General features: G+C 72.0%; 109 protein-coding genes and 2 pseudogenes (2 of these 111 running past the window's edge). 57 read left to right on the top strand and 54 right to left on the bottom strand.

Annotated elements, in window-relative coordinates; translation table 11 throughout:
- Positions 1-266, bottom strand: the 5' portion of a protein-coding gene (locus tag SACE_RS09235) for a trimeric intracellular cation channel family protein (protein ID WP_011873494.1). Its footprint begins 391 nt before the window's first position; only the first 266 of its 657 coding nucleotides appear in the window; its start codon is at positions 264-266; its stop codon lies off the left edge, out of view.
- A 105-nt stretch (positions 267-371) separates the two neighbouring features.
- Here SACE_RS09235 and SACE_RS09230 point away from each other — a divergent pair, with 105 nt between their 5' ends.
- On the top strand, positions 372-1556 hold the full coding sequence (locus tag SACE_RS09230) for a macrolide family glycosyltransferase (protein ID WP_009942640.1): 1185 nt from the start codon (positions 372-374) through the stop codon (positions 1554-1556).
- Positions 1557-1643: 87 nt separating this feature from the next.
- On the opposite strand, the gene SACE_RS09225 is transcribed toward SACE_RS09230, so the two are convergent.
- From SACE_RS09225 to SACE_RS09210, 4 genes are all read right to left on the bottom strand, one after another.
- Entirely contained in the window at positions 1644-2651 is a 1008-nt protein-coding gene (locus SACE_RS09225; RefSeq protein WP_009942641.1) for a sugar ABC transporter substrate-binding protein, read from the bottom strand.
- A gap of 55 nt (positions 2652-2706) precedes the next feature.
- On the bottom strand, positions 2707-3702 hold the full coding sequence (locus SACE_RS09220; RefSeq protein ID WP_009942643.1) for an ABC transporter permease: 996 nt from the start codon (positions 3700-3702) through the stop codon (positions 2707-2709).
- The gene (locus SACE_RS09215; protein ID WP_029621376.1) at positions 3695-5203 is read right to left on the bottom strand and encodes a sugar ABC transporter ATP-binding protein; all 1509 of its coding nucleotides are present in this window, start codon (positions 5201-5203) and stop codon (positions 3695-3697) included. Before SACE_RS09215 ends, SACE_RS09220 begins: the two co-directional genes overlap by 8 nt.
- A 212-nt stretch (positions 5204-5415) precedes the next feature.
- Positions 5416-6198, bottom strand: a complete 783-nt coding sequence (locus SACE_RS09210; RefSeq protein WP_009942645.1) for a VOC family protein — start codon at positions 6196-6198, stop codon at positions 5416-5418.
- A gap of 327 nt (positions 6199-6525) precedes the next feature.
- Between SACE_RS09210 and SACE_RS09205 the strand changes: the two genes are divergently transcribed.
- Entirely contained in the window at positions 6526-8289 is a 1764-nt protein-coding gene (locus tag SACE_RS09205) for a serine/threonine-protein kinase (protein WP_009942647.1), read from the top strand.
- Positions 8290-8367: 78 nt separating this feature from the next.
- A complete protein-coding gene (locus tag SACE_RS09200; protein WP_009942648.1) occupies positions 8368-9030 on the top strand; it encodes a ClpX C4-type zinc finger protein in 663 nt (220 codons plus the stop codon).
- Between the two features lie 44 nt (positions 9031-9074).
- Here SACE_RS09200 and SACE_RS37485 read toward each other — a convergent pair whose 3' ends face one another.
- A complete protein-coding gene (locus SACE_RS37485) occupies positions 9075-9311 on the bottom strand; it encodes a hypothetical protein (RefSeq protein ID WP_143538097.1) in 237 nt (78 codons plus the stop codon).
- Between the two features lie 176 nt (positions 9312-9487).
- Positions 9488-10528: a lactonase family protein gene (locus tag SACE_RS09195; RefSeq protein WP_009942650.1), complete on the bottom strand. Its 1041-nt coding sequence runs from the start codon at positions 10526-10528 to the stop codon at positions 9488-9490.
- Positions 10529-10695: 167 nt separating this feature from the next.
- On the opposite strand from SACE_RS09195, the gene rocD reads away from it, so the two are divergent.
- Together rocD and SACE_RS09185 are read left to right on the top strand one after the other, a co-directional pair.
- Positions 10696-11949 carry an ornithine--oxo-acid transaminase gene (rocD, locus tag SACE_RS09190; RefSeq protein ID WP_009942652.1) on the top strand — a complete coding sequence of 418 codons (1254 nt, stop codon included), beginning with the start codon at positions 10696-10698 and terminating at the stop codon, positions 11947-11949.
- 189 nt (positions 11950-12138) lie between these two features.
- Positions 12139-12768, top strand: a complete 630-nt coding sequence (locus tag SACE_RS09185) for a TetR/AcrR family transcriptional regulator (protein WP_009942653.1) — start codon at positions 12139-12141, stop codon at positions 12766-12768.
- Here SACE_RS09185 and SACE_RS09180 read toward each other — a convergent pair.
- Both SACE_RS09180 and zapE read right to left on the bottom strand, forming a co-directional pair.
- Complete coding sequence (locus tag SACE_RS09180) at positions 12765-13997, bottom strand: FAD-dependent oxidoreductase (RefSeq protein ID WP_011873492.1); 1233 nt, start codon at positions 13995-13997, stop codon at positions 12765-12767. The two genes, SACE_RS09185 and SACE_RS09180, sit on opposite strands and share 4 nt — an antisense overlap.
- Before the next feature lie 245 nt (positions 13998-14242).
- Positions 14243-15271, bottom strand: coding sequence for a cell division protein ZapE (gene zapE, locus SACE_RS09175; RefSeq protein ID WP_009942655.1), 1029 nt, complete (start codon positions 15269-15271; stop codon positions 14243-14245).
- Between the two features lie 52 nt (positions 15272-15323).
- On the opposite strand from zapE, the gene SACE_RS09170 reads away from it, so the two are divergent.
- The 12 genes from SACE_RS09170 to SACE_RS09115 all read left to right on the top strand — a co-directional run bounded on the left by SACE_RS09170 (position 15324) and on the right by SACE_RS09115 (position 22322).
- A complete protein-coding gene (locus SACE_RS09170; protein WP_011873491.1) occupies positions 15324-16058 on the top strand; it encodes a pyrimidine reductase family protein in 735 nt (244 codons plus the stop codon).
- Positions 16055-16618 carry an RNA polymerase sigma factor gene (locus SACE_RS09165; RefSeq protein ID WP_009942658.1) on the top strand — a complete coding sequence of 188 codons (564 nt, stop codon included), beginning with the start codon at positions 16055-16057 and terminating at the stop codon, positions 16616-16618. Before SACE_RS09170 ends, SACE_RS09165 begins: the two co-directional genes overlap by 4 nt.
- Positions 16611-17189: an anti-sigma factor family protein gene (locus tag SACE_RS09160; protein ID WP_009942659.1), complete on the top strand. Its 579-nt coding sequence runs from the start codon at positions 16611-16613 to the stop codon at positions 17187-17189. Before SACE_RS09165 ends, SACE_RS09160 begins: the two co-directional genes overlap by 8 nt.
- A 102-nt stretch (positions 17190-17291) precedes the next feature.
- Positions 17292-17807, top strand: a complete 516-nt coding sequence (locus tag SACE_RS09155) for an Asp23/Gls24 family envelope stress response protein (RefSeq protein ID WP_009942660.1) — start codon at positions 17292-17294, stop codon at positions 17805-17807.
- A gap of 36 nt (positions 17808-17843) precedes the next feature.
- The gene (locus tag SACE_RS09150) at positions 17844-18140 is read left to right on the top strand and encodes a hypothetical protein (RefSeq protein WP_009942661.1); all 297 of its coding nucleotides are present in this window, start codon (positions 17844-17846) and stop codon (positions 18138-18140) included.
- Entirely contained in the window at positions 18140-18397 is a 258-nt protein-coding gene (locus SACE_RS09145; protein ID WP_009942663.1) for a hypothetical protein, read from the top strand. Before SACE_RS09150 ends, SACE_RS09145 begins: the two co-directional genes overlap by 1 nt.
- A 126-nt stretch (positions 18398-18523) precedes the next feature.
- Positions 18524-18706: a hypothetical protein gene (locus SACE_RS09140; protein ID WP_011873490.1), complete on the top strand. Its 183-nt coding sequence runs from the start codon at positions 18524-18526 to the stop codon at positions 18704-18706.
- Positions 18703-19107 carry an Asp23/Gls24 family envelope stress response protein gene (locus SACE_RS09135; RefSeq protein ID WP_009942665.1) on the top strand — a complete coding sequence of 135 codons (405 nt, stop codon included), beginning with the start codon at positions 18703-18705 and terminating at the stop codon, positions 19105-19107. The genes SACE_RS09140 and SACE_RS09135 overlap by 4 nt, the downstream gene beginning before the upstream one ends.
- A 4-nt stretch (positions 19108-19111) precedes the next feature.
- Positions 19112-19648, top strand: a complete 537-nt coding sequence (locus SACE_RS09130; protein WP_009942666.1) for a DUF6286 domain-containing protein — start codon at positions 19112-19114, stop codon at positions 19646-19648.
- A gap of 35 nt (positions 19649-19683) precedes the next feature.
- Positions 19684-20295: an alkaline shock response membrane anchor protein AmaP gene (amaP, locus tag SACE_RS09125; protein ID WP_009942667.1), complete on the top strand. Its 612-nt coding sequence runs from the start codon at positions 19684-19686 to the stop codon at positions 20293-20295.
- A 17-nt stretch (positions 20296-20312) separates the two neighbouring features.
- The gene (locus SACE_RS09120; RefSeq protein ID WP_009942668.1) at positions 20313-21425 is read left to right on the top strand and encodes an ATP-dependent DNA ligase; all 1113 of its coding nucleotides are present in this window, start codon (positions 20313-20315) and stop codon (positions 21423-21425) included.
- Positions 21426-21434: 9 nt separating this feature from the next.
- Entirely contained in the window at positions 21435-22322 is an 888-nt protein-coding gene (locus tag SACE_RS09115; RefSeq protein WP_009942669.1) for a 2-dehydropantoate 2-reductase, read from the top strand.
- A 212-nt stretch (positions 22323-22534) separates the two neighbouring features.
- Here the strand turns inward: SACE_RS09115 and SACE_RS09110 are convergent, their stop codons facing one another.
- Positions 22535-23338, bottom strand: a complete 804-nt coding sequence (locus SACE_RS09110; RefSeq protein ID WP_009942670.1) for a maleylpyruvate isomerase family mycothiol-dependent enzyme — start codon at positions 23336-23338, stop codon at positions 22535-22537.
- Between the two features lie 50 nt (positions 23339-23388).
- Positions 23389-24300 carry an EamA family transporter gene (locus SACE_RS09105; protein WP_009942671.1) on the bottom strand — a complete coding sequence of 304 codons (912 nt, stop codon included), beginning with the start codon at positions 24298-24300 and terminating at the stop codon, positions 23389-23391.
- Between the two features lie 193 nt (positions 24301-24493).
- Here SACE_RS09105 and SACE_RS09100 point away from each other — a divergent pair, with 193 nt between their 5' ends.
- Both SACE_RS09100 and SACE_RS09095 read left to right on the top strand, forming a co-directional pair.
- The gene (locus tag SACE_RS09100) at positions 24494-26068 is read left to right on the top strand and encodes an alpha/beta hydrolase (RefSeq protein ID WP_009942672.1); all 1575 of its coding nucleotides are present in this window, start codon (positions 24494-24496) and stop codon (positions 26066-26068) included.
- A 355-nt stretch (positions 26069-26423) separates the two neighbouring features.
- Positions 26424-26966 carry an AAA family ATPase gene (locus SACE_RS09095; protein ID WP_009942674.1) on the top strand — a complete coding sequence of 181 codons (543 nt, stop codon included), beginning with the start codon at positions 26424-26426 and terminating at the stop codon, positions 26964-26966.
- Between the two features lie 51 nt (positions 26967-27017).
- Here the strand turns inward: SACE_RS09095 and SACE_RS09090 are convergent, their stop codons facing one another.
- Positions 27018-27812 (bottom strand): DUF4389 domain-containing protein, encoded by a 795-nt coding sequence (locus tag SACE_RS09090; protein WP_011873487.1) that lies wholly within the window; start codon positions 27810-27812, stop codon positions 27018-27020.
- A 376-nt stretch (positions 27813-28188) separates the two neighbouring features.
- Between SACE_RS09090 and SACE_RS09085 the strand changes: the two genes are divergently transcribed.
- The 5 genes from SACE_RS09085 (at position 28189) to SACE_RS09065 (ending at position 32223) form a co-directional block, all read left to right on the top strand.
- The gene (locus SACE_RS09085; RefSeq protein WP_009942677.1) at positions 28189-28872 is read left to right on the top strand and encodes a hypothetical protein; all 684 of its coding nucleotides are present in this window, start codon (positions 28189-28191) and stop codon (positions 28870-28872) included.
- A gap of 35 nt (positions 28873-28907) precedes the next feature.
- Positions 28908-29240: a hypothetical protein gene (locus tag SACE_RS09080; RefSeq protein WP_009942679.1), complete on the top strand. Its 333-nt coding sequence runs from the start codon at positions 28908-28910 to the stop codon at positions 29238-29240.
- On the top strand, positions 29240-30004 hold the full coding sequence (locus SACE_RS09075; RefSeq protein ID WP_009942680.1) for a hypothetical protein: 765 nt from the start codon (positions 29240-29242) through the stop codon (positions 30002-30004). Before SACE_RS09080 ends, SACE_RS09075 begins: the two co-directional genes overlap by 1 nt.
- Positions 30001-30561 carry a hypothetical protein gene (locus tag SACE_RS09070; RefSeq protein ID WP_009942681.1) on the top strand — a complete coding sequence of 187 codons (561 nt, stop codon included), beginning with the start codon at positions 30001-30003 and terminating at the stop codon, positions 30559-30561. Before SACE_RS09075 ends, SACE_RS09070 begins: the two co-directional genes overlap by 4 nt.
- Before the next feature lie 210 nt (positions 30562-30771).
- Positions 30772-32223: an Nramp family divalent metal transporter gene (locus tag SACE_RS09065; protein WP_009942682.1), complete on the top strand. Its 1452-nt coding sequence runs from the start codon at positions 30772-30774 to the stop codon at positions 32221-32223.
- Here the strand turns inward: SACE_RS09065 and ligD are convergent.
- Both ligD and SACE_RS09055 read right to left on the bottom strand, forming a co-directional pair.
- A complete protein-coding gene (gene ligD, locus SACE_RS09060) occupies positions 32193-33236 on the bottom strand; it encodes a non-homologous end-joining DNA ligase (protein WP_009942683.1) in 1044 nt (347 codons plus the stop codon). The two genes, SACE_RS09065 and ligD, sit on opposite strands and share 31 nt — an antisense overlap.
- Before the next feature lie 10 nt (positions 33237-33246).
- Positions 33247-33939 (bottom strand): HAD-IA family hydrolase, encoded by a 693-nt coding sequence (locus SACE_RS09055; RefSeq protein ID WP_231849955.1) that lies wholly within the window; start codon positions 33937-33939, stop codon positions 33247-33249.
- A 42-nt stretch (positions 33940-33981) separates the two neighbouring features.
- Here SACE_RS09055 and SACE_RS09050 point away from each other — a divergent pair, with 42 nt between their 5' ends.
- The 3 genes from SACE_RS09050 to msrB all read left to right on the top strand — a co-directional run bounded on the left by SACE_RS09050 (position 33982) and on the right by msrB (position 36038).
- Positions 33982-35205 carry an ROK family transcriptional regulator gene (locus SACE_RS09050; RefSeq protein ID WP_011873484.1) on the top strand — a complete coding sequence of 408 codons (1224 nt, stop codon included), beginning with the start codon at positions 33982-33984 and terminating at the stop codon, positions 35203-35205.
- 31 nt (positions 35206-35236) lie between these two features.
- Positions 35237-35545 (top strand): hypothetical protein, encoded by a 309-nt coding sequence (locus SACE_RS09045; RefSeq protein WP_009942687.1) that lies wholly within the window; start codon positions 35237-35239, stop codon positions 35543-35545.
- Between the two features lie 70 nt (positions 35546-35615).
- Positions 35616-36038 (top strand): peptide-methionine (R)-S-oxide reductase MsrB, encoded by a 423-nt coding sequence (msrB, locus tag SACE_RS09040; RefSeq protein WP_009942688.1) that lies wholly within the window; start codon positions 35616-35618, stop codon positions 36036-36038.
- 12 nt (positions 36039-36050) lie between these two features.
- Here the strand turns inward: msrB and SACE_RS09035 are convergent, their stop codons facing one another.
- A complete protein-coding gene (locus SACE_RS09035; protein ID WP_009942689.1) occupies positions 36051-36884 on the bottom strand; it encodes a helix-turn-helix transcriptional regulator in 834 nt (277 codons plus the stop codon).
- Positions 36885-36973: 89 nt separating this feature from the next.
- On the opposite strand from SACE_RS09035, the gene SACE_RS09030 reads away from it, so the two are divergent.
- Positions 36974-38023, top strand: coding sequence for an NAD(P)-dependent alcohol dehydrogenase (locus tag SACE_RS09030; RefSeq protein ID WP_011873483.1), 1050 nt, complete (start codon positions 36974-36976; stop codon positions 38021-38023).
- 54 nt (positions 38024-38077) lie between these two features.
- Here SACE_RS09030 and SACE_RS09025 read toward each other — a convergent pair whose 3' ends face one another.
- Positions 38078-38629, bottom strand: a complete 552-nt coding sequence (locus tag SACE_RS09025; protein ID WP_009942692.1) for a GNAT family N-acetyltransferase — start codon at positions 38627-38629, stop codon at positions 38078-38080.
- A gap of 136 nt (positions 38630-38765) precedes the next feature.
- Positions 38766-39092 (bottom strand): antibiotic biosynthesis monooxygenase family protein, encoded by a 327-nt coding sequence (locus SACE_RS09020; RefSeq protein ID WP_009942693.1) that lies wholly within the window; start codon positions 39090-39092, stop codon positions 38766-38768.
- A 54-nt stretch (positions 39093-39146) separates the two neighbouring features.
- Here SACE_RS09020 and SACE_RS09015 point away from each other — a divergent pair, with 54 nt between their 5' ends.
- Positions 39147-39575 (top strand): MarR family winged helix-turn-helix transcriptional regulator, encoded by a 429-nt coding sequence (locus SACE_RS09015; protein ID WP_009942694.1) that lies wholly within the window; start codon positions 39147-39149, stop codon positions 39573-39575.
- A gap of 15 nt (positions 39576-39590) precedes the next feature.
- Here SACE_RS09015 and SACE_RS09010 read toward each other — a convergent pair whose 3' ends face one another.
- The 4 genes from SACE_RS09010 to hemE form a co-directional block, all read right to left on the bottom strand.
- A complete protein-coding gene (locus tag SACE_RS09010; RefSeq protein WP_009942695.1) occupies positions 39591-40376 on the bottom strand; it encodes a maleate cis-trans isomerase family protein in 786 nt (261 codons plus the stop codon).
- A 135-nt stretch (positions 40377-40511) separates the two neighbouring features.
- Complete coding sequence (hemQ, locus tag SACE_RS09005; RefSeq protein ID WP_009942696.1) at positions 40512-41207, bottom strand: hydrogen peroxide-dependent heme synthase; 696 nt, start codon at positions 41205-41207, stop codon at positions 40512-40514.
- Between the two features lie 26 nt (positions 41208-41233).
- Positions 41234-42661 carry a protoporphyrinogen oxidase gene (hemG, locus tag SACE_RS09000; protein WP_009942698.1) on the bottom strand — a complete coding sequence of 476 codons (1428 nt, stop codon included), beginning with the start codon at positions 42659-42661 and terminating at the stop codon, positions 41234-41236.
- Positions 42658-43749, bottom strand: a complete 1092-nt coding sequence (gene hemE, locus SACE_RS08995) for a uroporphyrinogen decarboxylase (RefSeq protein WP_009942699.1) — start codon at positions 43747-43749, stop codon at positions 42658-42660. The genes hemG and hemE overlap by 4 nt, the downstream gene beginning before the upstream one ends.
- Before the next feature lie 211 nt (positions 43750-43960).
- Here hemE and SACE_RS08990 point away from each other — a divergent pair, with 211 nt between their 5' ends.
- The 3 genes and pseudogenes from SACE_RS08990 (at position 43961) to SACE_RS08980 (ending at position 47610) form a co-directional block, all read left to right on the top strand.
- A complete protein-coding gene (locus tag SACE_RS08990) occupies positions 43961-44530 on the top strand; it encodes a DUF3000 domain-containing protein (RefSeq protein ID WP_085982274.1) in 570 nt (189 codons plus the stop codon).
- Between the two features lie 980 nt (positions 44531-45510).
- A pseudogene (locus SACE_RS08985) lies at positions 45511-46228 on the top strand (response regulator).
- A 122-nt stretch (positions 46229-46350) separates the two neighbouring features.
- Entirely contained in the window at positions 46351-47610 is a 1260-nt protein-coding gene (locus tag SACE_RS08980; RefSeq protein WP_009942701.1) for an HRDC domain-containing protein, read from the top strand.
- Between the two features lie 375 nt (positions 47611-47985).
- Here SACE_RS08980 and SACE_RS08975 read toward each other — a convergent pair whose 3' ends face one another.
- Both SACE_RS08975 and SACE_RS08970 read right to left on the bottom strand, forming a co-directional pair.
- A complete protein-coding gene (locus tag SACE_RS08975; protein WP_009942703.1) occupies positions 47986-48534 on the bottom strand; it encodes a TIGR03086 family metal-binding protein in 549 nt (182 codons plus the stop codon).
- A gap of 70 nt (positions 48535-48604) precedes the next feature.
- Entirely contained in the window at positions 48605-49327 is a 723-nt protein-coding gene (locus SACE_RS08970; protein ID WP_009942705.1) for a helix-turn-helix domain-containing protein, read from the bottom strand.
- A gap of 470 nt (positions 49328-49797) precedes the next feature.
- Here SACE_RS08970 and istA point away from each other — a divergent pair.
- From istA to SACE_RS08950, 4 genes and pseudogenes are all read left to right on the top strand, one after another.
- A pseudogene (istA, locus tag SACE_RS08965) lies at positions 49798-51043 on the top strand (IS21 family transposase).
- Positions 51043-51843, top strand: a complete 801-nt coding sequence (istB, locus tag SACE_RS08960; protein WP_044547220.1) for an IS21-like element helper ATPase IstB — start codon at positions 51043-51045, stop codon at positions 51841-51843. The pseudogene istA and the gene istB overlap by 1 nt, the downstream one beginning before the upstream one ends.
- A 711-nt stretch (positions 51844-52554) precedes the next feature.
- Positions 52555-53802: a thiolase family protein gene (locus SACE_RS08955; RefSeq protein WP_011873477.1), complete on the top strand. Its 1248-nt coding sequence runs from the start codon at positions 52555-52557 to the stop codon at positions 53800-53802.
- Positions 53799-55898, top strand: coding sequence for a 3-hydroxyacyl-CoA dehydrogenase NAD-binding domain-containing protein (locus SACE_RS08950; RefSeq protein WP_009947304.1), 2100 nt, complete (start codon positions 53799-53801; stop codon positions 55896-55898). The genes SACE_RS08955 and SACE_RS08950 overlap by 4 nt, the downstream gene beginning before the upstream one ends.
- A 185-nt stretch (positions 55899-56083) precedes the next feature.
- Here the strand turns inward: SACE_RS08950 and SACE_RS08945 are convergent, their stop codons facing one another.
- A complete protein-coding gene (locus SACE_RS08945) occupies positions 56084-57637 on the bottom strand; it encodes a multicopper oxidase family protein (protein ID WP_011873476.1) in 1554 nt (517 codons plus the stop codon).
- Positions 57634-58029, bottom strand: a complete 396-nt coding sequence (locus SACE_RS08940) for a hypothetical protein (protein ID WP_009947307.1) — start codon at positions 58027-58029, stop codon at positions 57634-57636. The genes SACE_RS08945 and SACE_RS08940 overlap by 4 nt, the downstream gene beginning before the upstream one ends.
- Before the next feature lie 118 nt (positions 58030-58147).
- On the opposite strand from SACE_RS08940, the gene SACE_RS08935 reads away from it, so the two are divergent.
- Together SACE_RS08935 and SACE_RS08930 are read left to right on the top strand one after the other, a co-directional pair.
- Positions 58148-59071, top strand: coding sequence for a LysR family transcriptional regulator (locus SACE_RS08935; RefSeq protein ID WP_009947308.1), 924 nt, complete (start codon positions 58148-58150; stop codon positions 59069-59071).
- Positions 59072-59102: 31 nt separating this feature from the next.
- A complete protein-coding gene (locus SACE_RS08930; RefSeq protein WP_173401305.1) occupies positions 59103-59684 on the top strand; it encodes a Uma2 family endonuclease in 582 nt (193 codons plus the stop codon).
- A 7-nt stretch (positions 59685-59691) separates the two neighbouring features.
- Here the strand turns inward: SACE_RS08930 and SACE_RS08925 are convergent, their stop codons facing one another.
- The 6 genes from SACE_RS08925 to SACE_RS08900 form a co-directional block, all read right to left on the bottom strand.
- Complete coding sequence (locus tag SACE_RS08925) at positions 59692-60822, bottom strand: sensor histidine kinase (RefSeq protein ID WP_009947311.1); 1131 nt, start codon at positions 60820-60822, stop codon at positions 59692-59694.
- A 25-nt stretch (positions 60823-60847) separates the two neighbouring features.
- Positions 60848-61519: a response regulator transcription factor gene (locus SACE_RS08920; RefSeq protein WP_029621685.1), complete on the bottom strand. Its 672-nt coding sequence runs from the start codon at positions 61517-61519 to the stop codon at positions 60848-60850.
- Between the two features lie 49 nt (positions 61520-61568).
- Positions 61569-62057: a DUF6790 family protein gene (locus SACE_RS08915; protein WP_231849954.1), complete on the bottom strand. Its 489-nt coding sequence runs from the start codon at positions 62055-62057 to the stop codon at positions 61569-61571.
- 234 nt (positions 62058-62291) lie between these two features.
- On the bottom strand, positions 62292-64220 hold the full coding sequence (gene dxs / locus SACE_RS08910) for a 1-deoxy-D-xylulose-5-phosphate synthase (protein WP_009947314.1): 1929 nt from the start codon (positions 64218-64220) through the stop codon (positions 62292-62294).
- A 256-nt stretch (positions 64221-64476) separates the two neighbouring features.
- Positions 64477-65709: a class I SAM-dependent RNA methyltransferase gene (locus SACE_RS08905; protein WP_009947316.1), complete on the bottom strand. Its 1233-nt coding sequence runs from the start codon at positions 65707-65709 to the stop codon at positions 64477-64479.
- Positions 65706-67706: an APC family permease gene (locus tag SACE_RS08900; RefSeq protein ID WP_009947318.1), complete on the bottom strand. Its 2001-nt coding sequence runs from the start codon at positions 67704-67706 to the stop codon at positions 65706-65708. Before SACE_RS08900 ends, SACE_RS08905 begins: the two co-directional genes overlap by 4 nt.
- 266 nt (positions 67707-67972) lie before the next feature.
- Between SACE_RS08900 and SACE_RS08895 the strand changes: the two genes are divergently transcribed.
- The gene (locus SACE_RS08895; protein ID WP_009947319.1) at positions 67973-68638 is read left to right on the top strand and encodes a potassium channel family protein; all 666 of its coding nucleotides are present in this window, start codon (positions 67973-67975) and stop codon (positions 68636-68638) included.
- Positions 68638-69309 carry a potassium channel family protein gene (locus SACE_RS08890; RefSeq protein ID WP_009947320.1) on the top strand — a complete coding sequence of 224 codons (672 nt, stop codon included), beginning with the start codon at positions 68638-68640 and terminating at the stop codon, positions 69307-69309. Before SACE_RS08895 ends, SACE_RS08890 begins: the two co-directional genes overlap by 1 nt.
- 74 nt (positions 69310-69383) lie before the next feature.
- Here the strand turns inward: SACE_RS08890 and SACE_RS08885 are convergent, their stop codons facing one another.
- The 4 genes from SACE_RS08885 to dut all read right to left on the bottom strand — a co-directional run bounded on the left by SACE_RS08885 (position 69384) and on the right by dut (position 72132).
- Positions 69384-70142, bottom strand: coding sequence for a DUF3159 domain-containing protein (locus tag SACE_RS08885; protein WP_009947321.1), 759 nt, complete (start codon positions 70140-70142; stop codon positions 69384-69386).
- A complete protein-coding gene (locus SACE_RS08880) occupies positions 70139-70516 on the bottom strand; it encodes an OB-fold nucleic acid binding domain-containing protein (protein ID WP_009947322.1) in 378 nt (125 codons plus the stop codon). Before SACE_RS08880 ends, SACE_RS08885 begins: the two co-directional genes overlap by 4 nt.
- A gap of 464 nt (positions 70517-70980) precedes the next feature.
- The gene (locus SACE_RS08875; protein WP_009947323.1) at positions 70981-71634 is read right to left on the bottom strand and encodes a DUF3710 domain-containing protein; all 654 of its coding nucleotides are present in this window, start codon (positions 71632-71634) and stop codon (positions 70981-70983) included.
- A 3-nt stretch (positions 71635-71637) separates the two neighbouring features.
- Complete coding sequence (dut, locus tag SACE_RS08870; protein WP_009947325.1) at positions 71638-72132, bottom strand: dUTP diphosphatase; 495 nt, start codon at positions 72130-72132, stop codon at positions 71638-71640.
- Positions 72133-72156: 24 nt separating this feature from the next.
- Here dut and SACE_RS08865 point away from each other — a divergent pair, with 24 nt between their 5' ends.
- On the top strand, positions 72157-72669 hold the full coding sequence (locus SACE_RS08865) for a DUF3093 domain-containing protein (RefSeq protein ID WP_009947326.1): 513 nt from the start codon (positions 72157-72159) through the stop codon (positions 72667-72669).
- Positions 72670-72758: 89 nt separating this feature from the next.
- Here SACE_RS08865 and SACE_RS08860 read toward each other — a convergent pair whose 3' ends face one another.
- The gene (locus SACE_RS08860) at positions 72759-73061 is read right to left on the bottom strand and encodes a DUF4193 domain-containing protein (RefSeq protein ID WP_009947327.1); all 303 of its coding nucleotides are present in this window, start codon (positions 73059-73061) and stop codon (positions 72759-72761) included.
- Positions 73062-73546: 485 nt separating this feature from the next.
- Between SACE_RS08860 and cei the strand changes: the two genes are divergently transcribed.
- A complete protein-coding gene (gene cei / locus SACE_RS08855) occupies positions 73547-74242 on the top strand; it encodes an envelope integrity protein Cei (protein WP_197537729.1) in 696 nt (231 codons plus the stop codon).
- A gap of 313 nt (positions 74243-74555) precedes the next feature.
- On the opposite strand, the gene SACE_RS08850 is transcribed toward cei, so the two are convergent.
- Complete coding sequence (locus tag SACE_RS08850; protein ID WP_009947329.1) at positions 74556-75350, bottom strand: inositol monophosphatase family protein; 795 nt, start codon at positions 75348-75350, stop codon at positions 74556-74558.
- A gap of 93 nt (positions 75351-75443) precedes the next feature.
- Between SACE_RS08850 and ppgK the strand changes: the two genes are divergently transcribed.
- The 4 genes from ppgK (at position 75444) to SACE_RS08830 (ending at position 79887) form a co-directional block, all read left to right on the top strand.
- A complete protein-coding gene (ppgK, locus tag SACE_RS08845) occupies positions 75444-76205 on the top strand; it encodes a polyphosphate--glucose phosphotransferase (protein WP_009947331.1) in 762 nt (253 codons plus the stop codon).
- A 241-nt stretch (positions 76206-76446) separates the two neighbouring features.
- Positions 76447-77850 (top strand): RNA polymerase sigma factor, encoded by a 1404-nt coding sequence (locus SACE_RS08840; protein WP_009947332.1) that lies wholly within the window; start codon positions 76447-76449, stop codon positions 77848-77850.
- Positions 77851-77980: 130 nt separating this feature from the next.
- Positions 77981-78910 (top strand): pentapeptide repeat-containing protein, encoded by a 930-nt coding sequence (locus SACE_RS08835; RefSeq protein ID WP_231849953.1) that lies wholly within the window; start codon positions 77981-77983, stop codon positions 78908-78910.
- A gap of 788 nt (positions 78911-79698) precedes the next feature.
- Entirely contained in the window at positions 79699-79887 is a 189-nt protein-coding gene (locus SACE_RS08830) for a DUF7455 domain-containing protein (RefSeq protein ID WP_009947334.1), read from the top strand.
- Positions 79888-79987: 100 nt separating this feature from the next.
- Here SACE_RS08830 and SACE_RS08825 read toward each other — a convergent pair whose 3' ends face one another.
- From SACE_RS08825 to SACE_RS08815, 3 genes are all read right to left on the bottom strand, one after another.
- Positions 79988-81199, bottom strand: coding sequence for a cysteine desulfurase-like protein (locus SACE_RS08825; protein ID WP_009947335.1), 1212 nt, complete (start codon positions 81197-81199; stop codon positions 79988-79990).
- 9 nt (positions 81200-81208) lie between these two features.
- On the bottom strand, positions 81209-81949 hold the full coding sequence (locus SACE_RS08820) for a hypothetical protein (RefSeq protein WP_009947337.1): 741 nt from the start codon (positions 81947-81949) through the stop codon (positions 81209-81211).
- A gap of 203 nt (positions 81950-82152) precedes the next feature.
- Positions 82153-83928 carry a DEAD/DEAH box helicase gene (locus SACE_RS08815; RefSeq protein WP_009947339.1) on the bottom strand — a complete coding sequence of 592 codons (1776 nt, stop codon included), beginning with the start codon at positions 83926-83928 and terminating at the stop codon, positions 82153-82155.
- A 240-nt stretch (positions 83929-84168) separates the two neighbouring features.
- On the opposite strand from SACE_RS08815, the gene SACE_RS08810 reads away from it, so the two are divergent.
- Complete coding sequence (locus SACE_RS08810) at positions 84169-85383, top strand: YihY/virulence factor BrkB family protein (RefSeq protein WP_009947340.1); 1215 nt, start codon at positions 84169-84171, stop codon at positions 85381-85383.
- A gap of 39 nt (positions 85384-85422) precedes the next feature.
- Here the strand turns inward: SACE_RS08810 and SACE_RS08805 are convergent, their stop codons facing one another.
- Complete coding sequence (locus SACE_RS08805) at positions 85423-85671, bottom strand: DUF3039 domain-containing protein (RefSeq protein ID WP_009947341.1); 249 nt, start codon at positions 85669-85671, stop codon at positions 85423-85425.
- A 91-nt stretch (positions 85672-85762) separates the two neighbouring features.
- Positions 85763-86092, bottom strand: a complete 330-nt coding sequence (locus SACE_RS08800; RefSeq protein WP_011873470.1) for a DUF3099 domain-containing protein — start codon at positions 86090-86092, stop codon at positions 85763-85765.
- Positions 86093-86236: 144 nt separating this feature from the next.
- Here SACE_RS08800 and SACE_RS08795 point away from each other — a divergent pair, with 144 nt between their 5' ends.
- On the top strand, positions 86237-86908 hold the full coding sequence (locus SACE_RS08795; protein ID WP_009947343.1) for a lysophospholipid acyltransferase family protein: 672 nt from the start codon (positions 86237-86239) through the stop codon (positions 86906-86908).
- 82 nt (positions 86909-86990) lie between these two features.
- Here the strand turns inward: SACE_RS08795 and SACE_RS08790 are convergent, their stop codons facing one another.
- The 3 genes from SACE_RS08790 to SACE_RS38270 all read right to left on the bottom strand — a co-directional run bounded on the left by SACE_RS08790 (position 86991) and on the right by SACE_RS38270 (position 88173).
- Entirely contained in the window at positions 86991-87563 is a 573-nt protein-coding gene (locus tag SACE_RS08790) for an HhH-GPD-type base excision DNA repair protein (protein WP_009947345.1), read from the bottom strand.
- A gap of 114 nt (positions 87564-87677) precedes the next feature.
- On the bottom strand, positions 87678-87992 hold the full coding sequence (locus tag SACE_RS37480; RefSeq protein WP_143538096.1) for a hypothetical protein: 315 nt from the start codon (positions 87990-87992) through the stop codon (positions 87678-87680).
- A 37-nt stretch (positions 87993-88029) separates the two neighbouring features.
- Complete coding sequence (locus SACE_RS38270; RefSeq protein WP_009947346.1) at positions 88030-88173, bottom strand: hypothetical protein; 144 nt, start codon at positions 88171-88173, stop codon at positions 88030-88032.
- A 114-nt stretch (positions 88174-88287) separates the two neighbouring features.
- Here SACE_RS38270 and SACE_RS08785 point away from each other — a divergent pair, with 114 nt between their 5' ends.
- The 3 genes from SACE_RS08785 to SACE_RS08775 all read left to right on the top strand — a co-directional run bounded on the left by SACE_RS08785 (position 88288) and on the right by SACE_RS08775 (position 91546).
- Positions 88288-89805, top strand: a complete 1518-nt coding sequence (locus SACE_RS08785) for a DUF7782 domain-containing protein (protein WP_009947347.1) — start codon at positions 88288-88290, stop codon at positions 89803-89805.
- Positions 89802-90227: a D-aminoacyl-tRNA deacylase gene (gene dtd, locus SACE_RS08780; RefSeq protein ID WP_029621689.1), complete on the top strand. Its 426-nt coding sequence runs from the start codon at positions 89802-89804 to the stop codon at positions 90225-90227. Before SACE_RS08785 ends, dtd begins: the two co-directional genes overlap by 4 nt.
- A gap of 344 nt (positions 90228-90571) precedes the next feature.
- The gene (locus tag SACE_RS08775) at positions 90572-91546 is read left to right on the top strand and encodes a sigma-70 family RNA polymerase sigma factor (protein ID WP_009947349.1); all 975 of its coding nucleotides are present in this window, start codon (positions 90572-90574) and stop codon (positions 91544-91546) included.
- Between the two features lie 385 nt (positions 91547-91931).
- On the opposite strand, the gene SACE_RS08770 is transcribed toward SACE_RS08775, so the two are convergent.
- Entirely contained in the window at positions 91932-92669 is a 738-nt protein-coding gene (locus SACE_RS08770; protein ID WP_009947351.1) for a tyrosine-protein phosphatase, read from the bottom strand.
- Between the two features lie 237 nt (positions 92670-92906).
- On the opposite strand from SACE_RS08770, the gene SACE_RS08765 reads away from it, so the two are divergent.
- A complete protein-coding gene (locus tag SACE_RS08765; RefSeq protein ID WP_009947353.1) occupies positions 92907-94559 on the top strand; it encodes a fumarate hydratase in 1653 nt (550 codons plus the stop codon).
- A gap of 195 nt (positions 94560-94754) precedes the next feature.
- Here SACE_RS08765 and SACE_RS08760 read toward each other — a convergent pair whose 3' ends face one another.
- Positions 94755-95174: a hypothetical protein gene (locus SACE_RS08760; protein WP_009947355.1), complete on the bottom strand. Its 420-nt coding sequence runs from the start codon at positions 95172-95174 to the stop codon at positions 94755-94757.
- Positions 95175-95339: 165 nt separating this feature from the next.
- On the opposite strand from SACE_RS08760, the gene SACE_RS08755 reads away from it, so the two are divergent.
- The gene (locus tag SACE_RS08755; protein WP_009947356.1) at positions 95340-96587 is read left to right on the top strand and encodes a YeeE/YedE family protein; all 1248 of its coding nucleotides are present in this window, start codon (positions 95340-95342) and stop codon (positions 96585-96587) included.
- 76 nt (positions 96588-96663) lie between these two features.
- Here the strand turns inward: SACE_RS08755 and SACE_RS08750 are convergent, their stop codons facing one another.
- From SACE_RS08750 to SACE_RS08735, 4 genes are all read right to left on the bottom strand, one after another.
- Positions 96664-97581, bottom strand: a complete 918-nt coding sequence (locus SACE_RS08750; protein WP_231849952.1) for an alpha/beta hydrolase family protein — start codon at positions 97579-97581, stop codon at positions 96664-96666.
- A 403-nt stretch (positions 97582-97984) separates the two neighbouring features.
- A complete protein-coding gene (locus SACE_RS08745; protein ID WP_009947359.1) occupies positions 97985-100660 on the bottom strand; it encodes a bifunctional acetate--CoA ligase family protein/GNAT family N-acetyltransferase in 2676 nt (891 codons plus the stop codon).
- Positions 100661-100682: 22 nt separating this feature from the next.
- Positions 100683-101858 carry an acetoin utilization protein AcuC gene (locus SACE_RS08740; protein ID WP_011873468.1) on the bottom strand — a complete coding sequence of 392 codons (1176 nt, stop codon included), beginning with the start codon at positions 101856-101858 and terminating at the stop codon, positions 100683-100685.
- 749 nt (positions 101859-102607) lie between these two features.
- Positions 102608-103459, bottom strand: coding sequence for a sulfurtransferase (locus SACE_RS08735; RefSeq protein WP_029621691.1), 852 nt, complete (start codon positions 103457-103459; stop codon positions 102608-102610).
- 125 nt (positions 103460-103584) lie between these two features.
- On the opposite strand from SACE_RS08735, the gene SACE_RS08730 reads away from it, so the two are divergent.
- From SACE_RS08730 to galE, 3 genes are all read left to right on the top strand, one after another.
- Positions 103585-104280, top strand: coding sequence for an iron-dependent transcriptional repressor DtxR (locus tag SACE_RS08730; protein WP_009947362.1), 696 nt, complete (start codon positions 103585-103587; stop codon positions 104278-104280).
- Positions 104277-105455, top strand: a complete 1179-nt coding sequence (gene galK, locus SACE_RS08725; RefSeq protein ID WP_009947363.1) for a galactokinase — start codon at positions 104277-104279, stop codon at positions 105453-105455. Before SACE_RS08730 ends, galK begins: the two co-directional genes overlap by 4 nt.
- A gap of 69 nt (positions 105456-105524) precedes the next feature.
- Positions 105525-106487 carry a UDP-glucose 4-epimerase GalE gene (gene galE, locus SACE_RS08720; protein ID WP_009947365.1) on the top strand — a complete coding sequence of 321 codons (963 nt, stop codon included), beginning with the start codon at positions 105525-105527 and terminating at the stop codon, positions 106485-106487.
- 107 nt (positions 106488-106594) lie between these two features.
- Here the strand turns inward: galE and SACE_RS08715 are convergent, their stop codons facing one another.
- The 3 genes from SACE_RS08715 to SACE_RS08705 all read right to left on the bottom strand — a co-directional run bounded on the left by SACE_RS08715 (position 106595) and on the right by SACE_RS08705 (position 113035).
- Positions 106595-107668, bottom strand: coding sequence for a DUF4192 domain-containing protein (locus SACE_RS08715; protein WP_009947366.1), 1074 nt, complete (start codon positions 107666-107668; stop codon positions 106595-106597).
- Positions 107669-107777: 109 nt separating this feature from the next.
- Positions 107778-111134: a phosphodiester glycosidase family protein gene (locus tag SACE_RS08710; protein WP_009947368.1), complete on the bottom strand. Its 3357-nt coding sequence runs from the start codon at positions 111132-111134 to the stop codon at positions 107778-107780.
- 116 nt (positions 111135-111250) lie between these two features.
- Positions 111251-113035: a Xaa-Pro dipeptidyl-peptidase gene (locus tag SACE_RS08705; protein WP_009947369.1), complete on the bottom strand. Its 1785-nt coding sequence runs from the start codon at positions 113033-113035 to the stop codon at positions 111251-111253.
- A gap of 220 nt (positions 113036-113255) precedes the next feature.
- Between SACE_RS08705 and SACE_RS08700 the strand changes: the two genes are divergently transcribed.
- On the top strand, positions 113256-113459 hold the 5' portion of the coding sequence (locus SACE_RS08700; protein WP_009947370.1) for a hypothetical protein. It continues 96 nt past the right edge of the window; only the first 204 of its 300 coding nucleotides appear in the window; the start codon lies at positions 113256-113258; its stop codon lies beyond the right edge, outside the window.

Genomic DNA, 113459 nt, shown 5'->3' with positions numbered 1-113459 from the left:
CGCGGGTGCCAGAAGTACGTCAGCGCGGCAGCCACGAGCGGGGTCACGAAGTAACCCATGTCGGTGAAGGCGACCGGTGGGACCGCGCCGATGACGACGTCGCGCAGCACTCCGCCGCCGAGCGCCGTCACCTCGGCGAGCACGGCGATGCCGACGGCGTCGAAACGCTTGCGCACCGCGAGCAGCGCACCCGAGAGCCCGAAGGCGAAGATGCCGATCAGGTCCAGGATCTCCTGCACGACCGGACTGACGATCACGGTTGACACCGCAACGTTCTACCCCGCGCCGCCGGGCCGCCGCACCTCCGGCGGTACTCGGATCCGGGGTACAACGGTATGGCCATCCCCTCCCGAACCAGTGGACGGACGAGCATGCACCTGGCCTTCTTCGTTCCTCCCGCACCCGGTCACGTCAACCCCGCGCTCCCGCTGGTCGCCGAGCTGGTGCGGCGCGGGCACCGGGTCGGCTTCGCCACCGGCGCGAGCATGGTCCCGGCGGTGCGGGCCGCCGGAGCCGAGCCGGTGCCGCTGCCCTCGGAGATCCCGGATCGGCCGCTGTCGGGCACGGCCTTCACCGCGGGCGACCTCGCCGCGATGCTCGAAGGGGTGCTCGCCAACGCCCGTGCCGACCTGCCGGTGATGCTGGAGCACTTCGGCGCCGAACGCCCGGACGTGGTGTGCTTCGACGCCATCAACCCGTTCGGCCGCGTGGTCGCCGACTCGCTCGGCGTGCCCGCCGCCGCGCTGGTGCCGAACCTCACCGGGCACGACGACGCCCCGCTGTCGGAGACGTTCATGCCCGAGGCGTTCGACTTCGGCGACGCCCGCCTGCTCGCCGCGCGGCGGGCCATGACCGACTTCGCCGCCGAGCACGGCGTCGGCGCGCTGCCCGACCCGATGAGCGAGGTCATGGCGCCGCTGAACCTGGTGTTCGTACCGAGGCGGTTCCAGCCCGGGGGCGAGGCGTTCGACGACCGGTTCCACTTCGTCGGCCCGTCACCCCGGCCGGAGGACGCGTCGCGGTGGCGACCGCGGCGTCCGGACGCGCCGCTGGTGTTCGTCTCGCTCGGCACCGTCTTCAACGAGCGGCCCGACTTCTTCCGCGCGTGCGCGGAGGCGTTCGAGGGGACGCCGTGGCAGGTGGCGATGTCGGTCGGCAGTCACCTCGAAGTGTCCACATTGGGCACGCTGCCGGAAAACGTCGAAGTGCGGCCGCACTTCCCGCAACTGGCGGTGTTGCGCGAGGCCGACGTGTTCGTCACGCACTGCGGCATGGGCTCGACGATGGAGGCGCTGTACCACGAGGTGCCGATGGTCGCCGCGCCGCAGGTACCCGAACAGCGGCGCAACGCGCGCCGGGTGGCGGAGCTGGGGCTGGGCAGGCTGCTGGAGGAGCCGGACGCGGCGTCGATCCGCGCGGCCGTCGAGTCGGTGGCCGACGACGCGCGGATCGGGGAAGCCCTGTCCCGGATGCGCGAGGCGATCGAGGAGTCGGGCGGAGCGGCCGCGGGCGCCGACGCGCTGGAGCGCTACGTGGACGAGGCCAAGACGGCCTGACGGCTTCGCGTCACCGCACCTCCCGTGCGAGCCGGCGGCCGGTGACCGACGGGGTCACCGGCCGCTGCCGGCTGGTTCACCGGCCGCTCACTGCGGCGGGTTCTCGCAGCTCGGGTTGAGCAGCTTCTGCACCTCGGGGCTGTCGAGGTTCTCCTTGGTGAGCAGCATCGACCCGGTGTCGGTCGCCGGAGCCGGCCGCTGCTGGGCGCGGATCTTCGCGATCGCGGCGTCCACCGAGGCGAAGCCCATCTTGAACGGGTTCTGCGCGATGAGACCGGTGATCACGCCTTCCCGCAGGGCGTTGATCTCGCCCTCCGAGGTGTCCCAGCCGATGATCTTGACCTGGCCGGTCTTGCCCGCCTGCCGCACCGCCTCGGCCGCGCCGAGCACGCTCGGCTCGTTGGCGGCGTAGATGCCGTTGAGGTCCGGGTTTGCGGTCAGGATGTCCTGGGTGACCTGCAGCGCCGTGTTGTAGTCGCTCTCGCTGGACTGCTGCGCGACCAGCTTCAGCCCCGGGTTCCTGGCCAGCCCCCGCCTGAAGCCCTCGGCGCGCGTCTCGTTCGTGCTGGTACCGGGCTGGAACTCGATGAAGGCGACCTTGCCCTGGCCGCCGAGCTCCTTGGCCAGCAAGTCGGTGCCCTGCTCGGCCGCCGCGACGTTGTTGGTCGCGAAAACCGGCACGTCCGGCGGCTGCGGGTTGGTACCGGAGTCCATGTTGACCACCGTCGTGCCCTGCTGGGTGGCGGTCCTGGTGATGTCGGACAGCGCCTTGGCGTCGGTCGCCGCGTAGACCAGGCCGTTGACGTCGCCCTTGGACAGCAGGTCCTGCAACAGGTTCTGCTGCCCGCTGACGTCGCTCTCGGCCGGCACGCCGTCCCAGTGCACCTTGACGTCGGGCTGCTTGGACGCCGCGCACTCGGCGCCGACGCGCACCTGCTCCCAGAAGTCGAAGCCGATCGCCTTGGGCACGACCGCGATCTTGACCGGACCTTCCTTCGCCGCGTTGTCACCGGTCTGCTCGCGGACACCGACCGAGCACGACGTGGCCACCACCGACAGCGCCAGCAGGCAACCGGTTGCCAGAACCTTCCTCATGGGCCCCTCCCTGGGTACCGACGTCTTCCCGCCCCGCACGCCCGCGGCGGTGGTGCTAACCGGCGTCACCGGTGAGCTTGCGCCGCTGGTAGCGGTCCCACCACACGGCGAGCCAGATGATCACGCCGATCAGCACGTTCTGGTAGAAGGTGCTGATGTCGAGCTGCACGGCGCCGTTGCGGATGACCGCGACGAGGAACGCGCCGATCAGCGAGCCGACCACGGTGCCGCGCCCGCCGAACAGGCTCGCGCCGCCGATGACGACCGCGGCGATCACGTCCAGCTCCAGCCCCTCGCCGAAGTTCGGCTGCCCGGAGTTGATGCGCGAGGCGGCGATCATCCCGCCCAGCCCGGCCAGCGCGCCCGAGAGCACGTAGACGGAGGTGGTGTACTTGCGCACCGGCACACCGGACAGGCGCGCGGCCTCCATGTTGGAGCCCATGACGTAGGCGTAGCGGCCGAGCCGCGTCCTGGTGAGCACGAGGTGCCCGGCCACCGCGACCACCGCGATCAGCACGATCGGGATCGGGATCACCCCGATGACGCCCTGCCCCAGCAACCGGAACGACTCCGGTGCGCCGAACACCGCGACCGCTCCGGTGAAGATGAGCACCAGGCCGCGGCCGACGCTGAGCATGCCGAGCGTGGCGATGAACGGCGGCAGTCCCACCACCGACACCAGCAACCCGTTGATCAGGCCCGCGATCGCGCCGACGGCGATCCCGCCGAGGACGCCGATCAGCGGGTTGAAGCCGAAGTCGGCCATCAGCATCACGCCGAGCACGCCGGAGAGCGCGGCCACCGAGCCGACCGACAGGTCGATGCCGCCGGTGATGATCACCAGCGTCACGCCGACGGCCATCACCGCGTTCACCGAGGTCTGCGAGCCCAGGTTGAACAGGTTGTCGGCGGTGAGGAACGACGGTGCGACGAACGAGAGCGCGATGAAGGCGACGATCAGCGCGCCCGCCGCCGCGACCTGGGACACCGCGCCGGACGCGCGGTCAAGCAGACCGCCCACCACTCCGCGGTCCTTCGTCTGCTCAGCCATGGTTTTCCTTCGCTCCGGTCGCGAGTGCGACGACGCGTTCCTCGGAGAACTCCGCGCGCGGGACCTCGCCGGTGATCCGGCCGCCGCGCATCACCAGGATCCGGTCGCACATGTTCAGCAGTTCCGGGAGGTAGCTGGAGATGAACACGATCGCCTTGCCCTGCCCGGCGAGCGCGTCCATCTGCTGGAACATCTCCGACTTCGCCCCGACGTCCATGCCCCGCCCGGGTTCGTCGAAGAACAGCACCTCCGCTCCGGTCTCCAGCCAGCGCGCGAGCACCACCTTCTGCTGGTTGCCGCCGGAGAGCGTCTGCACCGGACGGCCGACCCACGGCACCCGGATGCGCAGGGAGTCCCGCTCCCGCTCGGCGACCCGGCGCTCGGCGCGCAGGTCGATCAGCCCGGCGCGCATCGGCAGCCGCGCCATCGTGACGTTCTTGTCCACCCCCAGCTGCAGGGCAAGACCATCCGACTTGCGGCTCTCGGTGAGGTAGCCGATGCCCGCGGCGATCGCGTCGGCCGGTCCGCGGATGCGCAGCCGCCTGCCGTCCAGCGAGACGGTGCCGGCGTCGGGAAGCTCCGCGCCGAAGACCGCGCGTGCCAGTTCGGTGCGTCCGGCGCCGACCAGCCCGGCCAGACCGACGATCTCGCCGGCCCGCACGTCGAACGACACGTCGTGCACGACGTCGTCCCGGCTCAGGCCGCTGACCCGCAGCCGCACCTCCCCCGGCGCGGAATGGGTTCGCGGGTAGAGGTTCTCCACGTCGCGGCCGACCATGAGCTGGACCAGCCTGGCTTCGTCCAGTTCGGACACCGGGTGGGTGTCGACCACCGCGCCGTCGCGCATCACGGTCACCCGGTCGCCGATCTCGAAGATCTCGTCCAGCCGGTGCGAGATGTAGAGGACGGCGATGCCCTGCGCGGTCAGCTCGCGGACGATGGCGAACAGCTCCGCGGTCTCGCGCTCGGTCAGCGTCGCGGTCGGCTCGTCCAGGATGAGCACCTTGGCCCGCACGGCGAGCGCCTTGGCCAGCTCCACCCGCTGCTGTTCCGCAGTGGACAGCAGGCCGACCCGCCTGCCGGGGTCGACGTCCAGGCCGACGCGGGCCAGCAGTTCCGCGGCGGCGCGGCGTTCCCTGCCTCGCGAGATCCAGCCGAACCCGCCGGGTTCGTCGCCGATGAACAGGTTCTCGGCGACCGAGAGGTCCGGGGCGAGCGCGAACTCCTGGTGCACCATCGACACGCCGAGCCCGCGCGCGGCGCCGGGGCCCTGGTAGCTCACCGGCGCGCCCGCCAGCTCGATGCGTCCCGAGCTGGGCGGCTCGACCTGGGCGATGAGCTTCATCAGCGTCGACTTGCCCGCGCCGTTCTCACCGGCGAACACGTGGACCTCGCCGGCGAAGACTTCCAGGTCCACATCGGAGACGGCGACCACGCCGGGGAACCGCTTGCCCACCCCGCGCAACGCCACCGCGACTGGGCTGTCTGCGTTCGGCGTCACGGTCGCTCCCCTCGATCGGCGTTGATCGGTCCGCTCCGGATCGCGTGGGCCGGAGCATACCCACTACACCAGAGCGTCGAAAGGGTTGGAACAGAGCCAAGTAACCGATTACCAGATCGTTGCTCGCGAACATCCGCGTCATCGCCGCGCGACCCCGGCGGCGGACGCCTACGGCCCCGGCCCGTGCCGGGGCCGTCGGGCGCGAGGTGGTTTCAGCTGCTCTCGCTGGTGATCACCGCGAGCTGTGCGCCGAAGGGGTCGAGGAACATGGCCAGCCGCCCGATCCTCGGCGCCGACACCGGCGCGACCAGCTCGGTGGCGCCGTTGGCGGTGGCGGTGGCGAACACGGCGTCGCAGTCGGCGACCTCGACGTAGGGGTGCCACTCCGGTCCGCTGCCCGCGTCGAGGTTCTCCCGCGACAGCTGCATGATGCCGCCGTGCCCGCCGTCGGGCCCCGCGTCGGCGGCGGACACCACGGCGTAGGTGACCCCCGGCATCGACGCGTCGTCGACGCGCCAGCCGAAGACCGACCGGTAGAACTCCCCCGCCTTGCCGGCGTCCGGTGTGTACAGCTCGGTCCACGCCAGCGCGCCGGGCTCGCCGACCACCTCCAGGCCGGTGTTGCGCTTCGGCTGCCACACCCCGAAGCGGGCGCCCGCGCTGTCGGTCAGGGCCGCCATCCTGCCCTGGTCGAAGACGTCCAGCGGGCCGACGCGCACCTCGCCGCCCGCCTGCACGACGGCACCGGCGGTGGCGTCGGCGTCGGCGGTGCGGAAGTACACCGTCCACGCCGAGGTCGCGCCCTGCTCGGTCAGCGGCCCGATCGCCCCGACCATCCTGCCGTCGAGCATGAAGAAGCCGTAGCCGCCTGCGTCGGGTCCCGCGCTCTGCAACCGCCAGCCGAAGAGCCTGCGGTAGAAGGCGGCGGCCGCCTCGGTGTCGGGCGTGCCCAGGTCGAGCCAGATCGGCGCGCCGACATCGGTGGTCCTGAACATGGGTGGTCCTTCCGGGCGAGTGCGTGCGGGCGCCGCGTCGGCGCGGGAGCGGACCTGCGTGGCGGCGGCCCAAGTCGCCTCAGAATGGCAAGGAGGACCGACAACCGCTGGGTGGCCGACGCCGCCGGCGGCGCTCGCGTTGCCACCGCGGAGCCGCACCGGCTGTCGGACGCACCCGTTCGCCAACCTCGCGGGTGACACCCGATGAGTGGTGCCGATCGCAGCCGGATGACCCGATCGGCCCATGGACATCGGCGGCATCCGTAAGCTCGTCGGTACGGCCGCATCGGTGACGGCCGGGCCGCGCAGGACAGGAGGGGACGACACGTGCAGCCGCTGTTGACCAGCGAGCCCACCAGAGTCGGCGACTACCGGTTGCTCGCACGGCTCGGCAGAGGAGCGATGGGGGCGGTATACCTCGCGCGGTCCCGCGGCGGACGGGTGGTGGCGGTCAAGCTCGTCCGGCCCGACCTGGCCGACGACACCGAGTTCCGGGAGCGGTTCCGGCGCGAGGTGCAGATGGCCCGCTCGGTCGGCGGTTTCTGGACGGCCACCGTCGTCGACGCCGACACCGAGGCCGAGCAACCCTGGCTGGCCACCGAGTACGTCCCGGGGCCGACGCTGCACCAGGCCGTGGCCGACCACGGCGCGCTGCCCGAGCACACCGTGCGCAGCCTGGCGGCCGGGCTGGCCGAGGCGCTGGCGGCCATCCACCGGGCTGACCTGGTGCACCGCGACCTCAAACCGGCCAACGTGCTGCTCGGCCCGGACGGGCCGCGGGTCATCGACTTCGGCATCTCCCGCGCGATGACCGGCAACGCCCTCACCGCGACCGGCATGTTCCTGGGCACGCCCGGCTTCTTCTCCCCGGAGCAGACCGTCGGCAACGAGGTCGGCCCGCCCAGCGACGTGTTCTCCCTGGGCGCGGTGCTGGTGTTCGCCGCGACCGGGATGGGGCCGTTCGGCAACGAGAACACCGCCGCCATGCTCTACCGGGTCGTGCACACCGAGCCGGACCTCGACGAGGTGCCCGACGGGCTGCGTCCCCTGCTGGCGTCGTGCCTGGCCAAGGACCCCGCGCAACGGCCGACGCCCGCGCAGTTGCTAGACGGGGTCGGGGAGCAGAGCCCGCAGGGCAGCCAATGGCTTCCCCCGGCGATCACGGCGGTGATCACCGAGCACGCGACCGAGCTCCAGCGCACGGCGTCGGCGGCAGCGCTGGCCGACGCACCCGCCGAACCCAAACCCGCGACGCGCGCCTACACGCAGGCCCAGCCGCAACCGCAGGTCCAGGCGCCCACGCCGAACCAGGCGCAGGCGCCGATCCCGCCCGCGGGGCAGGCTCCCGCGCCGCCTGCGCAGCCGCGCGTCCAGGCCACCGCCGAGCCCAGGCCGGTCACCCGCACGTTCACACCGGCCCAGCCGGCGTCTCCGCAGCAGGTGCAGCCCGCGGCTCAGCAGCAGGCGCAGCCGGTGGCAGAGCAGCAGGTCCAGCCGCAGCGGGACAAGATCGTGCCCGCCCGGCCCCGCCAGACCGCGCAGACGCAGGCCGCCGTGGCCAGGGTGCGCGCCGATGTCCCGGGACCGACGTTCGCCACCGGCGGCAGGGTCGGTGCGCTCGTCTCGGCCGTGGTGATCGTGCTGCTGATGATCGGCGCACGCGAGCTGAGCAGCGCGATCGGCACCAACCCGAACGTGCGCGGGCTGTTCAACCTGGGCATGCTGCTGCTGGCCATCAGCGCCGGATGGTCGCTGCTGCGCGTCGTCATGCCCAGCCTGCGGCTGAAGGTCAACAGTGACGGCCTGCGCGTCTCGCGACTCGGCCTCGGCAGGGAGATCCCCTGGTCGCACGTCCGGCACGTCGGTGTCGTGGGACGCGGCAAGAAGCAGTCGGTGGCCGTCTGGCTCGCCGATGGAATCCCCGAGCCCCGCTCGAACCTGTGGCACCGGACCCGCAGCTACCACGGCGGGACCAGGGTGTTCCCGATCGGCGCGACCGGTGGCTGGTGGACCAGGCGGCAGGAGGCCAAGCGCGTGCGGCTGGCCCTCCAGCAGTACGCGCCCGGCCGCTACGACCAAAAGCTGCTCTAGGCCGTGTGCCGGGCCCATCCGTTCGGGTGAGACATTGACGCTGCGGCCGTTCCGGACGGCTGGACGACGGGAGGACTCATGGACGCACCCGAAGGCACCGGGTCCAACCCGGCGTGCTCCTTCTGCGGGGCCGGTACCGCGGAGGTCGAGCACCTGGTCAGCGGGCCGGGCGTGTGGATCTGCGGCGGGTGCGTACGCGGCTCCTACGAGATCATCAAGGGCCTGCGTCAGAAGGAGGCCGGCAGCGCGGACGAACCGGCCGCGACGGCGGGTGCGGATGCGGCGGTGCCGGTGGACGACCCGATCATGGCCACGATCGCCCAGGTGCAGCAGGCCGCTCTGCAGGGGCGTCGGGAGCAGGCCGCGTCCGCCTACGAACGACTGTGGTCCCAGGTCGAGCACGGTCGCCCGCTGCACCGCGTATCGGTCGCGCACTACATGGCCGACCTGCAGGACGGCCCGGCCGAGGAGCTGCGGTGGGACGAGCGTGCGCTGGAGGCCGCCGCCGAAGTAACCCCGCAGCACGCCGATGCCTCCCCGGTGGCTCCGCTGCGAGCGTCGCTGCACGTCAACGCCGCCCGCGCGCTGCACGAGCTCGGCCGCGGGGAAGACGCCCGCCGTCAGCTCGAGGCCGCCCGGCAAACCGAGCGGATGCTGCCCGAGGACGGGTACGGGCGCCTCGTGCGTTCCCGGATCGACGCGCTCAGCACCGAGATGGACGGGCAGCAGACGCTGCTGTAGGGCTTCTTGGAAAACGTCACGGCCAGCAGGCGCTGACGCACTGGTCACAGGTTCCGGGCGGACAGCATCGTGTGGAATTTCGCCGGCGGGCACGGGACGAGGTGCCCGTCGATCTTTCGGTGCAGATCGGTGTGGCCGTGGTGGAACGCGACCACGACGAAGTCGCGGACCGGAGGGACGTCGACGTCCGAGCCCAGGTACCGGTAGCCGCGCACCGACATCCCCGACCAGCCTTGCTCGGGATTTCGGACCGTGAGCTGCCCCGGCACCCAGATGGGCACCTGGCGGGGGTGATCAGCTTGGGCTCCACGTCCGTTTCTCCGCCGTGCGGTCCAGCTCCATGTCCGCATAGCTCGCCATCACTTGGACGGACGAAGAGCACGTTGTTCCAACGCGCCGGGCACGGTCGTCCAACGGCTGGCGGCGGTCCCCGCCTTGGCCGAGCCGGCTTCGGGGGTCAGGCGACGGGCAGCAGGCAGACCGGCGCCGGCGTCTCCACGGGCTCGCCGACCGGCTCCAGTCCCCCGTCGCCGCGAACCCGCAACGCCCGCAGGGTGCCGCTGTCCTGACCGGCCGCGAAGAGCACCGCGCCGTCCGGGGACAGCGCGATGTGCCTGGGGCCGGCGACGCCCGCGGGATGGATGCCGAGCAGCCGGAAGTCGTCGCAGCCGAACACCGCGATGCTGTCGTGCCCCCGGTTGGAGGCGAAGGCGAACCGGCCGTCCGGCGAGACGACCACTTCCGCGGCCAGGCTCTTCTCCCGGTGGTCGTCGGGCACCGTCGGCAGGGTGCGTCCGGCTTCGGCCGCACCGGTCTCCGGGTCGTAGGCGACCTCGGTCAGCGCCAAAGCCAGCTCGTTGAGCAGGTAGAAGCGGGTGCCAGACGGGTGGAACGCCAGGTGGCGCGGGCCCGCGCCCGCCGCCACCGTCACCTCGGTCCGGATCGCCAGGTGCCCGGACTCCGCGTCGAAGTCGTAGACGTAGACCGAGTCGGTCCCGAGGTCTGCGGCGAGCACCCGCTTCCCGGTCGGGTCGGAAAGCACCTGGTGGGCGTGCGGGCCGTCCTGGCGGTCGCTCGGCCCGCTGCCGCTGTGCTGGACCACGTGGCACGGCTCGCGCAGCACCCCGCCTTCGGCGACGGGGTGCACCACGACGTTGCCGGAAACGTAGTTGGCCGTCAGCAGGAACCGGCCGGACGGGTGGACGCTGAGGTGGCAGGGCCCCGAACCCAGCGTCGGCTGCGAGTTGACCTCCCGCAGCGAGCCGTCGTCGCACACCGCGAACGACAGGACCCGGCCCTCCCAGACCTCGCTGACCGCGAACAGCGTCGAGCCGTCCGGCGAGAGCGCGAGGAACGACGGGTCGGCGGCCGTGTGCACGACGTCGGTGCACCGCACCGCCCCCGTGCCGTCGGCGACGGCGAGCCTGATCCCGTCCGCCTTCGACTCGTCCGCCGTGTAAGCGCCGACATACATCCGGTACTCGCCGTTGTCCGGCATCCACTCCTCCTCCGCACGTCTGCTTCCGACCAGGATCCCAGGGACCGCCCGGCCGAGCCCGTGTCGACAACGTTTCACCGCGGGACTCGTTCATCACGCAACGAAGCACCGGAACAAGCAACATCTCGCGGCTGAATTCGACGGTGCCGGGCACATAACCTATGCCCATGACTGCCGCCCCATCGCGTGTCCCCGCGCAGGCCGACACCACCACGACCGACGCCACCGACCGGTTCCTCGGACTCGCCGACCACTACAGCGCGCACAACTACCACCCGCTCCCCGTGGTGATCGCCGAAGCCTCGGGCGCGTGGATGACCGATGTGGACGGACGCCGCTACCTGGACTTCCTCGCCGGCTACTCGGCGCTGAACTTCGGCCACGGCCACCCCGACCTGGTCGCCGCGGCCACCGAGCAGCTCGGTCGCGTCACGCTGACCAGCCGCGCCTTCCACCACGACCAGTTCGGGCCGTTCTGCGCGGAGCTGGCCGAGCTGACCGGCACCGACATGGTGCTGCCGATGAACTCCGGCGCCGAGGCGGTGGAGTCGGCGATCAAGGTCGCCCGCAAGTGGGCCTACCAGGTCAAGGGCGTGCCGGAGGACCGCGCGGAGATCGTCGTCGCGGGCTCCAACTTCCACGGCCGCACCACCACCATCGTCTCGTTCTCCACCGACCCGACCGCGCGTTCGGACTTCGGCCCCTTCACCCCCGGATTCGTCATCACCCCCTACGGCGACGCCGACGCCGTCGAGGCCGCGATCACCGAACGCACCGCCGCCGTGCTGGTGGAGCCCATCCAGGGCGAGGCGGGCGTGCTGGTGCCGCCCGCCGACTACCTGCCGCGGTTGCGCGCGCTGTGCGACGACAACGAGGTCCTGCTGATCGCCGACGAGATCCAGTCCGGCCTGGCACGCACCGGCGAGCTGCTGGCCAGCGAGCACGACGGGATCCGCGCCGACCTCTACACCCTGGGCAAGGCGCTCGGCGGCGGCATCATGCCGGTGTCGGCGGTCGTCGGGCGGCGCGAGGTGCTGGGCGTTCTGCGCCCCGGCGAGCACGGCTCCACCTTCGGCGGCAACCCGCTGGCCTGCGCCGTCGGCCGCGCGGTGATCGCGCTGCTGCGCACCGGCGAGTTCCAGCGGCGTTCCCGCGAGCTCGGCGCCCACCTGCACCGGCGTCTCGGCGAGCTGGTCGGCCAAGGCGTCGCCGAGGTGCGCGGGCGGGGCCTGTGGGCCGGGGTGGAGATCGAGCCCGGCGGACCGACGGGCCGCCAGGCCAGCACCGCGCTCGCCGAACGCGGCGTGCTGTGCAAGGAGACGCAGGACACCACGCTGCGCATCGCGCCGCCGCTGGTGATCAGCCGCGCCGACCTGGACGCCGGCATCGACGCCGTCGCCGAGGTCCTGACCGGACGCTGACCCGCCACCGCGTCGCGGATCCGCCGCGTCGCGGGCGGATGCGGTGTGGCGGGTCGGCCGCCGCATACCGGGTCGACCGCCGTGTGGCGGGCGGATGCGGCGTGGCGGGCGGATGCGGTGTGGCGCCTAGGATCGGGGCGGCCACCGGCGAACCGGCCGGGGGCCGCCCGCCGATCCGAGGAGAGCGCCGTGACGGCATCCCGCCCCGGTCCGCGGCGCACCGCTGCGACCTTCACCGAGCGGGCCCGCCGCAGGCAGATCATTGACAGCACGATCGAGCTGATCTCGGTGCGCGGCTACACCGGTACCTCCCTGTCGGCGATCGCCGAGGCCGCCGGGATCTCCAAGGCGGCGGTGCTCTACCACTTCTCCTCGAAGGACAACCTGACCGAGGCGACGCTCCAACACGTCTTCGAGCAGTACACCGCCTACGTCATGGAGCGGGTGGAACGGGCCGCCGACGCGCGCGAGGCGGTGCTGGCCTACGTGCGGGCGATGATCTCCTACAGCCGCGACAACCGCCGCCACATCCGGCTGATCACCGAGGTGCTGCTCGACGACAAGGGCGGGACGCGGCTCAAGGCGCCGGGCTCGCACGAGGCCGGAGGCCGGTTGCGGGGCCTGGCCGACCTGCTCGCGGCGGGGCAGGAAGCCGGGCTGCTGCGCGACTTCGACACCACCACCATCGCGCTTGCGATCGGCGGAGCCATCGACGGCGTGGTCAGCCAGTGGCTGGCCGATCCGGAGCTCGACCTGGACGCCGCGACGGAGGAGCTGGAGTCCTTCGTCATACTCGCGATCGACCGCCGAGCGGCCTAACGCCGCGCGCGCCGGGCGAAGCCGGGTGCGCGCTCCGGGCGGACGCCGACACCGCCGACGTAGGCAGTCACCGCACCGAGCGCCGGGAACCGCCGCAGGAGCCGCATCGGAAACGGCAGTCGCTTCGTGCCGAGGGTGCCTTCGAGCGCGGGCCGCAACAGCATCTCGTGCTCGCCGAGCTGCAACCGCTGCGCCACGGCCGTCGGCAGCAGGCGCCGCCGCTGCACCCGCGCGAGGTCGGCGACGCCGATGGTGCCGCGCAGCAGCGGCTCCGCCAGCAGCCGGGCGGTCGCCGCCGCGTCCTGCACCGCGAGGTTCACGCCGACCCCGCCGACCGGCGACATCGTGTGCGCGGCGTCGCCGATGCAGAGCACGCCGTCGGCGTACCAGCGCGGGAGCCGGTCCATCGAGGTCTCCAGCAGCTTGACGTCGTCGAAGGAGCCGATCTCCTCCAGCACGTGCGGCGCCCAGCCGAACAGTTCCGCGAGCGCGCCCCGGAACCACTCGATCCCGCGCGCCCGCAGCCTGGCGTCGTCACCCTTGCGGATCAGGTAGGAGGTCTGGAAGTAGTCGCCGCGGTCCATCGTGACCGCGACCTGGCCGTCGGCGAACCGGGCGAACACCTGCCCGCCCGCACCGGAGCCGGGCACCGCCCGAACCCGCACCGACCAGACGTCCATCGGGATGTCGAACGCCCGGGACCGCATCCCCGCCGAGCGGCGGACCACGGAGTCGCGGCCGTCGCACCCGACGGTCAGGTCCGCGGCGAGCTCGCCGGGGCTGCCGTCCTCATCGAGGTAGCGGACGCCGGTGACGCGGCCGCCCTCCGAGCGCAGACCCGTGACCTCGGTGCACATCCGCAGGGTGAACGACGGCTCATCCGCCGCCGCTTTCGCAAGCAGGTCGAGGAAATCCCACTGCGGGACCATCGCGATGTAGTTGCGGCGGCCCCGGAGCCGCCCGAAGTCCGCGGCGACCACAGTGGACTCTCCGATCAGCATCCGCATCCGTTCCAGCTTCCGCTGCGGCAGCGCGGCGAACCGCTCCCCGAGCCCGAGGTCGTCGAGCAGGCGCAGGGTCGAGGGGTGCACGGTGTCGCCGCGGAAGTCCCGCAGGAAGTCGCGGTGCTTCTCCAGCACGGTGACCTCGACCCCGGCCCTGGCCAGCAGCAGGCCGAGCATCATCCCCGCCGGGCCGCCACCGACCACGCAGCACCGCGTGCTCTCCATACCCCGCCTCCACTCCCGCCACCGGCGATGCTAACCGCTCGGTCAGCACACTGACCGAGCGGTTAGGCTCTGTTTCACAAGCGGCCGCTGCGGTGGGGGACTCAGCCTGACGGAGCGAGAAGGCGGCTGAGGCTCCGCCAAGCGCCCCACTAAGCAAGCCACCCCTGAAACACGTCCTAGACATGCAGGTCCGGAGACACGAGTGGCCGCGCCCGGAGGGACGCGGCCACCACCGTTCGGCGCGGTCAGGACTTGGCGAGATCGCGCGACAGCGCGGTGAGGCGGCTGGTCGCCCGCAGGTACTTCTTGCGGTAGCCGCCGGCCAGCATCTCCTCGGTGAACAGCGACGGCAGCGACTCGCCCGAGACGCGGACCGGGATCGCCCGGTCGTAGAGCCGGTCCGCCAGCGCCACCAGCCGCAGCGCCACGTCCTGGTCCGGTGCCGCCTGAACTCCGCGCAGGTGCACCGCGCTCACGCCGTCGACCAGGCGGCCGTACTTCGACGGATGCAGGCGGGCGAGGAAGGCGCAGAGCTCCTCGAAGTCGTCGAGCGTCGCGCCGTCGGTTGCCGCGGCCAGCTCGGTGAGCTCGCCGTCGCCCATCGGGTCCGGCGCGTCGGGCAGGCCGCGGTGCCGGTAGTCCGGGCCGTCCACGCGCACGACATCGAAGCGGGCGGCCATCGCGTGGATCTCGCGCAGGAAGTCCACCGCCGCGAACCGGCCCTCCCCCAGCTTGTCGGGCAGCGTGTTCGACGTCGCGGCGACGTGCACGCCCGCGTCGCTGAGCTTGGCGATGAGCTGGGTCACCAGCATGGTGTCGCCCGGGTCGTCGAGCTCGAACTCGTCGATGGCCAGCAGCCGGTGCTCGGAGAGCCTGCGCACGGTCTCGGCGAAGCCGAGCGCGCCGACCAGGTTGGTCAGCTCGACGAAGGTGCCGTAGCTCTTGGGCCCGGGCACCGCGTGCCAGGTCGATGCCAGCAGGTGGGTCTTGCCGACGCCGAAACCGCCGTCGAGGTACAGCCCCGGCTTGCCCGGGTCCGCCTTGCGCCCACCGAACAGCGACTTCCACCAGGACCCGCCACCGCTGGAGGCGGCGGCGACCCGCTCGGCGAAGGCACCGCACGCCTCGACCGCGGCGGCCTGGCTGGGCTCGTCGGGGTTGGGGACGTAGGTGTCGAAGCGGACCTCGTCGAACCGGGGCGGCGGGGTCATCGCACCGACCATCTCGTCCGGCGAGAGTTCGGGACGGCGATCGGCCAGCCGCGGGGTGCTCATGCGCCGAGCCTAACCGGCATGTTGGGATGGACCCGTGGACAGGCTCTGGCCGATGAGTGGCGCACCACAGGCGGACGACGAACTCGAGCAGTTCTACGCCTACCCGGAGGCGCTGGAACGCCCGTGGGTGCGGGTGAACTTCGTCTCCAGCCTCGACGGGGCGGTGACGATCAAGGGCAGGTCGCGCGGCCTGTCGGCACCGGAGGACCAGCGGGTGCTCGGTCTCATCCGCGACCTCTCCGACGTGGTGCTGGTCGGTGTGAGCACCGCCGTGCTCGAGGGGTACCGCGGCGTCAAGCGAACCGAGGTCCGCAGCGAGCGCCGCAGCCGCCTGGGGCTCTCCCCCGTGCCGCCGATCGCCCTGGTCACGCGGTCGTGCTCGCTGCCGGTGGACTCACCACTGCTCACCGACACGCTCGTGCCGCCGATCGTGCTCACCTGCCAGGCCGCCCCGGCTGACCGGCGGGCCGCGCTGGCCGACGCCGGCGCGGACGTGGTGGTCGCCGGGGACGAGCAGGTCGACCTCCCGGCCGCGCTCGCCGCGCTCGACGAGCGGGGGTTGCGCCGCATCGGCTGCGAGGGCGGGCCGACGCTGTTCGGCTCCCTGGTCGAGTCCGACCTCGTCGACGAGCTGTGCCTGACGATGTCGCCGCTGCTGGCAGGCGGGGACGCCGGGCGGATCGCCAAGGGCACCGGTGTCGGCGTGCCCCGGCGGATGCGCCTGCTCTCGGCGCTGCACACCGACGAATCGCTGCTGCTGTTGCGGTACGCGAGAATGCCCGCGTGACCGCTCGCGCCGACACCGACCAAGCGCTGATCGCAGCAGCGCAGCGCGGGGACGCGTCGGCGTTCGACGAGCTGGTCCGCCGCCACACCACCACCATGTACCGGGTCGCGGTGCGCATCCTGGGCAACTCCTCGGAAGCCGAGGACGCGGTGCAGGACGCGTGGGTCTCGGCGTGGCGGTCGCTGAAGCGCTTCCGCGGCGACGCCGCGCCGTCGACGTGGCTGTACCGGGTGGTGACCAACGCCGCGCTCGCCCAGATCCGGCGGCGGAGGCCCACCGTGCCGCTCGACGTCTCCGACGAGGCCGTGGGCGGGTTGTTCGCCGATCACCGCGATCCCGAAGGCCAGGCGGTGCGCAACGAGGAAGCCACCATGGTCCACCGCGCGATCGCGACCCTGGAACCCTCGCAGCGCGTCCCGCTGGTCCTGCACGAGTTCGAAGGGATGGGCTACGAGGAGATCGCCGAGGTCCTGGACGTCGGCGCCCCCGCGCTGCGGTCCCGGCTGCACCGCGCGCGGTTGGCGCTGCTGGCCAGGCTGAAGGAGATGCACCATGGCTGATCGCTCCTCCGACGCCGACCGGGCGCTGCCCTGCGGGCGCACCGTCGGCGAGTTGGTCGGCTACCACGCCGACGGCGGGACGCCCGAGCTCGCCGCGCACGTCGCGGGCTGCCCGCACTGCCAGGCCGAGCTGGCCGAGCTGGACTCGGCGTGGGCGGCGGTGCGCCGCGCCGCGAGCCTGCCTGTCGAGCCGCCGGACGGGCTGGTCGACCGTGCGCTGACGACCGTGCGCGGCATCCGCGGCGGTGCCGGGTCGGCGCCGCTGGAGTTCGACCAGGACGGCGGGTCGCTGCGGATCTCACCGCAGGCGGTCCTGGTGCTGGCCCGCCGGACCTGCGCCGAGATCCTGACCGCCCACCCGGGGGTGCACCTGCGGGGCTGCGGGGGCGACGTCGACGAGGTGCGGATCGACCTGCAGGTGCAGTACCCGCTGCCCGCACCCGCGCTGGCGGAGATGATCCGCACCGAGCTCGCCGACCGGCTGCACGTGGCGCTCGGCGGGGCCGCGCCCGCGGTGTGGATCAGGATCGCGGACGTCGCACCACCTGAATCATCCGATTGGGTGACTTAGGGCACAGGACCGGCAGATCCGGGCCGGTTCGAGCATCCGATCTTCCAAGCGACATCCCCGCCGGGTCGCGCAAGACCGGCGGGACAGCGGAAAGGACTGACCATGGCCCAGCCCCAGACCGGCCAGACCCAGACCGGATCGACCGAGAGCGGCCAGGAGACCAGGCGCGTCCCGGACAGCCGCACCGGTGGCGCCTCACCAGCCCGGCTGGCCGACGAGACATCGCAGGGCCGCACCAGCATCGCGGCGTCGGTCGTGCAGAAGATCGCCGGGATCGCGGCCAAGGAGATCTCCGGTGTCCACGCGATGGGCGGCGGGGTCTCCCGCGCCTTCGGCGCGCTCCGGGAGCGCATCCCAGGCGGAAGCGCCGCCTCCTCCACCTCGGGGGTCCAGGTCGAGGTCGGCGAGAAGCAGGCCGCGGTGGACCTCGACATCGTGGTGGAGTACGGCGCGTCCATCGTGGACCTGGCACGCGCGGTGCGCCGCAACGTGATCGGCGCGGTGGAGCGGATGACCGGCCTCGAGGTCATCGAGGTCAACATCTCGGTCAACGACATCCACCTGCCGTCCGAGGACGAGGAGAGCGACGGCACTGCACCCGCCTCGCGAGTGGAGTGACCGACCGGGGACCACGTGGCGGGAGGGAAGGGCGCGATGACCGCGACCGACGAGGAGCTGGTGGAACAGGTGGCGGCGGCGGTGCTGGCCCACCCGTCGGTGCTGCGGCTCGACGGCGGTGAGTACGGCGTGGTCGCCACCCACCTGCCGGGCAGGCGGGTGACCGGCGTCCGCTCCCGCGACGATGGCACTCCCGCCGAGGTCGCGGTGGTCCTGCGTCTGGACCGCCCGCTGCCGGAGATCATCGCCGAGCTGCGCGCCGAGATCACGCGGGTCGCGGGGCGCGGACCCGTCGACATCACCGTCAGCGACGTCGAGCAGGCAGGCGCGTGATGACCGGCCGGGACGCCGCGGTGCGGGCGGACCTGCGGGCCTTCGTCCGCACGCACCACCCCGACGTCGGCGGCGACCCGGAGGTCTTCGCCGCCGGGCTCGCCGAGCTGCGCGCCCGGCAGGCCAGGGAGCTCGAGCTCGACGACGCCCGCTACGACGCGCCGATCGTCATCGTGCACCGGCCCGGCGTCGTGCGCGGCGTCGCGCGGCGGATCCGCGGGTGGCGGCGACGCAGGCACCGCCCGCGGGTGCGGTGACGCGGGGCAGGTGCGGTGGTCTTCGGCACTCCCACCGGAGATGATCAGCGGTGCCGCCCACCGCGGTCCCCGAAGACCGAACCGAAGCCGCCCCGGACCCACCGGCCGGCACCGATAGGAGACATGGTGAACGCAACGCAGACCGGCCTGCTGGCCGGGCTCATCCTCGGTACCGCCGCAGCCGTCGGCGGTTTCGCCGGCTTCCTGATCGCGCTCGCTGTCGGCGCGATCGGGCTGGTCGTCGGGCGCGTGCTCGACGGCGAGATGGACGTGCGCGACATCCTCGGCAGGCGGGGCCGGGACCGGTGACCGCCGAAGCGGCGCGCACCGCGACCGAACCGCGGCCGCCGGACGGCGGCCTGCCCGAGCCCGCCGAGCGAGGCACCCTCGACATCGACCGCACCGTGCTGCGCAAGATCGCCGAGCACGCCGCCGACGAGGTCGCCGGTGGCGCCCGGGTCCGGCGCCGCCTGGCCGGGGTCGGGCTCGGTGAGCACGGCGCGAGCGCCCACGTCGCCGGACCGGACCGCGAGCTGCGGATCAGGCTCGACGTGGTGCTGCGCTACCCGGCGCCGGTGCGCGAGACGGTGCGCAGGATGCGCGAGCGCATCACCGCGGAGCTGGAACGCATCGCCGGCTGCCGGGTCCGCACGGTCGACGTGACGGTGTCGGCGATGGTCCGCGCGGGCAAGCGGCAGCGAGTGGAGTGAACCGATGCGTGTGCTGGTGCGCCTGATCGCGGCGCTGTTCGGACTGGCCCTCGCGGCGGCGGGCGCCCTGCTGGTCGCCGAGACCGCCTGGGCGTGGCTGCGGCCGGACAGCGATGGGCTGCTGCTGGCGCTGCCCGAGCTGCGCTCGGCGCTGAGCGCGCTGACCTGGGACCAGACGTCGGTGCGTGTGACGGCGGCGCTGGTCGCCGTGGCGGGACTGGTGCTGCTGCTGGTCGCCTTCGGCGCGGGCCGCAAGGACATCCGGCTGCACGACCCGGCGCCCGAGGTCACCGTCACCACCGACCCGCGCTCGCTGGCGCGGCTGGTCGGACACCACGTCCGCGCCCAGGACGGCGTGGCCGGTGCGACGGTGACCGCCGGCCGCCGCAAGGTCCGGGTGCGGGCCACCGCGCAGTTCCGCCAGACCGCGGAGCTGCTCGACGAGCTGACCGAGACCGCCAGGACGACGGTCCACGAGCTCCCGCTGCGCCGGACGCCGAAGGTGACGGTGTCGCTGTCGGCCGCCAGGGAGCGGCGTTGACCGCGACCGGCCGGGCCGACCGGTCAGGAGGGCTGATGAGCGAGAAACCCGAGATCCGTCCGAGCACCACGGCCACCGGCCGCGCGCTGGGTTTCGAACGCGGGGTCGTGGTCGTCCTCGGGGTGCTCGCACTGCTCTGCGGCGCGCTGGCGCTGGTCGTCGGCATGGGCTGGCTGGGCACCTACCGGGCGCAGCGCCCGGTGCTGGACCCGCTGCTGGTGCAGTGGTGGCGGTCCTCCCCGCAGGTCGCGACGGCCCTCGCGATCTTGCTGGGGTTGCTGCTCTTGGTGATCGGCATCTGGTGGTCCGCGCGGGCGTTGCGGCCCGAGGCCAGGCCGGACCTGCGGATGGAGGACGGCATCGCAGGCAGACTCCTGGTGTCGGCGAGCGCGCTGGCCGACGCCGTGCAGGCCGACGCCGAGTCGGTCACCGGGGTCAAGCGGGTGCGGGTGCGGATGGCAGGCGACGTGCGGCGGCCGAACCTGCGCCTCACGCTGTGGCTGCACGAGGGCACCAGCGTGCGCCACGTCTGGGAGGAGCTCGACGAGAAGGTGCTCTCCCACGCCAGGGAAGCGCTGGAGACCGAGGTGCTGCCGACGGCGATCAGGCTCGAACTGGACCGCGCACCCCGGCAACGGGTGCGCTGAACGAGGAGGCCGTGGCGATGACGCTGCCGCTGCACCCACCGGTCAAGCCCATGCTGGCCAGCCCGGTGGACGGGGTGCCCGAGCGGGCGGGGCTCTTCTTCGAACCCAAGTGGGACGGCTTCCGCTGCCTGGTCTTCGCCGACCCGGGCGCGGCCGAACCGCTGTTCCTGCAGTCCAGGACGGGCAAGTCGCTGAACCGCTACTTCCCCGAGGTGCTGGCCGACCTCGGGCGCGCGCTCACCCGGCCGGCGGTCCTCGACGGCGAGCTCGTCGTCACCCGCCAGGACGAGCACGGCGACCGGCTGGACTGGGACGCGCTGACCGAGCGCATCCACCCCGCCGCGAGCCGGGTCAAGCTGCTCGCCGAGCGCACCCCGGCCACCTTCATCGCCTTCGACCTGCTCGCGCTCGACGACCGCGACCTCTGCGGCGAACCGTTCTCCACGCGGCGGGAACTGCTCAGCGGCCTCGAATCCGACCACAGTGGACTGCGCACCACCCCGGCCACGCAGGACCACGCGCTGGCCGGCGAGTGGTTCCGGGTCTTCGAGGGCGCCGGGCTCGACGGCCTGATCGCCAAGGACGCCGACGGCCGCTACGAGCCGGGCAAGCGGACCATGCTCAAGGTCAAGCACGCCCGCACCGCCGACTGCGTCGTGGCGGGGCTGCGCTGGCACGCCAACACCGAGCCCGGCACCGCCGTCGGCTCGCTGCTGCTCGGACTGCACGACGACCGCTCGGTGCTGCACCACGTCGGCGTGGTCGGCGCGTTCCCGGCGGCGCGCAGGCGCGAGCTGGCCACCTCGCTGGCTCCGCTGCTCAGCGCCGAGGACCACCCGTGGCTCGGCCCGCACGCCGAGGACGGCAGGCGGCTGCCTGGCGGCGTGACCCGCTGGCGCAGCGGCGAGCTGGTCTGGGAGCCGCTGCGTCCGGAGAAGGTCGTGGAGGTCGCCTACGACCACACCGAGGGCGCCATGCCGTCGCGGTTCCGCCACACCACGCAGTTCGTGCGCTGGCGCCCGGACCGCGACCCGGAGTCCTGCCGCTACGACCAGCTCGAGGAACCCGCGCGCTACGACCTGGACTCGGTGCTCAGCGGGACGGTGCGCGCGCAGGACGCCGGGACGTAGTCTCGCCGCGTGGGTGAACAGCGAATCGCGGTCATCGGAGCCGGCGCCGTCGGCGCGGTCCTGGCGGAGGCGGCGCACGCGGCGGGCCACCAGGTCACCATGTGCGTCCGGACACCTTTCGAGAAGCTGGTCGTGGACGGTCCCGACGGCAGCACCGAACTGCCCGTCGAGATCGTCACCTCCGCGGAGCGGGTCCCCGAGGTCGACCGTGTGCTGCTGACGACCAAGGTCCAGGACGTCGCGACCGCCGAGCCGTGGCTGCACGCCTTCGACGACGGCCGCACGCCGGTCGTGGTGGTGCAGAACGGCGTCGAGCACGAGGAGTCGGTGTCGGCGCTGGGCTGGAGCGGTCCCGTGCTGCCCGCGCTGATCTACGTCGGTGCCGAGCGGGTCGCGCCCGGGCACGTGGTCCGGCGGACCCGCGCCAGGGTCGTCGTCCCGGCCGGCGAGCCGGGCTCGGCGCTGCCGGAGCTGCCTGCGGACGTGCGGGTCGAGTCCACCGGCGACTTCCGGACCGAGGCGTGGCGCAAGATGCTGATGAACGTCGCGGCCAACCCGATCACCGCGCTCACCATGCGCCGCCTCGACGTCCTCGACGAGCCCGGTGTGCGCGAGCTGTGCGCGGCGGTGCTGGCCGAGGCGGTGGAGGTCGCGCGCGCCGAGGGCGCCGAGCTGACCTCCGCCGACGCCGACAAGGTCGTCGACGCCTATCGGACCGGTTTCTCCCCGGACAACGGCACCTCGATGCTCTACGACCGGCTGGCGGGGCTGCCCACCGAACACGAGCACATCAGCGGCCCGGTCGTGCGGGCCGGGCGGCGGCACGGCATCGCCACGCCGATGAACCAGGCGCTGCTGACGCTGATGCGCGCGGTGCGGCCTGGCGGCACGGGCTGACCGGCCTCAGAGCCCGTCCTTGGTTTTTTGAAGCGGCGCAGCCGCTTGGCCCACCCTCGCAACGGCACCGCCGCGGGTTCTCAGGCGTTCTCTGACGAGGACAGCCTTTTCGTGGCGTATGGGTGATACGCGAGAAAAGGATCCCGGAGTCAGAGGGCGTATGAGGTTCCGCCACCGGACCCGCCAGGCAAGGTGAGTTCGAAGACAGGCTGTCAGCCCTCGTCCCGGAGCCAGAAGCTGACGCAGTCCAGCCACGCGTGGAACAGCTCCGCGTCGCCGACGATCTCGACCTCGGCGCCGGGGGCGGGCTTGCGCCCGTAGATGGTGAGCAGCAGCCCGCTGAGCGGTCCGCGCACCGCCACCGCGGCCTTCTCGTGCGCTCGCCGCCAGGTGACCGGCTCGCCGGACAGGTCGACCAGCCACTCCGCGCCCGCCTCCGGCGGGGCGTCGGTGGCGTGCAGGTGCAGGGAGCGGCCTGGGCCGAGCAGGTCGCGGATCCCCGGGCTCTCCTCGAAGACCTGCGCCAGCGTGCCGAAGTCCATCCACTCGTCGAGCGCGTCGACGGCGACCTCGGCGTCCACGTCGAACTCCGCGCCGGCGACCAGCGCGGCGTCGCAGCGGTGGACCGCGGTCTCGTGCACCATCCGGCGGGCCCAGAACACCGGCGTCCCGCCCGGGGCGACGGTCCACACCCGCGCGTCCGGCCCCGCCTCGCGCAGGGTCTCGGCGAGCCGAGCCGCACCGTCGGCGAGCCAGGCGTCAAGCACAGCGGCGTCCTCGTCGGTGTAGCCGGCGAGGTCGTTGATCCGCTCCTCGACCGGCTCGGACGCCCGGGTCCGCACGACCTCCTCGACCCAGCGGTGGGCGGCGCCGACGTGCCGCAGCAACTGGCCGAGGTTCCAGCCCGGGCACGTCGGCACCGGTGCCGTCAGGTCGGCGCCCGCGACCGCGGAGCGCAGCAGGTCGGTCTGCGCCACGATCTCCGCGCGGCAGCGGTCGAAGCTCAAGATCGGCATGGCGCCAAGCTAGACCTGCGGCGAATCCCGCGCACCCGGTTAACGCGCGGTCAGTTCTGGGTGCCGACCGTGCGGGTCGCGCCGACCGATGCGACCACCACGCAGCCGATGGCCACCCACTGCCACGCGCCGAGCGCCTCGCCCAGCACGACCAGCCCCGCCAACGCGGCGACGGCGGGTTCCAGACTCATCAGCACGCCGAAAACGCGCGGGGGGATCCGGCGCAGTGCCTCCAGCTCCAGCGTGTAGGGCACCACCGACGACATCAGCGCGACCAGCAGCCCGACGGCCAGCACCGCCGGGTCCAGCAGCACCGAGCCCGCGTCGGCGACGCCGAACGGCACCGCCACCAGCGCGCCGACGGCCATCCCCAGCGCCAGGCCGGAACCACCGGAGGTCTGGCTGCCCAGCTTGGCGCTGACCAGGATGTAGCTCGCCCACAACGCGGCCGCCAGCAGCGCGAAACCGACGCCCACCCAGTCGAGTCCGCCGTCGGCCCTGGACAGCAGGAGCACGCCGGCACCGGCGAGCAGCGCCCACAGCACGTCGAGCTTGCGGCGCGAGCCGAACAGCGCGACCGCCAGCGGACCGAGGAACTCGATCGTCACCGCCACGCCCAGCGGGATGCGCTCGAACGCCTGGTAGATGCTCATGTTCATGCCCGCCAGGACCAGGCCGTAGCCGACGACCACCGCGAGCGTCCTGCGGTCCATGCGCAGCGACGGGCGCCAGACCACCAGCAGGACCGCGGCCGCGAACAGCAGCCGCAGCGCCACCACGCCGGACGAACCGGCGACGGCGAACATCTGCTTGGCGAAGGCGGCACCGACCTGCAGGCTCACGATGCCCAGCAGGACCAGCACCGGCGGCGGGACGGCCCCGAAGGCGCGGGCGGCGGTCTGCTCCAGCCCCACCACCGGCCGTCCCCGCGACGACGCCCCGTCCATGTGCGCCATGACCATGACCGCGCAGGCTCCCTTCCCTCGCCGGTACGGGTGCGCACGTTACCGGCGCACGGCGATTGGTCGAACCGCTTTGAGGGCTGTGCCTCACCACCGCCCTCGGGCGTCCCAACAGCCCCTCACCGCGGTCTCACGTGGATCATGCGATGCTGACCGCAGTTCGCATCCCGTGCATCCACGACGAGGAGTACCCGTGCCGCGCAGCACCCCCCGGCGCACCGCTCACCGGGTCGGGGTGCTCCTGCTGCCGTTGCTGCTGCTGGTCGTCGCGGCGTGCTCGGCCGGGCCATCGCAGCGACCGCCGGTGGCCTACCGCGACGCCGAGCAGCAGGTCACCCCGCAGCCGCAGGCGCCGGGACCGGCGCCGGTGCCGCCGCTGGGCCCGCCGGCGCAGGAGTCGCTGACGTGGGACGACTGCACCGAGCAGACCCGCGGCGAACTCGGCGTGCCCGCGCTGCCCGCGGGGATGACCTTCACCTGCTCCCGGCTGCCCACCACGCTCGACTCGCCGGAGGCTCCCGGCCGCGGCACCGCGCGCAGCGCCGTGATCAGCGCGGGCTCCGGCCGGATCCCGCTGGTGGTGCTCGGTGACATCGGCGGCGAGCCGGGCACGGCCTTCGCCGCGCGGATGGCGCTGCGGCTTCCTCCGGAGCTCCTGCGCACCTTCCGCGTGATCGGCATGGACCGCCGGGGCACCGGCGAGTCCGACTCCGCCGACTGCATCCCGATCGAGCGGCGCAACGCCATCCTCGGCTTCGACCCCAGGGCCACCGACCGCACGACGCTGGACCGGCTCGTCGACTCCGTCCGCGACGCCAGCCAGCAGTGCCTGCTGTCCCTCGACGAGCGGTTGCAGGCCTACGACACCTGGCGCACCGCCGCCGACCTGGAGGAGCTGCGGCTGGAGCTCGGCGTGCCGAAGCTGCACGCCGTCGGCCGCGGCGAGGCCGCCAGGGTGCTGACCACCTTCGCCGAGCGCTTCCCGGAGAGCGTGGGCCGGATGGTCCTCGACGGCGCGCCCGACCCGCAGCTCGACGCGATCGCCCAGGGCGAGGCGCAGGCGCAGGGCGCGGAGCAGGTGTTCGACCGCTTCGCCGCCGACTGCGCCGCGCGCGGCTGCCCGCTCGGACCCGACCCGCGCCGGACGGTCTCCGACCTCGTGGAGCGGACCCGCGCGGCGCCGCTGCCCGGGACTCCTGTGACGGCGGGCAAGATCACCCAGGCGGTGCTGCTGGGTCTGCGGGACCGCGACGCCTGGCCCGGGCTCGCGCAAGCGCTGGCCGCCGCGAACCGCGGCGACGGCAGCGCGGTCGCGGCCATGGTCGCGCCGCTGGTCGAAAGCACGCCGCCGGCACCCGCCCGGCTCGACGGCGACATGATCACCAGCTGCAACGACACGACGCTGCGCGTGCCGCCGCAGCGCAGCACCGAGATCGCCGCGGACTGGAGCGCGCGGTTCCCGCTGTTCGGGGGCGTCTTCGCGCAACGGCTGGTCTGGTGCGGGCTCTGGCCGGTACCGCAGCAGGCGCTACCGGTACCGCGCACCGCGGGGCTGCCACCCGTGCCGGTGATCAGCACCGCGCACGACGCGGCGGTGCCCGCGCTGGGCAGCGATCACATGGCCGAGCAGCTGCCGTCGGGTGTCGTGCTGCGCTGGCTGGGCGCCGGGCACGGCGCGGTCGGCCGCTCCGAGTGCGCCACCACCGCGGTCACCAGGTTCCTGGTCGACGGCGTGGTCCCCACCGAGGGCATGGCCTGCCCGGGGTGATCCCGCAATCACCCCGGGCAGGCTTTCCGCCGCTCAGCGGCAGCTCGAGCAACAGCCGCAGGACGGGCCGGAGCAGCTTCCGCAACAGCTGCAGCCGCCAGCCTGGGCCGGGGTGGTCTCGCGCTCGGTGTGCACCATGGGTCTGCCTCCCGGTGTGACGAATGCCAGCAGTAGCGATGGTCCTGCCGGGGGCTCCGGCGGCGACACCGCCGCGCGAGCGGTGGTTGTCCGCCAGTGTGCTGAAAGGTCGACATGCGAATATCGCTATGAGTGACCGCGAGGGCGAAAAGCAGGCGACGGCCGCGGTTCACCGGTGCCAGGATGTGATCGACCACGATCCTCCGGAGCGCATCCCGTGAACATCTCTGACCAGGCAATACTGCTGCTCACCGGCATCCAGGCGGCGGGCAAGTCGACCGTCGCGCAGGGCGTCGCCGAGCGCCTCACCCGTTCGGCGCACGTCCGCGGTGACGTGTTCCGCCGGATGGTCGTCGGCGGCAGGGAGGAGATGACGGGCTCACCGTCGCAGGAGGCGCTGCGCCAGCTGCGCCTGCGCCACGAGCTGACCGCCGCCACCGCCGACGCCTACTTCGACGCCGGCTTCACCGTGGTCGTGCAGGACGTCGTGCTCGGCGAGCACCTGGCCGACATGGTGCGCGCCGTCCGCAACCGGCCACTGCTTGTCGTGGTGCTCGCGCCCTCGGTGGAGGCCGTCGCCGAGCGGGAGGCGGGCCGCGGCAAGGTCGCCTACGACGACTGGGCCGTCCACGAGCTCGACGCCGTTCTGCGGGAGCGGACCCCGCCACTCGGGCTGTGGCTGGACACCTCGCACCAGACGCCGCGGGAGACCGTCGACGAGATCCTGCGCCGGGCGTGGACCGAGGCGCTGGTGGACTGACGCCGGTCGCGGCTCAGAGCTGATCTTCGAAGCGGCGCAGCCTCCCGCACCTCAGACCAGAGGTGCGATCTCGTACTCGTGGTACTGGTAGTACTCGGGTTCGGGCTCGTGCAGAGCGCTCGATATACCGGTGGCGAGCAGCCCCAGCACGCCCAGCACGATGAACGCGATCAGCAGCACCCGTGCTCCCGTGGACAGCGTCAGCGGCCGGGTCCCCTGCGCCCGCGCGCCTTCCTCCGCCGAACCGCCGTCGCCGAAGAGCCGCTTCGGGTAGGAGTCGGTCAGCAGGCTCCAGTAGGACTGCACGCGCAGGTCGTAGCGGACGAACGCGGCGGACGCCCCGAACACCGGCCGCGGTGTCCGGCCCGCGATCAGCACGGCAAGCCACAGGAAGAACGCCAGCACCGCCCAGCCGTGTGCGAGCACCGCCGCCACCACGGCCGCGGGGATGACCAGGATCAGGCGGAAGAACACCGCCGCGCGGTTGAGCCGCCCGGGGCGGATGTCCACCCGCACCGGGTAGCCGATCGCGGTGGTCAGGAACTGCGGGTAGCTGTCGACCAGCAGCGTCAGGTAGGCGCCGACCCGCGTCCGATAGCCCACGTAGAGCACGAGGAAGTCGGCGATCCACGGCGGGAGGCGCGCGGTGAACAGCGCCGCGAACCACCCCAGGACCGAGACCACCGCTGCCGCGATGCCGACGGCGTAGAGCACGATGAAGTGCGGGATCAGCAGGATGAGCCGCACCAGCACCGTCCACCTGCGCTGCGGGCCCGGCCCCTCGATCTGCACTTCCGGCAGGAACGGCGGACGCGTCTCCCCCGGCTGTCCCCCAGGCTCGCTCATCACTGCCTCCGGCGTACTCGCGAAGGAACACGACAGCGCTCGCCGAAGGTAGCACCGGCCGACCGACATCACCCGATTTGCTGACTCAGGGCCGGGGTTTCCACCCCTGGGCCCAAGTGTCCTTCGATTCCGCGTGCGAAAACACCTGATCGAATTACCGGAATCCGGCCACTTCCCTTTTGATGATCACGCGCAGCGGAGCAAGAAGCCGCAAGAACAACTGCTCGGTGATTTCGCGGCCCTCTCTCCGCTGGGCCGAACGGGTAGGAGAAGCGGCTCCGCGCACCAGGCCGGATCGCGGTGCGCATAAAGTTCGCCGCAGCCTCGAGATCGCCAGGAGTGCCGGGTAGTACCGATCCGGGAAAGGACCCGCACCATGAGCCACGGCAGACGCAATCCGCAGGACTGGGAGTTCGACGACGCAGCACCGTGGAATTCCGAGGAGAAGACACCGGACGCGGAAGACGCGGCCGGCATCCTCGGCCAGGATTCCGCGGGCGCGGTGACGGTGCGCGTCACCGACTCCGGGACGGTCACGTCGGTCGCGCTCGCCGACGACTGGAAGCAGTCGGTGCCACCGCGCGAGCTGGGCACGACCGTGCTGGCCGCGATGACCGCGGCGACCCTGCAGGCGATGGCCGCGACCGTGCCCGCTGCCGAAGCCTCGCCCGCGTCTCCCCCGCCGCCCACGGACACTTCGCCGCTGAGCAGGCAGGACGTGTTGCGGTTGCTCGACGCGGTGTCGGCGGACCTCGCCGACTTCACCCGGCGGATCAGCGCCACGTCCATCCAGCCGGTTTCGATCGAGAGCGCCGGCGGGCACGTCAGCGGCACCGCCAGGCGCGGCCGGGTCCTGGAGCTCTCCGTCGACCCGGACTGGGCGGGCGCGGCGCGGCGCTCGGAGATCGAGGCCGAGCTCACCGCGCTCCTCGGCAGCCTCGTCGACCGCAGCGTGCCTGCGGATGCCTCCGGCGGGCCGCGAAGCCGTGCCATCGACGAACTCCAGTCCCTGGCCGCCGATCCGCAGGTACTGCTGCGCCGGGTCGGCCTGCTGCGCTGACCCGCGCCACCACCGCTTCGCAGGAGGAGCAGATCGTGAGCCAACCAGGCATCGAAGCCGAGCTCGAAGCCCTGCGCTCGGACGCAGGGGTGTGGAAGACCGCCGCCGAAGACCTCCGGGGCGTGCTCGAGGCCACCCGCTCGCTCAGCGTGACGGCGGCCGACGTCTCGATGTGGGCCAGCGACCGGGGCATGGACGGCACGCTCAACGCCGCGCGGGACGCGCTTGCCGACATGCTCGACCAGGCCGCCGAGTACTTCCGCGAGATCGGTGACGACCTGCTCGCGGCCGCCGACCAGTACGAACACGATGACGCGCTGGGCAAGCACGGCATCCAGGCCGTGCACGGGCAGTTGGGGGAACGCTGATGGCGAACGCGCTGGTCCAGCAGGCCGCGGACCGGAGCCAGGAGATCGAACGGGCGGTCGACGACTTCTGGGAGGTGGTCGACGAGCTGCTGAGCCGGGTCCCCGACTTCCTGTCGTACCTGGTCGAGCCGATCCAGCGCGGCATGGAGGCGTTGGCGCGGCTCCTGCAGGACTTCTGGGATCGGACGAACCAGCTCTTCGAGCAACCGGGCGACTCCGACCGCCTGCGCGAGATCAGCGAGCTGTGGGCCGGCGCCGTGGCGACCCCGGTCGGCGACGTCGCCGGCGACATCACGCTCTCCGGCCTCCAGGCGGGCGTCCGCTGGGAGGGACCGGCCGCCGAGGCGTACAAGGCGCTGGTCCCGAAGCAGGAGGAGGGGCTCAACGGGGTCGAGGACGTCGCGATGCAGATCCGGCAGTCGCTGAACAACCTCGCCAACGCCATCGACGCGTTCTGGCTCGCGGTGCTGGTGGCGCTGGGCGTGTTCGTGGTCGGGGCCGTCACGGCGATCGCGACCGCTTGCACGGTCGTGTGCACGCCCGGGGCGATCGCCGCCATCGCCACGGCGGCCGGCGTCTCGGTCGGCCTGATCACCACCGCGGTCGTGGCGATGAACAGCTACCTCGACGTCATCGACACCGAGCAGACCGATCTCCGGGACAAGATCCGGGACCTCGGCGACCAGTGGACGCGGTCGGCCCACGACCTGTCCGACGGCAGCGTCAGCGACGGTGACTCGTCGGACTGGCGGGTCATCCGGTGACCGCCGGCCGGCGGCAGCGGTTCGCGCCGCTGCCGCCCCGGTTCGCGCGGACGATCGGGACCACGTCGTTGCTCGTCGGCCTGGTTTCGCTGGTGCTCGGACTGGCGGCGCTGGTGCTCATCGCCGTCCTCGGCCACCGGCTGCCGACCTCGTACAACCCCACGACGACAGTCATGGTCGGCATGGGCGGGATCTCGGCGTTCTTCCAGGTCTTCTCGTGCGTCACGCTGCTGACGGCACGTTCCTACGTCACGGACGGGCACCTCGACGTGCCGTCGGCGACCAGGGCCCGCAGGCTCCTCGTCGTGTTCTGGTCGGGAACCGTCGCCACCACGGTGATCTCGTGCTGGGTGCTGGTCAAGGCGGTGGAGAGCTCCGGGAACTTCTCCAGGGGAGAGCGCGTGGAGTTCGGCCCTCCCGTTGTCGGCTACCTGGTCCTGCTCGCCGTGCCGTGTGCGCTCGCGCTGTGCAACCTGCTCGTCGGCCGGTGGCTGCTGCGTCCTTCCGCCCGGACGCTGCGCGGGTACGCCGACGAGGGAGGCGTCGGCGCGCGCTGAGGTGACGAGTCGACGCCCGGCCGGGAAGTCGCCGGATCCTCTCGCTGGGACCGTGACAGACCGCCCCCTCCGCGCAGGAGGCGGTCCGGTCGCTCCGCGAGCCGTTCCAGCAGCTCAGGACTGTCGCATCCGGACGACCGGTTCTACCGTTGTAGGTATCCGGGCGCTGCGGCCGGCTCCGCGCAGCGCGGCGGGCGACGAGGAGCGGTCATGACCCAACCGGGTGAGGACAGATCCGACCGGGCGCCTACGGCGACGGAGATCCCGAGCGCACAACTCCCCGGTGTTCCCTACGCCGACCTCCCGGAACCGCAGCCGTTGCGGAAGGTCCTGGGCCCGAGCGTGCTCCTGCTCGCGGGGGCGATCGGGTCCGGGGAGTACGTGCTGTGGCCCTACATCGCCTCCCAGGTCGGCCTGGCCCTGGTGTGGCTGGCGCTCATCGGGGTGCTCACCCAGTACTTCCTCAACATGGAGATCGAGCGCTACTCGCTGGCCACCGGGGAGACCGCCGTGACCGGGTTCAGCCGGCTGTGGAAGCACTGGGGCTGGCTGTTCATCATCATGACCGTGGTGCCCTGGGCGTGGCCCGGGTGGGCGACGGGCGGCACCACGACGCTCTCCTTCGCGCTGGGCTTCCCCGAGGACGCCATTCCCTACGTCACCATCGGCGTGCTGGTGCTGATCGGCCTGGTGCTCACGGTTTCTCCGGTGGTCTACAAGACCGTCGAGAAGATCCAGTTCTTCCTCGTCGGCCTGATCGTGCTCTTCCTCATCTACGCCGCGCTGGTGCTGCTGGGGGCACCGGGCTGGCTGGAGATCGGCAGGGGTTTCGTGGAGGTCACCGAGATCCCCGCGTCGGTGGCGGCGATCCCTGCCGCGACCCTGCTCGGCGCGATCGCGTTCGCCGGCGCGGGCGGCGCGCTCAACCTGGTCCAGTCGAACTGGATCCGGGACAAGGGACTGGGCATGGGCAGCCGCCTGCCGAAGGTGGTCTCGCCGTTCACCGGTGAGGAGCAGGCCGTGGCGACCACGGGCTACTTCTTCCCGCAGGACGAGGAGAACCTGCGCAGGTGGCGCGGCTGGTGGCGGGTCGCCGACCGGGAGCAGTTCATCACGTTCTTCGTGATCGGCCTGTTCGCGCTGCTCATCCTGATGGGCCTGACGTTCGTCACCATCGGCGTCGGCAGCCAGGCGGAGGACTTCGCGTTCATCGAGCTGATGGGCGAGCGGCTCGGCGACGTCACCGGGACGATTTTCTACCTGCTCGGCACGGTCGTGCTCTACTCGACGAACCTCGCCGTGCTGGACATGGTCGGGCGGGTGACCGCCGACGTGCTCAAGACCGGGCCGCTGCGCGGCAACACCGCGCTGAGCGAGAGCCGGATCTACTTCATCGTGGTGTGGGCGGAGATCGTCTTCGGGTCGGTCATCCTGGCCTCCGGAGTGGACGAGCCGCTGGTCCTGGTGATCATCGCCTCCGCGCTCAACGGCATCGTGATGTTCGTCTACTCCATCCTGCTGATCCGCCTGAACCGCGGCGTGCTCCCGAGGGAGATCGGCCTCAAGGGCTTCCGCCTCGTGGCACTGGTCTGGGCCGTGCTGTTCTACGGCAGCTTCTCGCTGTTCACGATCTACGACGAGTTCTCGCAGCTGTTCGGCTGACCGCTCAGGCTCCCCTTCCGCGAGCGCGTGGGCTCCCCCGGCATCTTCGGGTAGTCCGGCGGGTAGGGCATTTCGCCGAGACCCCGGTCGCGTTCGTCGCGGGCGTACCAGTCGAGCAGGACCTCGATGCCGTAGGCGCGGTCGTCCAGGTCCCGGTGCGGGTCGCCGTTCTCGGCGAGCCACCGCGGCACGGTCTGGAGGTCGAAGTCGTCGGGTTCGACCTCGGGCAGTTGCGACCAGGTGAGCGGGGTCGACACCGTGGCCCGCTGGTTGCCGCGGATCGACCAGGCCGAGGCCACGGTGCGGTCCCGCGCGGCCTGGTTGAAGTCGAGGAAGACGCGCTCGCCGCGGTCGGGCTTCCACCAGGCCACGGTGGCCTGCTCCGGGATGCGGCGCTGCACCTCGCGGGCCAGCGCGATGACCGCGCGCCGCACCATGATGAAGTCCCACTCCGGGCGGATGCGGACCAGCACGTGGATGCCGCGACCGCCGGAGGTCTTCGGGAAGCCGGTGAGCCCGGCTTCGGCCAGCACCTCCCGCAGCACCCCGGCCACCCTCGCCGCGTCGGCGTAGTCGGTGCCGGGCTGCGGGTCGAGGTCGACGCGCAGCTCGTCGGGGTGGTCGACGTCGGCCGAACGCACCGGCCACGGGTGGAAGTCCAGGGTGCCGAGCCCCGCCGCCCACACCAGCACCGCGGGTTCGCTCGGGCAGACCTGGTGGGCGGTGCGCCCCGACGGGAAGGTGACCTCCACCTGCCGCACCCACTCCGGCGCGCCCTTGGGCACCCGCTTGGCGTAGAAGGGCTCGCCGGGAACACCGCCCGGATAGCGCTTCAGCGTCGTCGGACGGTCGCCGATGGCACGCAGCATCGGCTCCGCGACCGACAGGTAGTACTCGGCGATCTGCCGCTTGGTGAACCCCCGCTCCGGGAAGTACACCTTGTCCGGGTTGGACAACCGCACCGTGCGCGTGCCCTCCGGCCCGTCGACCTCGAATTCCGCGTGTGCCGCCACGACGAGCAGCCTAAGTCGAGATCGGCGCTCCGTCCCGGTGAACGCGCGAGCCGACCAGCCGGAGCAGCACGCCGTCGGGCAGCACCTCCAGGTCGTCGAGCCCGGCCAGTTCCCAGGTCGGTGCCGGTTCGACCGGTCCGCCGACGCCGATCACGTGCATCCCGGCCGCGATGGCCGCGCGCACGCCGGCCGACGCGTCCTCGACGACCGCGCACCACGCGGGTTCTACGCCGAGCCGCCGCGCGGCGAGCAGGTAGCCGGCCGGATCGGGCTTGCCCGCGTCGGTCTGCTCGCTGGTCACCAGCACCTCCGGCGTCGCAAGTCCGGCGGCGGCGAGCCTGGCCCGGGCCAGCGGCTCGGTGCAGGCGGTGACGATCGCCCACGGCATCTCGGCCAGCGACGCCAGCAGCCGGGCGGCGCCGGGCAACGCGCGCACGCCGTCGGTGTCCTCGATCTCGTCGGCGAGCAGCGCGCGGTTGTCCGCGAGGTTCTCGGCCAGGGGACGTTCCGGCAGCACCTCCGCCATCACCTCGTGGCCGGGTCTGCCGTGCGTGCGGTGGAAGAACGACTCCAGCGGGATGCCGACCGCGTCGGCCCAGCGCTGCCAGCTGCGGCGCACGGCCGCGTGGGAGTCCACCAGCGTGCCGTCGAGATCGAGCAGGACCGCGCGGACCCGCAACTCACCGGTTCTTTTGTTCTGCATTAGAACAAAATAGGATGGGGACGGACCGAGGGGAAGGGCGAAATGGCCGAGCGTCGGGGCGCCGCCGAGCGCCGGGAACCGCGGATGGTGTCGGACGCGCCGCAGCGCTCGCCGACCCCGCCCGAGGTCCCGGACGCCGCGCCCCGCACCGCCGCGGCACGGGTGCTGACGCTTCTGCACCACGGTGGGCCGCTGTCGCGCAGCAGCGCCACCTCGGCGCTCGGGCTGGCCCGCAGCGCCATCGGCAACGCGCTCGCGGAACTGGAGGCGCTGGGGTTGGTCCGCACGGCCGCCCCCGCGGCCTCCGGCCGCGGACGGCCGTCGCCGCTGGTCGAGGCCGCGCCGACCGCGCCCTTCGTCGTCGCGTGTGCGCTACGGCCCGACCGCCTGGAGGTCACCACCTGCGCCATCGGCGAACCCGTCGCGCCACCGCATCCCCACCCCCTCGGCGAACGCGACTTCGCGCCGGAACGGCTGGCCGCCGTCCTCGCCGAGCAGGTCGAGCTCGCGGTCCGGCAGCAGACCGGCAGCGGCCGGGCCTGCGCGGGTGTGGGTGTCGCGATGCCCGCCGCCATGCGCGAGAGCGACGGCTTCGTGCACTCCTCGCTGTGCTACGGCTGGGCCGACGTGCCGTTCGGGCGGCTGGTGACCGCGCTGCTGCCGGACCTGCCGCTGCACTTCAGCCGGGACAGCAACCTCGCCGGGATGGCCGAGTACCGGCGCGGGGCGGCGGCCGGTGCCGCGAACGCGCTCGTGCTCACCTGCGACGGCAAGGGCATCGGTGGCGCGCTGGTGAACGCGGGCACGCTGTTCACCGGTGGTGGGCACGCGGTGGAGGCCGGGCACCTCATGGTCGACTCCGAGGGCGAGCCGTGCCCGTGCGGTTCGCGCGGCTGCCTGGAGCGCTACGCCGACGGTGCGGCGCTGGCTCGCGCGGCAGGCGCGACCTCCGCCGAGGAAGCCCTCCGAGCCACCACCGCCCGAGCCGGAAGCGCCCGGCGGCGCACCGCAGGCACCCTCGGCGCCGGCCTCGCCGGGCTGGCCACCGTCCTGGACCCCGACCGCATCGTGCTGACCGGCTTGCTGGCCGGCCTGCTGGCCGCCGAGCCCGGCGTGCTGACCGAGGAGCTGCACCGGTTCTCGCTCGTGGCCCGCACCAGGCGGCTGCGGCCGGTGCCCGGCGCGCTCGCCGAACCGGCGCTCACCGGCGCGGCCGACCGCGCCTTCGCCCCGCTGCTGCGCGCTCCCCAGCGGATCGGCGGCTGAAACCGCAGGCCCGCGGCGCTACGGTGGCGGCATGCCAGCGCAGGACGGCGAGGGGCGCGACGGCCCGGCCAGGCGGTTCGACGACGACCTCGCCGGGCTCGATCCGCACGACCCCGAGGCCAGGGCGTTCGCCGAGCACCTCGACCGGATGGAGCGCAGCGGTTCCAAGGCCACCGTCGAGGGGATGCTGCGCGGCGTGGACGACTTCGCCCAGAGCGCCAACCGCGCCCAAGGGCACCGCCGCATGGTCGCGGTCTCCCTGGTCTCGCTGATGCTGTTCGGAGTGCTGTTCACGGTCTACAACGCCGTCGCCTTCGTGCTGGAGACCTTCCTGCGCTGAACCGCGCCGCCCCGTGGGACCACGGGTGCCCGCGCGGGCGGACGATCTTGGAAACGATTAGCGTGGAGGCATGGAACCGGATGTGGGTGCCACCCCGAAGGTCTCGAAGTCCGACGAGGAGTGGCGGCAGCAGCTGAGCCCGACCGAGTACGCGGTGCTCCGGGAAGCGGCCACCGAACGTCCGTGGACCGGCGAGTACGTCGACACCAAGACCCAGGGCGTCTACGAGTGCAGGGCGTGCGGGGCGGAGCTGTTCCGCAGCGAGACCAAGTTCGAGTCGCACTGCGGCTGGCCCTCCTTCTACGACCCCCGCGATACCGACGCGGTGATCCTGCGCGAGGACCGCTCGCTCGGCATGGTGCGGGTGGAGGTGCTGTGCGCGACCTGCCACAGCCACCTGGGCCACGTCTTCGAGGGCGAGGGCTACGACACCCCCACCGACCAGCGCTACTGCATCAACTCGATCGCCCTGCGCCACGTGCCGAAGGCCTGAGGCGGCCCCCGGTCAGCCTGCCGGGACGAGCGTGCTGGTGGCCAGCAGGTTCAGCGACTCTGAGGAGGGCGAGCCGGGTTCGGCGTGGTAGGCGATCACCTTCTGGTCCGGATCCGGCAGGTGCATGGTCTCGTAGGCCAGCGTCAGCGGGCCGACCACCGGGTGCCGGAGCTGCTTGCGCCCGTAGCCGAGATCGCGCACGTCGCGGTCCGCCCACAGGCGGCTGAAGACCTCGCTGCGCCCGGAGAGCTCCTCGACGAGCGCGCACAGCGCCTCGTCGTCGGGGTGGCGCCCGGCGTCGAGCCGCAGGAGCGCCACGATCTCGGTCGCCTTGGCCGTCCAGTCCACGTAGAACTCGCGGGCGGCCGGTTCGAGGAAGACCTGCCGCGCCAGGTTGCGCCGGCCGGGCTCCATCGCGGGGAAGTCTCCCAGCAGCGCACAGGCGAGCCGGTTCCAGCCGAGGATGTCCAGCCGCCGCCCGAGGACGATCGCGGGCGTGCTCTCCATCGCGTCGATGAGCTGCTGCAACGCGGGACGCACCCGCTGCTGCGCGCTGCGGCGCCGCTTGCGCACCGGCCGGACGAGGTTGCGCAGGTGGTCCCGCTCGGCTTGGTCGAGCCGCAGCGCGTCGCAGATCGCCCCGAGCACTTCGCCGGAGACGTTCTGGGCGTGCCCCTGCTCCAGCCGCGTGTAGTACGCCACGCTCACCCCTGCCAGCTGCGCCAGCTCCTCCCGTCGCAGACCGGGGACGCGGCGCCGCCCGTACCGCGGGAGTCCCACGTCAGCGGGGCTCAGCCGGGCACGGCGGGTGCGCAGGAACTGGCTCAGCTCGGTGCGGTGGTCCATGCGAAGGTGCTTCTCCCAGTGGTAGGAACCGGTTTCGTACGTTCAACGCCCGCTGGTCGCGCAGGTGGGGCGTGGGCAGGCTGGACCGCATGAACCACACGATCGCCGCCTACGCCGCACCCTCGCCGAAGGCCCCGCTGGAGCCGACGACGGTCCCGCGCCGCGAGCTCGGCGAGCACGACGTCCTCGTCGACATCTCCTTCGCCGGCATCTGCCACTCGGACATCCACCAGGTCAACGCCGAGTGGGGCGAGGGCATGTTCCCCATGGTGCCCGGACACGAGATCGCGGGGGTCGTCACGGCGGTCGGCTCACAGGTGACCCGCCACACCCCCGGCGACCGCGTCGGGGTGGGGTGCTTCGTCGACTCCTGCCGCGACTGCGGCAACTGCCGGGCCGGTCTGGAGCAGTACTGCACCGGCGAGCTCGGCACGGTGATGACCTACAACGGCGTCGACCGGGACGGCAACCCCACCTACGGCGGCTACGCCAGGCAGGTCGTGGTGGACGAGAGCTACGCGCTGCGCATCCCCGACGGCCTGCCGCTGGACGAGGCGGCGCCGCTGCTGTGCGCGGGCATCACGGTGTACTCGCCGCTCACCCGCTGGGGCGCGGGTCCGGGGCGCAGGGTCGCCGTCGTCGGTCTCGGCGGGCTGGGCCACATGGCGGTCAAGATCGCCCGCGCCAAGGGCGCCGAGGTCACGGTGCTCAGCCAGTCGTTGCGGAAGAGGGACGACGGGCTGCGGCTGGGCGCCGAGCACTACCACGCCACCTCGGACCCGGCCACGTTCGAGCAGCTGGCCGGCAGCTTCGACCTGATCGTCAACACCGTCTCGGCCGACCTCGACCTGGACGCCTACCTCGGCCTGTTGCGCACCGACGGCGCACTGGTGCAGGTCGGCCTGCCCGAGCGCCCGGTGCCGGTCTCGGCGTCGGCGCTGATCGGCGGTCGCCGCACGCTGGCCGGCTCGCTGATCGGCGGGATCGCCGAGACGCAGGAGATGCTGGACTTCTGCGCCGAGCACGGGATCGGCGCCGAGGTCGAGGTGATCCCTGCCGAGCGGATCAACGAGGCCTACCAGCGGGTCCTCGCCAGCGACGTCCGCTACCGCTTCGTCATCGACACCGCGACGATCTGATCCGCCGCGCCGGGTGGCGGGCCACCCGAGCCCGCCACCCGGCGGACGCGGCCCTCAACCCGCGGCGGCAGGCCCCGCCAGCCTCCGCCACACGACGTCGACGCCGACCTCCGCGCCTGCCTGCGGCTCCTGCTGCGGGCAGCGCCGCTCGACCTCGGTGAAGCCCAGCCGCCTGGGCACCGCCGCGCTGGCGTGGTTGGCGGCGTCGTGGACGATCTCGACCTGTCCGGCGCCGAGGCGGAACGCCTCGCCCACCAGCGCCCGCGCCGCCCGGGTCGCGATGCCCCGCCCGGTGTGCCCGGGGTGCAGCCAGTACCCGATCTCGAAACCCCCGGTGCGCGCCATCAGGCTGCAACAGCCGATGGCCGCGCCGTCCTCGGCGAGGATCGCGTAGTTGTAGGCCGCGCCGCTGTCCCAGTCGGCCTGGCTGCGCTCGATGAACTTCAGCGCCTCCGGCCGCCCGTAGCCGTCGGCCGCCCACGCCATCCACGGCGCCAGGTGGTCGAGCGCCTCGGTCGTCACCCGCAGCGCCTCGTCGCCGTCGCCGCGGAACCAGCGGCGAAGCCGTACCCCGCCGTCGGCCAGAAGCTCCGATGGTCGCTCCACGCCCGCCAATTCTGGTGTCGGCCACCGCCTGCGGCACTCCGGCTTCCGAGTGGTCTTCGGCTCGTCGGGCGCCTCAGGGCCGGAGAGCACCCGAGGTTCCGCCACCCGCCACGCGAGGCGAGTTCGAGACAGCCTCTCAGGCGTGGCGCACGGAGTCGACGGAGTAGAGCGCCGGTTCGGCCCTGGCGATCGCGGTGGCGGCCGCCATGTGCTGCCGGCATTCCGGGTTGGCCAGCATCCGCTGGAAGTGCTCCGCGCTCTCCCACTGCGCGTAGTTCGCCACGCGGGTGCCGTCCAGGCCGACGTGCAGGTTCGCCGAGACGAAGCCGGGCTGGTGGCGCATGACCTCCTCGGTCGCCCGCGCCAGCACGTCGACCAGCTCCCGCTGGCGGTCGGGTTCCACGGTGAAGACGTTGATCAGCGTGACGAACTCGGCGTCGGCGTTGATCTCGGTGGTCGGCATGCCCGCTCCTCTATGTCAGGTTCCTTACACACGTATTGTTGTAAGGTTCCTGACATGAGTCAAGCCGACGTCCGGAACCGGGCCGGGTACCAGGTCAAACGTGCCCAGCAAGCGCTGCACCAGGCGTGCGAGCGCCGGCTCCGCCCCCTCGGGCTCTCGATGTCGAAGTACGCCGTCCTGCACGCGCTCGACGGCGAACCCGGGATCTCCTCCGCCGAGCTCGCACGGCGGTGCTTCGTCACCCGCCAGTCGCTGCAGGACGTGCTCGGCGGTCTGCGCGGCGCGGGCCTGGTCGCCGTCGCCGAGAGCGCGACCGGCGGCAGGGCGCGTCCGGTGACGCTCACCGGTGCGGGAGAGCGGCTGCTGGGCGAAGCCGACCGCGCCGTCTCGGAGGTCGAGGAACGCATGCTTGCGGGAATCGGACCCGACGACCGGAGGCGGCTGGTCGAACTGCTGGCCTCCTGCGCGGACAGCCTTTCCTGAGACCGGGTTCCGGTTTCACTCCTCCGGCAGCGGGGGCTGGACCTCGAACAGGCATCCGTACCCGTGCACCGGGACGTTCAGTCCGCCGGCGTGCAGCGCGTGCCACAGCAGGACCTGGTTGGCGGTGAGCACCGGGCGTCCGAGGTCCTGCTCCAGCGCGGCGATCACGCCTACCGCGCGCATCCCGTTCCCGCCGACGAACACGGCCTCGGCGCGGGCGGACACGTGCTCGCGCACCCAGTCGTAGAGCTCACCGGGATTGATGCTGCGCTGGTTGCTGGGCAACCCGACCGGCGAGTTGAACACCACCTCCAGGCCCTGGTCCCGGAAGTACTCCGCGCCCATGCCGCTGAGCTCCTGGTCGAACCAGGGCGGATCCAGCAGGGCCAGCTCGCCCACGCCGAGCGCCCGCAGGGCGAGCACGGCGGCCGAGCAGGTGGCGACGACCGGGATGCCGTGCGTGGCGGCGTCGAGCCGGTGGAGCAGCTCCGCCTCGGCCGCCGGACCGGTCGCGTACCCGGAGCTGGTGAAGGCGAAGGCGATGCTGCGCACCGGCGCCGCGGCCAGCAGCCGCGCCGCGTCGTCGACGTGCGGCGGATCGGGGTACTCCCGGATCGGCGCGAGCGGGATCGTCGGCGGTATCCGGCCGCCGCGGGCCATCGCGCCGAACGGCACCCGCGCCGCGTGTACGCGGACACCGTCGGGCGCCATCGCCTGCAACTCCGACTCCGGCCCGACGTCCCCGTGCGGGGTCAGCACCCCGATCCGCGCTCGCGCGTCCCACCCGTCCGGTTGCCACATAGCGCCATTCCAAGCCCGGCGGCGCCGCGCCGCGACCGGAGGGCCGCCAGCGCGACCGGGGCGGCTCAGGACCGGCGGGTAGCACAGAGCACACCGGCCGCTCGGGGCAGACCGGCAGCTCGAGGCGCCAGCGGCTCAGGGCAGGCGGGTGACCAGGTCGGCGACGTCCACGCGGTGACCGGTGTAGAAAGGGGTCTCCTCACGCACGTGCAGCCGCGCCTCGGTGTAGCGCATCTTCCACATCAGGTCGACGATCCGGTGCAGCTCGTCGGCCTCGAAGGCCAGCACCCACTCGTAGTCGCCGAGCCCGAACGACGCGACCGTGTTCGCGCGCACGTCGGGGTAGTCCCGAGCGGCCTTGCCGTGGTCGGCCAGCATCGTGCGGCGCTCGTCGTCGGGCATCAGGTACCACTCGTAGGAGCGCACGAACGGGTACACGCAGACGTACTTGCGCGGCTCCTCACCGGCGAGGAACGCCGGGATGTGGCTCTTGTTGAACTCCGCCGGGCGGTGCAGCGCGACGTTGCTCCAGACCGGCTCCGACGAGTGCCCCAGCGGCGTCTCGCGGCGGAACCCGGTGTAGGCGGCCTGCACGGCCTCGACCTCGGCGGCGTGCCACCAGATCATGAAGTCGGCGTCGGCGCGCAGACCCGACACGTCGTAGACGCCGCGCACCACGACACCGGATTCCTCCAGGGAGTCCAGGTACTCCTTGGTCGCCAGCGCGGCCTTCTCCCGGTCCTCGGGCAGGGTGTCCTGCTCGATGCGGAAGACCGACCACATCGTGTAGCGGATCGTGTCGTTGAGCTCGGAGTAGTTCAGACGCGCCATGGCTCCATGTTCCCACCGCGACCTGGTCAGGCCGCCACGAGGTCTCGCGTGACCTTGGCCGCGGCCGCCTGCCCGGTCGCCACGCAGGCGGGCACGCCGAGGCCGTGCAGCGCGGCACCCGCCACGGCCAGCCCCGGCACCTCGCCGACGGCTCGCTCGATGCCGGAGATCGCGTCGAGGTGCCCGACGCCGTACTGCGGCAGCCCGCCGCCCCAGCGCAGCACGGCGGTGTCGACCGGGTCGACGGCCGCGCCGATCAGCTCGGAGAGGTCGGCGCGCACCCGGCGCAGCAGCTCCTCGTCGGTCAGCCGCAGTTCCTCGGTCTCGCCGAAGCGACCCACCGAACCGCGGACCAGCAGCTCGCCGTTCTCGCCGCGCAGGTGCGGCCACTTGCGGCTGGAGAAGGTGAACGCCTTGGCGGTGAACGGCGTGCCGTCGGCGTGGGTCTCGCCGCGCGCGATCAGCACGCCCGAAGCGTCGGGCAACGGCGTCTCGGGCGGCAGGGCCAGGCCGACGACGACCATGGAGGCGACGTCCACCCCGGCCATCCGGTCGGCGGCCTCCGGCACCACGCCGGAAAGCAGCCGGCGGGCCGCGGGAGCGGGGACGGCGAGCACGACCGCGTCGGCCTCCAGCACGTCCGGGGTCGGCGCGGAGCCGATCTCCAGCCGCCATCCGGTTCCGCTGCGCTCCACCGCCCGCACCGGCAGCCCGAGGCGGACCTCGGCGGCGCACTCGCGGACGAGCTCGTCGACCAGCCGCTGGTAGCCGTTGGCGAAGGCGCCGAACACCGGCGGCTTGCGCCCCGGCTCGCTCGGCGCGGGCAGCGCCGCGGCCGCCGCGGCCGTGACCGACTGCGCGCCGGCGTCGATGGCCGCGGCGAGCGCGGGGATCGTCGCGCGCAGGCCGAGCAGGTCGGCGTTGCCCGCGTAGACCCCGCCGAGCAGCGGCTCCACCAGCCGGTCGACGACCTCGTCGCCGACCCGTTCGCGCAGCAGCCTGCCGACCGACACGTCGGCTCCGCCCAGTTCCAGCGGCGGCAGGTCGGCCTCCGCGCGCACCGCCGCGACGCCCGCTTCGGACAGGACGTCCTGGACGGCTTCGGGCGAGGACGGCACACCCATGACGGTGCCGCCGGGCAGCGGCCGGGTCCGTCCGCCGGCGCGCACCGTGGCCGAGGCGCTGCCCGGGTACACGATGCCGTCGTCGACGCCCAGCTCCTCGGCCAGCCGCAGGACTTCGGGCCTGCGCACCAGGAACGCCTCGGCTCCGAGGTCGAACTCGCGGCCCGCCAGCCGGACCGTGCGCAGCTTCCCGCCGAGCCGGTCGGTCTGCTCGACCAGGGTGATGTGCGCCTGCGGCCCGAGCTCCCGGCGCAGCTCGTACGCGGCGGCCAGCCCGGCCGCGCCGCCGCCGACGACCGCGACCCGCTGCGGCACCTCGCCTCGGCTCACCGCGCGCTCTCGGCGTGCACGAGTTCGACGACCCTGGTCAGCACACCGGGATCGGTGCTCGGCAGCACGCCGTGACCGAGGTTGAAGATGTGCCCGCCCGCGGCCCGCCCCTCGGCGAGGATGCGGCGCACCTCCCGCTCGACGGCCTCCCAGCCCGCGAACAGCACCGCGGGGTCGAGGTTGCCCTGCACGACCGGCGCCCCCTGGTCCGGTCCGGCCTCGCGCAGCCGCTGCGCCGCGGTGTCGAGCGGGACCCGCCAGTCGACGCCCACGACGTCGGCGCCCGCCGAGCGCATCGCGCCCAGCAGCTCGCCGGTGCCCACCCCGAAGTGGATCTTGGGCACGCCGGCGGCGCCCGGCGTCTCGGCGACGCCCTCGAAGATGCGGCGGCTGTGCGGCAGCACGAACTCGCGGTAGTCGCGCAGCGACAGCGCACCGGCCCAGGAGTCGAAGAGCTGGATCGCGTCCACGCCAGCGGCGAGCTGGGTCCGCAGGAAAGTCAGCGTCGTGTCGGCCAGCTTCTCCAGCAGCGCGTGCCAGGTCGCGGGCTCGGAGTGCATCAGCGCCTTGGTGCGCTCGTGGTTGCGGCTCGGGCCGCCCTCGACGAGGTAGGAGGCCAGCGTGAAAGGCGCACCGGCGAAGCCGATCAGCGGCGTGCTGCCCAGCTCGTCGAGCAGCAGGCCGACCGCGTCACCGACCTTGGAGACCTGCTCGGGCGCCAGCGACGGCAGCGCCGCGACGTCGGCGGCGGTGCGCACCGGCTCGGCCACCACCGGTCCGGTGCCCGCCACGATGTCCAGCCCCACACCGGCGGCGTGCAGCGGGAGCACGATGTCGCTGAACAGGATCGCGGCGTCCACGCCGTGGCGGCGCACCGGCTGCGCGGTGATCTCGCACACCAGGTCGGGCGTCAGGCACGACTGCAGCATCGGGATGCCTTCGCGCACCTTGCGGTACTCCGGCAGCGAGCGGCCCGCCTGCCGCATGAACCAGACCGGCGTGTGCCGGGGCGTCTCGCCGCGAGCAGCGGCCAGCAGGGGTGCGTCGGCGAGGTCGCGGCGGGGCGTGACCGGTGCGGAATTCGTCATCGAAGTGCTGCCCGTGGGTCGTGTGGTCGGTCCCCGGGCGGTCATGGCTTGCCGAACTCGCGGGAAACCGGCTTGCGAAGGCCATCTTCGCACGCCCGCACGACGGCTCCGGCGGCACCGCCGGGGCCGTCTTGATCTTTCTCGGCGCGGCTCGGCGTGGCTTGCCGCGCCGTCGCCGCACGGGCGCCTACAGTGCATCGGTGTGACGGAGATGCCGGTGGCGCCCGAGTTGTTCCGGCAGGCGGTTGCCGCGTTGAAGTCGTCCCGCCCGCGCCAGGAGATCGAGGTCAGCGAGGTCGGGCCGCCGCGGCGGCTCGCGCCGTGGGCCTACGCGGTCGCGGCGGAGGCCAACGGACCGGCGGGCGAGCTGGCAACCGCGCGGTTCGTCCTGCTGCACGACCCGGACGGCCAGGAGGCGTGGAAGGGCGTGCTTCGGCTGGTCATCTACCTGCGGGTGGAGCTCGATCCCGAACTGGCGACCGACCCGCTGCTGCCCGCCGTCGGCTGGTCCTGGCTCACCGACGCGCTGGAGGACTCCGGGGCGTCGTGGACGGCGCTGGGCGGCACGGTGACGCTGACGTCGTCGGCCCGCTTCGGCGACATCGCGGGACCCACGCGCAGCCACGACCTGGAGCTGCGCGGGTCGTGGACCGCGACCGACGCCGACCTCGGACCGCACGGGGCGGCGTTCCACCAGCTGATGGCGACCGCGGCCGGGCTCCCGCCGGAAGGCGTCTCGATGCTCGGGCCCCGCACGGCGGACAACGGCCGCCCCTGCTGACCGCGCCTCGGCGCTCACGGGGCGCGGGCGCGCAATTCCGGGCGTCGGCCCAGCTTCCGGCCCTGAGCCTGATGACGGCTGGGGTCTCGTGCTGGATGTCGACCGCGTGCAGCTACCTCGTCATGGTTTTGCCGGCTGCGTGACGCTCGCTGCGCTCGCCGTGGCCCCTCGGCTCCGACGCGCGTTCCGACGGTGTGCGGAGCGGTTCCGGTGAGTCGCGCGAGACGCCGCCGCGTATGCCTCAGTGCTGGGCTCCGATCGGCCCCTCGGATCGCCCGTGGCCGCCGGAAGCCGCCGTGCGCACCGGATTGCCCCGACCGGGCCGGGACCGCCCGTTCCGCTGCGTGACCGTCCGGCACCCGAATGCCACGCCACAGCCGTCCTCGCACTGCCACTCGCCGCAGGAGGCAGGCCGCTCGGCGCTGCCACCCGAACGCCGACCGATCGCCGTCGGAGAGTCGCCAACCGGTCACCCGCCGTTCTCACCCGAAGCGGCGACCGTTCGCCGCGGGAGAGCCGTCATTGATCACTCCCCGCCGACCGTTCACCGCTCGTCACTCGAACGCCAGTCGCACGAAGCGTGACCACCCAAGCGCGTTCCGTTACATTTCTGCATTGCTCACGCCTGACCGCGACGCCGCGCCGCGACACGCCGAGGCGGGCCGACCGCCCCCGAGACCTCCCGTCGGCCCGATCGAAACGATTGAATGCGCAAACTTTTCACGATCCGCAATCTAGGTGTGTCGTTCCGCCACGTACCGACGTTAGCCAGATCGCCTACTGTCACCCGATTGAGCGATGCAATCATGTCCGAGTAACAACTCGATCGGGATACATACCCGATTGATCGTCCCGCTGACCCGCTTGGGCGGTTACGCTGCCCCCGACGACACCACTTTCGGTCGATCAGTGGCGCGGCTGATTGGTCGAGAGTCCCGGTGCCGGTCGGGGGGCACGACCGACTCCAGGGAGGTAGTGACGTGGCTGCCGTCGGCTTAGGTCAGGCCGCTCGAACCACGCCTGCCGGCGCTTTGCCGGCCAACATGGTCCCGCACCCGCGGGAAGAGCTGTTCACGGTGCTCGTGGTGGATGACCATCCGCTGCTCCGGGAGGCAATCGCCGCCCGGTTGCTGCAGATGGGCGCCGGCACGGTGCACGAGGCCGCATCGATGGCCGAGGCCAGGGCTCGGGCCCTGGCGACCGGTCCGTGCGACCTCGCCATCCTCGATCTCGGACTCCCCGACGGGACCGGCATCGACCTGGTGACGGAACTCCGTACCCAGGGCTGGCCGCGGATCGTGGTGCTCGCTTCGTCCGATGACCCCTACGCGGTCCGGGCCGCCTTCCAGGCAGGTGCGCAGGCGTACCTGCTGAAGTCGGCCTCGCCGATGGTGGTCACCGACGGGGTGCGCCGCGTTCTCGACGGCGGCGTGTATGCCGATCCCAGCGTGGCCCCGGTTCTCGCCGCGGGCACGAGGGTTCCGGGAACCGACAACACGCCCCGGGAGCTTTCCGGGCGTGAAGTGGAGGTGCTCCAACTCGTGGCCGACGGCCGATCCAACAAGGAGATCGGCGAGGCGCTCAACCTGTCCGCGCTCACGGTGAAGAGCCACCTGTCGCGGATCGGCCGCAAGCTGGGCACCGGCCGACCGGGCTCAGATGGTCGCCCTGGCCATGCGCGCCGGGGTGATCAGATGACGGGCTGAGAGATCCACTGGTGCGGGCGCCCCCTCGGCGCCCGCACCGCCGACCCCGGTGCGGCCGGACCGGCGACCTCGGGCAGTCCAGCCCACACCAAGGACCGGAACACGTAAGGTCTGATGGCCGTGGAAGCTGCAACTCCCGAGTCCACCGGACCCGGCCGCCCGGAACCGGTGCTGCTGACCGAGCCGGCCGACGGCGTACCGCCGGTGGTCGACTCCCCCGTCGCGCTGCAAGCCGCCGCTACCGCGCTCGCCGCGGGAACCGGCCCGGTGGCGGTCGACACCGAGCGAGCCTCGGGTTACCGCTACTCGCAGCGCGCCTACCTGGTGCAACTGCGCCGGGAGGGCGCGGGCACGGTGCTGGTCGATCCGATCGCGCTGGCGGGCTCGCTGGAACCCCTGGCCACCGCGTTGGACGACACCGAGTGGGTGCTGCACGCGGCGTCGCAGGACCTGCCGTGCCTGGCCGAGCTGGATCTGCGGCCCGCGCGGCTGTTCGACACCGAACTGGCCGGCCGTCTCGCCGGGTTCGACCGGGTCTCGCTCGGCGCACTCGTCGAGCGCATGCTCGGCTACCGGCTCGAGAAGGGCCACAGCGCGGCCGACTGGTCGCGCCGTCCGCTGCCCGCGGACTGGCTCGCCTACGCCGCGCTCGACGTCGAGTTGCTGGTCGCCCTGCGCGAGGCGATGCACGCCGAGCTGGAGCGCCAGGACAAGCTCGAGTGGGCGTGGGAGGAGTTCGAAGCCGTACGCGCCGCCCCGCCCGCGCCGCCGCGCGCCGAACCGTGGCGCCGCACGTCCGGCATCCACCGGGTGCGCAGCCCCCGCCAGCTCGCGGCGGTCCGCGCGCTGTGGGAGGCGCGTGACGCGGTCGCCCGCGAACGCGACATCGCGCCGGGGCGCATCCTGCCCGACAGCTCGATAGTGCAGGCCGCGCAGGCGAATCCGAAGACGGAGGCGGAGCTGACCGCGCTGCCGGTCTTCGGCGGCAGGCAGCAACGGCGCCGCGCCTCGATGTGGCTGCACGCCCTGCGCAACGCGCGTCGGCTGTCGGCCGACGAGCTTCCGGTGGCCTCGCCGCCCAACGACGGTCCGCCACCGCCCAACCGGTGGGCCGACCGCGATCCGGCCGCCGCGGCCCGGCTTACCGCGGCCCGCGCGAAGCTCTCCGAGCTCGCCGAGAAGCACCAGTTGCCCGCGGAGAACCTGCTGCTGCCCGATCTCGTCCGCCGCACCTGCTGGGCGCCGCCGGAGGACATCGGCGAGGAAGCCGTCGCGCGACTGCTGCGCGAGAAGGGCGCCCGCGAGTGGCAGATCGCGCTGACCGCGAACGCCCTCAGCACCGCACTGCACGCCGAACCGGCCGCGACGGAGTAGGCCCGCGGCGCGGGCGCTGGCGCTGCAGCCGGGAGTCGTGGCTCCGGCCGGGGCGTTATGGTCCGGCCGGAGAGTGGGGACTGGCCCAGTTTTGGGCTCGCCCGGTGTTCTGGGTCCGGTGCGGCTTTGTGGCGATGCCCCGTGTTCGTGTCCGGGCTCAATGTCTTGGGGCCAGCCCGTGTTATGGGCGAGTCGCGATCGCTGCCGGACCGCTGCGAGAGCCGCGCGGCCGACGCGAGCGCTAAGCGCGCAGCGCCAGTGCAGGCACAAGGCTGCGCGCGTCGGCACAATCCCGCCCCACCACCGGAATCCGGCGGTGGGGCGCCCGGAAATCCGGCGCTGGGACGCGGAAATCCGGCTCTAGTCGTCCCGGACTTACGGTCGGCGGCCGAGGAACGCCAGCAACTTCTCCTGTTCCGACGCGTCCTCACCGACGACGACCTCGGGGCCGCAGACTCCGCTCCTGCGGAGGTTGTCACCGAGGGCGCGGGCGTCGGCGTAGACCCTGGTGACCTCGTGCTCGGGCAGCGACTCGTCCTGCCCGGTGGCGCGCGCGATGTCCCAGCCGTGCACCAGGAGGTCGAAGCCGAGGAAGCGGTCGACGGTCGCCTCCGCTGTGGTCGGCCCGAAAATCCCGTCGTACCGCTTGCCCGCGCGGTCGGGATCTTCCAGCAGTTCCTGGATGGCGTCGCGGGCCTCGCTCCACGCACCGACCGGGTCGTCGTCGACGTGGCGGTGCAGGGTGACCGACAGCCCCGCCCACGACGGCATGTCGCGGTGCACCTCGACGACGTGGCGCAGCACGTCCCGTGCCGTCCAGCCCTCGCATGGCGAGGGGTTTTCCCAGCTTCCGGCGGGAACGGCCGCGACGCGGCGGGTGAACTCGGCGGCCAGCGCCCGGTAGCGCTCGGAGATGTCACTCATGCACCAGAGCATGCTCCGCCGAGGTCAGGTTGTCGTGTACGGATCGGACACCGCGGTCCTCCGCTCCCCCTCAACCGCTGATGAGCTCGCGAGGGCTCGCCCCACCGATCTGGCGGCAGTCGCGTGAGAGGTGCGACTGGTCGGTGTAACCGGCGGCGGCCGCGAGTTCGGCCAACCCGGCGGGAGCGCCGGGGTGGCGGGCCATCCGCAGGAAGCCCTGGAGCCGCAGGATGCGCCGCAGCATCGACGGCCCGTACCCGAAGGTGCGCGTGCAACGCCGGTTGAGCTGCCGCTCGCTCAGCCCGGTCGCCTGCGCCATGGTCGCGACGGTGGTGCTGGTGTCGTGCAGGAGCATCCGCCGCACCGTCTCGGTCGCCGGGTCCTGCGGCGCGGCCCCGGCCAGCCACCTGCGGGCGTGTTCCTGCAGGATGCCGAGCCGTTTCCGCTGGTCGCCCGCGTCGCCGAGCTGCTCGGAGAGCAGCCGCTGCGCGCGCGACCCGAGCACGTCGTCCAGCCCGACCCGCCGGTCCCGCACGTCGGCGGTGTCGAAACCCAGCACGCTCCCGGCACGCCCCGGCCGGAACCGCACCCCCACGGCCTCGACCCCGGCGGGGAAGCGGAACGACCACGCAGCGGTCTCGGGCCCGCAGACGCGCACCACGCCGGTGCTGATCCACAGGACGTCGACGCAACCGTCCGGCACCAGACTCGCCTGCCCACCCACATCGGCCGTCCAGCCGGTGACCAGATCCGGCACCAGATCGGGAGCGACAGCCGACGGCGTGTACAGCATGGCCAGAGCCTAGGCCGGGACGGCGACAGCGGGAGGCTGCGACGGCGGCCAGAAGACCGCGCAGCGGCGGGCGCGGGTACCGACACACGGCAGCTCCCTACAAGCCACGTACCCGACACACCCCCGCGAGTCGGACACCCGGCACACCGCTGCGCCGACACACGGCCTGCCCGACACACCCCCGCGAGTCGGACACCCGGCACACCGCCACACCGACACACGGCCTGGCCGACACACCGGCGCGAGTCGTGGACCGACCGCCCAGCACGAGCTGGGGATCGGACACACCCGCGCGATCCGACAACCAACACGCCGCTACGCGCGGGGCACACAACACACCAGCGCGAGTTGGGGACCGGACACGCCAACGGCGAGTCCGACGCCCGACATACCGCTGCGCTGTCGCGGACGGGTGAATCCTGACCCGGTGTGGGCGGGCGAAATCGGACCCACTCCCTGACAAGTAGGGAGTGATCAGCGTGGAGGACTGGGCAGAGATCCGTCGGTTGCATCGGTGTGAGGGCATGCCGATTCGGGCGATCGTCCGGAAGCTGGGTGTCGGGCGGAACACGGTGCGGCGGGCGTTGGCTTCGGAGGGGCCGCCGCGGTATCAGCGGCCGTCGAAGGGCTCGGTCGTGGATGCGGTGGAGCCGCAGATCCGGGCGTTGTTGGCGGAGTGGCCGACGATGCCGGTGCCGGTGATCGCCGAGAGGATCGGCTGGCTGCGGGGCCTGACGGTGCTCAAGGACCGGGTGCGGGAGTTGCGCCCGTTGTTCCTGCCGCCTGATCCGGTGTCGCGGACGGTGTATCAGCCCGGTGAGCTGGCCCAATGCGACCTGTGGTTCCCGCCGGTCGATATCCCGCTGGGGTTCGGGCAGGTGGGGCGGCCGCCGGTGCTGGTGATGGTGTCGGGCTATTCGCGGGTGATCGCCGCGAGGTTGATCCCGTCGCGGCAGGGCCCGGATCTGCTGGCCGGGCACTGGGCGCTGTTGTCGGGGTGGGGGCGGGTGCCCAAGACGCTGGTGTGGGACAACGAGTCCGCGGTCGGGTTCCGCAAGGCCGGTCGGCCGGTGCTGACCGAGGCGATGAACGCTTTTCGCGGGACGCTCGGGATCGCGGTGATCCAATGCCGCCTCGGTGACCCGGAGGCCAAAGGCTGGTGGAACGGGCCAACGGCTATCTGGAGACCTCGTTTCTGCCCGGCCGCCGGTTCACCTCACCGGCTGATTTCAACACCCAGCTGGCCGACTGGCTGGTTCGGGCCAACCAACGTCACCACCGCATCCTCGGGTGTCGGCCGGCCGACCGGTGGGAGCACGACGGCAAGCCATGCTGGCCTTGCCGCCGGTGGCCCCAGTGACCGGATGGCGCGCGAGTATCCGGCTGCCGCGTGATCACTACGTGCGGTTGGGCGCCAACGACTACTCGGTGCACCCGTCGGCGATCGGTCACCGCGTCGAGATCACCGGCGATCTAGAGCACGTGGAAGTGTCCTGCCAAGGTGGCGGCCTGGTCGCCCGGCATCAGCGGTGTTGGGCGGCGCACCAGAGCATCACCGACCCCGACCACGCCACCGCCGCAGCCAGGCTGCGCCAGCAAGCCCGCCGGGCCAGCCTGCGCCCGGTCGACACACCCGTCGAGCACCGCGAGCTCGCCGACTACGACCGCGCACTCGGCCTCGACACCGACACCACCGATGACCAGGGGGTGGCGTGATGACCGGCAAACCCACCACCAGTAGTCGCAACGTGGCTGCCGAGATCGCCTACCTCGCCCGGGCGTTGAAGGCACCGTCGCTGGCCGGGGCGGTCGAGCGGCTGGCCGAACGGGCCCGGGCCGAGGACTGGTCCCACGAGGAGTTCCTGGCCGCCTGCCTGCAACGCGAGGTCGCCGCCCGCGAGTCCCACGGCGGCGAGGGCCGCATCCGCACCGCCCGGTTCCCGAGCAGGAAGTCGCTGGAGGAGTTCGATTTCGATCACCAACGCTCCCTCAAACGCGACACGATCACACATCTCGGAACACTGGACTTCATCGCGGGCAAGGAAAACGTGGTCTTCCTCGGGCCTCCCGGCACCGGCAAGACCCACCTGTCGATCGGACTCGGGATCCGGGCCTGCCAGGCCGGACACCGCGTCTCGTTTGCCACCGCCGCCGGGTGGGTAGCCCGGCTCGCCGAGGCCAGCCACGCCGGACGACTCCAGCAGGAACTGGTCAAACTCGGCCGGATCCCGCTACTGATCATCGACGAGGTCGGCTACATCCCGTTCGAAGCCGAAGCCGCGAACCTGTTCTTCCAGCTGGTCTCCGCCCGCTACGAGAGAGCCAGCCTGATCGTCACCAGCAACAAACCCTTCGGCCGCTGGGGCGAGGTCTTCGGCGACGACGTCGTCGCCGCCGCCATGATCGACCGCCTCGTCCACCACGCCGAAGTCATCTCACTGAAAGGAGACAGCTACCGCCTCAAAGACCGCCAAGACCTCGGCCGCGTGCCCGCGGCCACCAACACCAACGACTAAACATCAACAACCAGGGTGGGTCCATTTTCAGCCGCCGCAGCCGGGTCCACATTCGGCCGCCGTTGACATGCGCGCCGGACACCCAACATGTCAGCGCGAGTCGGGGACCGACACACCAGCGTGGAGCGGCTCCGACACACCAGCGCCAAACCCGCGTATCCGACACACCCCCGCGAGTCGGGCACGCAAGACGCCCTCGCGCGTCGGGGCAGACACACCGCCACACCGACACGCCAACGCAAGCCGCGCGGCCAGACATGCCTCGGGAGTTGGGCGCCCGACACGGTGCCCTACCGACACATCCTCGCGAGTCGGGGACCCAACGCACCGCCACACCGACACAAGGCCCGCCCGACACGCGGCTTGCCCGACACATCGGCGCAAGTCCGACATCACCAAACCCACACGCCGACGCCGGCCCGGCCCAACACACCGACACCGGCCCCGCCCCACACACCGACATCGGCCCAGCCCAACACACCGACACCGCCCCATCCGCCCACGCCCCGCATCCGCGCTGGCGCGCGGATGGCGCCCCGGGGCCACTCAACGCCCCACCGGGGCGTTGAGGATGTGAGGCACCCGACACGGCGAGGCGTGTGGTTACCGGTGGGTAATAAGCGCTAGAGTGCCGTTACCGGCTGGTAGCGGGCCCGCTCCCGCCACAACACCGCCGAGGCACAATCCACCACACCAAGTGAGGAGCACGCCGTGGCCGCACCTGCGTCGGCAGCCGCCGACACGCGCAGCGCAGCACGTGCTGTTCGGGACGTGGTCTTCGTCGACGGCGTTCGCACGCCGTTCGGCAAGGCCGGCTCGAAGGGCCTGTACGCCGAGACCCGCGCCGACGACATGGTCGTCAAGGTCATCCGGGAACTGCTGCGGCGTCATCCCGAACTCCCGCCCGAGCGCATCGACGAGGTCGCCATCGCCGCGACCACCCAGACCGGCGACCAGGGCCTGACCATCGGCCGCAGCGCCGCGCTGCTGGCTGGGCTGCCCAAGTCGGTCCCCGGCTTCGCCATCGACCGGATGTGCGCGGGCGCCATGACCGCCGTGACCACCGTCTCCAGCGGCATCGCCTTCGGCGCCTACGACGTCGCGATCGCCGGCGGCGTCGAGCACATGGGCAGGCACCCGATGGGCGAGGGCGCCGACCCGAACCCGCGCTACGTCGCCGACAAGATCGTCGACCCCTCCGCGCTGGTCATGGGCTCGACCGCGGAGAACGTGCACGACCGCTACCCGAGCCTGACCAAGGACCGCACCGACGCCTACGCCGCGCTCAGCCAGCTGCGCTACGAGGAGGCGGCGCGCGCGGGCAAGATCTCCCCGGACCTGGTGCCGGTGTCGACCCGCTCGGCCGAGAACGGCTGGGGCCTGGCCACCGCCGACGAGCCGCCGCGCCCGGGCACCACGGTCGAGGCCCTCTCGGGCCTCAAGACCCCGTTCCGCCCGCACGGCCGGGTCACCCCGGGCAACGCCGCGGGCCTCAACGACGGCGCGACCGGCTGCCTGATCGCCGACGCCGACACCGTCCGCGAGCTGGGCCTGCCGGTCGGCATGAAGCTCGTCGGCTACGCCTTCGCCGGCGTCGAGCCGGAGGTCATGGGCGTCGGTCCGGTGCCGGCCACCGAGAAGGCCCTGCAGAAGGCCGGGCTGAGCATCGACGACATCGGCCTGTTCGAGATCAACGAGGCCTTCGCCGTGCAGGTGCTTGCCTTCCTGGAGCACTTCGGCATCGCCGACGACGACGCGCGGGTCAACCCGTGGGGCGGCGCCATCGCCTGCGGTCACCCGCTGGCCTCCTCCGGCGTGCGGCTGATGACCCAGCTCTCGCGGCACTTCGCCGAGCACCCCGAGGTCCGCTACGGCATCACCACGATGTGCATCGGCTTCGGCATGGGCGGCACGGTCATCTGGGAGAACCCCAACTACACCGAGGGAGGCGCGCGGTGAGCGACGACTTCGCATCCCTGTTCCCGGACGAAGTGGTGACCAAGGCGTTCACCCGGCTCCTGGACGTACCGGGCCTGTCCGGCAAGCTGGCCCTGGTAACCATCGACAACGGCCACGACCACACCCGGCCGTCGACCTTCGGCCCCGGCGGACTGTCCTGCCTGGACGCCGCGCTCGACGAGGCCTTCGCCGCCGAGCCGGCCGCCATCGCGGTCACCGGCAAGCCGTTCGTGTTCGCCGTCGGCGCCGACCTCTCCGGTGTCAAGCAGATCGCCGAGCGCAAGCACGCCCACCAGGTCGCCAAGACCGGCCACGACGTGTTCCGCAGGCTGACCGAGTCCGAGATCCCGACCTTCGCGTTCGTCAACGGCGCGGCGCTGGGCGGTGGCCTGGAGCTGGCGCTGTCCTGCCGGTACCGCACGGTCTCGGAGGGCGCGGGCGCCATCGCGTTCCCGGAGTGCTTCCTCGGGCTGTTCCCGGGCTGGGGCGGCACCCAGCTGCTGCCCAACCTCATCGGCGCGGACGCCGCGGTGACCGTGATCATCGAGAACGCGCTGAACCAGAACAAGATGCTCAACCCGAAGAAGGCCACGGGGCTCGGCATCTTCGACGTGCAGCTCGAGGCCGCGGACTTCCTGGAGGAGTCGCTGCGCTGGGCGGTGCGGGTCGTCAACGGCGAGGAGACCGTGCAGCGGCCGGAGATCGACCGCGGCCAGGCGTGGGACGACGCGGTCAACCGCGCCAGGGGCATCGTCGAGGCCCGCACCCACGGCGCCTCCCCCGCCGTGACCAAGGCCGTCGAGCTGATCGACCTCGCCCGCAACGACGACCTCGACGCCGGCTACGCCGCCGAGACCGAGGCGCTGGCCGACGCGCTGATGTCGGACGAGCTGCGTTCGGGCCTGTACTCCTTCGACCTCACCCAGAAGCGCGCCAAGCGCCCGGCGGGTGCGCCGGACAAGTCGCTGGCGCGCGAGGTCAAGAAGGTCGGCGTCGTCGGCGCCGGTCTGATGGCCGGGCAGCTGGCGCTGCTGTTCGTGCGCAGGCTGAAGGTGCCGGTGGTCATCACCGACATCGACCAGGCGCGCATCGACAAGGGCGTGGGCTACATCCACGGCGAGATCGACAAGCTGGCGGGCAAGGGCCGCATCTCGGGCGACGAGGTCAACCGGCTCAAGGCGCTGGTCACCGGCTCGCTGGACAAGGGCGCCTTCTCCGACGCCGACTTCGTGATCGAGGCCGTCTTCGAGGAGATGTCGGTCAAGCAGAAGGTGTTCGCCGAGCTGGAGCAGCACGTCTCCCCCGAGGCGATCTTGGCCACCAACACCTCGTCGCTGTCGATCACCGAGATGGCCTCGCAGCTGCGCAACCCCGAGCGGGTCGTGGGCTTCCACTTCTTCAACCCGGTCGCGGTGCTGCCGCTGCTGGAGATCGTGCGCGGTGAGAAGACCGACGACGGCGCGCTGGCCACGGCGTTCTCGGTCGGCAAGCAGCTGAAGAAGTCGTGCGTGCTGGTCAAGGACGCCCCGGCGTTCGTGGTCAACCGGCTGCTCACCCGGTTCATGGGCGAGGTCATCGCCGCGGTCGACGAGGGCACCCCGTTCGAGGTGGCCGACCGCGCGCTGACCCCGCTCGGCCTGCCGATGAGCCCGCTGGTGCTGCTGCAGCTGGTCGGCCCGGCGGTCGCCCAGCACGTCAACCACACCATGCACCGGGCCTACCCGGACCGGTTCGGCGTCAGCGACAACCTGCAGCGGTTCGTCGACGCCGGCAAGACCGCGGTGTGGCAGTGGGACGAGCAGGGCAACCAGAAGGTCGACCCCGAGGTCGCCGAGCTGTGGCAGCAGGGCGACAACCCCTCCACCGAGGAGCAGGTGCGCGAGCGGGCGCTCAAGGCGCTGGCCGAGGAGGCCCGCATCATGCTCGACGAGGGCGTGGTCGCCGAGGCGCAGGACCTCGACCTGTGCATGATCCTGGGCGCGGGCTGGCCGTTCTGGCTGGGCGGCATCACCCCGTACCTCGACCGCGCCGGCGTGTCGGAGCAGGTCAACGGCAAGCGGTTCCTCGAACCGGGTGTGGCGAGCGTGCCCGCCTGAGCGAGCTGAGCACGGAGGAGGGCCGGGACGTCGCCGACGTCTTGGCCCTCCTTCGTGCTGTCACACCGTCTTCGTCGGCGCCGCGACGGCTCAGCCATGACCACGATTCCTCGACGTCACAGCGGCCGTCCTCGTGCCACGGCGTTTCCGCGCGCACGAACGGAACCGTGCCTCCGCGCGCGTGCTCACACCGTCTCGAAGGTCGCCATCATGCCCATGTCCTCGTGCTCGGCGTTGTGGCAGTGGAAGACGTAGCGACCGCGATAGCCGTCGAAGCGCGTGATCACCTCCACCGCCTCGCCCGGCCCGAGGTCCACGGTGTCCTTGAGCCCGCCGTCCAGCGGCCCGGGTGGGCGACCGCCGCGGGAGAGCACCTGGAAGTTCACCAGGTGCAGGTGGACGGGGTGGTGCAGGTCGGTCACGAACCGCCAGATCTCGACGTCGCCGAGGCGCGGCCTGGCCGCCGCGTGCCCGATCTCGAACGCCCGGCCGCCGATCAGCCATCCGTGCCTGTTGCCGATCCGGCCGCTGGTGAAGGCGAAATCCCTCGTCACCACCGCCTGCCCGCGGGCGAGCTGCTCCACTTCGGACAGCCGTGGCGGGATGGCGGTGTCGTCGCGCTCCGCGCGCGCCACCCGGAAGCGCATCACGTCGCGGGTCGAGCCGGCACCCAGCAGGTTGACCACGGTCACCTCGGTGCCCACCGGGTAGGCGCCGAAGTCCACGACCACGTCGTAGCGCTCGGCGGGGGCCAGCGTGATGGTGCGGTGTTCGCGGGGCGCCACCAGCAGCCCGCCATCGGAACCGATTTGCACGAAGGCCGCTCCCGCCGGCGGCGGTGGGTCCAGGGCGAGTTCGTAGCGGCGGGCGTTGGAGGCGTTGAGCACGCGCAGCCGGTGCCGGGTCGCCGACACCTCGTGCACCGGCCACGGCGCGCCGTTGACCAGGACGACGTCGCCCAGCACTCCGGCGGCGTAGGCCTCGGTGACGCCCGGCACGCGGGTCAGCGATCGGTCGAGGGAGGGGTAGCTGAACGTGCCGTCGGCCGCGAAGGAGCGGTCGGTGATCACCAGCGGCAGTTCGCGGTCGCCTCGCGGCAGCGGGAGGGCGTCCTCCTCGTCGTCGCGGACGATGTGCAGGCCCGCGAGCCCGCGGTAGACGGCCGGGCCGGTGAAGTCCATCCGGTGGTCGTGGTACCAGAGCAACGCGGCGCGCTGCTCCAGCGGGAAGGTGTAGTCGCGGCTGCCCTGCGTGATGACCGCGTCGGGGTCGTGCATGCCGTGGTGGCCAGCGCGCCAGCCCCGTGCCGGCAGCACCAGATCCGTCGGGTAGCCGTCGGACTCCGGTGGGGTGCGGCCACCGTGCAGGTGGACCACGGTCGGCACCGGCAGGTCGTTGCGGTGGCGGACGACGGTGGTGCGCCGCCGCCTCGACTCGATCGTGGGCCCGGGGAAAGTGCCTTCGTAGCCCCAGATCGGGGTCCGGACACCGGGCAGGATCTCCGCTTCGGCCTGCCTGGCCGTGATCTCGTAGCGGTCGGCGTCGGCGTCCCGCACCACGGGTTCGAGCACGCGCGGGATGCTCAGCGGCACCTGGAACGGCGCGGGCAACCGCAGACCGCTGCGCACCAGCGTGCCGGCGGAGGTGGGCGGGGTCAGCAGCTGCGGATAACCGAGACCGGCGGCCAGCACCACTCCGGCGCCGCCCGCGAGACCGAGGAACCGGCGGCGGTGCATCATCGGGCCACCTCCGGCCGCCACAGCACGAACAGCGAGACGATGGTCAGCGCGACCAGGGCGACACCGAGCGGGATGTGCAGTTCGAGATCTCCGGAGAGCCCCGCGGAGTACTGGCCGGTCTCGCCGAGCACGATGAGCAGCGCGACCGCGCTCGGCCAGCGCACCCCGCGCCGCCACCACAGCACCATCGCCGCGACGAGCTGCACCAGCGCCAGGTAGAACACGACGTCGGCTCCGGTGGCGTGCAGGCGCAGCATGTCGTAGTCGCCGCTGAGGAACACGCCCGCGAACACGGGCTGGCCGAAGATGGCCACGGCGTGCGCCGTGGCGACGAGGCGGAGCGCCAGCAGCGCTTTCGAGGCGACCGGTCCGGCCGATGTGGACACTTCCATCGCAGCTCTTCCCGGTGTTGGTGGAGATTTCGTCCCACCGCGAAGCTAGAACCGTTTTCCGATGTCTTCCAAGACCAATTCTGAGATGTGTTCATGCCTTGCCGGGTATGTTCGGCGGATGGATCTGCTTCCACTGCGCTACTTCCGGGTCGTCGCGCGCCACGAGCACATCAGCCGGGCGGCGACCGAGCTGCGTGTTTCCCAGCCGTCGCTGAGCCGCACCATCGCGCGGCTGGAGACCGAACTCGGCGTCCCGCTGTTCGACCGACGAGGACGCCACGTGCGGCTGAACCGCTTCGGGGCCACGTTGCTGCGCCGGGTCGAACGCGCCCTCGACGAACTCGAGCAGGGACGGCGCGAGCTCGCCGACGCCGCCGGCCTGGCGCACGGGAGCGTCGCGGTCGCGACGGAGACGCTGCTGACCCTCGTCGAGCCGCTGACCGGCTTCCGCAACGACCATCCCGGTGTCGACGTGCGGCTGCACCAGTCGTCGGTCGACGGGCTGCTGGAGCGGCTCCGGCGCGGCGAGGTCGACCTGTGCCTGATGTCGCAGCCCGTGGACGACCCGGCGCTGGAGTCCGCCGAGGTCCTGCACGAGGAGGTACTGCTGGCCACGCCGCTCGGCCACCGCCTCGCCACCCGCGAACGCATCGGCATGGGGGACCTCGACGGGGAACCGTTCATCACCACCCGGCCCGGCTACTGGCAGCGGGTCCTGACCGACCGGCTCTTCGCCGCCGCCGGCTCGCGGCCGACCATCGTGTGCGAGGCCGACGAGCCGGGCGCGACGGCGTACCTGATCAGCTCCGGTCTCGGCGTCGGCCTGCTGCCGGCGACGGCGCGCCGGTTCGCACCCCACGCCCCGCTCGCCTGGCTGCACCTCGACGCGCCCGACTGCCACCGCACCCTGACGTTCGTCTGGCGCCGCGATGCCTACGTCTCGCTGGCGGCCCAGGAGTTCCGGGCGCACGTCACAGCCACGGTGCGCCGTGCGGCGGCGGGGGACGAACAGGCAGAACAGCGGCCCGCGGTGCTGCCATGATGGTTGGCGAGGCGAGATGAGGTGATCCCACGTGACCGCGCTCCTCCCGCACGAACTCGGTCCGTTCACGATCGCTCATTGGCATGCGCTACCCGCTCGGGAAGACGGTTCGCGCCTGGAGCTGATCGAAGGGTACTGGCTGGTTACCCCACCACCGAGCGGTCAACATCAGTGGGCTGAGGGCGAGATGGTCTTCGCTCTCAAGAGCGCCATCCGCCAAGCCGGGAGAACGGACCTGTTCGCCGTGGCGGGCGTCGGCGTGGAGATCAGCACCACCTACCGCACCGCTCTGGTGCCGGACTTCGTCGTCCTCAACACCCGACCGCTCGCCAACTCGTTCCAGGCGAGCGAGGTCGTCCTCGCGGGCGAGATCTGGTCGCCAGGCAACAGCGGCCGTGAGCGCAAGGACAAGTTCGCCGCCTACGAGCAGGCCGGTGTGCCGTTCTTCTGGAGCATCGCGCAGGATCTCGGCGGGCCGACCGAACTCGCCGCCTACCGGCTCGAAGACGGTCGCTACGTCTGCGAGGCAACCGCCGAGGCCGGGCAGGGCCGGTTCGGCATCGCCGCGTGCCCGGTCGCGGTCGAGCTGGACATCACGGCGCTGCGCCCCTGAGCCGTCCTCAGGGCGCGACGGGCAGCTCGACGGTCACCGCCAGGCCGCCTCCGGCGACCGGCTCCGCCGCGACGCGGCCGCCGTGCGCGGCCGCCGCCGCACGCACGATCGACAGGCCGAGCCCCGCGCCGGTGCGGGCGGTGCGCTGCACGCCCGCGCGCCGGAACGGCTCGAACAGCGCCTCCACCTGGTCGGCGCCGATCTCCTCCCCCGACGACGCCACCCGCAGCGACGCCCAGCGCGGCCCGCTGCCGACGTTCACCAGCACCCAGCCCCCGTCGACGTTGTGCCGCACGGCGTTCTCCAGCAGGTTGCCCGCGACGCGCTCCAGCAGCGCGGGGTCTCCGACGGCGAACGCGGGCTCGTCGCAGCAGTCGATGCGGATGCCGCGCTGGGCCGCCTCCACCGAGACCGCGCGCAGCGCGCGGCCGACGACCTCGGTGAGGTCGACCGGCTCCCGGACCGCCAGCTCCACGCCCTCGGTGCGGGCCAGCAGCAGCAGCGCCTCCACCAGCCGCTCGGCCCGCGCGGTGGCCTCCCGGACCACGTCGGCCATCCGGCGCAGCTCCTGCTCGTCGGCGTCGGGATCCGACAGGGTCACCTCCAGCTCGGTGCGGACCACCGACAGCGGTGTCCGCAGCTCGTGGCTGGCGTTGGCCACGAACCGGCGCTGGGAGTCGAACGCCGCCTGCAGGCGGTCGAGCATCGCGTCGAAGGTGTCGGCCAGCTCGGCGACCTCGTCGCGCGGGCCGGACAGCTCGATCCGCTCGTCCAGCGACTCCGCCGACAACCGCCGGGCCGAGTCGGTGACGTCGTGCAGCGGCCGCAGCACCCGGCCGGTCACCGTCCACGCCAGCACCGCCGCCGCCAGGACCACCGCCACGAAAGCCCCGCCACCGATCAGCAGCACCTGCTCCCGCGCCGACTGGCGCAGCGCCTCACCGAGCAGGCTCGCCGGGACGTCGACGCCGTGCACCCGCACCACGCTGCCGTCGGGCAGCCGGGGCACCGCCGCCACCACGTTGCCGACCAGCAGCCAGCCCAGCCACAGCAGCAGCGCGCTGACCCCCGCGACCAGGGCGGTGGCCAGCAGCGTGATCCGGAGCCGAAGACCCGGACCACGTCGAGCGATCGGCACCGGACGCGGGCCGCGGGCCGCCACCTCAGCCCCGGCCCGCAGTGGGAACCCGGTAGCCCGAGCCGACGACGGTGTCGATCACACCCGGCTCCCCCAGCTTCTTGCGCAACGTCATCATCGTGACCCGGACCGTCGTGGTGAACGGGTCGGCGTTCTCGTCCCAGACCCGCTCCAGCAGCTCCTCGGAGCTGACCACCGCGCCGCCCGCGCCGAGCAGCACCTCCAGCACGCCGAACTCCTTGCGCGTCAGCTCGATCTCACCGCCGGAGCGCGAGACGGTGCGGCGGGCCGGGTCCAGCGCCAGGTCGCGGGCGGTCAGCAGCGGCGGGACCGCCGGGGTGGCACGCCTGCCCAGCGCCCGCACCCGCGCCGTCAGCTCGGCGAACGCGAAGGGCTTGGCCAGGTAGTCGTCGGCTCCCAGCGACAGCCCCTCCACCCGGTCGGCGACCGTCCCGCTGGCGGTGAGCATGATGACCCGGGTCAGCTGCCCGGAGGTCACCACCGACCGGCACAGCTCGTCGCCCGACATCCCGGGCAGGTCGCGGTCGAGCACGATCACGTCGTAGCGGGTGATCGACGCCTTCTCCTGCCCGCTCTCACCGTCGTAGGCGATGTCGACGGCCATTCCCTCCCTGCGCAGCCCCCTGGCGATGGCGTCCGCCAGCGGCTGCTCGTCTTCCACGACCAGGATCCGCACCTGTTCACCCTGCCACAAGGCACGGATCACCGAGCTGGTTTCCCCGCGTCTACACCCTCGCCGGTGCCGCGCTGCGCCTGCTCGCCGCGGCGTAGCCGCCGAGACCGAGCAAGGCGAGTGCGATGACGGTCTCGATCACCAGGAAAAGGCCCGCGTTGTTCGGTGCGGTGTTGTCGTGCGCGACCAGCTCGTGGGTGTGCACGATCGCGTCCCCGCCGAGCCAGATCCCGCTGACGAGACCGGCTACGGGACGCACGTCGGGGTTCCAGAAGCCCACCAGGGCCAGCACCGCGAACGCCAGGTTCGCCACGGCCACCTCGTACTGGAACGGGTTGCCCGCGGGGAATCCGATGCCCTGCGCGGTCTCGGCGGCGAAGGCGGTGTGGGCGAACGCGCCGAGCAGCCCGGCCAGACCGACCGCGCTCAGCAGCAGCCAGCCCAGCAGCAGATCGGGCACGGACACGCTTCGGTCGTGGCGGCGGCGCAGCGCGTACTGCACTCCGAAACCGACGAGCGCGACGACCAACCAGAACAGCATGTACATCGGGCTCCCCCTCCGCCCGGCGCCGCAGCCCCTGCCGCGCGGCCGGTGCCCGCCCACCGAGGAGGCGGGCACGTGACAGCTCCCCACTACCCGCACGCCGAGATCGATACGCGGTCGTCGGGGGACGACCATCGCGGCTCACCTCGGCGACGGCCCCCACCCCCCGAACGCGAGTGGCCCCCCACCACGCGGGTGGGAGGCCACTGCTGCTGCGTGCGTGCCGTGCCGTCAGGCTCCGGTCGCGGTCTCGCCGCGACCGTTGCCCACCACGACCGGGGTCAGCCTGCCCGCGACCCACTCGGTGATGCGGCGCGCGATGTCCTGCTCGGTCAGGCCGAGGTCGGAGAGCACCTCGTCGCGGGAGGCGTGCTGCAGGAACCGGTTGGGCACCGCCAGGTCGCGCAGCGGCACGTCGATCTCCTGATCGCGCATGGCGGCCGCCAGCGACCATCCGAAGCCGCCGTGGCGCCCGCAGTCCTCCAGCGTGACCACCAGGCTGTGCCGGGCCGCGAGGTCCAGCACCGCCTGCGGCACCGGCACGACCCAGCGCGGGTCGACCACGGTGACGCCGATGCCCTGCGCGGCCAGCCGCTCGGCGACGGCCACGCCGAGCTGGCCGAAGGCGCCGACGGCGGCCAGCAGCACCTCGGAGCGCTCGTCCGAGGCGGGCTTGCTCAGCACGTCCACGCCGCCGATCCGCTCGACGGCGGGCACCTCCTCGATCACCGAGCCCTTCGGGAACCGCATCACCGTCGGACCGTCGTCGACGGCCACGGCCTCGCGCAGCTCCTCGCGCAGCGTCACCGCGTCGCGCGGCGCGGCGACCTGGATGCCCGGGATCGCGCCCAGGATCGACAGGTCCCACATGCCGTTGTGGCTGGCACCGTCGTCGCCGGTGATGCCGGAGCGGTCCAGGGTCACCGTGACCGGCTGCCGGTGCAGGGCGACGTCCATCAGCAGCTGGTCGAACGCCCGGTTGAGGAAGGTCGAGTACACCGCGAACACCGGGTGCAGACCGCCCATGGCCATGCCCGCGGCCGAGGTCATGGCGTGCTGCTCGGCGATGCCGACGTCGTAGCAGCGCTCCGGGTAGGCGGCGGCGAACTTGTCCAGCCCGGTCGGGCCGAGCATCGCCGCGGTGATCGCCACCACGTCCTCGCGCTCGGCACCGATGCGCACCAGCTCGTCGGAGTAGACGTCGGTCCAGATCTTGGGGGCGGGCTTGGTGGGGATGCCGGTCTCCGGGTCGATGACCTTGACCTGGTGCATCTGCTCGGCGACGTCGTTCTCGGCGGGCGCGAAGCCGTTGCCCTTGCGGGTCACCGCGTGCACGATCACCGGGCCGCCGAAGGCCTTGGCCATCGACAGCGCCTGCTCCATGGAGCGCAGGTCGTGGCCGTCGACCGGGCCGAGGTACTTGATGCCGAGGTCGGAGAACATGACCTGCGGGCTCAGGGCGTCCTTGATGCCGGACTTGGCCGCGTGCAGCCCGGTGTAGAGGGAACGGCCCACCACCGGCAGGTTCTGCAGCGTGCGGCGCCCGCTCTCCAGCGCCCGCTCGTAGCCCGGCTTGAGCCGCAGCCCCGCCAGGTGCTCGGCGAGGCCGCCGATGGTCGGGGCGTAGGAGCGGCCGTTGTCGTTGACGACGATGACCACGGGGCGGTCCGGGTCGGCCGCGATGTTGTTCAGCGCCTCCCAGCACATGCCGCCGGTGAGCGCGCCGTCGCCGACGACCGCCACCACGTGCCGCTGCTCGCTGCCGAGCTGGAACGCCCGCGCCAGGCCGTCGGCGTAGGACAGCGCGGTGGAGGCGTGGCTGTTCTCCACCAGGTCGTGCTCGCTCTCGGCGCGCGACGGGTAGCCGGAGATGCCGTCGCGCTTGCGGAGCCGGTCGAACCCGGACTGCCTGCCGGTGACGATCTTGTGCACGTACGCCTGGTGGCCGGTGTCGAACACCACGGCGTCGCGCGGTGAGTCGAACACCCGGTGCACGGCGAGGGTGAGCTCGATGGCACCCAGGTTCGGCCCCAGATGACCGCCGGTTCGCGACACCTTCTCGATCAGGAAGGAGCGGATCTCAGCGGCCAGCTTCGCCAGCTCACCGTGCTCCAGGCGTTTGACGTCGGCCGGGCTTTGCACGGACTCCAGCAGCGTCACCGCTTCACCTCGCTTGTCTCGCCGGGGGCTCTCGACCGGACTGCGGTTCCGCCCAGTCTACGGAGGGACGCCGGGCCCAACCTGAACGGTTCGGTCCGGAACCGGAAATCACATCGGCCCGTAGGGCACGCGCGTCTTTGACCAGGCACTACCCGACCGGGTGTGTCCCCGGGCACCGCGGGGGCCCGCGCGCGGCGGTGCCCGTTTCGCCACGATGGATGACGATGGTGCGCTGCCTGCGCCTGCTGTCCGGCCGTCACGGCTGGTCGACCCGCTCCAGCAGGGCGATGCACTCGACGTGGTGGGTCATCGGGAAGGCGTCGAACGCCTCGATCTCGACCAGCCGGTAACCGCCTTCGACGAACAGCCCGACGTCGCGGGCCAGCGCCGCCGGATCGCACGCGACGTGCACGATCCGCGACGGGCGGTGCGCGCAGACGGCCTCGGCCACCTCGCGCCCGGCACCCTTGCGCGGCGGGTCGAGCACGACGACGTCCGGCGAGGGCAGCCCCTCGTCGCGCACGACGTCCTCGGCGGTGCCCGCCCGGAACTCCACCTGCGGCAGGTCGCGGAGGTTGCTCACGGCGTCCTCCACCGCGCGCCGCGACGACTCCACCAGCAGCACCGAACCGGTCGGCCCGACCTGCTCGGCCAGTCCCGCCGCGAACAGGCCCACGCCGCCGTAGAGGTCCCACGCCACGCCGCCCTCCGGCGCCGCCGCCATGCGCGAGACGACCGCGGCGAAGGTGTCGGCGGCGGCCACGTGCACCTGCCAGAAGCCTTGTGCGGCCAGCTCCCACGTCCGGCCCGCCGCTTCTTCGTGCGCGACGCCGCTGCCGCGCACCTGCCGGGACACGCGCCTGCCGCCGCGGCGCCGGTCGTGCGCGGTGACGTGCACCTGGTCCGCGGAGTCCGCGGCGACCTCCACCTCCGAGCCCGGTCGCCACCGGCGGGAGGTGACGTCCTGGATCGCCTCGGCGACCGTGATCGGGCAGTCCTCGGCCGGCACCACGCGGTGGCTGCGGTGCGCGCGGAAACCCGCCCGGCCGCCGCGGTCCACCGCCACCCGCGCCCGGGTACGCCAGCGCAGCAGGCCGCCGGGCAGTTCCCGGACCCGCACCGGCAGGTCGATCCCGGCGATCCGCTTCAGCTGCTCGGTGACGACCGCCGACTTCAGCTCGCGCTGCGTCTCGCCCGAGGCGTGCTGCCAGTCGCAGCCGCCGCAGCGGTCGCGGCCGCGCGCCATGTCGGCCAGCGGGCACGGCGGAGCGACCCGCCCCGGCGCCGCGGTGCGGACCTCGACGGCGTCGGCGCGGCAGAAGCCGCCACCGCCGTCCTCGGTCACCTCGGCGACCACGACCTCGCCGGGCAGCGCGTGGCGGACGAACACCACCCGGCCCTCGTACCTGGCCACGCAGTGCCCGCCGTGGGCGACCGGGCCCACCTCGACCTCCAGCAGGCGTCCGGTCCAGTCCGGTTTGCCGTTCACCGGCGATCGTTCCCCTTCACGTCTTCCAAGCCCCGGCGCACCGCGCCCGGGACGGTGGTGGGCCGGTGGCTCACCCGCTGCGACGACTCGAGCTGCCACGGCACGCTGGTCACCATCACGCCCGGCTGGAACAGCAGCCTGCTCTTGAGGCGCAGGGCGCTCTGGTTGTGCAGGAGCTGCTCCCACCAGTGCCCGACCACGTACTCGGGGATGAACACGGTGACCACGTCGCGCGGGCTGTCCCGGCGGATGCGCTTGACGTAGCCCAGCAGCGGCCGGGTGATCTCCCGGTACGGCGACTCCAGCACCTTCAGCGGCAGCGGCAGGTCCTCGGCGTCCCACTTGGCCACCAGCGCGCGGGTGTCCTCGTCGTCGACGTTGACCGTCACGCCCTCCAGCACGTCCGGGCGCGTCGCCCTGGCGTAGGCGATGGCCCGCATCGTCGGCAGGTGCAGCTTGGAGACCAGGATGATCGCGTGGTTGCGCGACGGCAGGACCGCGTCGACCTCCTGCTCCTGCAGCTCCTCGGCCACCCGGTCGTAGTGCTTGCGGATCGCGGTCATGAGCACGTAGATCGCCGCCATGGCCGCGATCGCGATCCACGCGCCCTTGGTGAACTTCGTGATCAGCACGATCACCAGCACGCTGGCGGTCATGAACAGACCGAACGAGTTGATCATCTGCGAGCGCCGCATCCGGCGCCGCTGCACCGGGTCGGTCTCGGTGCGCAGCAGGCGGTTCCAGTGCCGGATCATGCCGCTCTGGCTGAGAACGAACGAGACGAACACCCCGACGATGTAGAGCTGGATCAACCGGGTGACCTCGGCGTCGAAGGCCAGCACCAGGATGATCGCGCTGACGGCGAGGAACAGGATGCCGTTGGAGAAGGCCAGCCGGTCGCCCCGGGTGTGCAGCTGGCGCGGCAGGAACCGGTCCTGCGCCAGGATCGAGCCCAGCACCGGGAATCCGTTGAACGCGGTGTTGGCCGCGAGCACCAGGATCAACCCGGTGAAGAACATCACGTAGTACACCGCGGGCGGGAACCCGCTGAAGACCGCGTTCGCCAACTGCGCGACCAGCGTCTTTTGCTCGTAGCCGGGGGGCGCGCCGATGAGCTGGTGGGCCGGATCCTCGGCCACGACGGCACCCGTCATGCCCGCGAGCACGATCAGCCCCATGAACATCGCGATCGCGAGAGCGCCCATCAATGCCAGCGTCGTGGCGGCGTTGCGCGACTTCGGTTTGCGGAACGCGGGCACACCGTTGCTGATGGCCTCGACACCGGTGAGCGCGGCGCTGCCGGAGGAGAACGCCCGCAGGATCAGGAAGGCGAAGGCGACCCCGGCCATCTGGGTCTCCTGCACCAGGTGGAAGTCGGCGCTCTCGGCCCGCATCTCCTGACCGAGAACCAGACCCCGGAAGAGGCCGACGGCGACCATGCCGAGCACGCCGAGCACGAAGGCGTATGTGGGAATCGCGAACAGCGAACCCGACTCCTTGACCCCGCGCAGGTTCATCGCCGTCAGCAGCACGATGGCCCCCACGGCGAACAGCACCTTGTGGGTCGCCACGAACGGGATGACCGAGCCGATGTTGGCCGCCGCCGAGGAGATCGACACCGCCACGGTGAGGATGTAGTCCACCAGCAGCGCGCTGGCCACGACCAGCCCCCACCGCCTGCCGTGGTTGACGGTGGCCACCTCGTAGTCGCCACCGCCCGAGGGGTAGGCGCGCACGTTCTGCCGGTACGACGCGACCACCGTGATCATCACGACCGCGACCACGATGCCGATCCACGGGCTGAACGCGTAGGCCGAGATGCCCGCGACCGACAGCACCAGCAGGATCTCCTCCGGCGCGTACGCGACGCTGGACATCGGATCCGAGGCGAACACCGGAAGCGCGATCCGCTTGGGCAGCAGCGTGTGCGCCAGGCGGTCACTGCGGAACGGCCGGCCGACGATCAGGCGCTTGGCCGCGATTGCGAGCTTGGACACGGCCAAGAGCGTAGGCGCAACCACTTCCCATGTGGTGAGCGCGGCGGGCACAGGGGTGCCCACGTCACATCCGGGCTCGAGCAGCCCCCTCCCCAACGACCGCGTTCACCCGATAGGGTGCAGCAGCCCGTTCGGGCGGGAACTCGCCGACAGGAGTCACGCACCGGGGTAATCCGGGTACCGTCACGCTGGCATGACGACCGGCAGGGTCGCCTAAGCAAAGAAACCCCCCAAGCGAAAACCCCCTTTCAGCGAGGAGACAGGTCGTGCACGTGGTGATCATGGGCTGCGGCCGGGTCGGGGCCTCCCTGGCCACGGCGCTGCAAAGGCTCGATCACACCGTGGCCGTGGTCGACAAGAACGCCCTGGCCTTCCACCGCCTGGGCCGCGACTTCCACGGCCGGCAGATCACCGGCAACGGCTTCGACCGGGACGTCCTGATCGAGGCTGGCATCGAGAAGGCCGCGGCGTTCGCGGCCGTGTCCAACGGGGACAACTCCAACATCGTCGCCGCCAGGGTCGCCAGGGAGACCTTCGGCGTCGAGCACGTGGTGGCGCGCATCTACGACCCGAAGCGAGCCGAGGTCTACCAGCGGCTGGGCATCCCGACCGTGGCGACCGTGCCGTGGACGACCGACCGGTTCCTGCGGATGCTGCTGCCCGAAGGCGTCGCCACGGCGTGGCGGGAGCCGTCCGGGACGGTGGCGGTGCTCCAGCTGCCGCTGCACGAGGGCTGGGTCGGCTGCAAGGTCACCGAACTCGAAGAGGCCACCGGTTCCCGCGTGGCGTTCATCATGCGCTTCGGCAACGGGATCCTGCCGACGCCGAAGACCGTGATCCAGGCCGACGACACCGTCTACGTCGCCGCGCTGTCGGGGACCGTCACCGACGTCACCGAGTCCGCCAGGCAAGCACCCGAGGAGAGCCACTGATGCGCATCGCCATCGCGGGGGCCGGTGCGGTCGGCCAGTCCATCGCGCGGGAGCTCATCGAGGGCGACCACCAGGTCATGCTCATCGAACGCAGCACCGAGAACTACCGGCCGAAGAACATCGACGCAGCCGAATGGGTGCTCGCCGACGCCTGCGAGCTGGCCTCGCTGGAGGAGGCGGGCATCGAGTCCTGCGACGTCGTCATCGCCGCCACCGGTGACGACAAGGTCAACCTGGTCGTCTCGCTGCTGTCCAAGACCGAGTTCGCGGTCCGCAGGGTGGTGGCCCGGGTCAACGACCCGCGCAACGAGTGGCTGTTCACCGACGCCTGGGGCGTCGACGTCGCGGTCTCCACGCCGCGGATGCTCGCCGCGGGCGTGGAGGAGGCGGTCAGCGTCGGCGACCTGGTCCGGCTGATGACCCTGCGCCAGGGCCAGGCCAACCTGGTCGAGATCACCCTGCCGGAAGGCACGCCGCTGGCCGGGCGCCGGGTTCGCGACCTGAAGCTCCCGGAGAACGCGGCGCTGGTGACCATCCTGCGCGGCGGCCGGGTCATCGTGCCGCAGTCCGACGACCCGCTGGAGGCGGGTGACGAGATGCTGTTCGTCGCCACCGACGACGTCGAGCAGGAGATCCGGGCCGTCGTGCACGACACCCAGAACCGGGCCTGAGCCGAAAAGACGACGAAGCCGATGCGCCTACCCGTCCGGGAGGCGCACCGGCTCCGATTCTTCTGCCAGAGCTGTCAGCTCGATGCGGGGTTGGAGCGCAGCGCCGGATCGGCGCGTTCGGCCTCGGCGGTCTCCTCCGCGACCTTCGAGGCCCGGCGCACCGCCCACACCGTGACGAGCAGCGCGAGCCCGGTCAGCGGGTAGCCCATCGCGATCCGGGCGAAGGCCAGCCAGCCGGTCTCGTCGGAGACGTAGAGCCACTGCTGCACCACGAACTTCGCCGCGAACACCACCGTCCAGGCCAGGGTCGCCAGGTCGTAGCCGAGCATCGCCCTGCGGTGCTTGCGCCAGGAGAACCCGAGCCCGTTCAGCGCCGACCACGCCACGCCGACCAGCGGCCAGCGGGCCACGATCGACACCAGGAACACCCCGCCGTAGACCAGGCTGGTCCAGATGCCCAGCAGGAAGAAGCCCTTGGCCTCCCCGGACCGGTAGGCGATGAACGAGCACACCGCCACCCCGATCACGCCGGAGATGGCCGGCTGCAGCGGCTCCTTGCGCACCAGCCGCACCACGGCGATCGCGAGCGCGACCCCGATCGCCGACCAGATCGCGACCATGAGGCTGGCCAGCGTGCTGATCACGACGAACACGACGATCGGGACGGCGGAGTAGGCGAGACCGCTGACGCCGCCCATCTGCTCGAGCATCGTCTTCTCGGCCTCTTGCACCCGGTCCTCGGAGGGATCGGGCGCCGGTCCGGTGGTGTCGGCCGGCTCCACGCCGGCTGGGCGGTGGCCTCCGGAGGCCGCCGATGCGTTGCTGTCGCTCATGCGGTGTTCTGCAGCTCGTAGTAGGGGTTGTAAAGCACCTTGCGACCCTCGCGCACCGCGATGCGGCCGCTGGCCTTGATGGTGCGCCCGGGCTCGATGCCGGTGATCCGGCGCCGGCCCAGCCACACGAGGGTGACGCCGTCGGTGCCGTCGAACAACTCGGCTTCCAGCGTCGGCGCGGACGCCTTGGGCGACACGCCCACGCTGCGCACCCTCCCGAGCACCACGGCCTCCTCGCCGCACTTGCAGTCGCAGGCCCGCTGGGCGCCTGCCTCCTGCGAACGCTCGGAGAGGTCGTCGGCGTCGAGCTGACCGACGTCGCTGGTCAGACGGTGTAGGAGGCGACGCCAGTAGCCGCTCCCTGTCTTGCTCATCTAGCGCTCCCGTGCGCTTCGGGGCTCGACTTCGCAGCCCGTCCGACTCCAGCGTAGCCCGCTGCGAACCGGAGGGTCGCCAGCCCGGCGACAATTGGACCTTGACCCCACGATCGGATCATTTTCCGATCACGCGAGGGGTCCCGCGCAGCTCGCGGCGCGCACGACCATCGCGCGGACGCGGGTGGTCCGCAAGACCCTGCGCGGGAGTGAGTCCGAGCCCACGTGCCGTAGCAGTCCCGCTCGGCGCGCGGGGTCAGCCCGCCCGGCATCGGGCGCGAATTCTGCCGTCCTCGGCTCCGGCGGCTGCCCAGCGCGGTTCCGGCAGGGCCCGCACACCCCCAGGTGGATGAGCTAGGCCGCGCAGGAGCCAGAGCCCCCAGTCGTACGCGTTGGGCACGGCGGCGGCCTGTCGGCCGGGAACCCCCGGCCGACCCGTTTCCGGCGCCGCCGCGCCCGCGGGACTAGCCCTGCTGCGGACCGTCCTGCTGTTGCTGCTGCGCCTGCTGGATGTGCCTGGCGATCGCCTCCGGGAGCTGGATCGGCAGCGGGGTGCGCACCGGCAGCGGGTCGTCACCGCGCACCACGACGGTCTCGTCCAGCACCGCGTAGAGCAGCTTCGCGCAGTCCTTGGCGTGCTCGGGCGGACCGGCCGCCACCCCGCGCACCAGCCACCGCGGCCCGTCCACGCCCACGAACCGCAGCGCGGCCTTGGGCGAGTCCGCGACCAGCTCCGGTCCCCAGTCACCGCCCTCGCTGTGCACCCGGGCCCCGTCCTTGCGCAATTGGTCGGCGAGCTCCTTGCTCACCTCCGGCCACAGCGGGCTGGTCTTCGGCGCGGCGAAGGCGCTGACCGTCAGCCTGCCGAACTGGGTGACCATGTGCACCGCCCGGACCGGCCCGGAGGGGTCCACCTCCACCTGCAGCTGCCCGCCTTCGGGCACCGGCACCCGCACCGAGCCGAGGTCGAGCCGCTCGACACCGTCGTCGGGCGCGTCGGCCTCGTCGTACGGGCCGTGGCCGGCGGACTCCCCGGTCTCGTCGACGATCGGTTCGTCGCCGAACGGCTCGTCGCCCGCGTCGTCCGCGGCCCGCCGTCGACGGCCCCATCCGAACATCCCTCAGACCTCCGTCCTGTGATCGGCTCCGGCCTCCGCCGGAACCGCCAGCACCTCGTGCCCGCCGGTGGATCCGTACCCCCCGGCACCCCGTTGCGACTCCGGCAGCGCGTCGACCTCCTCGAAGTCGGCGTGCTCGACCTTCTGCACGACGAGCTGGGCGATGCGGTCGCCCCGCCGGAGCGTCAGCGGCACGGCCCGATCATGGTTGATCAGGCAGACCTTGATCTCACCGCGGTACCCGGAGTCCACGGTTCCAGGCGCGTTGACCACGCTCAAGCCCGCGCGGGCGGCAAGCCCGGACCGGGGGTGCACGAATCCGGCGTAGCCCTCCGGCAGCGCCACCGCGACGCCGGTGCCCACGAGGGCTCGTTCGCCCGGTTGGAGGGTCAGATCGCTGGTGGTGACCAGGTCGGCTCCCGCGTCGCCGGGTTCGGCGTAGGACGGGATCGGGACATCGGGGTCGAGTCGGGTCAGCAGGACCTTCACGTTCGGCACGGGCGGCGAGACTACCCTGAAGACGTGCAGAAGAGCGCAGAAGCAGCCGGTCCCGCCGGGGACACCCCCGGTCAGGGGAACGAGAAGGGCTGTCCGGAGTTCCGCGAGCGGCTCTACGCGTCGTGGTGGACGTGGCCGCTGCCGGTGATCGGCGCCGTGCTGATGGCCGCCCAGGTGCACATGGGTTACCCGGGCGTGCGCGCGTGGCTGCCGTACGTCGTGCTGGTGCCGCTGGCGATCGCCATCCCCCTCTGGCTCGGCCGTACGAGGGTCGAGGTGCGCGACGGCGAGCTGTGGGCGGGCGAGGCGCACCTGCCGTTGCGCTTCGTCGAGGACGTCGAGGTCGTGCCCGGCCGGGACAAGCGGCGCACCCTCGGTCCGGACCTGGACCCGGCGGCGTACGTGCTGCACCGCGCGTGGGTGCCGACCTCGGTGCGGGTCTGGCTGGACGACCCGGACGACCCGACCCCCTACTGGATCGTCAGCACGCGCAGGCCGGAGAAGCTCGCCGCGGCGCTGGGCCACCCCACCGCCTGAGGGGAACCGGACGCGAAAAATCACTGGGCACACGCCGTCGCGTGTGCCCAGTGATTTTTCCGCTTTTGCTATCGGCGCGGGACGCGGGCTCAGGCCGCGCAGTCGCGGCAGATCAGCTGGCCGTTGCGCTCTTCGGCGAGCCGGCTGCGGTGGTGCACCAGGAAGCAACTGGCGCAGGTGAACTCGTCAGCCTGCTTCGGGAGGACCTTGACGGTCATCTCCTCACCGGAAAGGTCGGCGCCCGGGAGCTCGAAGTTCTCCGCGATCGCCCCTTCGTCCTCGTCGACGACGCCGGATTGCTCCGTGTTGCGCCGCGCCTTGAGCTCCTCCAGCGAGTCCTCCGCCATCTCGTCGGACTCGCTGCGGCGCGGAGCGTCGTAGTCGGTCGCCATCGTGTTTCACCCCTGCGATATGTGGAGACTGCAATGGTGTGCCGCTGGTAAACGTCCCAGGGCCCGGATTTGTGCCCGCAGGGGAGAGTGACGGCGATCTCGCTGGCGCAACGCGTTGATTCCCCCGAAACGAGCGATTCGCCTCACTCATCACTGCGGGAGGCGCCGAGAGGGTAGCTCATACGACACGGCCGCACGCACCGGGTCACCCGTAGGTGTGGTGTTGGCGGCAGTGGGGCAACCCGGCAAGATCGACGGAGCAGGTGCGACGCCGCCGCGTGGGAGCGCCCTGGAACCACCCGGACGGGCGCTGGGGTGCGCGTTTCGGGTGCGGCCGGTGAATTCGCCCTGATCGGCAACAAGTGCGATACGACGGCCGGTCCGGCACCGCGCGGGCGAGCGCCAGCGCCTAGGCTGATCCGAGCAGGACGCCAAGATCGGCGGGACCGGCGAACGTCAAGGGGAGGGTGGCAGGAGTGGCTGCCGTGAGCGCGAGGTGGGGTCGGCGCGGCCCCCGGTACCGACGGCGGCGGCCGGTGCCCGCGCTGCTGGTGCTGGCCGCGCTGGTGGTGCTGTCGGGGGTGCTGTGGACCAGGATCTTCGAGGGCGTCGAGGACATCGAGACCGCGACGGCCTGCAGTCCGCCCGGCGCGCCGACCGCGCCGCCGGCTCCCGGTGAGGAGCCGTACGCCCCGCTGGGCAAGATGCTGCCGCGCAACTCCCTCGACCAGACACCGCCGATCCCCCCGCAGGACATCCGGGTGCGGGTCCTCAACGGCAACGGCGAGAGCAGGCAGGCGTCGCTGATCAGCAACGAGCTCAGCGGGCTCGGTTTCGCCAAGGGCGGCGACCCGGACAACGACCCGGTGTACCCGAACTACGACCTGAACTGCCACGGCCAGATCCGGTTCGGCGCGGCCGGGGTCAACGCGGCCCGCACGCTCAGCCTCATCGCACCCTGCGCGCAGCTCGTGCGCGACGAGCGCCAGGACCCGGGCGTCGACTTCGCCCTTGGGTCGAAGTTCGACGACATCAAGACCACCGCGGAGGCCAAGCAGGTGCTCCAGGAGCTGGAGCACTGGGTTCCCCAGCGGGACAGCGCGGGCGGCACCCAGCAGGAGGTCAGCCCGCCGTCGATCGATCCCGCACTGCTCGTCGCCGCGCGCGACGTGCACTGCTGAGCCGGTCACCGGAGACGTGGAGGGGCCCGGTCACCCGCGGGTGACCGGGCCCCTCCACGTCGTTGTGCTTCCGCGGTCGTCCGGTCGGAGCCGCGGGACCTCCGCGCGCCGCTGGGCCGCCCAGGACCCGTTCATGAGCGGCGTCAGCCGCTTGCGGTGCGAGGCCCAGCCCGCACCGCCGCGGGTTCTCAGAAGCGTTCGAGCGGGGACGGCTTTTCGCGGCGTATGGGAACTACGCGAGAAAAGCTCCCGGGTCCGGAGGGCGCCTGAGGTTCCGCCACCGGAATCGACAGGCACCACTTCTGAAACATCGTCAGGCCCCGCCGGAGCGGCGCAGGGCGTCCTTGAGGGCCGTTCCGATACCCGGCGTCACGCAGAGGATCGTCCCGTCGCCGAGACCGTCGTCGGTGTCCGGGAAGGGCAGCCGCAGCTCGGCGCCCGCCTCCGCCGCGATGAGCGCCCCGGCCGCCCAGTCCCACCGGTTGAGCCCGCGCTCGTAGTAGCCGTCGAGCCAGCCGGCCGCCACCGCGCACAGGTCGAGCGCGGCCGACCCGCTGCGCCGGATGTCGCGGACCTCCGCCAGCAGCTTGCCGACCGTCGCGGCCTGTTCCCGGCGCCGCTCCACCTTGTAGGCGAAGCCGGTGCCGATCAGGGCCAGGTCGAGGCGCTCGGCGCCGGAGACCCGCAGCCGCCGATCGCCCAGGTACGCCCCGTGCCCCAGCGCGGCGCTCCACACCCGGCCGGAGGCCGGTTCCACGACCGCGCCGGCGACCGAGCGCCCGTCGACCTGCGCCGCCAGCGACACCGCGTACCAGGGGAAGCCGTAGAGGTAGTTGACCGTGCCGTCGATCGGGTCGACGACCCAGCGCAGGCCGTCCAGGGCGTGTTCCCCGCCCTCCTCCTCGCCGAGGACGCCCTCCCCCGGCCGCAGCTCGGCCAGCCGCTCCCGGACCAGGCGTTCGGCCGCCCGGTCGCCCGCGGTGACGACGTCGGTCTCGGCGCTCTTGGTGTCGACCGTACCGTCCGTCACCGCCTCGTCACGCACCGTGCGCGCCAGATCCGCCGCCTGGCTCGCGACCTGCACCGCTACGGTGCGAAGGGTTTCCACGTCGAGCTCATTTGCCAATCCCACGAACACATCGCAACACAACACGGTTAAGGTCTGCACACCTTCGTCTGAATCGAATAGGAAGGGTCAGCCATGGCAACTGCCCGCGGTTTCGGCGTGGACATCGGCGGGTCCGGCATCAAGGGCTCGGTTGTGGACATCGACGCCGGTGTGCTGGCCGAGGAACGCATGCGCATCCCGACCCCGCAGCCCTCGACCCCGGCCGCCGTCGCGGACGCGGTGGCCGAGATAGTCGAGAAGTTCGCGTGGACGGGTCCGGTCGGCGTGACGCTGCCCTGCGTCGTCAAGCGCGGAACGGCCCACACCGCAGCGAACGTCGACAAGAGCTGGATCGGTACAGACGCGCAGGCGCTGTTCGCCGAGCGGCTCGGCAAGCCGCGCGAGGAGGTCGTCGTGCTCAACGACGCCGACGCGGCCGGCCTGGCCGAGATGCGCTCCGGCGCCGGCGCGGGCCACCGGGGACTCGTCGTGCTGCTGACCTTCGGCACCGGCATCGGCAGCGCGATGTTCGTCGACGGCAAACTGATCCCGAACACCGAGTTCGGCCACATCGAGGTCGACGGCCACGACGCCGAGACCCAGGCCGCCGCCTCGGTCAAGGACAACCTGGAGCTGTCCTACCCGGAGTGGGCCGAGCGCGTGGGCAGGTACCTGGAGGGGCTGGAGAAGTTCCTCTGGCCCGACCTGATCATCGCAGGTGGCGGCGTCAGCCGGAAGGCGCACAAGTGGCTGCCGCTGCTGGAGTGCCGCACCCCGATCGTGGCCGCCGAGCTGAAGAACGACGCGGGCATCGTCGGCGCCGCGACGGCCGCCGCGGGCGGCATCGAGCACTGAGGGACCAGCACTCTCCAGTGCCCGGGGGCGGGGCGGCTCCGCCTTGCAGCGGAACCGCACTCGTCCATCGCAGTTACAATGGAACACGGCCCACCTGATCCGAGGCCGCCGGACGAGTTCGCAAGCGCAGCTCACGTGCCGTCCGGGAGGATTTCGGTCAGGGTGGGTTGTCCCCGACCTTTGGCGGCCGAGGTTTCGCGCCCTCCGGCCAGCCCTGATCGACCGTCGCGAAAGGGCGTACGTGGCAGCCGCAGAAACCGCAACCCGACGCTCCAGCTCCGCTGCAAACTCTGGCGGTGCCCAGTCCCAGTCGGCCCAGACCCAGGCGAACGCCGCGGCCTCCGACGCCGAGGAGACCAAGCAGGCCACCTCGACGCGCAAGACCACGGCCAAGAGTTCTGCGGCCAAGAGCCCGGCCGGCACCAAGTCGACCGCCCGCAAGACCGCGGCCAAGCCGGCGGCGAAGAAGGGCGCCAAGACCTCTTCGGCCAAGTCGGCGAAGGGGGCCTCGGCCAAGGGCAGCGGCGAGAGCATGGAGATCGACGAACCGATCGAGACCGATCTGACGTCTCCCGATGTCGCCGACCTCGCCGAGGTCGAGGTGGAGATCCCGGAGGAGCCCACCGTTCCCGAGGACGAGGACGGCAAGGCCGACTCGGACTTCGTGTGGGACGAGGAGGAGTCCGAGGCTCTCCGGCAGGCCCGCAAGGACGCCGAGCTCACCGCCTCGGCCGACTCGGTCCGCGCCTACCTCAAGCAGATCGGCAAGGTGGCGCTGCTCAACGCCGAGGAAGAGGTCGAGCTGGCCAAGCGCATCGAGGCCGGCCTCTACGCGGCCGAGCGGCTGCGCCAGGCCGAGGAGGCCGAAGAGCGCCTGGCCATGCAGATGCGGCGCGACCTGCGCTGGATCGTGCGTGACGGTGAGCGGGCGAAGAACCACCTGCTGGAGGCCAACCTCCGGCTCGTGGTCAGCCTCGCCAAGCGCTACACCGGCCGCGGCATGGCGTTCCTGGACCTGATCCAGGAAGGCAACCTCGGCCTCATCAGGGCCGTGGAGAAGTTCGACTACACCAAGGGCTACAAGTTCTCGACCTACGCCACCTGGTGGATCCGGCAGGCCATCACCCGGGCCATGGCCGACCAGGCGCGCACCATCCGCATCCCGGTGCACATGGTGGAGGTCATCAACAAGCTCGGTCGCATCCAGCGCGAGCTGCTCCAGGACCTGGGCCGCGAGCCCACCCCGGAGGAGCTGGCCAAGGAAATGGACATCACCCCGGAGAAGGTGCTGGAGATCCAGCAGTACGCCCGGGAGCCCATCTCGCTGGACCAGACCATCGGCGACGAGGGCGACAGCCAGCTCGGTGACTTCATCGAGGACTCCGAGGCGGTCGTCGCGGTCGACGCGGTGTCGTTCACGCTGCTGCAGGACCAGCTCCAGTCGGTGCTGGCCACGCTGTCGGAGCGCGAGGCGGGCGTGGTGCGGCTGCGCTTCGGCCTCACCGACGGCCAGCCGCGCACGCTGGACGAGATCGGCCAGGTCTACGGCGTGACCCGCGAGCGGATCCGCCAGATCGAGTCCAAGACGATGTCGAAGCTGAGGCATCCGTCCCGGTCGCAGGTGCTGCGCGACTACCTGGACTGAGCACTTCGCACGCGAGGAGGGCGTCCGCCCCGGAGCGATCCGGGACGGGCGCCTTCTTCGCGTTCGGGGCCGGCGGCTTCGCCCGAGAGGCGGGACCGGTGGACGGGCGATCGCGGCAGGATCGTGAGGCGTGAGACGTTCAGCGTCCGCGGACGAGCACCGGGTGCTGTCCAACGGTGCCATCGTCGCCTGGGCCGTGGGTCTGCTCGTGCTGGCCGCGGGCTCGATCGTCACGCTCTGGTCGCTGCTCGGCTCGGGCGGCCCCAACGCCTCCGTGCGCCTGGACATCATCCGCACCGCGTTCAGCATCGTGGTCGGCGGTGGCGGCGCGGCCGGGCTGTTGCTCGCGGCGCGCAGGCAGCGGGCCACCGAGCTCGACCTCCGGCAGCGCGACCACGACGCCGCGGAGACCCGCGTGACCGAGCTCTACGGCAAGGCCGCCGACCAGATGGGCAGCGACAAGGCCCCTGTGCGGCTCGCCGGGATCCTCGCGCTGGAGAGACTGGCCCAGGGCCATCCGGAGCACCGGCAGACCATCGTGGACCTCATCTGCGCCTACCTGCGCATGCCGCGGGAGGACGATGTGAACGCCGCTCAGGAGGAGGAAGTCCGCCAGACCGCGCAGGGCGTCCTTGCGGCGCACCTGCGGCCCGAGGAGACGTCCCGGTTCTGGCCGGACGTGCGGCTGAACCTTTCCGGCGCCCGGCTGCGGTCCTTCACCTTCGCCCGCTGCCGCGTGCGCACGGCCTCCTTCGCCGACGCGCGCTTCCACGGCGCGGCCGTGTTCCGGGGTACCACCTTCGATCGGTCGGCGGACTTCCGCAACGTGCGGTTCACCGGTCTGGCCGACTTCCGCCGCGTCACCTTCGACGGCGAGGGACCGAACTTCCGGGGCACCTCGTTCGAGGGTGCGGTGGACTTCGGGGAGCACACGACCGCCGTCCTCACCGGGGCGCTGGCCTCCGACGACGACGGGAGCAGGCGGAAGTGGCCGAACGGGTGGGTCGCGGAGCCGTCGGCCGAGCGACCGGGTTGGTCGAAGCTCGTGCGCGAGGGGTGACCGATTGCTCGCGCAGTGGAACCGGAGACGGCCGCAACGCGTCTCACCGGTACCAGCTGAGTCCTGCGAGTGAGGAAGGAGCCGGGACATGAACAGAGGCTGGATGTCGATTCCCCTGGGAGAGCCGGGCGGATGCCGCCTGTTCGGTCGGCAGCTCCCGTGCAGGACTCCGGAGGGTGTTCCACGCGGCTAGACGGTTGCGCGGTCCGCCCGGATCTCCGAAGGGCCTGCGCGAACCGAACGCGGGAACGCGGCGCACCCGTCGCTTCCCATCCTTTCCGGCGCGGTGGTGCGGCTGGACGGTCGCGCGACCGCGCCGACTCGTGCGCCCAACGTGTGCGGGCAACCACGAAACGTGCGATTCTCGGGCCGGGACGATGGAAATCGTTGCCGTGATCACCGAGCGGAAGCGTTCCGACGATCGGGAAATTCCTGTTCGCCTACAGCGGAACGCCGAGTCGCCGAACCAGGCGAAATGTGACAAGAGACACCCCACCGTGCGAACCGGCGAGCGCCGGAGATCGCGTCGGACGACCTTGACCCGCCGGATTTCCCCTAGTCACAAGGCTTTCACCGCCCGTTGGCCACTCTGCGCTATCGCCGTTGCTGCAACCGGGTGCTTCGACGTGACGACAGTCGCCACACCCAACGGGAACACTGACTTCCGCTGAAGCGTCTGCAAGAGTGGAGCCAACGAGCACCGACCTGACAGCCAGTGGGCCACCGGTGGTCGTAGCAGGATCGAGGGCGCCGGTAGATCTCCGGCGCCGGGACGGAGGGAGATCACGATGCCTGGAACGCTCACCCGCCCCGAGCTGACCGCCGCCGACCGCTGCGACCGCTGCGGGGCCGCTGCGAAGCTTCGCGCCGTACTGCCGTCCGGTGGGGAGCTGCTGTTCTGCGGGCACCACGCCCGCGCCTACGAGTCCGGTCTCCGCGAGGTGGAGGCCGAGCTCCAGCAGGACGAGCAGCACTAGCACCCGAGTCAGCGTTCCCCCGGGGAAGCCACGCTTCTCCGGGGGAACGGCTTTTTCCGGGGACCTTTCCGGGGCTTCTCGGCCCTGTCGCGGCGGCCCCTCAGCCGGTCAGCTCGCCCAACGCTTCGAGCAGGCGGCGCACGTCCTCCGCGGTGCTGTAGTGCGACAGACTGGCCCGCACGCCGCCCTCAGGCCCCAGTCCGAGCGCGTCGACGGTCTCCCAGGCGTAGGAGTGCCCGTGCGAGACGTTGACGCCGCGAGCGGCAAGCTTGTCCGCGACGACCGACGGTGACAACCCCCGCACGGTGAAGAACGCCGTCGGAGTGCAGTCACCCGACTTCGGCCCGTAGCGCTTCACCCCGCCCAGTGCGTCCAGACCCTCGAACAACATGCGCCGCAAAGCCTCTTCGTGGGCGATGACGGCCCTGCGCGAGGTGTCGAGCTTGTCCACCCGGCTGCCATCGGAATCGGAGTCCAGTTCGGCGAGGTGCCGCACCGCGGCGGTGACTCCGGCCATCGCCTCGAACGAGTTGGTGCCGAGCTCGAAGCGGTCGGGCACGGTGTCCGGCGACGGCGCGAGCTTGTCGGGGTGCAGCGTCTCCAGCGTCCAGTGGTCGGCCGCGACGACGGCCGCCAGGTGCGGACCGGCCCACTTGTAGGCGCTCGTGGCGTAGAGGTCGGCACCCAGCTCGCGGATGCGCACCCTCGCGTGCGGGCAGTGCTGCACACCGTCCACATAGGACAGTGCGCCCGCTTCTGCGGCGCGCTCGGTGATCCTGGGCAGGTCGGGCATGATGCCGAGCAGGTTGGAGGCCGCGGTGACCGCGACCAGCCGCGTCCGGTCGCCGATGAGCTCGACGACATCGTTCGCGGACAGCTCCCCGGTGTCCGGATCGATGTCGGCGACTCGCACGGTCGCACCGGCCCGTCGCGCGGCCTGCACCCACGGGCGGAAGTTCGCGTCGTGGTCCAGGCGCGTCACCACGACCTCGTCGCCGGGACGCCAGCCCGCGGCCAGCACCGAGGCGAACCGGTAGGTCAGCGCGGTCATGCTCGGACCGAACACCACGCACGCCGGGTCCGGTGCGCCGACCAGGTCGGCCACGGCCGCCCGCGCCTCGGCGACGATGCCGCCCGCGCGGCGGCTCGACTCGTACGGTCCGCCCTGGTTGGACACGCCGATGCGGTAGGCGTCGGCGACCGCGTCGATCACCGCCTGCGGCACCTGCGTCCCCGCGGCGCCGTCGAGCCAGGCGCGACCGTCCGACAGCGCCGGGTACTGCGCACGGATCTTCTCCACGTCGTAAGCCATGCGGCGACCCTACGAGCCTGTGGCCCCGGCCACGAGGACATTCCGGGTGAACACCGCATCGGTGACGTCACCGGCCGGCTCCACCACGTTCGGACCGTAGACCTCGGGCTCCAGAACCCGCAGGACGACGCAGAACCGCCCGCGCGTGCCGTGGGCGCGCATCAGGTCGCGGTAGTGCGAGGCGAGGTAGCGACCGGCCGCGCGGTTGGACGCCGAGGACTGCCCGCAGATCAGGAACGTCGGCTTGTCCTTCGGGCCGCGGACGATCTTGGCCAGGGCGACGTGCTCGACCCTGCCCCGCTCGAACTCGTAGTGGTGCTCACCCACGGCGATGGCGACGGGTTGCGAGCGTTCGGACTCGATGAAGTCGAGCCCCGGCAGCGCCGACCGCATGTGCGCGACGGTGCGCCGGTTGGCGGTCGGCCCTCCGATGCAGAACTCCGCCTTGTCCGCGACGCCCTCGTAGTTCTGGTCGTGGAAGATCACGTCGGGCCGGGCGCCGCAGTCCCCCAAGGTCGCCGACAGCTCCAGCAACGCGGCGGCGTCGTTGCGGTGGACGCTGTTGTCCTGGTTGGACGAGGCGTGCCGGGGCACCACGACGAGGTAGTCGGAGTCGGCGACGAGGCCGAAGAACTCGCGCTTGCGCCCCAGCCTGCGCCGCGCCACCAGCCGGCCGGTCAGCCACACGACCGAGCCCGTGATGGCGCTGGCGATGATGTTGAGCGCGACGTTCCACGCGTCCCCGTTCACGGCCCCCACCCAAGATCGCCACTCATCCGTGGAAAGGGTAGCGGCGGTGGCCACCCGGGTCAGCCTTCTTCCCGGAGGACCGAACCGAAAACCATGCCGCTGGAAGGCAGCACGGACGACGGCGCGATCACGTACCTGCCGGCGGCGGGCACCTCTTCGGCCCGTTCACCACACCGCGACGAGCCGTTCGCCGGCTCACCTCACTACCAAGACCGCAGCGTCGCGATGCGCTCCTCCAGCTGTTCGACGCTGGCCATCGCGGTCGGCGGTCCCCCGCACACCCGCCGCAGCTCGTTGTGGATCATGCCGTGCGGCTTGCGAGTGCGGTGGTGGTGCAGCGACACGAGCGTGTTGAGCTCCTTGCGCAGCCCGTGGATGCGCTCCTGCACGCTCTGCGGCTTGCGCTGCTGGGCCTCCTCGTCGGCCTTGGCCGCCTTCGCCGCCTTGTCTGCCGACTCGCGCTTGGCGACCTCGGTGAGCTGCTCCTCCTGCCGCTGCCGCAGCAGGGCGCGCACCTGGTCGGGCTCCAGCAGACCCGGCAGGCCGAGGTAGTCCTGCTCGTCCTCGGACGTGCCGAACGCGGCGGTGCCGAAGGACGACCCGTCGTAGATCACCTGGTCGAGCTCGGCGTCGGCGCCCAGCGAGGTGAACGCCTTCTCCTCCTCGCCCGGCTCGTCGCGGCTGCGGTTGGCCTCGGCGAGCAGCTCGTCGTCCCAGCCGTCCTTCTCGCGGTGCGGCTTGCCCAGGACGTGGTCCCGCTCGGCCTCGAGCTGGCTGGCCAGCTCCAGCAGCACCGGCACGCTGGGCAGGAAGACGCTCGCGGTCTCCCCCGGCCTGCGCGCACGCACGAACCGGCCGATGGCCTGGGCGAAGAACAGCGGCGTCGAGGCGCTGGTGGCGTAGACGCCGACCGCCAGGCGCGGCACGTCGACGCCTTCGCTGACCATCCGGACCGCGACCATCCACCGGTCCTCGGACTCGGAGAACTCCGCGATGCGCCCGGAAGCCTTCGGGTCGTCGGAGAGCACCACCACCGGCTCGACTCCGGTGATGTGGTGCAGCGTCTTGGCGTAGGCCTTGGCCGTGACGTGGTCGGAGGCGATGACCAGTCCGCCCGCGTCCGGGATGCCGCCCTTGCGCAGCTGCGTCAGCCGGGTGTCGGCGGCCTGCAGCACCGACGGGATCCACTCCCCCGACGGGTCCAGCGCCGTGCGCCACGCCCGCGCGGTCTGCTCGGCGGTCAGCGGCTCGCCGAGCCGGGCGCTGTACTCGTCGCCCGCGCTGGTCCGCCACCGCGTCTCGCCCGAGTACGCCAGGAACACCACCGGACGCACGACGCCGTCCTTCAGGGCGTCGGAGTAGCCGTAGGAGTGGTCGGCACGGCTGCGCAGCGAACCGTCGGCGTCGGGCTCGTAGTTGATGAACGGGATCGGCGAGTCGTCGCTGCGGAACGGCGTACCGGTCAGCGCCAGCCGCCGCACGGCGGGCGTGAACGCCTCGCGCACGGCGTCGCCCCAAGACTTGGCGTCCCCCGCGTGGTGCACCTCGTCGAGGATGACCAGCGTCTTGCGCCGCTCGGTGCGCACGCGGTGCAGCGTCGGGTGCGCGGCGACCTGCGCGTAGGTCAGCACGACGCCCTGGTAGTCGCTGGAGGTGACGCCGTCGCCGTTGCGGAAGTTCGAGTCCAGCGCGATGCCCGCGCCGCCGGCCGCCAGCGCCCACTGGTGCTTGAGGTGCTCGGTGGGTGCCACGACCGTGACCGAGTCCACCGTCCGGTCGGCAAGCAGTTCGGAGGCGATGCGAAGCCCGAAGGTCGTCTTGCCCGCGCCGGGCGTGGCGACGGCCAGGAAGTCCTGCGGCTTGCCGGACAGATACCTGGTCAGCGCCCGGCGCTGCCACGCCCGCAGCGGGCGGGAAGGCGCCTGCGAAGGGTCGCTGAGTACGGATCGGACGGAATAGTCGACTTGCGCCTCCGACACGCCTGCTCGCCGCTCCTTCCCGCGATTTCCCGGACCTGCCGTGCACGCCCCCACGCGTGCGGCCCACGTCGAAAGCTCCCGGCCGTGGAACGCTCGGGAGCCGCCGTGCAGCCTACCTGGCCGCCGGAGCCCCGGCGGCCGGCCCGACCAGTGGCGGGCCCGACTGAGATCGGGATGACATCTCGATTTGCACGGGTCGCCGCCCGCTCGAGACCGGCATGAAGCATCCTTGTAGGCGCCATGGCTGCCAGTCCGAACTACCACTACCGGCCGCAGACGCCACCCGACCGTCCGGTGAAGCGGGGGCCGCTGCGGCTGGTGTGGCGCACGGTGACCAAAGCCTGGTGGGACAACATCTTCTCGGAGTCGGCGGCGGCCGCGTTCTGGCAGACGCTGTCGATGCCGCCGCTGCTGCTCGGGCTGCTGGGCAGCATCGGGTTCATCGCCGACTGGTTCGGACCCGCGGTCATCGACGCGGTGCACGCCAACATCCTGGGCTTCAGCCGCACCGTCTTCAGCGGCAACGTGGTCGACCAGATCATCGCGCCGACGGTCGGCGACATCCTCACCAAGGGGCGGACCGAGATCGTCTCGGTCGGTTTCCTGCTGTCGCTGTGGGCGGGCTCGTCGGCGCTGGCGTCCCTCGTGGACTCGATCACCCTCGCCTACAACCAGTACATGGTACGCCACAGCGTGTGGCAGCGGACCTTCGCGCTGCTGCTGTACCTCGTGAGCCTGGTGCTGGCGGTCATCGGGCTGCCGGTCATCGCGCTTGGCCCGGACTGGCTGGTGCGGGTGGTCCCCCAGGAGTTCCAGGACGACGTCGCCTGGCTCATCCAGGTGTTCTACTACCCCGCCACCGGGGTCCTGCTGGTGCTGGCGCTGGCCACGCTGTACAAGGTGTCGCTGCCCAGGAAGCTGCCGTGGCACCGCGGGCTGCCGGGCGCGCTGCTGGCGATGCTGGTTTTCCTGTGCTCCAGCATCGGCATGCGGCTCTACATCGCGTGGGTCACCAGCACCGGCTACACCTACGGCGCGCTGGCGACGCCCATCGCGTTCCTGCTGTTCGCGTTCTTCATCGGGATGGCCATCATCATCGGGGCGCAGTTCAACAACGCCATCGAGGAGATGTGGCCGGCGAAGATGACGCGCAAGGAGCGCCGCCGGTGGCGCCGCCTGGAGATGCGGCGCATGGCCCAGCGGATGCACACCGAGGAGGGCTACCAGGCGTGGCGCAACGGCAACGCCGAGCACGCCGTCGAAGAGGAACCCGGGGCCCGGACAACCCTGCGGCTGCCGACGAACGGGACTGCCCCCGCGGTCGAGGACACCGGCGCTCGCGACTCGGGGCGCGAGCGAGCACGAGAGGACGATTCAGCAGGTCCGGAGCCCGCCGAGCAGGCCCGGACGGCCGGCGCGGAGGAGGTCAGGAGAGCAGAACAGCGCGGTGGCTGACACCACCGCGCGTACCGCTTGCCGGCGCCGGGTGCGCCGTCAGCTGTCGCCGCCGGGCGGGAGCGACTCGAAGATCTCCTTGCAGTCCGGGCACACCGGCGAACCGGGCTTGGGGGACTTGGTGACCGGGAACACCTCACCGCACAGCGCCACCACGTGCGTTCCCATGACCGCGCTCTCGGCGATCTTGTTCTTCTGGACGTAGTGGAACATCTCCGGCCGGTCGTCACTGGTCTGGTCAGTGGTCTCGGGCCGGGTGTCGGTCTCCGGAAGCGTCATCGTGCTCATGGCTCCATGATGCCGCACCCGCGGCTCGCGGGTGCCCGCACGGTGAACCGGCGGGTCCGGGTGACTCTCCCGGTGCCCGCCGGTCCGCTGGTCAGGTGCCCTCGATCACCTGGTGCTCGCGAGCCTCGATGGAACGCGAGGAATGGTGATAGCGGCTGACGTGCTCCTGCTTGCGCGGCGGCCGGTCGTTGGCGATCAGCACGGCCATCCACGGCAGTGGAACCGAGATCGCCAGCACGATCAGCGCGAGCCACCAGAGCCCCCAAGCCTGGTAGATCAGCGCCGCGAACGCCAGGCAGGGAATCCGGCAAGCCATCATGATCGCGTACTTGCGCCTGCGCACGGCCTGCTGGTCGTCGTAGGACGGCTGCGCCTCGGTGATCAGCACCGGGGTGTCGTCGCCATGCTGCGTACCACTCACGACACCACCTCCTGCTCTCCATCGTCCCACTCCGCACCCGAGCCCGACAGCCCGGATACCGACTGAACACGGCTGTAACCGGTGGCGAACAGACGCGATAAGCCACGGGGTTAGATTTGATCGGGGAACGAAGCGGGAGGCGACATGTTGTATTCGGTGACCAAGCGGGTCGTGGGCTCACTGGCGCGGGCTGTTTACCGCCCGGACGTCATCGACGCCGACAAGGTGCCGTCCACCGGACCGGTCATCCTCGCCCCCAACCACCTCGCCGTCGCCGACAGCTTCATCGTGCCGCTGGTGCTGCCGCGCCCGGTGGCGTTCCTGGCCAAGGCCGAGTACTTCCGGGGCAGTGGGCTCAAGGGCGGGCTCTCGCGCTGGATGTTCACCTCGCTCGGGGCGATCCCGGTCGACCGCGGCAAGGGCCGGGCGGCCAAGGAGGCGCTGGAGGCCGCCGAGCGGGTGCTCAACGACGGCGGCGCGTTCGGCATCCACCCGGAGGGCACCCGCTCGCCCGACGGGCGGCTCTACCGCGGCCGGACCGGGGTGGCTCGGCTGGCGCTGAGCACCGGCGCGCCGGTGGTCCCGGTCGCGCTGACCGGGACCGACAAGCTCCAGCCGATCGGCACCCGCATCCCCCGCATCCGGCCGGTCACGGTGCGTTTCGGCGACCCGCTGGACTTCTCCCGCTACTCCGGCATGGACGGTTCGCTGCCGGTCCTGCGATCGATCACCGACGAGATCATGTACGCGATCGCCGAACTGTCCGAACAGGAATACGTGGACCGCTACCAGAAGCCGTCCTCGGCAGCGGCCTGATCGCCTGTCCTCGAACTCAGCTCGCGTGGCGGCTACGCCGCTTCGAAGATTCGAAGACAGGCTCTGAGCCGCCCAGCGGGCGTCACTTCTTCGCGGCGGCCTTCTGCTGCTTCTTCCAGGTGCGGACCTCTTCGAGGCTCTGCTGGTCGACCACGTCGGCGATCGACATGCGCACGCCGTCCTCCCCGTAGGCGCCCGCGGCCTCCCGCCAACCCTCGGGCCGCACGTCCCACTGCTTGCCGAGCAGGGCGACGAAGATCCGGGCCTTCTGGTCGCCGAATCCCGGCAGCGCCTTGAGCCGCTTGAGCACCTCCCGCCCCGACGGGTCGCCCTCCTGCCAGATGCGCTCGACCTCCCCCTCGTACTCGTCCACGAGGTACTGGCAGAGGGTCTGCACACGCTTGCCCATCGACCCCGGGAACCGGTGGATCGCCGGCGGCTGCGCGCACACCGCCAGGAACTCCTCCTGGTCCATCGTGGCGATGCGGTGCACGTCGAGGCCGCCGAGCCGCTCGGCCAGCGTCTTGGGACCGGTGAACGCCTTCTCCATCGTGATCTGCTGGTCCAGCAGCATCCCCAGCAGCAGCGCCAGCGGGTCGCGCCCGAGCAGTGCGTCGGCTTCGGCGTCCTGGGTCAGGTAAAGCGAGCGAGTCATGCGCCAAGCGTGGCACGAGGACCGCGCGGTGGCGTCTCAGCCTCGGTTCCCAGGACAGCTCGTCCACCAGCCCGGCGACGCGCTCCGGTGCGGGATCGGACTCGACCAGCGCTCTCAGGCGCTGGGCCTGCGAGGTCGTCGGCAGGAAGCCGACCAGCGGGCAGCAGCAACCGCCGGACCAGCGGCTCCGGCTCCGATGTCATGTGCGGCCTGCGCACGACCGAGACGTTCACGCGGACCGCGTGCTCGTTGCCCGGCGGCACGCCGGGCCGGTTCGGACTCGACGGCGGCGTAGCGGAAGCCGTGGGCGAGGTCGCAGGCGGCGCAGCCCATCGGTCCGCGGCTGAGCCGCTGCCCGCAGTCCTCGCACGTGATGCGGCCCAGGGCGGCGTCCAGCACGCGCCAGTCGTGCCGGTCGGGTTCGGCCACGACGAGCTCCGCGAGCTCGGCATCCGGCTCGCCCGCCTTAATCGGCGCGGAACCATCGCCATTCCTCCTCGACGATGCCGTCCACCAGCGCCGCGCAGTGCGCGCAGCCCGGCGCACCGCCGTACTCGTGGCCGCCGCACTCGTCGCAGCGGACCAGCGCAGCGCCGACCGCGGGCCTCATCCGCTGATCGTCTCGTGCGACAGCCGTCGACGCGATCGGATTCCCGGCGCCGGCCGCCCCGGGGACCGCCGGTGCGGCGGGTGTGCGTCCGCCGTGCATGTGAGGATCGATGGCGTGATTCCCGATCTATCCGATGACCTCATCGAACGACTCCGCGAAGCCTTCCTCTCCGCGCGCTACGACGCCGACGGGGTGGTCGACCTGCTCGGCGCCGAGGCGCACGCCGCACTCGGCCGCGGCGAGCCGGTCCCGGCGCTTCGCGCCACGCTCGACACCGGCCCGGTGGGCACCTTCGTACGGCTGTTCCTGCTCGGCACCTCCGAACCGACTTCACTGGTCAAGGCCGCGCTGGGCCCGCTGCCGCTGGACCAGGCGCGCGCGGCCGGGCTGCTGCGCGCCGACGGCGACGAGATCCGCGCCGGACTCGACGTCCGGCCGCACGGCGCGGGCGACGACTCGTGGTGGGTCGTGTCGGACCTGGACTCCGACCTGCGCGGCGACGGCCGGCCCGTCAGCCCCGACCACGTGCTGGGCGTCGGGCACGCCTCGCTGAGCCTGGTGCGCGCGACCTCCCGCCGCCCGGTCGGCTCGGTGCTCGACCTTGGCACCGGCTGCGGTGTGCAGGCGCTGCACGCCAGCACCCACGCCGAGCGCGTCACCGCGACCGACGTCTCCAAGCGGGCGCTGGCGCTGGCCGACGCGACCTTCCGGCTCAACCGGGTCGACGTCGAGCTCGCCGAGGGCGAGTGGTTCGAACCGGTGCGCGGCAGGCGCTTCGACCAGATCGTCTGCAATCCGCCGTTCGTGGTCGGCCCGGCCAGGACCGACTTCACCTACCGCGACTCCGGGCTGGCCGGTGACGACGCCAGCGCCCTGGTCGTGCGCCAGCTGCCGTCGCTGCTCGAAGAGGGCGGCACCGGCCAGCTGCTCGCGTCGTGGGTGCACCGCCGCGGCGAGGACTGGCAGGACCGCGTCTCCCGGTGGCTGCCACCGGGCGGGGTGGACGCCTGGTTCGTCCAGCGCGACGTGGCCGACCCCGCGCTCTACGTCGGCACCTGGTTGCGCGACGCCGGCTACGACGCCCGCTCGCAGGCCGGCCGGAAGAAGGCAGGCGAGTGGCTCGACTGGTTCGAGACCAACGAGGTGGAGGGCGTCGGCTTCGGCTTCGTGACGCTGCGCCGCACAGACGCCGCGCGCGGTGAGGTCGTCTGCGAGGACCTGCGCCACGCCTACGACGACCCGCTGGGGCCCGAGACCGACCAGTGGCTGCGCCGCGTGGACTGGCTGCGCGCCCACGGCTCCCCGCAGGACCTGCTGGCCGCCCGGCTCACCACGGCGCCGAGCACGGTCCTCGAGCAGGTCTCGGCCCCCTCCGACGAGGGCTGGCAGGCCGTCGTGCACCGGCTGCACCGGACCGACGGGCCGGGCTGGCAGCACGAGATCGACGACCTGGGCGTGCGGCTGCTGGCTGGCTGCCGCGGCGCGATGCCCGTCGGCGACCTCGTGGAGCTGCTCGCCGTGGGCTGCGGCGAGGACGTCGAGGAGCTGACCCGGGCCGCGGTGCCGATGCTGCGCGAACTCGTGCGCCACGGAATGGTCGTCCCGGCCGAATGGGCGGAGACCGCCGAATGAGGGCGGTGGTCACACGAGTCACTCGCGCCTCGGTAAGCGTCGACGGTGTCGATGTCGGCCGCATCGACGAACCCGGGTTGCTCGTCCTATTGGGCGTGACGCATTCGGATGGCGCGGAACACGCCGTGAAAATGGCTCGCAAACTGCACGAGATTCGTGCGCTGCGCGACGAGCGGTCGTGCGCCGAGACCGGGGCGCCGCTGCTCGTCGTGAGCCAGTTCACCCTCTACGGCTCGACCAGGAAGGGCCGCCGCCCGTCCTGGACCGAGGCGGCCCGGCCGGAGCACGCCGAACCGCTGGTCGAGGCGGTGGTGGCGGCCCTGCGGGAGCGCGGCGCGCGCGTGGAGACGGGCAAGTTCGCGGCGATGATGTCGGTGGAGAGCGTCAACGACGGCCCATTCACCCTTTTGGTTGACGTCTGAAGAAACGGCTCTCAGCAAATCCTCAGGATTGGCGGAGCAACGGATGTGACGGCCATGACGTCCTCAGGTTGAGAAGTCCGGGAACGAATTCGGCACCGCCTTCGTTTTCCAGGTAACCAAGCTTCAACAGCCGGGCCTCGGTGGCCCCCGAAGTCCGGCAGGGCACCGACGGCGACGTCGGTGCCGATGACCGTCCGCCCGACCAGACAGCCAGCAACGAACCGCATCAACCAAGACGTCGGCGCGGCTCTCGGTTCCCGATACCGAGCGTACGCGCCTTCCACACCACGTGACGGTGCGTCGGTGTGATTCGCGCCAAGCCAGCCCGCCAGGGAGGGAGCTCAATGACCGTCCCGCAGACCATCACCTCGGACGCTGCCGCCATCGAGGCGGACCTCGACACCCAAGGCCCCTCGGCCGACCTGGTGCGGGTCTACCTCAACGGCATCGGCCGCACCGCGCTGCTCACCGCGCAGGAGGAGGTCGACCTCGCCAAGCGGATCGAGGCCGGCGTCTTCGCCAACCACGTGCTGGAGACGAGCGGGAAGCTCTCCCCCGAGCGGCGCAGCGACCTCAAGGCGGTCGTCCGGGACGGCGTGCTGGCCAAGAACCACCTGATGGAGGCCAACCTCCGGCTCGTGGTCAGCCTCGCCAAGCGCTACACCGGGCGCGGCATGCCGCTGCTGGACCTGATCCAGGAGGGCAACCTCGGGCTGATCCGGGCCGTGGAGAAGTTCGACTACACCAAGGGCTTCAAGTTCTCCACGTACGCGACGTGGTGGATCCGCCAGGCCATCACCCGCGGCATGGCCGACCAGAGCCGCACCATCCGGCTGCCGGTCCACCTGGTCGAGCAGGTGAACAAGATCGCCCGCATCAAGCGCGACCTGCACCAGAAGCTCGGCCGGGAGGCCACCGACGAGGAGCTGGCCAACGAGGCCGGGCTGACCGTGGAGAAGGTCGCCGACCTGCTCGACCACTCCCGCGACCCGGTGAGCCTGGACATGCCGGTCGGGGCCGAGGAGGACGCGCCGCTCGGCGACTTCATCGAGGACGCCGAGTCCGCCGACGCCGAGAACGCGGTGATCTCGGGCTTCCTGCAGGACGACCTGCGCCGGGTGCTGTCGACCCTGGAGGAGCGCGAGCAGGCGGTCATCCGGATGCGCTACGGCCTCGACGACGGCCAGCCCAGGACGCTGGACCAGATCGGCAAGGCGTTCGGGCTCTCCCGCGAGCGCGTCCGCCAGATCGAGCGCGAGGTCATGTCCAAGCTCCGCCAGGGCGACCGCGCCGACAAGCTCCGCGCCTACGCGAGCTGACCCTGCCGGGGCGCGAGCCCGCACAGCAGGCACCGCGGGCGACCTCCACAGGTCCGCCCCCGCGACAAGCACCCGAACGGCGGCATTGATCTGTGATTTGCATCACGAGATGATCGGTGCTCACCCACTACCGGCGATTCGCGGTTCTTCGCGGCCGTGGAGCGCGCGCTCCACGGCCGCCTACCCCGGGAGGTCGGACTCGGAAAGACACGACGGGTCCGGCCTCTCGACCTATCTCGACCCGGTTGTGCGTCATGCACATCCCGGTCCACGCCGTCTCCACTTCGCGCCCGCTGCTTCCGCAGCGCACGCAGCCTGTCCGACTCGGGGTGTTGCGCGCGACTGACCGTCCAGCCCTACGGCAGCAGGCGCGTCACAGGCGTCGTCAGCCGTCAGCGGCCAGGAACCGCTCGCGCCAGCGGTCCACCTCGGCCTGCGTGACGTCGTGGGCCAGCAACCAGCCCGCGGCCCCGCCCTCGTGCTCGTCGAAGCGGTCGAGCACGCTCTCGATCGCCTCGGCCGGAGCCGAGATGAGCTGGCGGACCATCTCCTCGTCGACCCCCGGCGGCAGCTGGGGGTCCACGCTCAGCCGCTGCAACACCCGCGGCATGTTCTGGTCGGTGAGCACGTAGTCGGCCACGATCGCGTCCCTGCGAACTCCTGCCGCGCTCAGCAGCATCGCCGATGCCACGCCGGTGCGGTCCTTGCCCGCCGCGCAGTGGATCAGCACCGGCCCGTCGGACTCCAGCACGATCCGGAACACCTCGACCAGCTTCTTCGCCGCCCGGTCCAGCATGCGCTGATAAAGGGCCGTCAGGGCGTGGCGGGTGTCGTCGGCACCGCCGCCGTCACCCTGCTCCTCTTGCAGCAGCGGGACCCTGTGCACCCTCGCGACCTCGGCGAGCGGGTGCGGCTTCCCGGCCAGCTCGGAGGGGTCCCGCAGGTCGACGACGACCTTCGGCGGCCACTGCGCCGGCAACTCGGGGATCCGGTCGCCCGCGTGTGGCGCATCGCTGCGCAGCACCACGCCTGCCGCCGTCTCCACGCCCTCCTCGACCGGGATGCCACCCAGGTCGCGGAGGTTGACCAGTCCGTCGAGGGCCTCGTGTTCCGTCGTCGGCAAAGCGTCCTCCTCGGCTGTCGGGAATCCAGCGGACAGCCTCGCAGGTGCCTTCCCGGGCGACCAGACCCGGCGCGCCCGCGGAGCGGACGTGGCGACCATCCGGGAACGGTATGCCCGGTTCGTCCCCGGATGCGCGTGAACGTGGGCTTGCTGACAAGCGCGCCGAGTTCGCGATTCGTACACCTGCCTGTGCGTTAACGTCACCGCGTACCCGAACGCGCGCAAAGGAGCCGCGACGTGACCACCACGTTCGACTACACCGAGGTCCTGCCCCTCGGTCCCGACCAGACCGAGTACCGGCTGCTGACCACCGAGGGCATCGAGGTCGTCGAGGCAGCCGGGCGACGGTTCCTCGAAGTCGAGCCGAGCGTCCTGACGAACCTGGCCGCCGAGGCCGTCAAGGACATCCAGCACCTGCTCCGCCCGTCGCACCTGGCCCAGCTGCGGGCCATCGTCGAAGACCCCGAAGCCAGCGCCAACGACCGGTTCGTGGCCACCGACCTGCTCCGCAACGCCTGCGTCTCCGCGGGCGGCGTGCTGCCGATGTGCCAGGACACCGGCACCGCCATCGTCATCGGCAAGCGCACCGAGACGGTGCTGACCGGCGGCGACGACGAACGGCTGCTCTCGCGCGGCATCTACGACGCCTACCAGGAGCTGAACCTGCGCTACTCGCAGATGGCGCCGCTGAACTTCTGGGAGGAGCGCAACACCGCGACGAACCTGCCCGCGCAGATCGAGCTCTACACCAAGGCCGGGACAGACCCGAAGTACGACTTCCTGTTCATGGCCAAGGGCGGCGGCAGCGCGAACAAGACGTTCCTCTACCAGGAGACCAAGGCGCTGCTGAACCCCGGCCGGCTCGCCCGGTTCCTGGAGGAGAAGCTGCGTTCGCTGGGCACGGCCGCGTGCCCGCCGTACCACCTGGCCATCGTCGTCGGCGGCATGTCGGCCGAGTACAACCTCAAGGTCGCCAAGCTGGCCTCCGCCCGCTACCTCGACGAGCTGCCGCTGGAGGGCTCGCCGTCCGGGCACGCGATGCGCGACGTCGAGCTGGAGGCGCAGGTCCTGGACATGACGCGGCAGTTCGGCATCGGCGCCCAGTTCGGCGGGAAGTACTTCTGCCACGACGTCCGGGTGATCCGCCTGCCCCGGCACGGCGCCTCGTGCCCGGTCGGCGTCGCGGTGTCGTGCTCGGCGGACCGCCAGGCCAAGGCCAAGATCACCCCGGAGGGCGTGTTCCTCGAGCAGCTCGAGCGCGACCCCGCCCGCTACCTGCCGGAGGTCGTCGACGAGCAGCTCTCCGACGAGGTGGTGCGCATCGACCTCAACCGGCCGATGGACGAGATCCGCGCGGAGCTTTCGAAGCTGCCGGTCAAGACCCGGGTTTCGCTGACCGGTCCGCTGGTTGTGGCCCGCGACATCGCCCACGCCAAGATCGCCGAGCGGCTGGACGCGGGCGAGCCGATGCCGCAGTACCTGCGCGACCACCCGGTGTACTACGCGGGACCGGCCAAGACCCCCGACGGCTACGCGTCGGGTTCGTTCGGGCCCACCACGGCCGGGCGGATGGACGCCTACGTCGAGCAGTTCCAGGCCGCGGGCGGCTCGCTGGTGATGCTGGCCAAGGGCAACCGGTCGCGCAAGGTCGCGGCGTCGTGCCACGAGCACGGCGGTTTCTACCTGGGTTCCATCGGCGGCCCGGCCGCGCGGCTGGCCCAGGACTGCATCCGCAAGGTCGAGGTGCTGGAGTACCCCGAGCTGGGGATGGAAGCGGTGTGGCGCATCGAGGTCGAGGACTTCCCGGCGTTCGTCGTCGTCGACGACAAGGGCAACGACTTCTTCGCCGACTCGACCCAGCCGACGCTGCAGATCTCGTTCGCGCGCTGAGGCGTCAGCGGTGCGGCGCCGGGCGCGGCGCCGCACCGCCCGGGCGTTGTGCAGGCCGACCGGAATTCGGTACCGCAAAGCCGAAATCCGGTTCCGCCGCGCGGAACCGCATGGCCCGGTCTCCATCGACCGGACGTTGTGGACGCACACTTCTCCCGCAGGAGCCCCACCTCCTGCGGGAGAAGTCCGGTCCCATTACCGCGGAACCTTCACATCGACTTCTTCGATGACAACCTGTCGCTGCTCCAGCGGAGCGTCGAGCTTCACGGCCAGCGGCGGGTAGCGCAGGTCCATGGTGCAGATCCCGGCCGGCTCGGGAGTTTCGTCGACCAGGCGGATCTTGACCTGCTGGGCGTTCTGCTCCAGGAGTTCGGCGTGGACCTTGCTGCATCCGCCTTCCGAACCGGTGGCCACGACGACGCTGCCGTCGTCCTGGGTCCACGTCTTCGGAGCACCCGGGGAGAGCTGTTCCGGCGGCACCGGAGTGCGCTGGTCCACCGGCTTCGGCGCCACGGGGGCGGGCGGCGGAGCGGGCGGGTTGCCACCGAATCCGACATCATCTGCGGGCTGCTGGGCGCAGGCGGAGATCGCGAAGAACAGGACCCCTGCGCCCACTGCGGTGTGTATGCGTCTCATGCCCCAAGGACGGAGCCGCCGCCGCGGCGGGTTGCGCGGGATGGCGGTCCGGCCTTCACGGTTTTCCCGGATGCTGGAACCGCTGGTGACCACCGCGCTCCGCGTGGTTTCGTCGGGGACGACGAAACCACGCTGGAGAAGAGAATGTCCGCCGGTACCGCAGCACCCACGACCTCCACCAAACCTGAGACCCCGCCGCAGGCGCGCCCGCAGTGGCTGCCGCTGCTGCTCGGGATCGCCGGATCCGTGGCGCTGGTCACGGCGACCGCGTTCGTCGCGGGCGCGAAGCTAGCGGCGCTCGCCGCGCTCGGCCTGGCGCTGGGGCTCACGTTGTTCCACTCCCGCTTCGGTTTCACCTCGGCGTGGCGGCAGCTGGTCTCGGTCGGACAGACCTCCGGCGTCCGCGCGCACCTGCTCATGCTGGCGGCGGCGTCGGTGCTGTTCGCGCCGATCCTGGCCGGAGGTGTGGCCTTCTTCGGCGGTACGCCGGAAGGGAACGTCGAGCCGCTCGGCCTCGGACTGGTCGTCGGGGCCGTCCTGTTCGGAATCGGCATGCAGCTCGGCGGCGCCTGCGCCTCGGGAACCCTGTTCGCCGTCGGCGGCGGCAACACGCTGCTCGTGGTGACGCTGTTCTTCTTCATCGTCGGCTCGGTGATCGGTGCGCTGCACCTTCCGATGTGGAGCTCCGACGCGATCACGCTCGGCTCGTTCTCGCTCGCCGAGGACACCGGACTCGGCTACGGCGGGGCCCTGGTCCTCCAGCTCGCGGTGCTCGGCGCCATCGGCTGGGTCGCGACCCGCTGGGCGCGCCGCCACGACGCACCGCCCGCCGGTCGGCCGCCGACCGCGCGCGGCGTGTGGCGGGTCGTGCGCGGTTCGTGGCCGCTGTGGGTCGGCGCGCTCGTGCTCGCGGTGCTCAACGCCGCCGTCCTGCTCACCCGGGGCAGCCCGTGGGGCATCACGTCGGCCTTCGTGCTGTGGGGCTCGAAGGGGCTGCAGGCCGTGGGCGTGGACGTGGCGTCCTGGCCGTACTGGCAGGGCGAGAAGGCCGCCGCGCTGTCGCAGTCGGTGCTCACCGACGGGACGTCGGTGCTGGACTTCGGGATCATGATCGGCGCGCTGGTGGCCTCGGCGGCGTCGGGCGCCTTCGTGCTGGCCAAGCGCCTGCCCGCGAAGGTCCTGCTGGCGGCGGTGGTCGGCGGCCTGCTGATGGGCTACGGCGCGCGGCTGGCCTACGGCTGCAACATCGGCGCCTACTTCTCCGGGATCGCCTCGTTCTCCCTGCACGGCTGGGCCTGGGGCCTGCTGGCCCTGGTCGGCACCTGGATCGGCCTGCGCCTGCGTCCGCTGTTCGGCCTCGACGTGCCCAAGCCCACCGACTCGGTCTGCTGAGCGCGCTTCGGCTTCTCCCCGCCCCAGGAAGGGGACCCCGGTCGCACCGACGGCGTGGCGCCTTCAGGTACGGCCGTCAGCCGGATGCGGCCCCGCCTCGACCGGCTGAGTGCGGACCGACTGCGCTGGCGGGCCCCTCAGCCGTGGCATCGCAGGAGGAGATCCACTCGCTGATCCACCGGGAGAGCTCGGCGCTGCGGTAGACCCAGCCGAAGTGGCCGAGCTTCTCCGCTCCCGCGTCGGCGAGGCTGTAGTGCCGCCGGGTGCGCACGGCATGGGGTGCTTTGCCCGCCAAGTGGTCCGTCGAGGAAGGCGGCGCGAGCTCGTCACCGTCGAAGGTCACCGTCAGCAGCGGCAGCCGCAGCTCTCCGAGCGCCTTCTCGTAGTCGGTCGTCGAGCCCGTGAGCGACCAGCGACCGGTGCGGGCCATCCTGGCCCAGTCCCGCATCAGGGCGGTCGGCTGCCGCCCGCCGAAGCTCCAGCCCGGCCAGTAGCCGAGCAGCGTGGAGACCACCGCGATGAACTGCGTGCCGATGAGGTTCTTGATCCCGCGGCTGCCGGGGAACGAGCGGAACCACACCGAGCCGGAAGCCAGCATCGCCGTTCCGTGCACCCGGTCGGGGCGGGCGGCGGCGTTGAGCATGGTGATCTGGCCGCCCAGGCTGTGACCGACCAGGAAGCGCGGAGCCCGCGGGTAGCGCTCGGCGACCAGGTCCACGACCGCGTCGACGTCGTCGACGAGCGCCTGGTAGCCGAAGCGGACGCCGCGAGCCGCACGCGGCCTGCTCTGGCCGTGCCCGCGGAAGTCGATGCCCACCACCGTGAGGCCCCGTTCCCGGAGGTTCTCGATGAAGGGGCGGTAGTACGTCGCGGGTACGCCCATCGCGGGCAGGAGGATCACCACGGGGCTGGTGCGGTCGGCCTGCTCGGTGGCGCTGACCGAGAGCTGGTGCGCGCCGGCGTCGATCACGCCGAGCGTGGTCGGTTCATCCACCACCACAGATTAACGAAACTACCCCGTTCCACCTATGTAGTCCCCGTCGCATTTTCCCTGATCTTCATCGCATCATGGGACGACTGGCACGGCGAAGACCGCCGCGGCTCCCGTGTCCTGCTCGGCGACGTCGCTGGATGGCCGCCTCGCCCGCTCAGGCGGCCGCTGCGGCACGAGACGCACCCCCGCTGGGGGCCCCCGCCGTGCCGATTCCCGCTCGTCTGAGACGCCGGATCTCGCCGGTCTGAGACGCCGTTTTCCTCACCGCCTGAGCCCGGGATCTCGCCGCCCGAGACGCCGGTTCTCTCCCACCTGTGCCGGTTCTCGCCCGCCTGCGACGCAGGTTCCCTCCTGCACCGGTTCTCGCCCGCCCGAGACGCCGACTCTCCCCGCCTGAGGCGGATCACCGCAGGCGGCGCGGGCCTGTGTCCGGGACCGCCGACGAACGCCCGAGACTCAGCCGGGCACCGGTGACCGCGACGCCGTCCGACGACGCCAGCACCGGTTGCAGCGCGAGTTCCCGCACTTCCGGCAGGTCCTCCGCCAGGGCCGCGACCCGCAGCACGAGGTCCTCCAGCGCACCGAAGTCGGCGGGCGCACCACCCCGGTAACCGGCCAGCAGCGGCGCCGCCCTGGGGGCGCGCACCAGCGCCGCGGCGTCCATGTCGGTCAGCGGCACCGCCCGGTACGCGGTGTCGCCGAGGAGCTCGCTGGCCACACCCGCCAGACCGAAGGAGACCAGGGTGCCGAAGGAGGGGTCCTCCACCAGGCCGATCACGCACGACGTGCCCCGCTCCGCCATCCGCTGCACGTACACCTCGTCCTGGCCCGACACCCGCCGCAGGTCGGCGTACGCGCCGAGAACGGCCTCCTCGCCCGCCAGGTCGAGGCGGACGCCGACCAGGTCGCTGCGGTGGCGGAGCTTGTCGCTCACCGACTTCAGCGCCACCGGGTAGCCCAGCTCCGCCGCGGCCGCCGCGGCCTCCTCGGGCGAGTCGGCCCGGCGGAAGGCCACGAGCTCGATGCCATAGCAGCGCAGCAGCTCCACCGTGCGGTCGTCGGTGAGCCGCTGGAGGTCGTCGGTCAGCCACGCCTCGACCAGACCGCGGGCCCGTTCGGCGTCGATGCCGTCCGGCCGCAGCAGGTGGCCCTTCGGGGCGGCTCGCCACCGCGCGTACCGGGTCGCTCGGGCCAGTGCGAGCACGGCGCGCTCAGGACTCGGGTAGGAGGGAACCGAACCGCGTCCCGGAGCCCCGTCGGCACCCGGCACGGCGAGTTCGTCGGGCACGCCTTCGGCCGCCAGGAACGTGGTCACCACCGGCTTGTTGTCGGCGACCTCAGCCGCCCGCAACGCTTCGCGCAGCGCACGCGCGTAGGCCGTGCCCGGCACCGCCACGGGCGGCGCGAACACCGTGACCAGCGCGTCGACGTCGGTGCGCAGCGCGGCCTCGCGCACCGCGGCGGCGAACTCCTCCGGCCCGGCCGCCGCTCCCACGTCGACCGGCTCGCCCGCCAGCCGGAGCCCCTGCGCCTGCGCCACGTCGGCGGCCAGCATGCCCAGCGCCGAGGAGTTGCCGACGATCGCGACCCGCTCCCCCGCAGGCAGCGGCTGGTGCGCCAGCAAAACTGCGGTGTCGAACATCTCGGCCACCGACTCCACGCGGATGACGCCCGACTGGTCGAACAGCGCCTGCACGCTGGTCTCGTCGACCTGCACCGACGTCGCGGCCAGACCCGGACGCACCGCGTTGCGACCGGACTTCACCACCACGATCGGCTTCGTGCGCGCGAGCCTGCGCGCCAGCCGCGCGAACTTGCGCGGGTTGCCGAAGGATTCGAGGTAGAGCAGCACGACGTCGGTGCCGGGATCGGTCTGCCAGTACTGCAACAGGTCGTTGCCGGAGACGTCGGCGCGGTTGCCCGCCGAGACGAACGTCGAAAGCCCCAGCCCGCGCTCGGCCGCGGTCGCCAGGATCGCCACGCCCAGCGCACCGGACTGGCAGAAGAACCCGGTGCGGCCACGACCGGGCAGCCGTGGCGCCAGCGTCGCGTTCACCCGGTAGCCGGGGTCGGTGTTGACCACGCCCAGCGCGTTGGGGCCCACCACCCGCATCCCGTGCACGCGCGCCGCGCGGACCATGCGCCGCTCGATCTCCCGGCCGTCGGGCCCGGCCTCGCTGAACCCGGAGCTGACGATGACCAGCGCCTTGACGCCCTTGGCAAGGCAAGCGTCGAGCACCTCGTCGACGCCCGCGGCCGGGATGGCGACCACCGCCAGGTCCACGTCGTCGGGGATGTCGAGCACCGACGGGTAGGCCCGCACACCCCGGACGGACCGATGCTCCGGGTTGACCGGGTACACCGGGCCCGCGAAGTCGGCGGTGAGCAGGTTCGTCAGCACCGCGTGCCCGATCTTGGCGTGGTCGGTGGACGCCCCGATGACCGCGACCGAGCGCGGGTGCAGCAGGTTGTGCACGCTGCGCGCTTCGGCGGCCTGCTCGCGCGCCCTCGCGACCGCCACCGACTCCTCGGTGGGGTCGATGTCGAACTCCAGGTGCACCACGCCTTCCTCCATCGCGCGCCGCACCTGGTAGCCGGCGTCGCGGAAGACCCGCACCATCGTGGAGTTCTCCGCCAGGACCTCGGCGACGAAGCGCCGCAGCCCGCGCTCCCGCGCCGCGGCGGCGAGGTGTTCGAGCAGGATCGAGCCGAGTCCGCGGCCCTGGTGCTCGTCCTGGACGACGAAGGCGACCTCGGCGGAGTCCTGGTCGCCGAGCCGGTCGAAGCGGCCGACCGCCACGATGTCGTCGCCGAGCAGTGCGACCAGCGCGACCCGCTTGACGTAGTCGACCTGGCTGAAGCGGTCGACGTCGCGCTTGGGCATCCGCGGGTAGGGCCCGAAGTAGCGGAAGTACCGCGTGCGGTCGCTGAGCCTGCTGTGGAAGGCGATCAGGCCCTCGGCGTCCTCGGGCCGGATCGGCCGCAGGTGCACCGTGCCGCCGTCGGAGAGCACGACGTCGGCCTCCCACTGCCGGGGGTAGGCCGCGTGCTCGGCCTGCGCGTTCGGCTGGTCCTGCACTACTCCGTCCACTTCGGACTCCTCAGTCGCGGCTGTCGAGCGGGTCCAGACCGTGCAACGGGAACACCGCGTGCCTGGCGTCGCGGATCGCGGTGTCCACCGGGGCGTCGGTGACGCCGTCCCAGGGCGTGAACGCCGGGTCGGCCCCGTCGGTCATGGATGTCGGCAGCGGCACGTTGCCCGCGACCCGGACGGCGTGCGCCATCCAGTCCCCGGGAATCGAGGTGTTCGGGTCGAGGTCGCGGTCGAGCACGGTCGCCAGCAGGTGGGTCCACGCGCGCGGCACCACCCGGAACAGCGAGTAGCCGCCACCGCCGAGCGCGAGCCACTTGCCGCCCGCGTAGGAGGTGGCCAGCTCGCGCAGGGCGCGGTAGCTCGCACGCTGGCCGTCCACCGACATCGCGAGGTCGGCCAGCGGGTCCTCCCGGTGCGCGTCCGCCCCGCACTGGGTCACCAGGACCTGCGGCCGGAAGGCGTCGAGCACCGAGGGCACCACCGCGTGGAAAGCCCGCTGCCATTCGGCGTCACGGGTGCCCGGCGGCAGGCCGATGTTCACCGCGGTGCCGTCGGCCTTGGGCGAGCCGGTCTCGGTGGGGAAGCCGGTGAACGGCCACAGGGTCGTCGGGTGCTGGTGGAGCGAGACCGTGAGCACCCGCGGGTCGTCGTAGAAGGCCGCCTGCACGCCGTCGCCGTGGTGCACGTCGACGTCGATGTAGGCGATCCGCTCCACCCCGTTGGCCAGCATCCACGCGATGGCGATCGCGCAGTCGTTGTAGACGCAGAAGCCCGCGGCGTGGTCGGCCATGGCGTGGTGCAGCCCACCGGCGAGGTTGACGGCCCGGTCGGCCCGGCCCGACACGATCTGCTCGGCGGCCTGGATCGACGCCCCCGCCACCAGCGCCGACGCCTCGTGCATCCGGTCGAAGATCGGGTTGTCGTCGGTACCGAGCCCGTGGCCGACATCCCACGCCGCCGTCGGCGCCGACCGCACGGCCGACAGGTACTCGGGCCGGTGCACGCGTTCGAGGTCCTCGTCATCGGCCGGGCTGGGCTTGAGCACCTCCACGTCGTCGAGCAGACCGAGCGACCGGGCCAACCGCATCGTCAGGTCGAGCCGGACCGGGTGCAGCGGGTGCTGCCCGCCGAGGTCGTAGCCGAGCACGGAGTCGTCCCAAACCACAGCGCACTGGTTAGCCATACCTGGAAGCTACCTCCCCTGTGTCGACCGACACAGCGCCGAGCCAAGATCACCTCCGGCCCGGAAGGTGATCTACCCCGCAGGGCGGCGCAGGTCCGCCGACGCCATGGCGTAGCGGCACGCGACGGCCGGATGCACGCCGACGGCGGTCGGGGCAGCCGGCGAGAGGGCGGGGCGGCACGCCGACAGCGGTCGGGACAGCCGGCGAGAGGGCGGGGCGGCACGCCGACGGCATGGCGGGGCAGGCACGTACAGCACGCCGCAGCGGAGAGACGGCCCGCAGCTCCCTCTCCGGCCCACGGGCTGATCAGTGCGCCTCCCACGCCCGGCCCGGCGGCGAATCCGGCTCCTGCCTGGCCCCCCACACACGACGTCGCCCGTCACAGCCCCGACCACCAACACGACACAGCCCGTTACGGGCCAGGCCGAACGAGCAAGGTGCGCCGAGCGAGGCTGCGGCCTGGTCCGGTGGCAGGCACCGCACTCTCCGCGCACGGCCGACGCGATCAGGCACCGGCGCCCCAGAGCAGGCCGACCAAGCCCGCGCATGGTCCCTGTTCGCCGTCAGGCCGGGCCACGTGTGCGTCGGCTGCCACGTATCCGTCGGCTGCCGGGTCGCCTCAGCTGCCACGTCGGCGTCGGCTGCCGGGGTCGCCTCGGCTGGACGGGCCCGAACAGCCGAGGCCGACCACGTGTTCGAACACCAGTCGCATGGCCGGTGGGCTGGCTAGGTGGTCTTCAGGATCGGGTCAGCCGGGCTCCTCTCCGGTCGCCGCCGGCCGCTGCGGGTCGGAGGACCACTGCGACCACGACCCGGTGTACAGAGCGGCCGGGCGCTGGGGATTGCTGATGCCGGCGTGTTCCAGCGCGAGCAGGACGGAGCAGGCGGTGACACCGGACCCGCAGTACACCCCGACCTGCTCGGCCGGGCCGACTCCCAGGCGGGCGAACCGGTCGGCGAGGTCGGAGGCGCTGCGCCACCGGCCGTTCTCGTCGACGTGCTCCGAGAACGGCGCGTTGACCGCACCCGGGATGTGGCCGGCCCGCGGATCGATCGGCTCGTTGTCCCCGCGGTAGCGCTCGGGCGCCCTCGCGTCGAGCAAGCGCCCGGCACGGGCGACCCGAGCCGCGTCGTCGGCGTCGAGCACCGGCATCGCTCCTGGACGCACCTCGAAGTCGCCCGGCGCAGGCGCCGGTTCCTCGGTGGTCACCGCACCACCGTCGGCCACCCACGCCGCGTAGCCGCCGTCGAGTACGCGGACGTCGGTGTGCCCCGCCCAGCGCAGGAGCCACCACGCCCGGGCCGCGGCCGACGCGTTGTCGGCGTCGTATACGACGACGGTGCGCCCGTCGGTCACCCCAGCCCGGCGCAAAGTCTGCTCCAGCCGGGCGGGACCGGGCAGCGGATGCCGCCCGCCCGCGCCCGGCTCGGACGCCAGTTCGGTGGGCAGGTCGACGAACACGGCACCCGGAATATGCCCCTGGTCGTACTCCTGCCTACCCGGCGGTCCAATCAGGAACCAACGGACGTCGAGCACGACCGGGGGCCGCTCCTCCTGGAGGCGCTTCATGAGATCATCAGTACTGATCAAGGTATGCATGACAGCCTTTCGTACCCCGGCGACGAGGTCTGTCGGAAACCAACCTGCAAGTCAACTCCCGAGCCACTGACTGACTGTCGCCCGTTGGGACTAGCATCGTGGTTGGGACTGAATGGGGAGCCGACGTGAACGATCTCATCGATACCACCGAGATGTACCTCCGCACCATTTACGACCTCGAAGAGGAAGGTGTGGTTCCGCTCCGCGCACGCATAGCCGAACGCCTGGAGCAGAGCGGCCCCACGGTGAGCCAGACGGTCGCGCGGATGGAGCGGGACGGGCTGCTGACCGTCGCCGAGGACCGGCACCTCGAACTCACCAAAGCCGGGCGCGCCCGCGCGATCAGCGTGATGCGCAAGCACCGACTCGCCGAACGGCTCCTGGTCGACGTCATCGGGCTCGAATGGGAGCAGGTCCACCTGGAGGCGTGCCGCTGGGAGCACGTCATGAGCGAAGCCGTCGAGCGCAAGCTCGTCAAACTGCTCGGCAACCCCACCACGTCCCCCTACGGCAACCCGATCCCCGGTCTCGACGAACTCGGTGTGGGTGACTCGGTCGAGCCCGTCGACACCGACCTGCGGCGCGTCGACGAGGTGGCCCGCTCCGGGGGCGGGCGCGCTCTGGTCTGCCGCATCGCCGAGCACGTGCAGCTGGACCCCGACCTGATGAGCGAGCTCAAGAAGGTCGGCGTGGTGCCCGGAAACGAGATCGACATCGTCGCGGTCGCCGGTGTGAACAAACCGATCCAGGTGCAGGGCTCGGAGGGCGGCACGCAGCTGCAGCCGGGCATCGCGCACGCGGTCATGGTGCGCGTCAAGTGAGCCCGGCGGGCCGGGCGGCCGAGACCTTCACCGCGGAGCACGGCCGCGCCCCCAGCGCGGTCTGGTCCGCCCCGGGCAGGGTGAACCTCATCGGGGAGCACACCGACTACAACGACGGGTTCGTGCTCCCCTTCGCATTGCCGCACCGCACGGCGGTGGCGGTGGCGCCGCGCGCGGACGGGATGCTTTCGATCGCGACTCTCGGCAGCGACGGCGAGCTGCACCGCAGCCCGGAGCTGACCATCGCCGGACTCGCTCCCGGGGCCTCGACCGGTTGGTCCACCTACCCGGCGGGTGTCGCGTGGGCGCTTCGCGGGGCCGGGGTCGAGCTTCCCGGCGCCGACCTGGTGATCGTCGGCGAAGTCCCGACCGGGGCCGGGCTGTCGTCCTCGCACGCGCTGGAATGCGCCGTGGCCCTGGCCCTGCTGGACACCGCGGGCCGAGCGCCGGGCTCGCCCGATGCGCCGAGCCTGGCCGAGATCGCGATTCTGGTGCAGCGCGCGGAGAACGACTTCGCGGGTGCTCCGACCGGTCTGCTCGACCAGACCGCGTCGCTGTGCTGCACCGAGGCGCACGCGCTGTTCTTCGACGTGCGCTCCGGTGAGACCGAGCAGATCCCGTTCGCCACCCTCGACGCCGGGCTGGAACTTCTCGTGGTCGACACCCGAGTCAAGCACTCGCACGGCGAATCCGGCTACGGGGACCGCAGGCGCGGCTGCGAGCGCGCGGCGGAACTGCTGGAGGTCAAAGCGCTTCGCGACGTGGCGGCCGAAGACCTGGACGGCGCGCTGGCCGGGCTGCCGGACGAACTCCGGCCGCTGGTGCGGCACGTCGTCACCGAGAACGAGCGCGTGCTGGCCACCGTCGGCAAGCTCCGCGCGGGCGCGATCGCCGGCATCGGCGACCTGCTGACCGCCTCGCACGCCAGCATGCGCGACGACTACGAGATCTCGTGCCCAGAACTGGACCTGGTGGTCGACACCGCGCTGGCCTCCGGCGCGGTCGGCGCACGCATGACCGGTGGCGGTTTCGGCGGTTCGGCCATCGCGCTGGTGCGCTCGGCCGACCGCGAGCTCGTCGAGAAGCGCGTCCTCGACGCCTTCGCCGAGCGTGAGCTGACCACTCCCCGGTTGTTCACGGCGGTCCCGGCCGCGGGCGCGGGACGGGACCTGTGAGCACGGCAAGGCCGTGAGCCGTCGCCTGCCGGCGGCTGAAGACGATTTCCGAAGAAGGGCAGTAGGCAGTTGAAGCTCCTGGTCACTGGCGGGGCGGGGTACGTCGGCAGCGTGTGCGCGGCACGGCTGCTCGAAGCCGGGCACGAGGTCGTCGTGGTCGACGACCTGTCCACCGGGCACGCCGACGCGATTCCCGACGGCTGCAAGTTCGTCGAGGCCGACATCGCCGAGGCCGCGGGCGACCTGCTGGCCGACTCCTTCGACGGCGTCCTGCACTTCGCCGCCAAGTCGCTGGTCGGGGAATCCATGCAGGAGCCCTTCAAGTACTGGCACGGCAACGTGGTGACGTCGCTGCGCCTGCTGGAGGCAGTGCGCGAACATGGCACGCCACGGCTGGTGTTCTCCTCCACCGCGGCGACCTACGGCGAGCCGGAGAACGTGCCGATCACCGAGGACGCGCCCACCAGGCCGACCAACACCTACGGCGCGACCAAGCTGGCCATCGACCACGCGATCAGCTCCTACGCCGCCGCGCACGGACTGGCCGCGGTGAGCCTGCGCTACTTCAACGTCGCCGGTGCCCACGGAGCTTTCGGCGAGCGGCACACCGTCGAGACCCACCTGATCCCGATCGTGCTGCAGGTCGCGCTGGGCCAGCGGGAGCAGGTGCAGATGTTCGGGGACGACTGGCCCACCGAGGACGGCACCTGCGTCCGGGACTACATCCACGTCACCGACCTGGCCGACGCCCACCTGCTGGCGCTCGAGCACGCCCAGCCCGGCACCCACCGCGTCTACAACCTCGGCAACGGCACCGGTTTCTCGGTCAAGCAGGTCATCGACACCTGCCGGAAGGTGACCGGTCACCCGATTCCCGCACTGGTCGCACCGCGCCGCGCCGGTGACCCGGCGACGCTGGTGGCGTCGAGCCAGCGCGCTCGCGAGGAGCTGTCGTGGGAACCCGCGCGCGCCGACTTGGAGCGGATCGTGCGCGACGCGTGGGAGTTCACCCGCAGCCGAAACCAGGGTTGAGTCGCCGCGCCCGAGCTCCGCTCCACCAGCGGCGACAGCTGCTCGTGGAGCGGGGCTGCCGTCGGGCGCACCGCGGCGCAGGCTGCTTTCGGAACACCTATCAATCCTCACCACGCACCGTCCTCTTGCAGCAGGGTCCTGGCGTCCTCGGCCGCGTCCCGGGCCAGCACGACCAGCTTCGACGCCGGCAGTCCCACCTCCAGGGACTGCCGCAGCAGGCGGGTGAGGCTGTGCTCGGGGCGCACGACCTCGGCCCGTTCCAGCACGACGCCCGCGAACACGCGGTCTCCGCGCAGGTACGCCGAGAACGCGAGCAGCGCCGCCACATCGGCGAGCTCCGGCGCCGGGGCCTTGCGCACGAGCGTCAGCCAGAGCTGTTCGGCGGCCCTGGACACCGGTCCGATGCTCGTGCCCAGGACGATGTCGCGGACCCGCGGATCGGAGACCGCGAGCAGCACGCGGAGGTGGTCGTCCTCGGTCAGCGCCGCACCTTGCGCGGTTCGCGTGATCGCCGCCGACACGAACTCGAGGTCCTGCCGCAGACGGTCGTGGGGTTCGCGTTCGGCTTCCAGGTCCTCGGTGAGGGCGTCCAGGCGGGCGGAGCGCCTGGCGAGTTCTCCCGCAGGCTCGGAGGCGACGAGGGCCTCGATCTCCGCCCTGTTGCCGAAGGTGACCACTCCCGCGGCGGCCGTCGCGGTGCCCACCGGAGAGATCTGCGGGTCCGGCATCACGCCACGGCACTCGTCCTCGTCGTAGCAGATCCACGGCCTGCCGGTGACGATCGCCGACATCCAGATCGCGTGCGTCACGGATATGCCCGCGCAGCCGAGGATTTCCCGCACCACTTCGACCAGCCGCCGGTGCGGCGGATCCCAGGGCGGCGGCTCAGGTTCGTCCGGCGGCCGGTCGCCGGGTCGCTCACCGACGACGACCGCCACGACGGAGTCGGCGTGCTGGGACCGGACCGCGCCGCTGAGCAGTTGCTCGGCCACCTCGTACTCGTGGCCAGGGGGCGGGAGGTCCACGCGCAGCGTGAATCCGAAGACGGGTTTGGTCGACAGTTCGGCCACCGCCATCAGCACCAGTGAGTTCTCGGGTCGGAAGCCGAGCAGGTGCGGTGTGGCGGCGAGAATCCCGCCGAGGTGGTCCAGGCTTACCGTCGAATGCAGCGATCCGGTCATGCCATCCACGATCGACCGCGAATCCCAAGCCCTACCAGGGTCGATCCGCGAATCTGTGGACTAACCAGTCCCCTGTGGATAACTCAGCTCGGAAACCGCCGAAAATCCACTATGGAGTGACCATGAACCGAGTGGTCCGGTTCACCCCATTGACGACGACAGTCAGTTCGCCCATCCCGGAGCGCAGTCCGGTCAGCGAACCCCGCGTCGGATCGAAGGCCGCGACATACCGCGGCCCGGCGTCCTCGGGACGCCCGATGTACACGTTGGGCGAGCCGATCCAGTCCGAGCTGACGGGATAGGCGACCGGAACCGACCGCCCGTCCTGGCCCACCTGGGCGACAACGGGCACCGACGCTCCGACGCCGAGCTCCGCCGGGGCGGTGAGCCGCAGCTCGTCCACGTGCGGCCGGGTCTCCCAGCGGACGGGCCGCGCGTCACCCGGCTTGATCCGCAGCAGGCTCGTGCCGGTGAACCCGCCGTCCTGCGGGGCGAGCGCGGGCGCCTTCCCCGCGTTGCCGTTCACCTGGCACTGAACTCCGTCCACTGTGGAGGAGTGGAATGCGCCGGCGTGCGCGGTCACGACGACCGCGGGTTTGCGGCTGTCGTGCTCGAAGTCGGTGAGCCAGCGGGTCAGCAGGTCCGCTTCCTTCGGGTCCGACAGCTCCGAGGCGTCGGCCGGTGCGGGGTCTTCGATCGGGTGGTGCATGAACACCGCGACCGCCTCGACGCGCGGATCGCGCCGCGCCGCGTCCAGCGCCTCGCGCAACATCCTGACCTGGTCGAAACCTCCCTGGCGCAGGGTGCCCAGCGAGGAGTCGAGGGTGATGAACCTGGTGCCGCCGAGATCCGCAACGCGGTGCGTGGGACCGAACTCGGCGCTGAACTCGCGAAGATCACCGGGGCCGTAGGTCTCGTGGTTGCCCGGCACGTAGAACCACCGGACCCGGTCGCCGAGCTCCTCGTCGATGACGCGGCGGGCGAGGTCGAAGTCCGCCGCGGTCCCCCGGTCGACGAAGTCGCCGTTGATCACCACGACGTCGGGTGCCGCCGCAACGGCGTCCCGCAGGCTGCGGCGCGCCTGCCCGACCAGCGGCCCGTCCGGATCGTCGGCCGTGAACTGCGCGTCGCTGACCACCGCGACACGGGTGCCACCCCGTTCGAGCGTGCCGTCCTGCACCACGGAGTCGTCCGGGTGACGCGGGTCCGGCGGGACCGGGGCGTCCGGTGCGACCGAAACCGTCAGGTCGTCGAAGACGAGCCGGCCCTCGTACTGGCGGGCGCCGTCGGGTTCCACCACGTAGATCCGCTGGAGCCGGGCGGGTGCGGCCACCCCGCTGGGGATCGGGGTCTCGACGTAGCGCCAACCGGTCCAGTCGACCTTCCGCGCGAGGTCCGCGGTAGTGGCCACGCCCGCGCTGTCGACGACGGTGAAGCGCAGCCAGCCGCCCTTGGCGTCGCCGTTGACCCAGAGCCCGAGCTTCTGGGTTCCCGGTGGCAGCTCGGGCATCGGGTCGGCGTTGACGTACGCGGCCCTGGTGGCGGTGGTACCGGTGAGCGAGTAGTCCAGGGCGATCCCCGGTGTGCCGTCGTGCCCGTCCGCGGACCCCAGCGAGGCTCGAACGGGCTGCGGGTGCACGCTCGCCTTCCAACCCTCCAGGGTGTCCATCGGCGAGAGCTGCCGCGCCTGCGACCCGGCCGTCACGCCGAGGTGCGTGACGTGGCCGCCCACCCTGGCCGTCACCACCGACGCGGCGAACGGCACCAGCGCGGTCACCGAGAACCCGTCAGGGGCGGGATCGATCCGGAACTGGTCGGTGTTGTACTCCAGCTCCACATCGCCCGGCTCGACCCAGGTGCCGAAACCGTCCGCGTCGTAGCCGCGGACCTGGAAGCGCCCCTGCGCGCCGGCGCCGGGCAACCGCACCTGTTCGATGTCGGTGTCCAGCCGGACCGGCGGGCCGAGAACCACCAGCGGGGCCTCACCGCCTGCGCGGCCCGCCTTCGCGGTTATCGTGCTGTTCCCGGGGCGCCGTGCGTGGAAAACGCCGTTGCGCACCCAGCCGCTTTCAGGCGGTGAGACCTTCCAGCGCGGCTCGCCCGCCACCGGAGCACCGGTCTCGTCGTGCCCGAATGCCTCGACGCGGCGAGTCAGGCCGGAAAGGACGCGGTCGGCGGCGGGCTCGACCCCGAAGCCTGTGAGCGTGCCGCTTCCCGGTGCTACGGAGAACCCGATGCCGTTCGGGACCGGGCGCTCGTGCCCGTCCGACGGCGCGTTGTGCACGACAGCCGCGGGGCCGCCCTCTTCCCGCGCCAGCAGGGTGGAGGATCCACCGCCGTCGAGGTTGAGCGCGTCGTCGGCACCGAGGGACCGCAGGTGCTCGGCCAGCTCGCGTTCGGTCATGCCCCGGCTGTCGGCCTGCCGTCCATCGATGGTGACCAACCACATCCGCGTGCCGTCGGCCGAGAAACCGGCCGCGGTGCGCGGGTGCAGGGCGGTGTCGTCCACCTGCTGCACGACGCCGTCGCGCAGCAGCACCTTGTTGCCTCCGACGGCGGCCTTCGGCAGTTCCCCTTCGCTGCGCGGCGCGTAGTGCACCTCGATGCGCTCTCCCTGCCGCAAGGTGCGCAGGATGTCGGCTCCCGCGTCGACGCCGAGGAGCCGCACCGTCCCGCCAGGTGCGGAGCCCTCAGCGGGCATGTCGCTGATACGGGTGACAACACCGTCCGCCACCTCGGCCTCGGTGACTCTCGCGGCGCCCGCGACGGCCGTCGCCCGCGAAGCGGCGCCCCAGAACGACGTGTAGAGGGCGATGCCGTTCGGCGACACCTTGGGCGCGTTGAGGTCCGAGATCCGGTGCTTCGCACCGTCGGCCCTGGTGAAAGCGGCTTCCAGGAAGACCTGCGCCAGGCCGCCCAGCCGGTCGCCGACGGCGGCGACGTGGTTGTGGCCACTGCCGGGTGCGTTGAGCAGTTCTCCGCCGCTCAGCCCGACTCCGAGCGGTGCGCCCGTCGCATCGATGTCGAAGAAGTCGCCGTTGACCCCCGCGACCGCGCCGATGCGCGCCGCCTGTTCGGACAGCGGCGTCCGCGCCGATGCGGCCCCCGGGTGCAGGTAGGTGGGTTCGAGCCGGGACTCGGTGAGGTCGACGGAGAGCATGTCACCTCGAAGCCATCCCGCCGGGCCGAAGCGGTCGAACTCGGTCAGCTCGAGGCCGGGGGCGACGGGCTTGGTGACGCTACCGGTCGCGATGTCCTCGGCCGACCGGACGCCACCGGTCGCGATGCCGTCCGCGGAGGCCGTGCTGAGGACCGTCTCGGACGGCGAAGACGAGCCCGGGAAGGTCTCGACCGGCGGTGGCCCCAGCGGCGTGGCGGTGCTCGGCGAACGGGCTCCGGCAGGTGGGGCGGCCACCGCCAGCGCGACGGTGGCGGCGACCGCGATCGTGGTCCTGCGCCGAGGCAAGGGCACCTCCAGCTCGACTCGACGTACGCACCGGAAGGAGAACACTGCGGCCCGGCCGCAGCCCGAAACCAGGGGGAACGTCCGCCCAACTCCTGGCGACCGTTCCCCCTGCTACCTCAGGACTCGCGGACCACCGGCAGGATCACCCGGCTGCGCTCCAGGTCGAGCGAGATGCCCGCACCCGGCTTCGGCCGCAGCGTGAAGTCGTGGTCGCTGGACAGCAGCACCACCCCCAGCCGGTGACCCGCCGCCACGACGTAGTCGTCAGGCTGCATCGCCACCTCGATCCGGTACTGCTTCCCCGGCTCGATCGGCGAGGTCCGGTCGATGGCGTCCCTGTTCTGCGGGTCGGTCCAGCCCCGGGTGACCACGGAGGTGCTGCCGTCGGGTGCCATGTCGACCAGCAGCGCGGTGACGTTGGCCGCCGGGCGGTCGAAGGTCAGCGCCAGGTCGGCGCGCACGGTGCCGCTCACCCGCACCGGTCGGGGCGTGGGCTCGCTGAAGTAGGCCAGCCGGTTCGGTGAACTCGGCGCCGCTGCCAGGTCCTCGGCGCGTTGCGCGGCGTCGTCGCGCAGGCTCTCCACCGCCCGGCTTCCCTCCCGCGCGAACGTCAGGCCACCGCGCTCTCCGCCGCCCGGGGTCGGGCGCATGATCACGTCGGCGGTTCCCGGAGCAGGCCATTCGGCCTCCTCGACCCAACTGCCGTCCTCGCGCTGGACGGTGGCCCGCGGCTCGCGCTCGACCCCGTTGTCCTGGTCGTAGAGGTACTTTGTGAACCAGCGGTTCACGGTGCGCAGCCACTCGTCCCGGCGCAGGGAGATCGGGTCGGTGTGCCCGGCCTGGTGCCACCAGATCTTGTGCGGCACGTCGTTGGCGCGCAGCGCCTCGTACCACTGCGCGGCCTGCTTGGTCTTGACGTTCCAGTCGTTGAGGCCGTGCGCCGACAGCACCGCGGCGCGGACCTTGCCGACGTCGTCGAGGTAGTTGCGCTCGTCCCAGAACGGGCTGTAGTCACCGGTGATGCGGTCCTGCTCAGCGGTGAGCCGGTCGATCACCGGCCCGCACGGTTCGCGGTCGGCCCTGGTGTGCACGTACTTCGCCAGGACGTCGGCGTCCTCGCCCTGGTACCCGCCGGGAGCCACCACGGCACCGTCCGCGCGGTAGTAGTCGTACCAGTTGGAGATCGCGCCGATCGGCACGATGGCCTCCAGGCCCTGCACGCCGGTGGTCGCAACGGCATTGGGCAGCGTCCCGTTGTAGGAGACACCCATCATGGCGACCTGGCCGGTCGACCACTTGGCGCGGGCGTTCCTGCCGTCGGCGAAGTGCCCCGCCGCACGGGCGTTGAGCCAGTCGACGACCGAGCGCGCGCCGATCGTCTCGTTCACCGCTCCGGTGGTCGGGCACCCGGTCGACTGGCCGGTGCCCAGCGACTCGCCGTAGACGACGGCGTAGCCGCGGGCGAGCAGGTAGTCCTCGTAGGCCCACTTGCCGGCCGCGGCCGTGGTCACCGCCATCCGCTCGGCGCGCTGCCCACCGGGCCGCGCGGAGTCCTGGGGCACGTGCAGTTCGGTGTCGACGTTGTGGTTCGGCACCTCGTTGCCACCGGCGAAGTACGGGCTCGCCTGGTAGACGACCGGCACCCGCAGTCCGCGCTCGGTCTCCTTCGGGCGCACTACCTGCAGGTGCACCTGGTCGTGCCTGCCGTCGCGGTCGCTGTCCACGGGGGCGGTCACCCACAGGTCCTCGCGCACCACCTGGGCGGGGTCGAAAACCGGCTGGGCCTCGCCGTCCTCGAAGACCGGCTTCTGCGGCGGGGCCGGGGCCGCCGTGGCCGGCAGGGCGGAAAGCGGCAGTGCGCACACCACCGCGAGCAGGCTGATCCGAGCGCGCCGCTTCACAGGCTCTCCCGAAAGGCATGTCTGACGAGGACATCGACATCAAGACCTTTGCCAGCGCGGCGGGCAAAGTCAATTCACCGGGCACGGCGGGTTTACGCCAGAACGGCGGAGGCCGAGGTGGGAGATGGCCACGCGGAAGTCCAGCGGCTCGAAAGGGCCGGCAGGGACGCGGAAGAAGTAGAGTCGGCATCACTCGTCTGCACATGCGAAGGAGCTGCTCATGAGCACCGTTGCGGCCGGCGCGCTGACATCGGCAGGACTCGTCGGCGGATTCGCGGTCGCCCAGGCCACCACGCACCGGTACCTGGGCGGTGTGGTGGCGGCGGGCGCCGGACTGGGCGCGATGCGGATCTGCCACCGCAACGCGGGCCTCGGCCGCGCGCTGCTGCTCGGCGGTTCCTACGCGGCGGCGCTGGCCGGATCG

Source organism: Saccharopolyspora erythraea NRRL 2338 (assembly GCF_000062885.1).
In the GTDB taxonomy this organism is placed as follows: domain Bacteria; phylum Actinomycetota; class Actinomycetes; order Mycobacteriales; family Pseudonocardiaceae; genus Saccharopolyspora_D; species Saccharopolyspora_D erythraea.
Note: the sequence above shows the minus strand (reverse complement) of the source record. Positions and strands in the feature narration are given on the sequence as shown.

Coding starts and splice junctions, on each gene's coding strand:
- SACE_RS09230 (WP_009942640.1), top strand. CDS start 372: ATGCACCTGGCCTTCTTCGTTCCTCCCGCACCCGGTCACGTCAACCCC.
- SACE_RS09225 (WP_009942641.1), bottom strand. CDS start 2,651: ATGAGGAAGGTTCTGGCAACCGGTTGCCTGCTGGCGCTGTCGGTGGTG.
- SACE_RS09220 (WP_009942643.1), bottom strand. CDS start 3,702: ATGGCTGAGCAGACGAAGGACCGCGGAGTGGTGGGCGGTCTGCTTGAC.
- SACE_RS09210 (WP_009942645.1), bottom strand. CDS start 6,198: ATGTTCAGGACCACCGATGTCGGCGCGCCGATCTGGCTCGACCTGGGC.
- SACE_RS09200 (WP_009942648.1), top strand. CDS start 8,368: ATGGACGCACCCGAAGGCACCGGGTCCAACCCGGCGTGCTCCTTCTGC.
- SACE_RS09195 (WP_009942650.1), bottom strand. CDS start 10,528: ATGCCGGACAACGGCGAGTACCGGATGTATGTCGGCGCTTACACGGCG.
- rocD (WP_009942652.1), top strand. CDS start 10,696: ATGACTGCCGCCCCATCGCGTGTCCCCGCGCAGGCCGACACCACCACG.
- SACE_RS09180 (WP_011873492.1), bottom strand. CDS start 13,997: ATGGAGAGCACGCGGTGCTGCGTGGTCGGTGGCGGCCCGGCGGGGATG.
- zapE (WP_009942655.1), bottom strand. CDS start 15,271: ATGAGCACCCCGCGGCTGGCCGATCGCCGTCCCGAACTCTCGCCGGAC.
- SACE_RS09170 (WP_011873491.1), top strand. CDS start 15,324: ATGAGTGGCGCACCACAGGCGGACGACGAACTCGAGCAGTTCTACGCC.
- SACE_RS09160 (WP_009942659.1), top strand. CDS start 16,611: ATGGCTGATCGCTCCTCCGACGCCGACCGGGCGCTGCCCTGCGGGCGC.
- SACE_RS09155 (WP_009942660.1), top strand. CDS start 17,292: ATGGCCCAGCCCCAGACCGGCCAGACCCAGACCGGATCGACCGAGAGC.
- SACE_RS09150 (WP_009942661.1), top strand. CDS start 17,844: ATGACCGCGACCGACGAGGAGCTGGTGGAACAGGTGGCGGCGGCGGTG.
- SACE_RS09145 (WP_009942663.1), top strand. CDS start 18,140: ATGACCGGCCGGGACGCCGCGGTGCGGGCGGACCTGCGGGCCTTCGTC.
- SACE_RS09130 (WP_009942666.1), top strand. CDS start 19,112: ATGCGTGTGCTGGTGCGCCTGATCGCGGCGCTGTTCGGACTGGCCCTC.
- amaP (WP_009942667.1), top strand. CDS start 19,684: ATGAGCGAGAAACCCGAGATCCGTCCGAGCACCACGGCCACCGGCCGC.
- SACE_RS09120 (WP_009942668.1), top strand. CDS start 20,313: ATGACGCTGCCGCTGCACCCACCGGTCAAGCCCATGCTGGCCAGCCCG.
- SACE_RS09110 (WP_009942670.1), bottom strand. CDS start 23,338: ATGCCGATCTTGAGCTTCGACCGCTGCCGCGCGGAGATCGTGGCGCAG.
- SACE_RS09105 (WP_009942671.1), bottom strand. CDS start 24,300: ATGGTCATGGCGCACATGGACGGGGCGTCGTCGCGGGGACGGCCGGTG.
- SACE_RS09090 (WP_011873487.1), bottom strand. CDS start 27,812: ATGAGCGAGCCTGGGGGACAGCCGGGGGAGACGCGTCCGCCGTTCCTG.
- SACE_RS09085 (WP_009942677.1), top strand. CDS start 28,189: ATGAGCCACGGCAGACGCAATCCGCAGGACTGGGAGTTCGACGACGCA.
- SACE_RS09075 (WP_009942680.1), top strand. CDS start 29,240: ATGGCGAACGCGCTGGTCCAGCAGGCCGCGGACCGGAGCCAGGAGATC.
- SACE_RS09065 (WP_009942682.1), top strand. CDS start 30,772: ATGACCCAACCGGGTGAGGACAGATCCGACCGGGCGCCTACGGCGACG.
- SACE_RS09055 (WP_231849955.1), bottom strand. CDS start 33,939: ATGCAGAACAAAAGAACCGGTGAGTTGCGGGTCCGCGCGGTCCTGCTC.
- SACE_RS09050 (WP_011873484.1), top strand. CDS start 33,982: ATGGCCGAGCGTCGGGGCGCCGCCGAGCGCCGGGAACCGCGGATGGTG.
- SACE_RS09045 (WP_009942687.1), top strand. CDS start 35,237: ATGCCAGCGCAGGACGGCGAGGGGCGCGACGGCCCGGCCAGGCGGTTC.
- msrB (WP_009942688.1), top strand. CDS start 35,616: ATGGAACCGGATGTGGGTGCCACCCCGAAGGTCTCGAAGTCCGACGAG.
- SACE_RS09035 (WP_009942689.1), bottom strand. CDS start 36,884: ATGGACCACCGCACCGAGCTGAGCCAGTTCCTGCGCACCCGCCGTGCC.
- SACE_RS09030 (WP_011873483.1), top strand. CDS start 36,974: ATGAACCACACGATCGCCGCCTACGCCGCACCCTCGCCGAAGGCCCCG.
- SACE_RS09020 (WP_009942693.1), bottom strand. CDS start 39,092: ATGCCGACCACCGAGATCAACGCCGACGCCGAGTTCGTCACGCTGATC.
- SACE_RS09015 (WP_009942694.1), top strand. CDS start 39,147: ATGAGTCAAGCCGACGTCCGGAACCGGGCCGGGTACCAGGTCAAACGT.
- SACE_RS09010 (WP_009942695.1), bottom strand. CDS start 40,376: ATGTGGCAACCGGACGGGTGGGACGCGCGAGCGCGGATCGGGGTGCTG.
- hemQ (WP_009942696.1), bottom strand. CDS start 41,207: ATGGCGCGTCTGAACTACTCCGAGCTCAACGACACGATCCGCTACACG.
- hemE (WP_009942699.1), bottom strand. CDS start 43,749: ATGACGAATTCCGCACCGGTCACGCCCCGCCGCGACCTCGCCGACGCA.
- SACE_RS08990 (WP_085982274.1), top strand. CDS start 43,961: ATGCCGGTGGCGCCCGAGTTGTTCCGGCAGGCGGTTGCCGCGTTGAAG.
- SACE_RS08980 (WP_009942701.1), top strand. CDS start 46,351: ATGGCCGTGGAAGCTGCAACTCCCGAGTCCACCGGACCCGGCCGCCCG.
- SACE_RS08975 (WP_009942703.1), bottom strand. CDS start 48,534: ATGAGTGACATCTCCGAGCGCTACCGGGCGCTGGCCGCCGAGTTCACC.
- SACE_RS08970 (WP_009942705.1), bottom strand. CDS start 49,327: ATGCTGTACACGCCGTCGGCTGTCGCTCCCGATCTGGTGCCGGATCTG.
- istB (WP_044547220.1), top strand. CDS start 51,043: ATGACCGGCAAACCCACCACCAGTAGTCGCAACGTGGCTGCCGAGATC.
- SACE_RS08945 (WP_011873476.1), bottom strand. CDS start 57,637: ATGATGCACCGCCGCCGGTTCCTCGGTCTCGCGGGCGGCGCCGGAGTG.
- SACE_RS08940 (WP_009947307.1), bottom strand. CDS start 58,029: ATGGAAGTGTCCACATCGGCCGGACCGGTCGCCTCGAAAGCGCTGCTG.
- SACE_RS08935 (WP_009947308.1), top strand. CDS start 58,148: ATGGATCTGCTTCCACTGCGCTACTTCCGGGTCGTCGCGCGCCACGAG.
- SACE_RS08915 (WP_231849954.1), bottom strand. CDS start 62,057: ATGCTGTTCTGGTTGGTCGTCGCGCTCGTCGGTTTCGGAGTGCAGTAC.
- SACE_RS08890 (WP_009947320.1), top strand. CDS start 68,638: ATGCGCATCGCCATCGCGGGGGCCGGTGCGGTCGGCCAGTCCATCGCG.
- SACE_RS08885 (WP_009947321.1), bottom strand. CDS start 70,142: ATGAGCGACAGCAACGCATCGGCGGCCTCCGGAGGCCACCGCCCAGCC.
- SACE_RS08880 (WP_009947322.1), bottom strand. CDS start 70,516: ATGAGCAAGACAGGGAGCGGCTACTGGCGTCGCCTCCTACACCGTCTG.
- SACE_RS08875 (WP_009947323.1), bottom strand. CDS start 71,634: ATGTTCGGATGGGGCCGTCGACGGCGGGCCGCGGACGACGCGGGCGAC.
- SACE_RS08860 (WP_009947327.1), bottom strand. CDS start 73,061: ATGGCGACCGACTACGACGCTCCGCGCCGCAGCGAGTCCGACGAGATG.
- ppgK (WP_009947331.1), top strand. CDS start 75,444: ATGGCAACTGCCCGCGGTTTCGGCGTGGACATCGGCGGGTCCGGCATC.
- SACE_RS08830 (WP_009947334.1), top strand. CDS start 79,699: ATGCCTGGAACGCTCACCCGCCCCGAGCTGACCGCCGCCGACCGCTGC.
- SACE_RS08825 (WP_009947335.1), bottom strand. CDS start 81,199: ATGGCTTACGACGTGGAGAAGATCCGTGCGCAGTACCCGGCGCTGTCG.
- SACE_RS08810 (WP_009947340.1), top strand. CDS start 84,169: ATGGCTGCCAGTCCGAACTACCACTACCGGCCGCAGACGCCACCCGAC.
- SACE_RS08805 (WP_009947341.1), bottom strand. CDS start 85,671: ATGAGCACGATGACGCTTCCGGAGACCGACACCCGGCCCGAGACCACT.
- SACE_RS08795 (WP_009947343.1), top strand. CDS start 86,237: ATGTTGTATTCGGTGACCAAGCGGGTCGTGGGCTCACTGGCGCGGGCT.
- SACE_RS08790 (WP_009947345.1), bottom strand. CDS start 87,563: ATGACTCGCTCGCTTTACCTGACCCAGGACGCCGAAGCCGACGCACTG.
- SACE_RS38270 (WP_009947346.1), bottom strand. CDS start 88,173: ATGAGGCCCGCGGTCGGCGCTGCGCTGGTCCGCTGCGACGAGTGCGGC.
- dtd (WP_029621689.1), top strand. CDS start 89,802: ATGAGGGCGGTGGTCACACGAGTCACTCGCGCCTCGGTAAGCGTCGAC.
- SACE_RS08775 (WP_009947349.1), top strand. CDS start 90,572: ATGACCGTCCCGCAGACCATCACCTCGGACGCTGCCGCCATCGAGGCG.
- SACE_RS08755 (WP_009947356.1), top strand. CDS start 95,340: ATGTCCGCCGGTACCGCAGCACCCACGACCTCCACCAAACCTGAGACC.
- SACE_RS08740 (WP_011873468.1), bottom strand. CDS start 101,858: ATGGCTAACCAGTGCGCTGTGGTTTGGGACGACTCCGTGCTCGGCTAC.
- SACE_RS08735 (WP_029621691.1), bottom strand. CDS start 103,459: ATGCATACCTTGATCAGTACTGATGATCTCATGAAGCGCCTCCAGGAG.
- SACE_RS08715 (WP_009947366.1), bottom strand. CDS start 107,668: ATGACCGGATCGCTGCATTCGACGGTAAGCCTGGACCACCTCGGCGGG.